General features: G+C 72.8%; 88 protein-coding genes and 1 pseudogene (1 of these 89 cut by a window edge). 37 read left to right on the top strand and 52 right to left on the bottom strand.

Features of this window, described 5'->3' with window-relative positions:
- Nucleotides 1–239: 239 nt before the first annotated feature.
- Nucleotides 240–1,700: a hypothetical protein gene (locus ACFYNX_RS10080; RefSeq protein ID WP_388659562.1), complete on the bottom strand. Its 1,461-nt coding sequence runs from the start codon at nt 1,698–1,700 to the stop codon at nt 240–242.
- Nucleotides 1,701–1,938: 238 nt separating this feature from the next.
- On the opposite strand from ACFYNX_RS10080, the gene ACFYNX_RS10075 reads away from it, so the two are divergent.
- Entirely contained in the window at nt 1,939–3,774 is a 1,836-nt protein-coding gene (locus tag ACFYNX_RS10075; protein ID WP_388659559.1) for an endonuclease/exonuclease/phosphatase family protein, read from the top strand.
- 12 nt (nt 3,775–3,786) lie between these two features.
- Here the strand turns inward: ACFYNX_RS10075 and ACFYNX_RS10070 are convergent, their stop codons facing one another.
- The gene (locus ACFYNX_RS10070) at nt 3,787–4,359 is read right to left on the bottom strand and encodes an antibiotic biosynthesis monooxygenase (RefSeq protein ID WP_388659556.1); all 573 of its coding nucleotides are present in this window, start codon (nt 4,357–4,359) and stop codon (nt 3,787–3,789) included.
- Nucleotides 4,360–4,536: 177 nt separating this feature from the next.
- Between ACFYNX_RS10070 and dapA the strand changes: the two genes are divergently transcribed.
- Complete coding sequence (gene dapA, locus ACFYNX_RS10065) at nt 4,537–5,430, top strand: 4-hydroxy-tetrahydrodipicolinate synthase (protein WP_388659553.1); 894 nt, start codon at nt 4,537–4,539, stop codon at nt 5,428–5,430.
- Nucleotides 5,431–5,539: 109 nt separating this feature from the next.
- Here dapA and dapD read toward each other — a convergent pair whose 3' ends face one another.
- From dapD to ACFYNX_RS10050, 3 genes are read right to left on the bottom strand one after another with little or no spacing between them, the layout of a single operon-like run.
- Nucleotides 5,540–6,523 carry a 2,3,4,5-tetrahydropyridine-2,6-dicarboxylate N-succinyltransferase gene (gene dapD / locus ACFYNX_RS10060; RefSeq protein WP_365540795.1) on the bottom strand — a complete coding sequence of 328 codons (984 nt, stop codon included), beginning with the start codon at nt 6,521–6,523 and terminating at the stop codon, nt 5,540–5,542.
- A gap of 44 nt (nt 6,524–6,567) precedes the next feature.
- Nucleotides 6,568–7,185 carry a TetR/AcrR family transcriptional regulator gene (locus ACFYNX_RS10055; RefSeq protein WP_388659549.1) on the bottom strand — a complete coding sequence of 206 codons (618 nt, stop codon included), beginning with the start codon at nt 7,183–7,185 and terminating at the stop codon, nt 6,568–6,570.
- Nucleotides 7,185–7,505 carry a multidrug efflux SMR transporter gene (locus ACFYNX_RS10050; RefSeq protein ID WP_125656272.1) on the bottom strand — a complete coding sequence of 107 codons (321 nt, stop codon included), beginning with the start codon at nt 7,503–7,505 and terminating at the stop codon, nt 7,185–7,187. The genes ACFYNX_RS10055 and ACFYNX_RS10050 overlap by 1 nt, the downstream gene beginning before the upstream one ends.
- Nucleotides 7,506–7,631: 126 nt before the next feature.
- Here ACFYNX_RS10050 and ACFYNX_RS10045 point away from each other — a divergent pair, with 126 nt between their 5' ends.
- Complete coding sequence (locus ACFYNX_RS10045; RefSeq protein WP_388659546.1) at nt 7,632–8,681, top strand: oxidoreductase; 1,050 nt, start codon at nt 7,632–7,634, stop codon at nt 8,679–8,681.
- Nucleotides 8,682–8,727: 46 nt separating this feature from the next.
- Here the strand turns inward: ACFYNX_RS10045 and ACFYNX_RS10040 are convergent, their stop codons facing one another.
- The 9 genes from ACFYNX_RS10040 to ACFYNX_RS10000 all read right to left on the bottom strand — a co-directional run bounded on the left by ACFYNX_RS10040 (nt 8,728) and on the right by ACFYNX_RS10000 (nt 15,697).
- Complete coding sequence (locus ACFYNX_RS10040) at nt 8,728–9,093, bottom strand: VOC family protein (RefSeq protein ID WP_125656278.1); 366 nt, start codon at nt 9,091–9,093, stop codon at nt 8,728–8,730.
- 50 nt (nt 9,094–9,143) lie between these two features.
- Nucleotides 9,144–9,482, bottom strand: coding sequence for a metal-sulfur cluster assembly factor (locus ACFYNX_RS10035; RefSeq protein ID WP_055644196.1), 339 nt, complete (start codon nt 9,480–9,482; stop codon nt 9,144–9,146).
- Nucleotides 9,479–9,952, bottom strand: coding sequence for a Fe-S cluster assembly sulfur transfer protein SufU (sufU, locus tag ACFYNX_RS10030; RefSeq protein ID WP_125656281.1), 474 nt, complete (start codon nt 9,950–9,952; stop codon nt 9,479–9,481). The genes ACFYNX_RS10035 and sufU overlap by 4 nt, the downstream gene beginning before the upstream one ends.
- A 9-nt stretch (nt 9,953–9,961) precedes the next feature.
- Nucleotides 9,962–11,230: a cysteine desulfurase gene (locus tag ACFYNX_RS10025; RefSeq protein WP_388659541.1), complete on the bottom strand. Its 1,269-nt coding sequence runs from the start codon at nt 11,228–11,230 to the stop codon at nt 9,962–9,964.
- Entirely contained in the window at nt 11,227–11,991 is a 765-nt protein-coding gene (gene sufC, locus ACFYNX_RS10020; RefSeq protein ID WP_017238623.1) for a Fe-S cluster assembly ATPase SufC, read from the bottom strand. The genes ACFYNX_RS10025 and sufC overlap by 4 nt, the downstream gene beginning before the upstream one ends.
- A gap of 7 nt (nt 11,992–11,998) precedes the next feature.
- Entirely contained in the window at nt 11,999–12,316 is a 318-nt protein-coding gene (locus ACFYNX_RS10015) for a bifunctional 3-phenylpropionate/cinnamic acid dioxygenase ferredoxin subunit (protein WP_365540804.1), read from the bottom strand.
- Nucleotides 12,316–13,497 (bottom strand): Fe-S cluster assembly protein SufD, encoded by a 1,182-nt coding sequence (gene sufD, locus ACFYNX_RS10010; RefSeq protein WP_388659537.1) that lies wholly within the window; start codon nt 13,495–13,497, stop codon nt 12,316–12,318. The genes ACFYNX_RS10015 and sufD overlap by 1 nt, the downstream gene beginning before the upstream one ends.
- Before the next feature lie 62 nt (nt 13,498–13,559).
- Nucleotides 13,560–14,975 (bottom strand): Fe-S cluster assembly protein SufB, encoded by a 1,416-nt coding sequence (sufB, locus tag ACFYNX_RS10005; RefSeq protein ID WP_125656288.1) that lies wholly within the window; start codon nt 14,973–14,975, stop codon nt 13,560–13,562.
- Nucleotides 14,972–15,697, bottom strand: a complete 726-nt coding sequence (locus ACFYNX_RS10000) for a metalloregulator ArsR/SmtB family transcription factor (RefSeq protein WP_125656291.1) — start codon at nt 15,695–15,697, stop codon at nt 14,972–14,974. The genes sufB and ACFYNX_RS10000 overlap by 4 nt, the downstream gene beginning before the upstream one ends.
- A 180-nt stretch (nt 15,698–15,877) precedes the next feature.
- On the opposite strand from ACFYNX_RS10000, the gene ACFYNX_RS09995 reads away from it, so the two are divergent.
- From ACFYNX_RS09995 to ACFYNX_RS09985, 3 genes are all read left to right on the top strand, one after another.
- Nucleotides 15,878–16,816, top strand: coding sequence for an ABC transporter ATP-binding protein (locus ACFYNX_RS09995; protein WP_388659533.1), 939 nt, complete (start codon nt 15,878–15,880; stop codon nt 16,814–16,816).
- The gene (locus ACFYNX_RS09990) at nt 16,813–17,601 is read left to right on the top strand and encodes an ABC transporter permease (RefSeq protein WP_365540809.1); all 789 of its coding nucleotides are present in this window, start codon (nt 16,813–16,815) and stop codon (nt 17,599–17,601) included. The genes ACFYNX_RS09995 and ACFYNX_RS09990 overlap by 4 nt, the downstream gene beginning before the upstream one ends.
- Nucleotides 17,602–17,682: 81 nt before the next feature.
- Nucleotides 17,683–18,651 carry a heme A synthase gene (locus ACFYNX_RS09985; RefSeq protein WP_388659799.1) on the top strand — a complete coding sequence of 323 codons (969 nt, stop codon included), beginning with the start codon at nt 17,683–17,685 and terminating at the stop codon, nt 18,649–18,651.
- Nucleotides 18,652–18,767: 116 nt separating this feature from the next.
- Here the strand turns inward: ACFYNX_RS09985 and ACFYNX_RS09980 are convergent, their stop codons facing one another.
- Together ACFYNX_RS09980 and ACFYNX_RS09975 are read right to left on the bottom strand one after the other, a co-directional pair.
- Nucleotides 18,768–19,112 (bottom strand): hypothetical protein, encoded by a 345-nt coding sequence (locus ACFYNX_RS09980; protein ID WP_388659530.1) that lies wholly within the window; start codon nt 19,110–19,112, stop codon nt 18,768–18,770.
- 98 nt (nt 19,113–19,210) lie between these two features.
- Nucleotides 19,211–20,158: a heme o synthase gene (locus ACFYNX_RS09975; protein ID WP_388659527.1), complete on the bottom strand. Its 948-nt coding sequence runs from the start codon at nt 20,156–20,158 to the stop codon at nt 19,211–19,213.
- A gap of 313 nt (nt 20,159–20,471) precedes the next feature.
- Between ACFYNX_RS09975 and tkt the strand changes: the two genes are divergently transcribed.
- The 5 genes from tkt to pgl are packed head-to-tail and all read left to right on the top strand — an operon-like array spanning nt 20,472 to nt 27,113.
- Entirely contained in the window at nt 20,472–22,574 is a 2,103-nt protein-coding gene (gene tkt, locus ACFYNX_RS09970) for a transketolase (protein WP_388659524.1), read from the top strand.
- 36 nt (nt 22,575–22,610) lie between these two features.
- Nucleotides 22,611–23,729, top strand: a complete 1,119-nt coding sequence (gene tal / locus ACFYNX_RS09965) for a transaldolase (RefSeq protein ID WP_388659521.1) — start codon at nt 22,611–22,613, stop codon at nt 23,727–23,729.
- Nucleotides 23,730–23,734: 5 nt separating this feature from the next.
- Nucleotides 23,735–25,267: a glucose-6-phosphate dehydrogenase gene (zwf, locus tag ACFYNX_RS09960; protein WP_365540816.1), complete on the top strand. Its 1,533-nt coding sequence runs from the start codon at nt 23,735–23,737 to the stop codon at nt 25,265–25,267.
- Nucleotides 25,264–26,334 carry a glucose-6-phosphate dehydrogenase assembly protein OpcA gene (gene opcA, locus ACFYNX_RS09955; protein ID WP_388659518.1) on the top strand — a complete coding sequence of 357 codons (1,071 nt, stop codon included), beginning with the start codon at nt 25,264–25,266 and terminating at the stop codon, nt 26,332–26,334. The genes zwf and opcA overlap by 4 nt, the downstream gene beginning before the upstream one ends.
- The gene (gene pgl / locus ACFYNX_RS09950; RefSeq protein ID WP_125656323.1) at nt 26,331–27,113 is read left to right on the top strand and encodes a 6-phosphogluconolactonase; all 783 of its coding nucleotides are present in this window, start codon (nt 26,331–26,333) and stop codon (nt 27,111–27,113) included. Before opcA ends, pgl begins: the two co-directional genes overlap by 4 nt.
- Nucleotides 27,114–27,147: 34 nt before the next feature.
- Here the strand turns inward: pgl and ACFYNX_RS09945 are convergent, their stop codons facing one another.
- The 15 genes from ACFYNX_RS09945 to ACFYNX_RS09875 form a co-directional block, all read right to left on the bottom strand.
- Nucleotides 27,148–28,821, bottom strand: coding sequence for a PH domain-containing protein (locus ACFYNX_RS09945; protein WP_388659515.1), 1,674 nt, complete (start codon nt 28,819–28,821; stop codon nt 27,148–27,150).
- Complete coding sequence (locus ACFYNX_RS09940; RefSeq protein ID WP_365540823.1) at nt 28,818–29,318, bottom strand: PH domain-containing protein; 501 nt, start codon at nt 29,316–29,318, stop codon at nt 28,818–28,820. Before ACFYNX_RS09940 ends, ACFYNX_RS09945 begins: the two co-directional genes overlap by 4 nt.
- 5 nt (nt 29,319–29,323) lie before the next feature.
- On the bottom strand, nt 29,324–30,985 hold the full coding sequence (gene pgi, locus ACFYNX_RS09935) for a glucose-6-phosphate isomerase (protein WP_388659510.1): 1,662 nt from the start codon (nt 30,983–30,985) through the stop codon (nt 29,324–29,326).
- A gap of 190 nt (nt 30,986–31,175) precedes the next feature.
- Nucleotides 31,176–31,511, bottom strand: a complete 336-nt coding sequence (locus tag ACFYNX_RS09930; protein ID WP_003957010.1) for an RNA polymerase-binding protein RbpA — start codon at nt 31,509–31,511, stop codon at nt 31,176–31,178.
- A 77-nt stretch (nt 31,512–31,588) separates the two neighbouring features.
- Complete coding sequence (secG, locus tag ACFYNX_RS09925; protein WP_030205174.1) at nt 31,589–31,819, bottom strand: preprotein translocase subunit SecG; 231 nt, start codon at nt 31,817–31,819, stop codon at nt 31,589–31,591.
- A 97-nt stretch (nt 31,820–31,916) separates the two neighbouring features.
- Nucleotides 31,917–32,693, bottom strand: a complete 777-nt coding sequence (tpiA, locus tag ACFYNX_RS09920) for a triose-phosphate isomerase (protein ID WP_388659507.1) — start codon at nt 32,691–32,693, stop codon at nt 31,917–31,919.
- Between the two features lie 7 nt (nt 32,694–32,700).
- Nucleotides 32,701–33,912 (bottom strand): phosphoglycerate kinase, encoded by a 1,212-nt coding sequence (locus ACFYNX_RS09915; protein WP_388659505.1) that lies wholly within the window; start codon nt 33,910–33,912, stop codon nt 32,701–32,703.
- 106 nt (nt 33,913–34,018) lie between these two features.
- Nucleotides 34,019–35,029, bottom strand: coding sequence for a type I glyceraldehyde-3-phosphate dehydrogenase (gene gap / locus ACFYNX_RS09910; protein ID WP_125656338.1), 1,011 nt, complete (start codon nt 35,027–35,029; stop codon nt 34,019–34,021).
- A 271-nt stretch (nt 35,030–35,300) separates the two neighbouring features.
- Nucleotides 35,301–38,249, bottom strand: coding sequence for a M14 family zinc carboxypeptidase (locus tag ACFYNX_RS09905; protein ID WP_388659502.1), 2,949 nt, complete (start codon nt 38,247–38,249; stop codon nt 35,301–35,303).
- Nucleotides 38,250–38,469: 220 nt separating this feature from the next.
- Nucleotides 38,470–39,459, bottom strand: a complete 990-nt coding sequence (gene whiA, locus ACFYNX_RS09900; protein ID WP_030205188.1) for a DNA-binding protein WhiA — start codon at nt 39,457–39,459, stop codon at nt 38,470–38,472.
- Complete coding sequence (yvcK, locus tag ACFYNX_RS09895) at nt 39,450–40,475, bottom strand: uridine diphosphate-N-acetylglucosamine-binding protein YvcK (protein WP_030205190.1); 1,026 nt, start codon at nt 40,473–40,475, stop codon at nt 39,450–39,452. The genes whiA and yvcK overlap by 10 nt, the downstream gene beginning before the upstream one ends.
- Nucleotides 40,472–41,380, bottom strand: coding sequence for an RNase adapter RapZ (rapZ, locus tag ACFYNX_RS09890; protein WP_125656345.1), 909 nt, complete (start codon nt 41,378–41,380; stop codon nt 40,472–40,474). The genes yvcK and rapZ overlap by 4 nt, the downstream gene beginning before the upstream one ends.
- Nucleotides 41,377–43,482, bottom strand: a complete 2,106-nt coding sequence (uvrC, locus tag ACFYNX_RS09885) for an excinuclease ABC subunit UvrC (RefSeq protein WP_388659498.1) — start codon at nt 43,480–43,482, stop codon at nt 41,377–41,379. The genes rapZ and uvrC overlap by 4 nt, the downstream gene beginning before the upstream one ends.
- A 110-nt stretch (nt 43,483–43,592) precedes the next feature.
- Nucleotides 43,593–44,492, bottom strand: coding sequence for a hypothetical protein (locus ACFYNX_RS09880; protein WP_388659495.1), 900 nt, complete (start codon nt 44,490–44,492; stop codon nt 43,593–43,595).
- Nucleotides 44,489–45,076 (bottom strand): papain-like cysteine protease family protein, encoded by a 588-nt coding sequence (locus tag ACFYNX_RS09875; RefSeq protein ID WP_388659493.1) that lies wholly within the window; start codon nt 45,074–45,076, stop codon nt 44,489–44,491. The genes ACFYNX_RS09880 and ACFYNX_RS09875 overlap by 4 nt, the downstream gene beginning before the upstream one ends.
- A gap of 226 nt (nt 45,077–45,302) precedes the next feature.
- On the opposite strand from ACFYNX_RS09875, the gene ACFYNX_RS09870 reads away from it, so the two are divergent.
- A complete protein-coding gene (locus tag ACFYNX_RS09870; RefSeq protein WP_388659490.1) occupies nt 45,303–46,232 on the top strand; it encodes a hypothetical protein in 930 nt (309 codons plus the stop codon).
- Between the two features lie 62 nt (nt 46,233–46,294).
- On the opposite strand, the gene ACFYNX_RS09865 is transcribed toward ACFYNX_RS09870, so the two are convergent.
- Together ACFYNX_RS09865 and uvrA are read right to left on the bottom strand one after the other, a co-directional pair.
- Entirely contained in the window at nt 46,295–46,738 is a 444-nt protein-coding gene (locus ACFYNX_RS09865; protein ID WP_365540838.1) for a Rieske (2Fe-2S) protein, read from the bottom strand.
- Between the two features lie 227 nt (nt 46,739–46,965).
- Nucleotides 46,966–50,013 carry an excinuclease ABC subunit UvrA gene (uvrA, locus tag ACFYNX_RS09860; RefSeq protein ID WP_388659486.1) on the bottom strand — a complete coding sequence of 1,016 codons (3,048 nt, stop codon included), beginning with the start codon at nt 50,011–50,013 and terminating at the stop codon, nt 46,966–46,968.
- Between the two features lie 165 nt (nt 50,014–50,178).
- On the opposite strand from uvrA, the gene ACFYNX_RS09855 reads away from it, so the two are divergent.
- From ACFYNX_RS09855 to ACFYNX_RS09845, 3 genes are all read left to right on the top strand, one after another.
- Complete coding sequence (locus tag ACFYNX_RS09855; RefSeq protein ID WP_365540842.1) at nt 50,179–50,877, top strand: maleylpyruvate isomerase family mycothiol-dependent enzyme; 699 nt, start codon at nt 50,179–50,181, stop codon at nt 50,875–50,877.
- A 9-nt stretch (nt 50,878–50,886) separates the two neighbouring features.
- Entirely contained in the window at nt 50,887–51,543 is a 657-nt protein-coding gene (locus ACFYNX_RS09850; RefSeq protein WP_365540844.1) for an MBL fold metallo-hydrolase, read from the top strand.
- A gap of 132 nt (nt 51,544–51,675) precedes the next feature.
- On the top strand, nt 51,676–52,959 hold the full coding sequence (locus ACFYNX_RS09845) for an MFS transporter (protein ID WP_388659796.1): 1,284 nt from the start codon (nt 51,676–51,678) through the stop codon (nt 52,957–52,959).
- Nucleotides 52,960–53,028: 69 nt separating this feature from the next.
- Here ACFYNX_RS09845 and ACFYNX_RS09840 read toward each other — a convergent pair whose 3' ends face one another.
- From ACFYNX_RS09840 to ACFYNX_RS09820, 5 genes are all read right to left on the bottom strand, one after another.
- Complete coding sequence (locus ACFYNX_RS09840; protein ID WP_365540846.1) at nt 53,029–54,036, bottom strand: TerC/Alx family metal homeostasis membrane protein; 1,008 nt, start codon at nt 54,034–54,036, stop codon at nt 53,029–53,031.
- Between the two features lie 232 nt (nt 54,037–54,268).
- A complete protein-coding gene (locus ACFYNX_RS09835) occupies nt 54,269–56,326 on the bottom strand; it encodes a TerD family protein (protein WP_388659482.1) in 2,058 nt (685 codons plus the stop codon).
- 164 nt (nt 56,327–56,490) lie between these two features.
- The gene (locus tag ACFYNX_RS09830; protein WP_030205232.1) at nt 56,491–57,069 is read right to left on the bottom strand and encodes a TerD family protein; all 579 of its coding nucleotides are present in this window, start codon (nt 57,067–57,069) and stop codon (nt 56,491–56,493) included.
- 140 nt (nt 57,070–57,209) lie between these two features.
- Nucleotides 57,210–59,348, bottom strand: a complete 2,139-nt coding sequence (uvrB, locus tag ACFYNX_RS09825) for an excinuclease ABC subunit UvrB (RefSeq protein WP_365540850.1) — start codon at nt 59,346–59,348, stop codon at nt 57,210–57,212.
- Nucleotides 59,349–59,419: 71 nt separating this feature from the next.
- Nucleotides 59,420–60,337: an MHYT domain-containing protein gene (locus tag ACFYNX_RS09820; RefSeq protein WP_388659479.1), complete on the bottom strand. Its 918-nt coding sequence runs from the start codon at nt 60,335–60,337 to the stop codon at nt 59,420–59,422.
- Nucleotides 60,338–60,577: 240 nt separating this feature from the next.
- Between ACFYNX_RS09820 and ACFYNX_RS09815 the strand changes: the two genes are divergently transcribed.
- Together ACFYNX_RS09815 and ACFYNX_RS09810 are read left to right on the top strand one after the other, a co-directional pair.
- A complete protein-coding gene (locus ACFYNX_RS09815; protein ID WP_388659476.1) occupies nt 60,578–61,168 on the top strand; it encodes a methylated-DNA--[protein]-cysteine S-methyltransferase in 591 nt (196 codons plus the stop codon).
- A 163-nt stretch (nt 61,169–61,331) separates the two neighbouring features.
- A complete protein-coding gene (locus ACFYNX_RS09810; RefSeq protein ID WP_388659473.1) occupies nt 61,332–62,642 on the top strand; it encodes an MFS transporter in 1,311 nt (436 codons plus the stop codon).
- Between the two features lie 79 nt (nt 62,643–62,721).
- On the opposite strand, the gene ACFYNX_RS09805 is transcribed toward ACFYNX_RS09810, so the two are convergent.
- Nucleotides 62,722–63,078, bottom strand: a complete 357-nt coding sequence (locus ACFYNX_RS09805) for a cupin domain-containing protein (RefSeq protein ID WP_388659471.1) — start codon at nt 63,076–63,078, stop codon at nt 62,722–62,724.
- A 344-nt stretch (nt 63,079–63,422) separates the two neighbouring features.
- Between ACFYNX_RS09805 and ACFYNX_RS09800 the strand changes: the two genes are divergently transcribed.
- Nucleotides 63,423–64,448 carry a pseudouridine-5'-phosphate glycosidase gene (locus ACFYNX_RS09800; protein ID WP_388659469.1) on the top strand — a complete coding sequence of 342 codons (1,026 nt, stop codon included), beginning with the start codon at nt 63,423–63,425 and terminating at the stop codon, nt 64,446–64,448.
- A complete protein-coding gene (locus ACFYNX_RS09795) occupies nt 64,445–65,356 on the top strand; it encodes a carbohydrate kinase family protein (RefSeq protein WP_388659466.1) in 912 nt (303 codons plus the stop codon). Before ACFYNX_RS09800 ends, ACFYNX_RS09795 begins: the two co-directional genes overlap by 4 nt.
- Nucleotides 65,357–65,512: 156 nt before the next feature.
- Here the strand turns inward: ACFYNX_RS09795 and ACFYNX_RS09790 are convergent, their stop codons facing one another.
- The gene (locus ACFYNX_RS09790; RefSeq protein WP_388659463.1) at nt 65,513–66,148 is read right to left on the bottom strand and encodes a uridine kinase; all 636 of its coding nucleotides are present in this window, start codon (nt 66,146–66,148) and stop codon (nt 65,513–65,515) included.
- 4 nt (nt 66,149–66,152) lie between these two features.
- Entirely contained in the window at nt 66,153–66,626 is a 474-nt protein-coding gene (locus ACFYNX_RS09785; protein ID WP_388659461.1) for a hypothetical protein, read from the bottom strand.
- Between the two features lie 43 nt (nt 66,627–66,669).
- On the opposite strand from ACFYNX_RS09785, the gene ACFYNX_RS09780 reads away from it, so the two are divergent.
- Together ACFYNX_RS09780 and ACFYNX_RS09775 are read left to right on the top strand one after the other, a co-directional pair.
- Complete coding sequence (locus ACFYNX_RS09780; RefSeq protein WP_388659459.1) at nt 66,670–67,422, top strand: SDR family NAD(P)-dependent oxidoreductase; 753 nt, start codon at nt 66,670–66,672, stop codon at nt 67,420–67,422.
- Nucleotides 67,423–67,470: 48 nt separating this feature from the next.
- Nucleotides 67,471–67,827 carry a MerR family transcriptional regulator gene (locus ACFYNX_RS09775; RefSeq protein WP_388659457.1) on the top strand — a complete coding sequence of 119 codons (357 nt, stop codon included), beginning with the start codon at nt 67,471–67,473 and terminating at the stop codon, nt 67,825–67,827.
- Here ACFYNX_RS09775 and ACFYNX_RS09770 read toward each other — a convergent pair.
- On the bottom strand, nt 67,817–68,458 hold the full coding sequence (locus ACFYNX_RS09770; protein ID WP_365540863.1) for a helix-turn-helix domain-containing protein: 642 nt from the start codon (nt 68,456–68,458) through the stop codon (nt 67,817–67,819). The two genes, ACFYNX_RS09775 and ACFYNX_RS09770, sit on opposite strands and share 11 nt — an antisense overlap.
- Before the next feature lie 100 nt (nt 68,459–68,558).
- Here ACFYNX_RS09770 and ACFYNX_RS09765 point away from each other — a divergent pair, with 100 nt between their 5' ends.
- From ACFYNX_RS09765 to ACFYNX_RS09755, 3 genes are all read left to right on the top strand, one after another.
- The gene (locus ACFYNX_RS09765) at nt 68,559–69,770 is read left to right on the top strand and encodes a pyridoxal phosphate-dependent aminotransferase (protein ID WP_356546322.1); all 1,212 of its coding nucleotides are present in this window, start codon (nt 68,559–68,561) and stop codon (nt 69,768–69,770) included.
- 84 nt (nt 69,771–69,854) lie between these two features.
- The gene (locus ACFYNX_RS09760) at nt 69,855–70,313 is read left to right on the top strand and encodes a hypothetical protein (RefSeq protein ID WP_388659453.1); all 459 of its coding nucleotides are present in this window, start codon (nt 69,855–69,857) and stop codon (nt 70,311–70,313) included.
- Nucleotides 70,314–70,324: 11 nt separating this feature from the next.
- Nucleotides 70,325–71,002, top strand: a complete 678-nt coding sequence (locus tag ACFYNX_RS09755; protein ID WP_388659450.1) for a DUF2293 domain-containing protein — start codon at nt 70,325–70,327, stop codon at nt 71,000–71,002.
- A 47-nt stretch (nt 71,003–71,049) separates the two neighbouring features.
- On the opposite strand, the gene ACFYNX_RS09750 is transcribed toward ACFYNX_RS09755, so the two are convergent.
- The 3 genes from ACFYNX_RS09750 to ACFYNX_RS09740 all read right to left on the bottom strand — a co-directional run bounded on the left by ACFYNX_RS09750 (nt 71,050) and on the right by ACFYNX_RS09740 (nt 76,125).
- Nucleotides 71,050–71,874, bottom strand: coding sequence for a chaplin (locus ACFYNX_RS09750; protein WP_388659447.1), 825 nt, complete (start codon nt 71,872–71,874; stop codon nt 71,050–71,052).
- 127 nt (nt 71,875–72,001) lie between these two features.
- A complete protein-coding gene (locus tag ACFYNX_RS09745) occupies nt 72,002–73,270 on the bottom strand; it encodes an SWIM zinc finger family protein (protein WP_388659444.1) in 1,269 nt (422 codons plus the stop codon).
- Nucleotides 73,267–76,125, bottom strand: a complete 2,859-nt coding sequence (locus ACFYNX_RS09740; RefSeq protein WP_388659441.1) for a DEAD/DEAH box helicase — start codon at nt 76,123–76,125, stop codon at nt 73,267–73,269. The genes ACFYNX_RS09745 and ACFYNX_RS09740 overlap by 4 nt, the downstream gene beginning before the upstream one ends.
- 400 nt (nt 76,126–76,525) lie before the next feature.
- Here ACFYNX_RS09740 and ACFYNX_RS09735 point away from each other — a divergent pair, with 400 nt between their 5' ends.
- Together ACFYNX_RS09735 and ACFYNX_RS09730 are read left to right on the top strand one after the other, a co-directional pair.
- Nucleotides 76,526–76,861 (top strand): hypothetical protein, encoded by a 336-nt coding sequence (locus ACFYNX_RS09735; RefSeq protein WP_365540874.1) that lies wholly within the window; start codon nt 76,526–76,528, stop codon nt 76,859–76,861.
- Between the two features lie 89 nt (nt 76,862–76,950).
- The gene (locus tag ACFYNX_RS09730) at nt 76,951–77,229 is read left to right on the top strand and encodes a DUF6343 family protein (RefSeq protein WP_388659438.1); all 279 of its coding nucleotides are present in this window, start codon (nt 76,951–76,953) and stop codon (nt 77,227–77,229) included.
- 27 nt (nt 77,230–77,256) lie between these two features.
- On the opposite strand, the gene ACFYNX_RS09725 is transcribed toward ACFYNX_RS09730, so the two are convergent.
- The 3 genes from ACFYNX_RS09725 to ACFYNX_RS09715 all read right to left on the bottom strand — a co-directional run bounded on the left by ACFYNX_RS09725 (nt 77,257) and on the right by ACFYNX_RS09715 (nt 79,343).
- Entirely contained in the window at nt 77,257–77,625 is a 369-nt protein-coding gene (locus ACFYNX_RS09725) for a tetratricopeptide repeat protein (RefSeq protein WP_125668397.1), read from the bottom strand.
- A 142-nt stretch (nt 77,626–77,767) separates the two neighbouring features.
- On the bottom strand, nt 77,768–78,373 hold the full coding sequence (gene coaE / locus ACFYNX_RS09720; RefSeq protein ID WP_365540875.1) for a dephospho-CoA kinase: 606 nt from the start codon (nt 78,371–78,373) through the stop codon (nt 77,768–77,770).
- Nucleotides 78,374–78,404: 31 nt separating this feature from the next.
- A complete protein-coding gene (locus ACFYNX_RS09715; protein ID WP_365540877.1) occupies nt 78,405–79,343 on the bottom strand; it encodes a PAC2 family protein in 939 nt (312 codons plus the stop codon).
- 222 nt (nt 79,344–79,565) lie between these two features.
- Here ACFYNX_RS09715 and ACFYNX_RS09710 point away from each other — a divergent pair, with 222 nt between their 5' ends.
- Nucleotides 79,566–80,513 carry a right-handed parallel beta-helix repeat-containing protein gene (locus ACFYNX_RS09710; RefSeq protein WP_388659433.1) on the top strand — a complete coding sequence of 316 codons (948 nt, stop codon included), beginning with the start codon at nt 79,566–79,568 and terminating at the stop codon, nt 80,511–80,513.
- A 192-nt stretch (nt 80,514–80,705) separates the two neighbouring features.
- On the opposite strand, the gene rpsA is transcribed toward ACFYNX_RS09710, so the two are convergent.
- Nucleotides 80,706–82,208: a 30S ribosomal protein S1 gene (gene rpsA, locus ACFYNX_RS09705; RefSeq protein ID WP_365540881.1), complete on the bottom strand. Its 1,503-nt coding sequence runs from the start codon at nt 82,206–82,208 to the stop codon at nt 80,706–80,708.
- Nucleotides 82,209–82,554: 346 nt separating this feature from the next.
- On the opposite strand from rpsA, the gene ACFYNX_RS09700 reads away from it, so the two are divergent.
- Together ACFYNX_RS09700 and hrpB are read left to right on the top strand one after the other, a co-directional pair.
- On the top strand, nt 82,555–83,394 hold the full coding sequence (locus tag ACFYNX_RS09700) for a class I SAM-dependent methyltransferase (protein ID WP_388659430.1): 840 nt from the start codon (nt 82,555–82,557) through the stop codon (nt 83,392–83,394).
- A gap of 180 nt (nt 83,395–83,574) precedes the next feature.
- Nucleotides 83,575–86,175, top strand: a complete 2,601-nt coding sequence (gene hrpB / locus ACFYNX_RS09695) for an ATP-dependent helicase HrpB (protein ID WP_388659428.1) — start codon at nt 83,575–83,577, stop codon at nt 86,173–86,175.
- A 208-nt stretch (nt 86,176–86,383) separates the two neighbouring features.
- On the opposite strand, the gene ACFYNX_RS09690 is transcribed toward hrpB, so the two are convergent.
- The gene (locus tag ACFYNX_RS09690; protein ID WP_388659425.1) at nt 86,384–88,240 is read right to left on the bottom strand and encodes a lytic transglycosylase domain-containing protein; all 1,857 of its coding nucleotides are present in this window, start codon (nt 88,238–88,240) and stop codon (nt 86,384–86,386) included.
- A gap of 254 nt (nt 88,241–88,494) precedes the next feature.
- Between ACFYNX_RS09690 and ACFYNX_RS09685 the strand changes: the two genes are divergently transcribed.
- Complete coding sequence (locus tag ACFYNX_RS09685; RefSeq protein WP_388659422.1) at nt 88,495–89,394, top strand: DUF4184 family protein; 900 nt, start codon at nt 88,495–88,497, stop codon at nt 89,392–89,394.
- Between the two features lie 280 nt (nt 89,395–89,674).
- On the opposite strand, the pseudogene ACFYNX_RS09680 reads toward ACFYNX_RS09685, so the two are convergent.
- Both ACFYNX_RS09680 and polA read right to left on the bottom strand, forming a co-directional pair.
- Nucleotides 89,675–90,013, bottom strand: a pseudogene (locus ACFYNX_RS09680) (serine hydrolase); the annotation flags it as partial.
- A 508-nt stretch (nt 90,014–90,521) separates the two neighbouring features.
- Nucleotides 90,522–93,233 (bottom strand): DNA polymerase I, encoded by a 2,712-nt coding sequence (polA, locus tag ACFYNX_RS09675; RefSeq protein WP_365540890.1) that lies wholly within the window; start codon nt 93,231–93,233, stop codon nt 90,522–90,524.
- Nucleotides 93,234–93,355: 122 nt separating this feature from the next.
- On the opposite strand from polA, the gene ACFYNX_RS09670 reads away from it, so the two are divergent.
- The 7 genes from ACFYNX_RS09670 to ACFYNX_RS09640 form a co-directional block, all read left to right on the top strand.
- Nucleotides 93,356–95,638, top strand: a complete 2,283-nt coding sequence (locus ACFYNX_RS09670) for an FdhF/YdeP family oxidoreductase (protein WP_365540891.1) — start codon at nt 93,356–93,358, stop codon at nt 95,636–95,638.
- Between the two features lie 114 nt (nt 95,639–95,752).
- The gene (locus ACFYNX_RS09665) at nt 95,753–96,256 is read left to right on the top strand and encodes a hotdog fold thioesterase (protein ID WP_388659418.1); all 504 of its coding nucleotides are present in this window, start codon (nt 95,753–95,755) and stop codon (nt 96,254–96,256) included.
- 523 nt (nt 96,257–96,779) lie between these two features.
- Nucleotides 96,780–98,018, top strand: coding sequence for a branched-chain amino acid ABC transporter substrate-binding protein (locus ACFYNX_RS09660; protein WP_125667027.1), 1,239 nt, complete (start codon nt 96,780–96,782; stop codon nt 98,016–98,018).
- Between the two features lie 97 nt (nt 98,019–98,115).
- Nucleotides 98,116–99,045, top strand: a complete 930-nt coding sequence (locus ACFYNX_RS09655) for a branched-chain amino acid ABC transporter permease (RefSeq protein ID WP_125667028.1) — start codon at nt 98,116–98,118, stop codon at nt 99,043–99,045.
- Nucleotides 99,046–99,050: 5 nt separating this feature from the next.
- Nucleotides 99,051–100,880 (top strand): branched-chain amino acid ABC transporter permease, encoded by a 1,830-nt coding sequence (locus ACFYNX_RS09650; RefSeq protein ID WP_365541114.1) that lies wholly within the window; start codon nt 99,051–99,053, stop codon nt 100,878–100,880.
- Between the two features lie 3 nt (nt 100,881–100,883).
- Complete coding sequence (locus tag ACFYNX_RS09645; protein ID WP_388659415.1) at nt 100,884–101,882, top strand: ABC transporter ATP-binding protein; 999 nt, start codon at nt 100,884–100,886, stop codon at nt 101,880–101,882.
- On the top strand, nt 101,879–102,252 hold the 5' portion of the coding sequence (locus ACFYNX_RS09640; protein ID WP_125668508.1) for an ABC transporter ATP-binding protein. The gene runs 343 nt beyond the window's last position; the window shows 374 of its 717 coding nt (coding positions 1–374); the start codon lies at nt 101,879–101,881; its stop codon lies beyond the right edge, outside the window. Before ACFYNX_RS09645 ends, ACFYNX_RS09640 begins: the two co-directional genes overlap by 4 nt.

Raw genomic sequence — 102,252 nt, 5'->3', positions numbered from 1 at the left:
TCGGTGGGTTTGCGCGGCTGGGGGGGGGGTTCCCCGGGGGGGGGCGGTTGGGCGGGGCCCCCCCCCCCGCCCCCCCGCCACCCCCGACTCACCCCCCGGGCAACCCCGCGGGGCGCCGGGGCCCCCGGGGCCCCCGACGGAAGGACGCGTACGACACGAAGAGGTGTACGACACGAAGAGACGTACGACAGGAAGAGACGTACGACAGGAAGAGACGTACGACAGGAAGAGACGTCCGGTCAGGAACCGGACCGCGACCGGGCCTTGAAGGCGGCCTTGCGGGCCTCCTTCGCCGCGCCCTTGTCCCGGTGCAGCCGGCCCATCGCCTCCAGGACCTCCGCCGTCGCCGGGTGCTCCACCCGCCAGGCAGCCTCGAAGAAGCCGCCGTGGCGCCCGGTGAGGCCCTCGATCAGCTCCTGGAGCTCCTCCAGGTCGCCCTCCGCGTCGAGCTGGGCCGCGATCGTGTCGATCGCCAGCCAGAAGATCATCGACTCCGGCGGAGCGGGCACGTCCGTCGCGCCCCGCTCCGCGAGCCAGACCCGCGCCAGACCGCCCAGCTCCGCGTCGTCCAGGACCTCCCGCACGGCGGGCTCCGCCTCGGGGCCCACCAGGGAGAGCGTCTGCTGGCAGTGGAGGCGGCGGAGCGGGGAGCCCGCGTCGGAGCCGCGGGCGGCGTGCAGCAGTTCGCGGGCCGCGCCGAGGGCGTCGCGGCCGGCCAGCCAGGCGGCGGTCTCCTCGCGGGCCGCGGTCTCCGGGTAGCCGGCGATGCCGTCGAGGAGGGCGTCGGCGCCCTTGCCGGCCAGGTCGCCGACGGCGGGCGCGTCGACGCCGGCCTCCAGCATCCGGGCCCGGACGCCGTAGAGGCCGAGCGGGGTGAGCCGGACCATGCCGTAGCGGGTGACGTCCTCGTCGTCGACGGAGACGGCGGGCTCCTCGCCCTCCTCGACCATCAGGGCCTCGTCGAGGGGCTGGTACTCGACGAGCCCGATCGGTTCGAGCAGCCGGAACTGCTCGTCGAGCCGCATCATCGCGTCGGAGACCTGCTCCAGGACGTCGTCGGTGGGCTCGCCCATGTCGTCGGGGACGACCATCGACGCGGCGAGCGCGGGCAGCGGCACCGGGCCCTCGCCGGCCCCGCCCTCGCTGACGGTCAGCAGGTAGAGGTTGCCGAGCACGCCCTCCAGGAACTCGGCCTCGGCCTCGGGGTCCCAGTCGAGGGCGTCGACGTCGATCTCGCCGTCCTCCCCGATGAGGTCGTCGAGGTCGTCGAGGACGGGCGCGACGGCGTCCGCGAAGACGGTGTCGAAGCCGTCCAGCCAGAGCGCGAGGACGTCCCGGGGCGCACCGCCGGTGAGGAGCGCCAGGTTCTCGCCGGGCCCGGCCCGTCCGGGGACGTCCTCCCTGTCCCCGTCGGCCGCCTCGCCGTCCTCGACCTCCACGAGGCCGGTGTCGACCGCGAGCCGCCAGGCGTCGCCCGCCCGGAACTCGCCCTCCTCGTCGGCGGAGAGGCCCAGGGCCTCGGCCGCCGCCGGGAGCTGCTCGTCGACGAGTTCGCCGCCCGCGTCCACCCGGGTGTCCGGCCCGGCCCAGCGGGCGAGCCGTGCCGCGTCGGCGAGGAGGGGGGCGGCCAGGGCGTCCCGCGCCAGCTCCGCGTCCGCACGCAGCCGAACGGGGGGAAGGGTGGGGTGGTCCGCTGACATCTGGTGGGGTCTCCTCGGCGCGTACGGGGGCGAGCGGGTGGAAGGGGCTCGGAGGGCGGTCGCGAGGAGCCGCCCCGGAGAGCCGTCCCAGCGTAGACGCATCCGGGGGGACGCCCGCCGGTTCACGATTCCGTCAGCCTTCGTACACCCGTCGACCCTTGACAAGTGGGGTCCCCTGCCAAGAGATTGACGCGCGTAGATCCATCTGCCGTTCCTCCAAGCACCCCCGGAGTCCCTGATGTCTTCCTCCATACCGAGAAGCGCGGCCGTCGCCGCCGTCGTGTCCGCCGCCCTGGCCGCCGGTCTGCTCGCCGGTTCGGCGAGCGCGTCCGCCGAGGACGGCGCCGGTGTCCGCGTCCACGACATCCAGGGCACGACCCGCGTCTCGCCCCTGGTCGGGCAGCAGGTCACCGGTGTCACGGGCATCGTGACCGGCGTCCGCACCTACGGCTCGCGCGGCTTCTGGATCCAGGACCCCACCCCGGACGCGAACCCGGCCACCAGCGAGGGCCTGTTCGTCTTCACCAGCTCCGTCCCGACCGTCGCGGTCGGCGACGCGGTGAGCGTGAACGGCACGGTCACCGAGTACGTCCCCGGCGGCCTCGCCTCCGGCAACCAGTCGCTGACGCAGCTCTCCAAGCCGGTCGTCACCGTCGTCTCGCAGGGCAACCCGGTGCCGGCCCCGGTGACGATCTCTTCCCGGTCCGTCCCCGGCGCGTACGCGCCGGAGGGCGACCCGGCCGCGGGCGGCTCGATCAACGGCCTGGCCCTGAAGCCCCGTACGTACGCCCTGGACTACTACGAGTCCCTGGAGGGCACCAACGTCCGGATCGGCTCCTCGCGCGTGGTCGGCGCCACCGACCCGTACTCCGAGCTGTGGGTCACGGTGAAGCCCCGGGAGAACGACAACCGGCGCGGCGGCACGGTCTACGGCTCGTACGAGGACCAGAACACCGGCCGCCTCCAGGTCCAGTCGCTGGTCCCGACCGCCCAGCAGCCGTTCCCGAAGGCGAACGTGGGCGACGTGCTCTCCGGCGTCACCGAGGGCCCGCTCGACTTCAACCAGTACGGCGGCTACACCCTGACGGCCCGCACCCTCGGCACGGTTGTGGACCGGGGCCTGGAGCGCGAGACCACGGACCGGCAGCGCCGGAACGAGCTGGCCGTGGCCACGTACAACGTCGAGAACCTCGACCCGAGCGACCCGCAGGAGAAGTTCGACGCGCTCGCGAAGGCGGTCGTGGAGAACCTCGCCTCGCCCGACATCGTCGCCCTGGAGGAGATCCAGGACGACAACGGCGCCAAGAACGACGGCACGGTGAGCGCCGGTCAGACGGTGAAGAAGTTCACCGACGCGATCGTGGCGGCCGGCGGTCCGGCGTACGAGTGGCGCTCGGTCGACCCGGAGAACAACAAGGACGGCGGCGAGCCCGGCGGCAACATCCGTCAGGTCTTCCTCTTCAACCCGGCCCGGGTCTCCTTCACGGACCGCCCGGGCGGCGACGCCACCACCGCGACCGGCGTCACCGGCCGCAAGGGCCACGCGGCGCTGACGGTCTCCCCCGGCCGGATCGACCCGGCGAACGCGGCCTGGGCGGACAGCCGCAAGCCGCTGGCGGGCGAGTTCGTCTTCCGGGGCCGCACGGTCTTCGTGATCGCGAACCACTTCGGTTCGAAGGGCGGGGACGAGTCGATCGTCTCCCACCACCAGCCGCCGAACCGTTCCTCCGAGGCGAAGCGCCTGCTCCAGGGCCAGGCCGTCAACGGCTTCGTGAAGCAGTTGCTCGCGGTCGAGAAGCAGGCCGACGTGCTGGTGGTCGGCGACATCAACGACTTCGAGTTCTCCGGGACCACGAAGGCGCTGACGGACGGCGGCGCGCTGTACCCGGCGGTGAAGTCGCTGCCGCGCAGCGAGCGCTACTCGTACGTGTACCAGGGCAACAGCCAGGTCCTCGACCAGATCCTGACCAGCCCGGGGGTCCGTCACTTCGCGTACGACAGCGTCCACATCAACGCGGAGTTCGCCGACCAGGACAGCGACCACGACCCGCAGGTCCTGCGCTTCCGCCCGTAAGCGCCCCGCGGGTCACCGCACGCCCGCGCCGAGGCTCAGCGCGGGCGTGTACCAGCGGGCGTCGGCGGGCCCGGCGGGCGGGACGGCCTCCCACTCGGTGAGGACGAGCACGCGGGTGCCGTCGGCGGACCGGTGGACGTGGGTCCCGATCCCGCCGGCGGCCACCGCGTCCCCGGACTCGACGACCGAGACGACCGAGACGGCCCCGGGCAGCGCGTCCGGGCCGGGCGCGCCCGCCGGGCGGGGCGGCGCGTAGCGGTGCAGGACGACCCGCTCGATACCGGGCACGGCGGCGTCGATCTCGGCGTTCCGGTCGTCGCGGTGGGTGCGGACGAAGTCCTCGTAGACCTCCTCCCCCGTCCACTGCGAGTAGTGCAGCAGCGCGTCCCCGTCCGTCCCGGCGTAGATGCTGTACGAGAGCAGTCCCGGGTCGGGCCACTCCCGGCCCTCCCAGGCCTTGCGGACGGCCTCGACGGCGGCCCGCTGCCGCTCGGGCGTGCCGACCCGCCAGGTGCTGACGAGGACGGCGCCGACTCCGGGGCGGTAGAGGTCGGGGCGGGCGTGGGGGTGCGCGACGGCGTGCATGGAAGGGCCTCCCGTTCGTGGAACTCCGTGTCGTGCGGACGACTCCACCGTCTTCCCTCAACCATGCTTGAGGTCAAGGGCGTCCGGGCACGAGGGCGCACCCTTCAACAACCCTTACCTTTCCGCCCAAGAAGATCTAAGTGGACCTTCACCGTCCGCCACGCCCAGACTTCCGGCATGACCACCGCACCTCCTTTCGGCCGCGCGCTCTGCGCGATGATCACCCCGTTCACCCCCGCCGGCGCGCTCGACCTCGACGCGGCGGGCGCCCTCGCCGTCCGGCTCGTGGCGGAGGGCTGCGACGGGCTCGTCCTCAACGGGACCACCGGCGAGTCCCCGACCACCACCGACGCCGAGAAGACCGCGCTCGTCCGCGCCGTCCGGGAGGCCGTCGGCCCCGGCCCCTCGGTCCTCGCGGGCGTCGGCAGCGCCGACACCGCGCACACCGCCGGGCTCGCCCGCGCGGCCGAGGAGGCGGGCGCGGACGGGCTGCTCGTCGTCACCCCGTACTACAGCCGCCCCCCGCAGGCGGCCGTGGAGGCGCACTTCCTGAAGGCGGCGGACGCGACCGGCCTGCCGGTGATGGTCTACGACATCCCCGGCCGCACCGGGACCCGCGTCGAGCCCGCGACGATGCGGCGGCTCGCCGCGCACCCGCGGATCGTCGCGGTGAAGGACTGCGCGTACGACCTGCTCTCGTCGGCCCGGCTGATCGCGGAGACCGGGCTCGCGTACTACTCGGGCTGCGAGGAGCTGAACCTGCCGCTGTACGCGGTGGGCGGCGCCGGATACGTCAGTACGGTGGCGAACGTGGCGCCCCGGCGACTGCGGGAGGTCCTCGACGCCTTCGACGCGGGCGACACCGCCGGGGCGGCCCGGCTCCACGCCCGGCTGCTGCCGCTCGCCGAGCGGATGATGGCCTCGGGCCTGCCGGGCACGGTGACCGTCAAGGCCCTCCTCGGCGGCCCCCTGCGGGAGCCGCTGCTGCCCGCCGACCGGGAGACGGCCGACGGGCTGCGCGCGCTCCACGAGGCGCTGCTGCGACCGGCTCGGGCGGAGTCGGCGCTGTAGAGGGGGTCTCCCGTCGATCACGCCGGGCACGCGGCCGTCCGCGGAAACGGCTGACCGCCCTGCCGGCCGTCCGGTGACGGGGCGAGGGCGGTCAGTGCCGCGCGGGGCCTCAGTTGTGGCTGTGCAGGATCTCGTTGAGGCCGCCCCAGACCGCGTTGTTCGGGCGGGCCTCGACGGCGCCGGTGACCGAGTTGCGGCGGAAGAGGATGTTCGAGGCGCCGGAGAGGTCGCGGGCCTTGACGATCTCGCCGTCGGGCATGGTGACCCGGGTGCCGGCCGTGACGTACAGGCCGGCCTCGACGACGCACTCGTCGCCGAGCGCGATGCCGACGCCCGCCTCGGCGCCGACCAGGCAGCGCTCGCCGATCGAGATGACGACGTTGCCGCCGCCGGAGAGGGTGCCCATGGTGGAGGCGCCGCCGCCGATGTCGGAGCCGTCGCCGACGACGACGCCGGCGGAGATGCGGCCCTCGACCATGGAGGTGCCGAGGGTGCCGGCGTTGAAGTTGACGAAGCCCTCGTGCATGACGGTGGTGCCGGCGGCGAGGTGGGCGCCGAGCCGGACGCGGTCGGCGTCGGCGATCCGGACCCCGGCGGGCGCGACGTAGTCGGTCATGCGGGGGAACTTGTCGATCGAGGTCACCTGGAGGTGCAGGCCCTCGGCGCGCGCGTTGAGACGGACCTTCTCGACGTCGTCGACGGCGACCGGGCCGAGCGAGGTCCAGGCGACGTTGGCGAGGAGGCCGAAGAGGCCGTCCAGGCTCTGGCCGTGCGGCTTGACGAGGCGGTGGCTGAGCAGGTGCAGGCGCAGGTACGCGTCGTGGGCGTCGAGCGGCTTCTCGTCGAGCGAGGCGATGACGGTGCGGACGGCGACCACCTCGACGCCCCGGCGGGCGTCCACGCCGAGGGCCTTGGCGGCGCCCTCGCCGAGGGCGTTGAGGGCCGCGTCGGGGGTGAGCCGCTCGGTGCCGGCGGGGCCGGGCTCGTCGGTCAGCTCGGGGGCGGGGAACCAGGTGTCGAGGACGGTGCCGTCGCCGGCGATGGTGGCGAGGCCGGCGGCGACGGCGCCGGTGGTGCGAGGAGCAGTGGTCATGACGGAGAACCTAACCGGCTGGCCCCCGCCCGGGCCAACCGGTCTCAGGTGTCGGTCGGGCGCGCCGTCGATTCGGACGAGCCCGGGACCGGGGGTTTCGGCGCTTCGTCCGGGGCCCCGGGGGCCAGGATCCGGCCCAGCATCACGCGCGCGTACTCCTCGTCGTACTCCCCGTCGGTGAGCAGGACCTGGAGGCAGACGCCGTCCATGAGGGCGACCAGGGCGCGGGCGGTGACGGGGTCGGTGCGGCGGGCCAGGGCGGCGGTGGCGGCCTCGGTCCACTCGGCGGCGACCGGGCGCAGGGCTGGGCGGCGCAGGGCGGCGAGGTAGAGCTCGTACTCCAGCTCCACGCCGGTGCGTTCGCCGCCCAGCCACTCCCCCAGGAAGCGGGCGAGCAGGGCGGCGAGGTCGGCGTCGGGACCCAGGAGGGCGGACCGCTCGCGGAGTTGGCGCCCGAAGTTCTCGTTGGCCTTGCGGAGCGCGGCGACGAGGAGTTCGTCGAGGGAGGCGAAGTGGTACGTGGTGGAACCCAGCGGCACGTCCGCCTCGGCAGCCACCGTGCGGTGGCTCAGCCCGGCGATGCCGGACCGTCCGGCGACCCGGAGGGCCGCGTCCACGATCCGCTCGCGGCGCCCGGGGTCGTGGCGGCGGGGGCGGGCCATCAGTGGGCGCCGCCGAGGTTGAGGACGGCGACCCCGGCGACGATGAGGAGGATCCCGGCGACCTTGGCGAGGCTCAGGGTCTCACCGAGGAAGAGGACGCCGATGGTGGCGACGGCGGCGGTGCCGACGCCGGACCAGATGGCGTACGCGGTGCCGACCTGGAGGGTCTTGAGCGCCTGCGCCAGGAGCGCGAAGGCGATCAGGTAGCCGGCTCCGGTGACGAGCGAGGGCCAGAGCTTGCTGAAGCCGTCGCTGTACTTCATCGAGGTGGTGGCGAGGATCTCCGCCGCTATGGCGCCCGCCAGCAGTCCGTAACCCATGCGTACGAGCGTACACACTCATGCGTACGGGCGTACACACCGATGCGTACGGGCGTACGCACCCCTTCGCGCATGCCCGCGCTTCTTCGTACGGGTGTGCGTGGCGCGACCGATACGGTGTCGCCCATGACCTATCCCACGGGGCCCCACGGCTACGGCCACTTCCCTCCGCCTCCGCCTCCGGCGCCGCAGCCCGGCGTGATACCCCTGCGGCCGCTCGGCTTCGGCGAGATACTGACGGCCGCGTTCGCCACCTTCGGACGCCACTGGAAGCAGCTCGTCGGCGTCGCGGCCGTCGCCTACGGGCTCGGACTCCTGCTGGTCGCCGCGGCGTCCGGCGTCGGCTACCTGGCCGTCGCGGACCACGTGCCCGGCGTGTTCGACCTGCCGGAGGACGTGGACCCGTCGTGGGACGACGGCCTTCCGCTGCTGATCGCGTTCGGCTGCGTCTGGCTGGTCGCGATGGTCGTCATGCTGGTCGCGACCGCCGTGGTCTCGGCGGCGGTGCCCGTGGTCCTCCAGGAGGCGGTCCTGGGCGGCCGCCTCGTCTTCGGGACCGTGTGGGGGCGCGCGTGGGCGCGGATGCCCGCGGTCCTCGGCACGGTCCTCCTGACCGCGCTGACCATGCTGGTGCCCGTCCTGCTCTTCCTCGGCCTGTCCCTCGGCCTGGTGGCCCTGATGGTCGCCCGGGACTCCGGCCCGGCCGCGACGCTGCTGCTCTTCCCCGTCCTCCTGCTGGTCGCCCCGCTCGGCCTCTGGCTCTGGGTGAAGTTCGCCTTCGCCCCGACGGTCGCGGTGATGGAGCGCCAGGGCGCCCTGGCGTCCCTGCGGCGGTCCTGGCACCTGGTGACCGGCGCGTGGTGGCGGACCTTCGGCGGCCTGCTGGTGGCCGCCGTGATCACGGGCTTCATCAGCGCGGCGTTCCAGCAGGTGCTCGGCACGGTGGCGAGCGTGCCCCTGGCCGGCGGCCCGTCGCCGGAGTCGACCGGGGAGCTCCTCGCCCTGGTCGTGCCGATCGTGCTCGTCGTGGTCGCCGGATCGCTGATCGCCCAGGTGTTCTCCGCGCTCTTCCCGCCGCTGGTGTCCGGGCTGCTCTACGTCGACCGGCGGATCCGCCGGGAGAACCTGGCGCCGGTGCTCGCCCGGGCCGCGGAGGCGCGGGCGTACGACTCCTGACGGGCCGGCAGGACGCGGGGCCGCCCTCAAGGACGCGGGCCGTCCCTCAGTCCGTGAGCGACCGCTTCGGCCGCAGCACGCAGAACTCGTTCCCCTCGGGATCCGCGAGGGTGACCCAGGTCGCGTCCTCGCCCTGACCGACGTCGATCCGGGTCGCCCCGAGGGCGAGGATCCGCTCCACCTCGGCGTCCCGGTCGTCGGGCGCCAGGTCGATGTGCAGCCGGTTCTTGACCGTCTTGGACTCGGGCACGGGCAGGAAGCACATCCCGGGCAGGGCGTGCTCGTCGGCCCCGATCACGACCTCGTGCTCGTCCTCGTAGAGGACCTTCCAGTCCAGGACCGCCGCCCAGAAGCGGGCCTGCGCGGGCAGGTCGTGGGCGTCGACGGCGAGGTGGTACATGCGAACGGCCATGCTCCCCAGTCTGTCAGGGGAGCACGGCCGTTCGTGCGAAGCGGGACCGCTCAGACGTTGAAGCCGAGCGCGCGGAGCTGCTCGCGCCCGTCGTCCGTGATCTTGTCCGGACCCCACGGCGGCATCCAGACCCAGTTGATCTTCAGTTCGCTGACGATGCCGTCCGTGGCGGACTTCGCCTGGTCCTCGATCACGTCGGTCAGCGGGCAGGCCGCCGACGTCAGGGTCATGTCCAGCGTCGCGACGTTGGAGTCGTCGATGTGGATGCCGTAGATCAGGCCCAGGTTGACGACGTCAATGCCCAGCTCGGGGTCGACGACGTCGTACAGCGCCTCGCGGACTTCTTCCTCGGAGGCCGGCTTCATGGTGGCCCCGGCGTTCTCGGTCATGCCGACTTCCTCTCGGACTTCTGGTCGTCGTCCCCCAGTGCCTGGGCGGTCGCGTCCTTCCACGCCATCCAGCTCAGCAGGGCGCACTTCACGCGGGCGGGGTACTTGGAGACCCCGGCGAACGCGACCGCGTCCTCCAGGACCTCCTCCATCGCCTCGTCCGGCTCGATCCGGCCCTTGGACTGCATCAGCTCCAGGAACGTGCCCTGGATCCGCTGCGCCTCGGCCAGCTCCTTGCCGACGAGCAGCTCGTTGAGGACGGAGGCCGAGGCCTGGCTGATGGAACAGCCCTGTCCCTCGTACGACACGTCCGCGATGCGCGAGCCGTCGTACTTCACGCGGAGCGTGATCTCGTCGCCGCACGTCGGGTTGACGTGGTGCACCTCGGCGTCGCCGTCCCGCAGACCGCGCCCGTGCGGGTGCTTGTAGTGGTCCAGGATGACGTCCTGGTACATCGAATCCAGCTTCACGAGCGTCCCCTAGCCGAAGAAGTTCCGTACGTGCTCCAGTCCCTCGACCAGGGCGTCGACCTCGGCCGGAGTGGAGTACAGATAGAACGACGCCCGCGTGGTCGCGGGAATTCCGTAGCGGAGGCAGACCGGCCGCGCGCAGTGGTGGCCGACCCGGACCGCGATGCCCTGCTCGTCGAGGACCTGGCCCACGTCGTGCGGGTGGATGTCGCCGAGCGTGAAGGAGATCGCCGCGCCGCGGTCCTCGGCCGTGGTGGGGCCGATGATCCGCAGGTCCGGGACCTCCTGGAGGCGCCGGACGGCGTACTCGGTGATCGCGTGCTCGTGGCGCTGGATGTTCTCCATGCCGATCGCCGAGAGGTAGTCCACGGCCGCGCCGAGGCCGACGGCCTGCGCGATCGGGGGCGTGCCCGCCTCGAACTTGTGCGGGGCCGGCGCGTAGGTCGAGGAGTGCATCGAGACGGTCTCGATCATCTCGCCGCCGCCGAGGAAGGGCGGCAGGTCCTCCAGGAGCTCCTGCCGTCCCCACAGCACGCCGATGCCGGTCGGGCCGCACATCTTGTGGCCGGTGAAGGCCACGAAGTCGGCCTGGAGCGCCTGCACGTCCAGGACCATGTGCGGGGCCGCCTGGGAGGCGTCGATGCAGACGAGCGCACCGACCTCCTGGGCGCGGCGGATGATCGTCTCGACCGGGTTGAACGTGCCGAGCAGGTTCGAGACCAGGGTGAAGGAGACGATCTTGGTCTTCTCGGTGATGACCTCTTCGATGTTCGAGAGGTCGAGACGGCCGTCGTCGGTGAGGCCGAACCACTTCAGCTTCGCGCCCGTGCGCTGCGAGAGGAGCTGCCACGGCACGATGTTGGAGTGGTGCTCCATCTCCGTGATGGCGATCTCGGTCTCGTGGTCCACGCGGTAGGGCTCGTCGGCCCAGCCCAGCATGTTGGCCACGAGGTTGAGCGACTCCGAGGCGTTCTTGGTGAAGATCACCTCGTCGCGGCTCGGTGCGTTGATGAACGCCGCGACCTTGTCGCGGGCGCCCTCGTACAGCGCCGTCGCCTCCTCGGCGACCGTGTAGACGCCGCGGTGGACGTTGGCGTTGTGGCGCTCGTAGTACGTGTTGAGCGCGTCGAGCACCTGCCGCGGCTTCTGCGAGGTCGCCGCGGAGTCCAGGTACACGATCTTCTTGCCGTCGTGGACCGTGCGATCCAGGAGGGGGAAGTCCTTGCGGATCGCCTCGGTGTCGAGGAGGCCGGAGAGCCCCTGATGGGCAGAAGTCACGCGGACGCGCCACCCTTCACGTACTTGTCGTAGCCCTCGTTCTCGAGCTGGTCGGCGAGCTCGGCGCCGCCGGACTCGGCGATGCGGCCGTTCGCGAACACGTGCACGAAGTCGGGCTTGATGTAGCGCAGGATGCGCGTGTAGTGGGTGATCAGCAGGGTGCCGACCTCACCGGTCTCGCGGACGCGGTTGACGCCCTCGGAGACGATCCGCAGGGCGTCGACGTCGAGGCCGGAGTCGGTCTCGTCGAGGATCGCGATCTTCGGCTTGAGCAGTTCGAGCTGAAGGATCTCGTGGCGCTTCTTCTCGCCGCCGGAGAAGCCCTCGTTGACGTTGCGCTCGGCGAAGGCCGGGTCCATCTGGAGCTGCTCCATCGCGGACTTGACCTCCTTCACCCAGGTGCGCAGCTTGGGCGCCTCGCCGCGGACGGCGGTGGCGGAGGTGCGCAGGAAGTTGGAGACCGAGACGCCGGGGACCTCGACCGGGTACTGCATGGCCAGGAAGACGCCGGCGCGGGCGCGCTCGTCGACCGACATCTCCAGGACGTCCTCGCCGTCGAGGGTGACGGTGCCGCCGGTGACCGTGTACTTCGGGTGGCCGGCCAGCGAGTAGGCCAGGGTCGACTTGCCGGAGCCGTTGGGGCCCATGACGGCGTGGGTCTCGCCCTGCTTGATGGTCAGGTCGACGCCCTTGAGGATCTCGCGGGGGCCGTTCTCCGCCTCGACGGAGACGTGCAGGTCGTGGATTTCAAGCGTAGCCATGGGTGACTCAGGACTCCTGGGTGACGGAGACGAGCACATCGTCCCCTTCGATCTTTACGGGGTATACGGGGACGGGGCGCGTCGCGGGAAGACCGGAGGGCTTGCCGGTGCGCAGGTCGAAGCTGGAGCCGTGCAGCCAGCACTCGATGGCGCAGTCCTCGACCTCGCCCTCCGAGAGGGAGACGTTCGCGTGCGAGCAGACGTCGTTGATCGCGAACACCTCGCCCTCGGTGTGCACGACCGACACTGGCGTGCCGTCGACCTCGACCCGCCTGGGGGTGTCGGCCTCGAGCTCGCTCAGCGCGCAGACTCGGACGAAGGCCATCAGACGGAGGCCTCCAGCTCGGCCTCGATCTTGGCGATCAGGCGCTCCTGGACGTCGGGCAGGCCGATCTGCTGGACCAGCTCGGCGAAGAAGCCGCGGACGACGAGGCGACGGGCCTCGGTCTCCGGGATGCCGCGGGCCATCAGGTAGAAGAGCTGCTCGTCGTCGAAGCGGCCGGTGGCCGAGGCGTGACCGGCGCCGGCGATCTCGCCGGTCTCGATCTCCAGGTTCGGCACGGAGTCGACCCGGGCGCCGTCCGTGAGGACCAGGTTCCGGTTCAGCTCGTACGTGTCGGTGCCCTCGGCGGCGGCCTGGATGAGCACGTCGCCGATCCAGACGGCGTGCGCGTCCTGGCCCTGCAGCGCGCCCTTGTAGGCCACGTTGGACTTGCAGTGCGGGGTGTTGTGGTCGACCAAGAGGCGGTGCTCCTGGTGCTGGCCCGCGTCGGTGAAGTACAGGCCGAAGAGCTCGGCCTCGCCGCCGGGGGCGGCGTACGCCACGCGCGGGTGGATGCGGACGACGTCGCCGCCGAAGGTGACGACGACCGACTTGAAGGAGGCGTCGCGGCCGACCAGCGCGTTGTGCTGGGCGACGTGGACGGCCTTCTCGTCCCAGTCCTGGACGGAGACGACGGTGAGCTTCGCGCCGTCGCCGAGGACGTAGTCCACGTTGGCGGCGAGGACGGCGTCACCGGTGTGGTCGATGACCACGACGGCCTCGGCGAAGGCGCCGAGCTCGATCACCAGGTTGCCGAAGGCGACCCCGCCCCGGCCGTGCACGGCGATGCGGACCGGCTCGGCGAGGACGGCGTCCTTGGCGATGGTGACGACCGAGGCCTTCTCGAACGAGGAGTACGCCTGGGCGGCGACCCGGTCGACGGGCTTGCCCGCCTTGCCGAGGCGCTCGTCGTCGCGGCCGACGGTCTCGACGGTGACGCCCTCGGGGGCCTCGATGTCGACCTCGACGCCCTCGCCGGAGGCGACGGCGGTGCCGTCGTGCAGGCCGCGCAGGCGCTCCAGCGGGGTGAACCGCCACTCCTCCTCGCGGCCGTGCGGGACGGGGAAGTCCGCGACGTCGAAGGACGGGGGCGCGCTCATGCGCGTGGCGACGGTGGACTCGGCGGCCACCGCGATCGAGCCGGCAGTGGTCGAACCTGCCGGGATGTTCTGGGCCTCAGCCATGGCTGTCGTGTTGCTCTCTTCCTGCGTACGGGGGAACGGTCGCTGCGGGTGGGCGGAGGGCCTTAGCCGACCGAGCCCTCCATCTGCAGCTCGATCAGCCGGTTGAGCTCCAGCGCGTACTCCATCGGGAGCTCCTTGGCGATGGGCTCGACGAAGCCGCGGACGATCATCGCCATGGCCTCGAACTCGGTGAGGCCGCGGCTCATCAGGTAGAAGAGCTGGTCCTCGGAGACCTTGGAGACGGTGGCCTCGTGGCCCATGGAGACGTCGTCCTCGCGCACGTCCACGTAGGGGTACGTGTCGGAGCGGGAGATGGTGTCGACGAGCAGCGCGTCGCAGAGCACGTTGGACTTGGCGCCCGGGGCACCCTCGCCGATCTCGATGAGACCGCGGTAGGAGGTGCGGCCGCCGCCTCGCGCCACCGACTTGGAGACGATGTTGGAGGAGGTGTTCGGGGCCATGTGGACCATCTTGGCGCCGGCGTCCTGGTGCTGGCCCTCGCCCGCGAAGGCGATGGACAGGGTCTCGCCCTTGGCGTGCTCGCCCATGAGGTAGACGGCCGGGTACTTCATGGTGACCTTGGAGCCGATGTTGCCGTCGACCCACTCCATGGTGGCGCCCTCGTAGGCGACGGCGCGCTTGGTCACCAGGTTGTAGACGTTGTTCGACCAGTTCTGGATGGTCGTGTAGCGGCAGCGGCCGCCCTTCTTGACGACGATCTCGACCACGGCGCTGTGCAGCGAGTCCGAGGAGTAGATCGGGGCGGTGCAGCCCTCGACGTAGTGGACGTAGGCGTCCTCGTCGACGATGATCAGCGTCCGCTCGAACTGGCCCATGTTCTCCGTGTTGATGCGGAAGTAGGCCTGGAGCGGGATCTCGACGTGCACGCCCTTCGGCACGTAGATGAAGGAGCCGCCGGACCACACGGCCGTGTTCAGGGAGGCGAACTTGTTGTCGCCGACCGGGATGACGGTGCCGAAGTACTCCTTGAAGAGCTCCTCGTGCTCCTTCAGGGCGGTGTCGGTGTCGACGAAGACGACGCCCTGCTCCTCCAGGTCCTCGCGGATCTGGTGGTAGACGACCTCGGACTCGTACTGGGCGGCGACGCCGGCGACGAGGCGCTGCTTCTCCGCCTCGGGGATGCCGAGCTTGTCGTACGTGTTCTTGATGTCCTCGGGCAGTTCCTCCCAGGAAGCGGCCTGCTTCTCGGTGGAGCGCACGAAGTACTTGATGTTGTCGAAGTCGATGCCGGAGAGGTCGGAGCCCCAGGTCGGCATGGGCTTCTTGCCGAAGAGCCGCAGACCCTTGAGACGCAGCTTCAGCATCCACTCGGGCTCGTTCTTCTTCGCGGAGATGTCGCGGACGACGTCTTCGTTCAGACCGCGCTTGGCGGTGGCGCCGGCCGCGTCCGAGTCGGCCCAGCCGTACTCGTACCGACCCAGGCCCTCAAGCTCGGGGTGGCTGATCTCGGTGGTCATGCGGGGTTCCTCCCGGCCGTACGTGCGGATGCTGATTCGGTGGTCTGTGGGGCGCCGTGCGGGATGAACGTGGTGCAGACGCCGTCACCATGCGCGATGGTGGCCAGACGCTGGACGTGCGTTCCCAGGAGGCGGGAGAAGAACTCCGTCTCCGCCTCGCACAGCTGGGGGTACTGCTCGGCGACGTGGGCTACCGGGCAGTGGTGCTGGCAGAGCTGCTGGCCGACCGGCGCGTTCCGCGCAGTGGCAGCGTACCCGTCCGCCGTGAGGGCCCTGGCGAGCGCCTCGGTCCGCCGCGCGGGCTCGGCCGCCTCGACGGCCTCGCGGTACGCGCTTCCCTGGCTCTCGATCCGGTCCCGGGCGAAGGCGGCGACGGCCTCCTCGCCCCCGGCGTTGCGCTCGATCCAGCGGAGCGCCTCGACGGCGAGCGAGTCGTACGACTGGTCGAAGGCGTCCCGGCCGCAGTCGGTCAGCGCGAAGACCTTGGCGGGGCGGCCGCGGCCGCGGTTGCCGTAGACGCGCTTCTCGCGGGCCTCGACGACGTTCTCCGCCACCAGCGAGTCGAGGTGGCGGCGGACGGCGGCCTGGGTGAGGCCGAGCCGTTCGGCCAGATCGGCGACGGTCGACGGCCCGTGGTCGAGGATCGACCGCGCGACCCGGTTGCGCGTGGAGCGCTCCCGGGTAGCGAGTTCCTCCACCGGAGCCGCTCCCACGTTTTTCACAACACCATTGTTGCGTAATTAATCGGGGAGTGACAAGCGGCACCCGCCGCGCGGACGGTGCCGTGCGTCACTCAGGTAAGCCTTACCTGACCTGCGGAAACGATCATTCGTGGGATGAATTCGACCACTCTTCGGGCCCCGCGCCCGGGGGACCCGGGGGCGCTCTCTAGACTTCCCGGCATGCACGGGAAGCCCACGGCCGAGTCGGTCGTCCAGGTCCGCGGCCTGGTCAAGCGGTACGGAGACAAGACCGCCGTCGACGGCCTCGACCTCGACGTACGGTCCGGCACCGTCACCGCCGTCCTCGGTCCCAACGGGGCCGGCAAGACCACCACGATCGAGACCTGCGAGGGCTACCGCAGGCCCGACGGCGGCACCGTCCGGGTCCTCGGCCTGGACCCGGTCGCCGACGCGGCCGCCCTGCGCCCCCGGATCGGCGTCATGCTCCAGTCCGGCGGCGTCTACTCCGGCGCCCGCGCCGACGAGATGCTCCGCCACATGGCGAAGCTGCACGCCCACCCGCTGGACGTGGACGCCCTGATCGAGCGGCTCGGCCTCGGCTCCTGCGGCCGTACGAGCTACCGGCGCCTCTCCGGCGGCCAGCAGCAGCGCCTCGCGCTCGCCATGGCCGTCGTCGGGCGCCCCGAGCTGGTCTTCCTCGACGAGCCCACCGCCGGCCTCGACCCGCAGGCACGGCGCGCCACCTGGGACCTGGTCCGCGAGCTGCGCGCCGACGGGGTGACCACCGTCCTCACCACGCACTTCATGCAGGAGGCCGAGGAGCTGGCCGACGACGTCGCCATCGTCGACGCCGGCCGGATCGCCGCCCAGGGCAGCCCCGAGGAGCTGTGCCGCGGCGGCGCCGAGAACACCCTGCGCTTCACCGGCCGCCCCGGGCTCGACCTGGGCTCCCTGCTCAAGGCGCTCCCGGACGGCACGGCCGCGGCGGAGACGCTCCCCGGCACGTACCGGATCACCGGCGGCGTCGACCCGCAGCTCCTCGCGACGGTCACCAGTTGGTGCGCCCAGCACGGCGTCATGCCGGACGGCATCGCGGTCGAGCGCCACACCCTCGAAGACGTATTCCTGGAGCTCACGGGCAAGGAGCTGAGGTCATGAGCACGGAAGCCCCTCTCCCGAAGTCCACCGGGACCTACTCCCCCCGGCCCGGCGCCGCCCCCGTCGGGCGGATGATCGCCGCGCAGACCGCCCTGGAGACCAGGATGCTGCTGCGCAACGGCGAGCAGTTGCTCCTGACGGTGATCATCCCCTCGCTGCTCCTGGTGCTGTTCTCCACCGTCGACGTCGTCGACACCGGGGCCGGGAAGCCCGTCGACTTCCTCGCCCCCGGCGTCCTCGCGCTCGCCGTGATGTCCACCGCCTTCACCGGCCAGGCCATCGCGACCGGCTTCGAACGCCGGTACGGGGTGCTCAAGCGCCTGGGGGCCTCGCCGCTCCCCCGCCGCGCCCTGATGACCGCCAAGACGCTCGCCGTCCTGGTCACCGAGGTCCTCCAGGTCGCGCTCCTGACCGCGATCGCGCTCGCGCTCGGCTGGTCCCCGCACGGGAACCCGCTCCCGGTGCTGCTGCTCCTGGTCCTCGGCACGGCCGCCTTCTCCGGCCTCGGCCTGCTGATGGCCGGGACGCTGCGGGCCGAGGCCACCCTGGCCGCCGCCAACCTGGTCTTCCTGCTGCTCCTGGTGGGCGGCGGGGTGATCGTGCCCCTGGAGAAGTTCGGCGCGGCGGGCGACGTGCTCGCCCTGCTGCCGATCGCGGCCCTCTCGGACGGCCTGCGGGACGTCCTCCAGGGCGGGGCGGCGATGCCGTGGGGCGACGCGCTGGTCCTCGCGGTGTGGGCGGTCCTGGGCCTCGGGGCGGCGGCGAGGTTCTTCCGCTGGGAGTGACCCTCCCCGGGGAGTAACCGTAAGGTTCCGTTCGGCCACATACGCCCCCCTCGTGAAAGCGCGCACAAGCGCCGTCCTACGATAGGGCCCGTGCTGACCCCCCTCGCCCTCATCGCCCGGCGCTGGACCCCGTCCCCCGGGACGCTCCGGCGCGCCGCGCTCTCCGCCGTCGTGATGAGCGTGCTCATCATCGTCACGGGCGGCGCGGTCCGGCTGACCGGCTCCGGTCTCGGCTGCGACACCTGGCCCAAGTGCACGGACGACAGCCTCTTCGCCACGCCCGAGCAGGGCCTCCACGGCGCCATCGAGTTCGGCAACCGGATGCTGACGTACGTCCTGTCGGCGGCCGTCGGCTGGGCCATCATCGCCGTGCGCTCGGTCAAGCCGCGCCGGCGCGGCCTCACCCGGCTCGCCTGGGTCCAGTTCTGGATCGTGATGAGCAACGCCGTCCTCGGCGGCATCACGGTGTGGATGGGCCTCAACCCGTGGACGGTCGCCGGCCACTTCCTCGCCGCGAACGCGCTGCTCACGGTCGCCGTCGTCACCTGGCACCGGACCGGCGAGGGCGACACCGCCCCCCGCCCGCGCGTGCCGCGCCCGGTCCGCCGGCTGTCCTGGGCGATCACGGTCGCCTCGGGCCTGCTGATCGCGCTCGGCACCACCGTGACCGGCTCCGGCAAGCACGCCGGCGACAGCAGCGACGTCCCGCGCATGCCCTGGGACTGGACGAACGCCGCGCACGCGCACGCGATCGCCGCCTGGATCGTCTGCGCCCTCGCGGTCGCGATGTGGCTGGTCCTGCGCGCGGTGGACGCCCCGGACGACACCCGGGCCCGCGCCCGCGACCTGCTGATCGTGCTGCTCGCGCAGGGCGGGATCGGCTACGTCCAGTACTTCACCGGGGTCCCCGAGCTCCTGGTCGCCGCCCACATGCTCGGCTCCTCGCTGATGTGGATCGCGGTCCTGCGGCTCGCCCTGAGCATGCGCGAGCGCCCGCTGAGCACGCCGGCGATCCCGGCCCAGGCCGATCCGGAGCTCGCGACGGCCTGACGGCCCCGCCCGCCCTCGTACGTCCCCGTACGCCTTCCGCGCACACAGAAGGGCCCACCGGTTCCCGCGAGCCGGTGGGCCCTTTTGTACGGGCGCGTACGGGCGCGTCCGCCGCCTCAGCGGTCGGAGGGGCCGCCGATCTGGATGCCCGCCATCCGGCTCCACTCGTACGGACCGGTGACGACCTTCGCGGCGAACTCGCCGTCGAACTCCTCGTGGAGCGTCAGGCCGGCCTTCTCGGCCGCCTGCTCGGCGACCGCGTACGTCGGGGCGACGAGGTCGCCCCAGAGGCCGTCCGCGCCGACGAGGACGATCCGGGTGCCCGCCTGGCCGATGTGCTCCAGGTGGCCCTCGGAGCCGCCGTGCTCCTTGGAGAAGGCCTGGATCTGCTTGGTGAGCCGGGCGACCCTGCGCTCGTCCTTCTTCGTGCCTGCCGTCGTGTCTGCCGTCGTGTCTGCCATGGCAAGGATGCTACCGACGGGTAGATCGAACGGCGACGGCCGGGCCGCGTGGCGTTTCCCACGCGGCCCGGCCGTCGGCCGAGCGGTTCTGACGGGGGTCAGCGGAGGAAGGGGTCCACCGCGACCGCCACGAAGAGCAGCGAGACGTAGGTGATGGACCAGTGGAAGAGGCGCATCTCCTTGAGCTTGGCGCCCGTCGCGCCGTCCTTGGCCCGGTTGAGCAGCCCGTGCGCCTCCCAGAGCCACCAGCCGCCGGTGAGCAGCGCCACGGCGGTGTAGAACCAGCCCGTGTAGCCCAGCGGGGTGAGCAGCAGCGAGACGGCGACCATGACCCAGCTATAGGCCACGATCTGCTTGGCGACGACCTTGTTGGAGGCGATCACCGGGAGCATGGGGACGCCCACGCGCGCGTAGTCCTCCTTGACCTTCATCGACAGCGGCCAGTAGTGCGGCGGCGTCCAGAAGAAGATGACCATGAAGAGGACGACCGCGGCCCAGGACATCGAGTTCGTGACCGAGGACCAGCCGATGAGCACGGGCATGCAGCCGGCGATGCCGCCCCAGACGATGTTCTGCGCGGTCCGCCGCTTGAGGATCATCGTGTAGACGACCACGTAGAAGAGGAGCGCGCCGAGCGAGAGCCAGGCGGAGAGCCAGTTGACGAGCAGGCCGAACCAGAGCGTGGAGACCACCGCGAGGGTGAGGCCGAAGACCAGGCCCTCGCGCGGCGAGACCATGCCGGTGACCAGCGGACGCTGGGACGTGCGGTCCATCAGGGCGTCGATGTCGCGGTCGATGTACATGTTGAGCGCGTTCGCGCCGCCCGCCGACAGGTAGCCGCCGAAGCAGGTGGCGAGCACCAGCCAGAGGTTCGGCACGCCCTGCTCGGCGAGGAACATCACCGGGACGGTCGTGATGAGCAGCAGCTCGATGATCCGCGGCTTGGTCAGCGCCACGAATGCCTTGACGCGGGCCCCGAACGGCCGATGGCCCCCCGGGCTGGGAGTCAAGACGACCCCTGCGGGTCGGGACTCGACGGCCGTCACGCACACCCCTGACAGAGAAATCCCAGCAAGCTCCCCGGATGAGAACGGGGTGGAGCTTGCGCGTACCACGCCACTCTAGACGTTGCCCAGACGCCGATCTTCGCGGGGGTGGGGTCGTGTTGAAGGGGTACGCCCCCAGGGGTGGACCGCGCTCGGGAGGCGAAGTCGCACGGCCACCGGCAGTCTTGCCATGTGCGCTCATTTGAGGGGCATGAGCACGAAAAGAGGGCCGTCCGGCGGGGGTAGGCTCGACACCGCCGGTACACCCTCAGTCACCGGCTTCAGAACATGTGGAGAGGAGCCCTGACCCAGGGTGAGCACTAAGCCGACCACCACAGACCTCGAGTGGACCGAATTGGACCAGCGGGCCGTAGACACCGCCCGCGTCCTGGCCGCGGACGCCGTACAGAAGGTCGGCAACGGCCATCCCGGTACGGCGATGAGCCTGGCGCCCGTCGCGTACACCCTCTTCCAGAAGGTGATGCGCCACGACCCGGCCGACCCCCAGTGGGTCGGGCGCGACCGGTTCGTGCTCTCCGCCGGCCACTCGTCCCTGACCCTCTACACCCAGCTCTACCTGGGTGGCTTCGGTCTCGAACTGGACGACCTGAAGGCCTTCCGCACCTGGGGTTCGAGGACCCCCGGCCACCCGGAGTACGGCCACACCGCCGCCGTCGAGACGACCACGGGCCCGCTGGGCCAGGGCGTCGCCAACGCCGTGGGCATGGCGATGGCCGCCCGCTTCGAGCGCGGCCTGTTCGACCCGGAGGCGCCGGCCGGCACCTCGCCGTTCGACCACCACATCTACGCGATCGCCGGTGACGGCTGCCTCCAGGAGGGCATCTCCGCCGAGGCGTCCTCGATGGCCGGCCACCAGAAGCTCGGCAACCTGACCCTGCTGTGGGACGACAACCACATCTCGATCGAGGGCGACACCGAGACGGCCGTGTCCGAGGACACGATCAAGCGGTACGAGGCGTACGGCTGGCACGTGCAGCGCGTCGAGCCGCAGGAGAACGGCGACCTGGACCCGGCCGGGCTCTACGCGGCGATCCGCGCGGCCGAGGCCGAGACCGAGCGCCCGTCGTTCATCGCGATGCGCTCGATCATCGCCTGGCCCGCCCCGAACGCGCAGAACACCGAGGCCGCCCACGGCTCGGCGCTGGGCGACGAGGAGGTCGCGGCCACCAAGCGCGTCCTGGGCTTCGACCCGGAGAAGACCTTCGAGGTCTCCGACGAGGTCATCGCGCACACCCGCGCGCTCGGCGAGCGGGGCCGCGAGGCGCGCGTGGAGTGGGAGAAGCAGCTCGCGGAGTGGCGTACGGCCAACCCGGAGCGCGCGGCCGAGTTCGACCGCGTCCAGGCCAACGAGCTGCCCGCGGGCTGGGCCGAGAAGCTTCCGGTCTTCGAGCCGGGCAAGGGCGTGGCCACCCGTGCCGCCTCGGGCCAGGTCCTCAAGGCGCTCGGTTCGGTCATCCCCGAGCTGTGGGGCGGCTCGGCCGACCTCGCCGGCTCGAACAACACGACGATCGACAAGGACTCGTCGTTCCTGCCCGAGGGCAACCCGCTGCCGGAGGCCGACAAGTACGGCCGCACGATCCACTTCGGCATCCGCGAGCACTCGATGGCCGCCGAGATGAACGGCATCGCGCTGCACGGCAACACGCGGATCTACGGCGGCACCTTCCTGGTGTTCTCCGACTACATGCGCAACGCGGTGCGCCTGTCGGCCCTGATGCACCTGCCGGTGACCTACGTCTGGACCCACGACTCGATCGGTCTGGGCGAGGACGGCCCCACCCACCAGCCGGTGGAGCACCTGGCCTCGCTGCGCGCGATCCCGGGTCTGAACCTGGTCCGCCCGGCCGACGCCAACGAGACGGCCCTGGCCTGGCGCGAGATCATGGAGCGCCACACCAAGGTCTTCGGCAAGGGCGCCCCGCACGGTCTGGCGCTCACCCGCCAGGGCGTGCCGACGTACGCGCCGAACGAGGACACGGTCAAGGGCGGCTACGTGCTGTTCGACGCCGAAGGGCCCTCCGGGCAGGGCACGGAGCCCGAGGTCGTGCTGATCGCGACCGGCTCCGAGGTGCACCTGGCCGTCGAGGCCCGCGAGCAGCTCCAGGCCGCCGGCACCCCCACCCGCGTGGTGTCGATGCCGTCGGTGGAGTGGTTCGAGGAGCAGGACCGGGCGTACAAGGAGTCCGTCCTGCCGCCGTCGGTCCGCGCCCGGGTCGCGGTCGAGGCCGGCATCGGCCTGACCTGGCACAAGTACGTCGGCGACGCCGGCCGGATCGTCTCCCTGGAGCACTTCGGCGCCTCGGCGGACGCGAAGGTCCTCTTCCGCGAGTTCGGCTTCACGCCCGAGGCGATCGTCGCCGCCGCGCGGGAATCGATCGACGCCGCCGCGCGCTGACGCCCATACGTACGACTTATTGGAGATGCAACTCTCATGACAGACGCACTCAAGCGCCTCTCCGACGAAGGCGTCGCGATCTGGCTGGACGACCTCTCGCGCCAGCGGATCACCTCCGGCAACCTGGCGGAGCTCATCGACCAGAGCCACGTGGTCGGTGTCACCACCAACCCGTCGATCTTCCAGAAGGCGATCTCCGAGGGCCACGGCTACGACCAGCAGGTCTCCGACCTCGCGGCCCGCCGGGTGACCGTCGAAGAGGCGATCCGGATGATCACGACGGCGGACGTCCGCGACGCCGCCGACATCCTGCGCCCGGTCTTCGACGCGACCGACGGCCAGGACGGCCGGGTCTCCATCGAGGTCGACCCCCGCCTCGCGCACGACACCAAGGCCACGGTCGCCGAGGCCAAGCAGCTCGCGTGGCTGGTGGACCGGCCCAACGCACTGATCAAGATCCCGGCCACCGAGGCGGGTCTGCCGGCGATCACCGAGGTCATCGGCCTCGGCATCAGCGTCAACGTGACACTGATCTTCTCGCTGGAGCGCTACCGCCTGGTCATGGACGCCTACCTGGCGGGCCTGGAGAAGGCCCGCGAGCGCGGCCTGGACCTCGCGAAGATCCACTCGGTGGCCTCCTTCTTCGTCTCCCGCGTGGACACGGAGATCGACAAGCGCCTGGACGGCATCGGCACCGACGAGGCCGAGGCGCTCAAGGGCAAGGCCGCCCTGGCCAACGCCCGTCTGGCCTACGAGGCGTACGAGGAGGTCTTCTCCGGCGAGCGCTGGGAGGCCCTCGACAAGGCGCACGCCAACAAGCAGCGCCCCCTGTGGGCCTCGACCGGCGTCAAGGACCCGGCGTACAAGGACACCCTGTACGTCGTGGACCTGGTCGCCCCCGGCACGGTCAACACCATGCCCGAGGCCACCCTGGAGGCCACCGCCGACCACGGCGAGGTCACCGGCGACACCATCCGGGGCACGTACGACGACTCCCGCGCGGTCCTGGAGGCCGTCGCGAAGCTGGGCATCGGCTACGACGAGGTCGTCCAGCTCCTGGAGGACGAGGGCGTCCAGAAGTTCGAGGCGTCCTGGAACGACCTGCTCAAGTCCACCGAGGCGGAGCTGAAGCGCCTCGCACCTTCGGAGGCGTAATCACCTTGAGCGCAGTCCACGGAGGCAATCCGCTCCGTGACGCCGCAGACCGACGGCTCCCGCGCATCGCGGGGCCGTCGGGTCTGGTGATCTTCGGCGTTACGGGCGATTTGTCCCGAAAGAAGCTGATGCCCGCCGTCTACGACCTGGCCAACCGCGGCCTGCTGCCGCCGGGCTTCTCGCTCGTCGGCTTCGCCCGGCGCGAATGGCAGGACGAGGACTTCGCGCAGGAGGTCTACGAGGCCGTCAAGCAGCACTCGCGCACCCCCTTCCGCGAGGAGGTCTGGCAGCAGCTCATCCAGGGCATGCGGTTCGTCCAGGGCGACTTCGACGACGACGAGGCCTTCGAGCAGCTCAAGACCACCGTCGAGGAGCTGGACAAGGCCCAGGGCACCGGCGGCAACTTCGCCTTCTACCTGTCGGTCCCGCCCAAGTTCTTCCCCAAGGTCGTCCAGCAGCTCAAGAAGCACGGGCTCGCCGACCAGAAGGACGGCTCCTGGCGCCGCGCGGTCATCGAGAAGCCCTTCGGGCACGACCTGGCCTCCGCCAAGGAGCTCAACGAGGTCGTCCACGAGGTCTTCCCGCCGCACGAGGTCTTCCGGATCGACCACTACCTCGGCAAGGAGACCGTCCAGAACATCCTGGCGCTCCGCTTCGCCAACACCCTCTTCGAGCCGATCTGGAACCGGTCGTACGTCGACCACGTGCAGATCACCATGGCCGAGGACATCGGCATCGGCGGCCGCGCCGGCTACTACGACGGCATCGGCGCCGCCCGAGACGTCATCCAGAACCACCTGCTCCAACTGCTCGCGCTGACCGCGATGGAGGAGCCCGCCTCCTTCGACGCCGACGCGCTGGCCGCCGAGAAGACCAAGGTCCTCGGCGCGGTGAAGCTGCCCAGGGACCTGGGCGCGTCCACGGTCCGCGGCCAGTACGCGGCCGGGTGGCAGGGCGGCGAGAAGGCCGTCGGCTACCTCCAGGAAGACGGCATCGACCCGCAGTCGAAGACCGACACCTACGCGGCCGTGAAGCTGGAGATCGACAACCGCCGCTGGGCGGGCGTCCCCTTCTACCTGCGCACCGGCAAGCGCCTGGGCCGCCGCGTCACCGAGATCGCGGTCGTCTTCCAGCGCGCCCCGCACTCCCCCTTCGACCACACCGCGACCGAGGAGCTCGGCCGCAACGCCATCGTCATCCGGGTCCAGCCGGACGAGGGCGTGACGGTGCGGTTCGGCTCCAAGGTGCCCGGCACCCAGATGGAGATCCGGGACGTGTCGATGGACTTCGCGTACGGCGAGTCCTTCACGGAGTCCAGCCCGGAGGCGTACGAGCGGCTCATCCTCGACGTCCTGCTCGGCGACTCGAACCTCTTCCCGCGCGTGGAGGAGGTCGAGCTGTCCTGGAAGATCCTCGACCCGATCGAGAGGTTCTGGGACGAGCACGGCAAGCCCGCGCAGTACCAGTCCGGGACCTGGGGTCCGGTCGAGGCGGACGAGATGCTCGCACGAGACGGCAGGAGCTGGCGCCGGCCATGAAGACCGACCTGACGGACACCACGTCCTCCAAGATCAACAAGGCGCTGGTGCTCGGGCGGCGGGCGATCGGCGCACCGGCCGTCGGCATGGTGCTCACCCTCGTCATCGTCACCGACGAGGAGAACGCCTACGACGCGCTGAAGGCGGCCAACGAGGCGTCCCGCGAGCACCCCTCGCGGACCCTCGTCGTCATCAAGAGGGTCTCGCGCTCGCCGCGGGACCGTGCCAAGGCACGGCTCGACGCCGAGGTCCGCCTCGGCGCCGACGCCAGCGCCGGCGAAACGGTGGTGCTCCGGCTGTACGGCGAGGTCGTCGACCACGCCCAGTCGGTGGTGCTGCCGCTGCTGCTCCCCGACGCCCCGGTCGTCGTCTGGTGGCCGGTGGACGCCCCGACCGACCCGGCGAAGGACCCGCTGGGCGCGCTCGCCCAGCGCCGGGTGACCGACACGTACGCCGCCGAGCAGCCCATCGAGGAGCTGACGGCGCGGGCGGAGACGTACACCCCGGGCGACACGGACCTCTCGTGGACCCGGATCACCCCGTGGCGTTCGATGCTGGCCGCCGCGCTCGACCAGGTCGTCTGCGAGGTCTCCGCCGCCGAGGTGGAGGGCGAGGAGTTCAACCCGAGCGTGGAACTGCTCGCGATGTGGGTGGCGGACCGGCTGAAGGTGCCGGTGCGGCGCTCGAAGTCGGCGGGGCCCGGCCTCACCTCCGTACGCCTGGAGACCGACTGCGGGCCGATCGTGCTCGACCGGCCGGACGGGTCGCTCGCCACGCTCTCCATCGAGGGCCAGCCGGACCGGGGGGTGGCGCTCAAGCGCCGCGACACGGCCGAGCTGATCGCGGAGGAGCTGCGCCGGCTCGACCCGGACGACACCTACGCGGCGGCGCTGAAGTTCGGCGTCGGGCGGCTCGACGAGCGGGCGGCGGTCACGGCGCCCGAGCCGGAGGAGGAGGTCGGGGTCGCCGTGGCGGAGACCGCGCCGGAGACCGCCCCCTCCGAGGAGAAGCCCGCCGCCAAGTCCGCGGCGAAGAAGGCCCCGGCCAGGAAGGCGGCGGCCAAGTGAGCGCCCCCCAGTTGGTCGTCCACCGTGACAAGGAGCTGATGGCGCAGGCCGCCGCGGCCCGGCTGATCACCCGGATCGTGGACGCCCAGGCCTCCCGGGGCTCCGCCTCGGTGGTGCTGACCGGCGGGCGCAACGGCAACGGGCTGCTCGCGGCCCTCGGTGCGGCGCCCGCGCGGGACGCGGTCGACTGGTCGCGGCTCGACCTGTGGTGGGGCGACGAGCGGTACCTGCCCGACGGGGACCCCGAGCGGAACGTCACCCAGGCCCGCGAGGCGCTGCTCGACCGGGTGCCGCTGGACCCCGCGCGGGTGCACGCCATGCCGGCCTCCGACGGGCCGTACGGCGACGACGTCGAGGCCGCCGCCGCTGCCTACGCGGAGGAGCTGGCCGCCGCGGCCGGCCCCGGCGACCACGGTGGCGTACCGGCGTTCGACGTGCTGATGCTGGGCGTCGGCCCGGACACGCACGTGGCCTCGCTCTTCCCCGAGCTGCCCGCCGTGCGCGAGAGCGAGCGGACGGTGGTCGGGGTGCGCGGCGCGCCGAAGCCTCCGCCGGTCCGGATCTCGCTGACGCTCCCGGCGATCCGGGCGGCGCGGGAGGTCTGGCTGCTCGCGGCCGGTGAGGACAAGGCGAAGGCGGCGGCGATCGCGCTGTCGGGCGCGGGCGAGGTGCAGGCCCCGGCGGCCGGTGCCCGCGGGCGCTCGCGCACGCTGTGGCTGCTCGACGCGGCGGCGGCCTCGGAGCTGCCGCGGAGCCTGTACCCGCCGGCCACGGCCTGATCCCCGCCGGTCGGTACGGCTCCGGAGGCCCGGTTCACCCCTCGGTGGACCGGGCCTCCGGCGTTTCCGTCTCCTTCGCGGGCTCCAGGAAGGGCGTGAGGAGCCCCGGTACGGCCTCGGCGGCGAAGGCCAGGCCCTGGCTCCGGCCCGCGTCGAGGATCTCGTACGCGCCCGATCCGGCCGCCGTCGTGGCGGTCAGGGTGACGAGGCCGGCGCGGCGCTGGACGTACGACTGCTTGACGGTCCAGCCGATGACGCCGGAGCGCTGGAGGGCGACCGTGGTCCGCCGGACCGTACCCGAACGGGTGACCAGGTACGCCCCGCTGACGCCGTGCCCGAGGTTCCGGTGGGCGTCGCGGGCGAGGAGCAGGGCGAGCGGAGTGAGGACGGCGGTCCAGCCGGCCGCTCCGTACAGCAGGGCCGGGGTGAGCAGGAGGCCGAGCAGGGCGAGGAGCGCGGCGGGCGTCAGGACGCTCCACAGGGCCCAGCGGATCCGCCGGTTCCGGGCGGCCCGGGGGTGGGCGGCGAGCGGCGCCCCGGTGGGCGGTCCGGGCTCGCGCAGGACCCGGGCGGCGACCCGGTCGGCCAGCGGGCGGGGGACGGCCGGTGTCAGGTTCTTGAGGTCGCCGTGCTTGTCCTCGTCCTTCTCGGCGAGGCCGGTGGCGACGGCGTCGACGCGGGCCGCCCCGAAGAGGCGCACGCCGAGCGGTTCGACGAGCTCGATCCCGCGCAGCCGCCGCTCCTCGATGGAGACCGAGCGGGCGGTGAGCAGGCCCCGGGTGACGCGCAGGGTGCCGCCGGGCTCGCGCTCCAGGCGGTAGTTCCACCACATCTCGACCCACAGGCCGAGGGCGCCGACGGCCCCGACGGCGAGGGCGACGAGGAGCAGCCAGAGGATCGTCCAGGGGATCGCGACGGAGCTGAAGCGCTCCCCTATCCAGTCGATGACCTCGCCCTGGGCGCCGAACCACTCGCTGACCTGCATGACCGCTCCGGCGGCGGCGCCGCCGAGGGCGGGGGCGACGAAGGAGACGGGGGCGTAGCGGATCCAGCGGAGGTCGAGGGTGGCGAGGGCGCCGTCGTGGCGGGGGTCCTCGGGCGCGGCGGCGCGGGTGAGGAGCTCGCGGCGGAGCCGTTCGCCCTCGGCGCGGGCGACCAGTTCGAGTGCGAGGGCCGCGTCGCCGCCGCTGTGCTCGCCGGTTCCGATGCGGACCTCGACCAGGCCGAGGACGCGCTGGAGGGGGTTGGCGGTGAGGTCCACGCTGCGGATGCGCTCGCGGGCCAGGGAGCGGCGCTTGAGGTGGAGCAGGCCGGTGTGGAGGTCGACGCGCTCGGGGCCGACGCGGTAGCGGGTGCGGAGCAGGCGCACCCGGTCGGCGCCGGTGCCGCCGAGGACCAGGAGGAGGGCTCCGGCGAGGACCCAGGCGACGGCCTGCCAGAGCGGCCGGGAGCCGGCGAGGCCGAGGGCGACGGGGAGCCCGGCGCCGCCGGCCACTCCGCACAGGAGGGCGGCGGTGGCGAGGAGGGTACGCGGGTCGAGCCGCCGCCACTCTGCCTCGGGCGCGTCGGGATGCCGTTCCCCCTCGGGCGCGTCGGCCTCCGGCCCGTCGAGGTGCCGCTCCCCCTCCGGTGCGTCGAGCCGCCGCTCCCCCTCCGCCTCCGGCCCGTCGAGCTGCCGCCGCTCCTCCCCGGGCGTCGGCTCGTTCACGTCGCGTCCCCCGGCGTGGCCTGGGTGACGGCGGTCAGCCGTTCCGCGAGGCCGGCGGCCAGTTCGTGGTCGAGGCCCTCGATCCGGACCGCGCCCTCGGAGGAGGCCGTGGTCACGGTGACGGTGGCGAGCCGGAAGTACTGCTCCAGAGGGCCGCGCGAGGTGTCGACGGTCTGGATCCGGGACATCGGGGCGATCCGCCACTCCTGCCAGAGCGCCCCGGTGCGCACGTAGACGGCCTCGTCGGTGGCTTCCCAGCGGTGCACCCGGAACCACCAGGCGGGGAGGAGCGCGGTGCAGGCCAGGCCCGTGGCCGCCACGGCCCCGGCCGCGACCAGCAGCCAGGTCCTGGCGGGCCCGATGAGCGCGCCGAGGACGGCCAGGACGGCCACCGGTACGGCGGTGGCCACCAGGAGCTGCGTCCGCCACCAGGTGACGGCCCGCCCGTCCACGGCGTTCCTCGGCGGCCTCAGCCGCACCGCGTCCTCCCCCCTCATGGCCGCTACCGGCCGCGCAGCGAGCGGTAGGCGGCGACGAGCCCCGCGGTCGAGCTGTCGAGCTCCTCCGCGCCCTCCCCGGTCGTCAGGACCGGCTCGATCCGCTTGGCGAGGACCTTGCCGAGCTCGACGCCCCACTGGTCGAAGGAGTCGATGTTCCAGATCGCGCCCTGGACGAAGACCTTGTGCTCGTAGAGCGCGATCAACTGGCCGAGGACGGACGGGGTGAGCGCGTCGGCGAGGATCGTGGTGGTGGGGTGGTCGCCCCGGAAGGTCTTGTGCGGGACGAGCTCCTCGGGGACGCCCTCGGCCCGTACCTCCTCGGGCGTCTTGCCGAAGGCGAGCGCCTGCGTCTGGGCGAAGAAGTTGGCCATGAGCAGGTCGTGCTGGGCGACGAGGCCGGGCTCCAGGTCGTCGACGGGCCGGGCGAAGCCGATGAAGTCGGCCGGGATCAGCTTGGTGCCCTGGTGGATCAACTGGTAGTACGCGTGCTGGCCGTTGGTGCCGGGGGTGCCCCAGACCACGGGCCCGGTCTGCCAGTCGACCCGCTCGCCCCCGCGGTCCACCGACTTGCCGTTGGACTCCATGTCGAGCTGCTGGAGGTAGGCGGTGAACTTGGACAGGTAGTGGGAGTACGGCAGGACGGCGTGCGACTGGGCGTCGAAGAAGTTGCCGTACCAGACGCCGAGGAGGCCGAGGAGCAGCGGCGCGTTCTCCTCGGGCGGGGCGGTGCGGAAGTGCTCGTCGACGAGGTGGAAGCCGTCGAGCATCTCGCGGAAGCGCTCCGGGCCGATGGCGATCATCAGGGAGAGGCCGATGGCGGAGTCGTAGGAGTAGCGGCCGCCGACCCAGTCCCAGAACTCGAACATGTTCGCGGTGTCGATGCCGAACTCCTCGACCTTCTCGGCGTTGGTCGAGAGGGCGACGAAGTGCTTGGCCACGGCCTCCTGGCCGGCGTCGAGACCGGCGAGGAGCCAGTCGCGGGCGGAGGTGGCGTTGGTGATGGTCTCGATGGTGGTGAAGGTCTTCGAGGCCACGATGAACAGCGTCTCGGCCGGGTCGAGGTCGTGGACGGCCTCGTGGAGGTCGGCGCCGTCGACGTTGGAGACGAAACGGAGCGTCAGGTCCCGCCGGGTGTAGGAGCGCAGGGCCTCGTAGGCCATGGCGGGGCCGAGGTCGGAGCCGCCGATGCCGATGTTGACGACGTTCTTGATCGGCCTGCCGGTGTGGCCGGTCCACTCGCCCGCGCGGACCTTCTCGGCGAAGTCGCCCATCCGGTCGAGGACGGCGTGGACGCCGGGGACGACGTTCTCCCCGTCGACCTCGACCACGGCGTCGCGGGGGGCGCGCAGCGCGGTGTGCAGGACCGCCCGGTCCTCGGTGGTGTTGATCTTCTCGCCGCGGAACATGGCGTCGCGCAGCTCGGCCACGCCGGTGGCGGCGGCCAGCTCCCGCAGCAGGGTCAGCGTCTCGTCGGTGACGAGGTGCTTGGAGTAGTCCAGGTAGAGGTCGCCGACCCTCAGGGTGAGGTCGGTGCCGCGCGTCGGGTCGGCGGCGAACAGCTCGCGCAGTCGGGGCGTGCCCAACTGTTCGCGGTGCTTGCCGAGGGCCGCCCACTCGGGCAGCCGGTTGAGCCTCGTGCGGCCTTCGTTCTTCATCTCGGACATCGCCCACTTCTCTCGTACGTGTCTGCCCCGCTGCCCCTCCAACCTAATTGATCAGAGGGGCCGGCGAGGCGACGGCGAGCGGGGCGCCCCGGCGCGGTCCCGGTGGACACGGGTCCCGGGAACGGCGGACGGGCCCCGCCCGCGAATCGAGTTCGCGGACGGGGCCCGTCCGTCACACCGTCACACCTGCTCAGATCTCGCCGCGCAGCTTGGCGAGGGCTTCGGCGAGGATCGCCTCGCCGTCCGCGTCGCTGCGCCGCTCGCGCACGTAGGCGAGGTGGGTCTTGTACGGCTCCGTGCGGGGCGGGTCCGGCGGGTTGTCGCGGTCCTGGCCGGCCGGGAAGCCGCAGCGCGGGCAGTCCCAGGTGTCGGGGACCTGCGCGTCGCTGGCGAAGCTCGGCTGTGTCTCGTGCCCGTTCGAGCACCAGAAGGAGATGCGGAGGCGCGGCGCCGACTCGCCCCGCTCGGCCTCGCCCATCGGCCCCGCTCCGACCCGGCTTCCCCGGATCGCGTTGCCACTTGCCACGGTCGTAACTCCCTGCGTGATGGTGCTCGAAGATGCCCCAGTCTACGTAAGGCCCAACGCGCGTCCAGTGATTGGAGTTACCCGTCCAACTTCATCAGCAGACCGAGGACCACAATGCAGGCGAACCAGAGCAGACCGACCACGACGGTGATGCGGTCCAGGTTGCGCTCGGCGACCGAGGAGCCGCCGACGGAGGACTGCATGCCGCCACCGAACATGTCGGAGAGGCCGCCACCCTTCCCCTTGTGCATCAGCACGAGCAGCATCAGCAGCGCGCTGAAGACGATCAGGGCGATCGAGAACCCCATAACCACGGCTGGACCAACTTCCTCGGACTTATACGGACGGGGGCCGGGCGCCTGCCCGACCCCCGCAAGGGTACGACGTAACTCCGCTACCGCATACTCACTGGTCGCGGAAGCGGACGATCTTGACGAACTCGTCGGCGTCCAGCGCGGCGCCGCCCACCAGGGCTCCGTCGACGTCCGGCTGGGCCATGATCGCGGCGACGTTCCCGGACTTGACCGAGCCGCCGTACTGGATGCGGACCTTGTCGGCCAGCTCCTGGGAGTACAGCTCGGCGAGGCGGCCGCGGATCGCCCCGCAGACCTCCTGGGCGTCCTCGGGGGTGGCGACCTCGCCGGTGCCGATGGCCCACACCGGCTCGTACGCGACCACGACCGTCTCGGCCTGCTCGGCCGGGACGTCCTTGAGGCCGCCGTCGAGCTGGGCGAGGGTGTGCTCGACCTGCTGTCCGGCCTTGCGGACGTCGAGGCCCTCGCCGACGCAGAGGATCGGGGTGATGCCGTGCTTGAAGGCGGCCTTCACCTTGGCGTTGCAGACCTCGTCGTCCTCGGCGTGGTACTGGCGGCGCTCGGAGTGGCCGACGGCCACGAAGGCGGTCTTCAGCTTGGAGAGCATCAGGCCGGAGATCTCGCCGGTGTAGGCGCCGGAGTCGTGCGCCGAGATGTCCTGGGCGCCGTACTTGATCTTCAGCTTGTCGCCGTCGACCAGGGTCTGGACGGACCGCAGGTCGGTGAAGGGGACCAGGACGGCGACCTCGACCGCGTCGTAGTCCTTGTCGGTCAGGGCGAAGGCGAGCTTCTGGACGTGGGCGATGGCCTCGAGGTGGTTGAGGTTCATCTTCCAGTTGCCCGCCATCAGCGGGGTGCGGGTGCTCATGGGTGGGTCAGTCCTCCAGTGCGGCGAGGCCGGGAAGCGTCTTGCCCTCGAGGTATTCGAGGGAGGCGCCGCCGCCGGTCGAGATGTGTCCGAACGCGTTCTCGTCGAAGCCCAGGATGCGGACCGCGGCGGCGGAGTCGCCGCCGCCGACCACGGTGAAGGCCGGGGAGTCGACGAGTGCCTGGGCGACGGCCTTGGTGCCCTCGGCGTAGTCGGGGTGCTCGAAGACGCCCATCGGGCCGTTCCAGAAGACGGTGGCCGCGTCGGCGAGCTTCGAGGCGTAGAGCTTGCGGGTCTCGGGGCCGATGTCGAGCCCCTCCTCGTCCGCGGGGATGGCGTCCGCGGCGACCGTGGTGGGATGCGCCGGGGCCTTGGTCTTCAGGTCCGGGAACTCGGGCGAGACCAGGACGTCGACGGGGAGCACGAACTCCACGCCGCGCTCCTTCGCGCGCGCCAGGTACTCCTGGACGGCCGGGATCTGGTCCTCCTGGAGGAGGGAGATGCCGACCTCGTGGCCCTGGGCCTTGAGGAAGGTGTACGCCATGCCGCCGCCGATGAGGATGCGGTCGGCCTTCTCCAGGAGGTGGTCGATCACGCCGAGCTTGTCGGAGACCTTGGCGCCGCCGAGGGCGACCACGTACGGCCGCCGCACGTCGTCCGTCAGCTTCTTCAGGACGCCGACCTCGGTGGCGATGAGGTGGCCGGCGGCGTGCGGGAGGCGCGCCGGGAGGTCGTAGACCGAGGCGTGCTTGCGGTGCACGGCGCCGAAGCCGTCGCCGACGTAGAGGTCGGCGAGGGCGGCGAGGCGGTCGGCGAAGGCGCCGCGCTCGGCGTCGTCCTTGGAGGTCTCGCCCGCGTTGAAGCGGAGGTTCTCCAGGACGGCGACCTGCCCGTTCCCGAGGCCCGCGACGGTCTCCGTGGCGGAGTCGCCGACCGTGTCGGTCGCGAACGCCACGTCGGCGCCGAGCAGTTCACCGAGGCGCGCGGCGGCCGGGGCGAGCGAGAACGCCGGGTCCGGGGCGCCCTTGGGGCGGCCCAGGTGCGAGGCGACCACGACGCGGGCGCCCGCGTCGGCGAGCGCCTCGACCGTGGGGACGACGGCGCGGATGCGTCCGTCGTCGGTGATGGTGGTGCCGTCGAGCGGCACGTTGAGGTCGGCGCGGACGAACACGCGCTTGCCTTCGACGCCCTCGTGGAGAAGCTCGTCGATCGTCTTCATCTGTTAACTGACTCCTTGGTACGCGGTGGAGCACACGAACAGGGCTCGCGCAGCGCGGCGTTGCGCTGCCCGAGCCCTGCTCACCATCGAAAACCCGCTCCGAAGCTTAGAGCTGGCCGCCGACGAAGACGGTGAGGTCGACGAGACGGTTGGAGTAGCCCCACTCGTTGTCGTACCAGCCGAGGATCTTGACCGACGTGCCGTCCTGGACCATCGTCAGGGAGGCGTCGAAGGTGCAGGACGCCGGGTCGCCCACGATGTCCGAGGAGACGATCGGGTCCTCGGTGTAGAACAGGAAGCCCTTGAGGGCGCCGTCGTCGGCGGCCTTCTTGAACGCGGCGTTGACCTCGTCCTTGGTGACCTCGCGGTCCAGGGTGACGACCAGGTCCGTGGCGGAGCCGGTCGGGACCGGGACGCGCATGGCGATGCCGTCGAGCTTGCCCTTGAGCTGCGGGAGGACCAGGGCGGTGGCCTTGGCGGCACCGGTCGTGGTCGGGATGATGTTCTCCGCGGCGGCGCGGGCGCGGCGCAGGTCCTTGTGCGGGAAGTCCAGGATGCGCTGGTCGTTGGTGTACGCGTGGACCGTGGTCATCAGGCCCTTGACGATGCCGAAGTTCTCGTCGAGGACCTTGGCCATCGGCGCCACACAGTTGGTGGTGCAGGACGCGTTCGAGATGACGTGGTGGTTCGCCGGGTCGTACTTGTCCTGGTTGACGCCCATCACGATGGTGATGTCCTCGTCCTTGGCCGGAGCCGAGATGAGGACCTTCTTGGCGCCGCCGGCGATGTGCTTCTCGGCGTCGGCCTTCTTGGTGAAGATGCCCGTCGACTCGATGACGATGTCGACGCCCAGCTCGCCCCAGGGGAGGTCGGCCGGGTCGCGCTCGGACAGCACCTTGATGGTGTGGCCGTCGACGGTGATGGTGTCCTCGGTGTGGGTCACCTCGGCCTTGAGGCGGCCCAGGATGGTGTCGTACTTCAGCAGGTGGGCCGTGGTCGCGGTGTCACCCAGGTCGTTGACAGCCACGATCTCGATGTCGGCACCCTGCTCAAGGAGCGCGCGGAAGTAGTTCCGGCCGATGCGGCCAAAGCCGTTGATGCCTACGCGGATCGTCACGAACCGATCTCCTCGTTAGGTACGCCGGTGTGTTCGACGCCGGCGAGATTTTTGTTTTTGGGATGTCCCCGACCACTTACGACCCTACCTCTCCGGAACCGCCGGAGTGACATCGAGCGCATCCGCGCGAGCCCGGAAAGTGAGGAAGAGCGGTCGGCGGCCCGTACCTACCAGCAGGTAAGGGCCGCCTTGGGACTTTTGTCCCGACTACTCTCCGTCAAACGGTCGGGGCGCCGCCCTCAGTGGCGGAGGGCCCCGGCGGTGGAGGACCTCAGCGGTGGAGGGCCTTGAGGGCGCGGCCGAGAAGCCGGGCCCGTTCCGCCGTGCCGGGCACGTGCTCCAGGCCGAAGCCGAGGAGGACGGTGTCCCGGGTGGTGACCGCCGCCCGCGAGTGGAAGAGGGCGGCGGAGCGCGTCCAGTCGGAGCCGTTGCCGGGGCTGCCGGCCGGGGCGCCGGGCGTGGACCAGGCGCCGAAGGAGGTCTCGAAGCCCTCGGCCTCGGTGGTGGTCCCGGTGACGAGCCGGACGTCGTCGACGAAGGCGCCCGTCCCGCCGGTGCCGGGGTCGGAGACGTACGAGAGGGAGAGCTCGACCTTCCCGCCCGCCCAGGCGCTCAGGTCGACGGAGGCCTGCCGCCAGCCGTTGGACGGGCCGGTGAAGGCGTTCCAGGAGCCGGTGGTGCCGGTGGTCGCGCAGTCGTCCTCGCCGACGGTGAGGTAGTGGGCGAGGAAGGGGTGGGCGCGGACGTAGTAGCCCTCGCCGCAGTCGGCCGGGGGCTCGGCGGAGGTGCCGCCGTGGGTGTCGGGCAGGGTGGTCCAGTCGTCCTGGCCGACGGTGTGGGCCTCGACGACGAGGTTGTCGTAGCCGGGCTCGGTGTCGTGGCTGACCTGGAAGTCCAGGCGGGGCTTCGCGGACGCCGGGACGCCGGTGAGGTCGACGGTCCTGGTGAGCCGGGCCCAGGTGTCGTCGGCGTGCTTCACGGCCGCGAAGGTGGCGCCCTCGGCGGGCTCGAAGGGGGTGCGGACGCCCGGGTAGTCGCCGGCGGAGGCGCTGCTCGCGAACTGCGGGAAGTCCTTCGGCTTCAGGGTGTCGGAGGTGACGGTGTACGCGCCGGCGTCGTCCAGCGGGTTGCCGGGGGCCGCGCCGAGACCGGCCCGTACGCCTCCGAAGGCGCCCGCGCCGGCGAAGGCGGACGGGTTCTTCAGCCCGGCGCGGTGGTAGGCGCCGAGGTAGTACTGGGCGAAGTCGTCGGTCTCGGCGAGGCCGACCCGGGTGGACCCGCCGGCCTTCTCCCCCGCGTTGATCAGCTTGCCGCCCTCGTTGAGGTAGGAGCGGACGGCCGGCTCGGCGGCCCCGGAGGGGCGCTCGGCGCCGGTGTACCAGACGACGGCGTCGAAGTGGGAGAGGACGCCGAGGGCGTCGGGGGCGCCCTGGACGGCGACGTCCCAGACGGCGGCCTTCCGGCCGTTGGCGGCGAGCGCCTTCACGTAGGCGGCGGTGTGGCGCCCGGCGGTGGTGCCGCCCTCGTCGGCGAGGACGAGGACGTCGCCGCGGGCCCGTTCGGCCACCTCGTAGGTGAAGGGGGCGGAGGCGGTGGCGCGGCCCTCGCGGGTGCGGGCGGTGAAGCGGACCTCGACGGAGTCGCCGGGCCGGGCGCCCGCGACCTCGGCGCGGTACTCGTCGAAGTAGAGGTTGTCCTCGCCGCCGTAGGTCTCGCCGCCCTTCCAGGCGCGGAGCTCCTCGCGGTGGACCCGGCCGCCGTTGACGCGGTATTCGAGCGTCTTGCCCCGCAGCGACTTACGGGCGGTGACGGCGACCTCCTGCTCCCCGCCCCGGGCGTAGGAGGTGGCGAAGGCCTTCGGGGTGAAGTCGGGGGCGTCGGCGCCGACCGGGGAGACGGGCCGGTCCGGGTGGGCGGAGGACTCCGCGACGGCGAGCGCGAAGGGCACGTTCTTGGCGAACTCGGCCTGAATCAGCTTCTCGTCGTCCGGGAAGGTGAAGACGGAGGCGCAGTCGGCCGGGTTCCAGGCGTCGTTCGGGTCGACCCGGGAGGCGGTGGCGCAGGTGGACATCTCCGGGGTGAACATCTGCATGCCGTTGACGTTGGCGGCGTGTCCGTCGGCCTCGCCGTTGGTGGTGTACAGCTCGGAGGAGACCTGCGGCCGGTAGCCGGGCACGGCGGAGTTCTCCGGGGTGCCGGCGAGCGCCTTGAGGGCCACGTCGTCGGGGGTGTCGGTGGCGACCTGCCAGCCGACGCCGTACAGCAGGAGCTGGGCGGCGGAGTGGTAGTTGACGCCGTACGCGAAGCCGATGCGCTTCTGGAAGGCGTCGATGGCCCTGGTCTCGGGCTCCGACATGGGGCCCTTGCCGCGGAAGGTCTCGTCGGCCGGGTCGGGGGACGAGCCCTCGTTGTCGTAGCCCCACTTGTAGGCGAAGTTCCGGTTGAGGTCGACGCCGTCGCCGGGGCCGATCCGCCCGTCGCCGTCGTTGTCGCGGAGGTTCTTGCGCCACTGGCGGTCGGCGGGGGCGGCGTGGGTGTGGTCGTAGCCGTCCGGGTTGGCGGAGAGCACGAACCACAGCTCGGTGGTGTCGACGATCCGGGTGATCCGCCCGTCCTTGCCGTAGCCGTCGAGGTAGTGGTGCATCAGCCGCCGGGTCATCTCGGGGGTGATCCACTCGCGCGCGTGCTGGTTGGACATGTAGAGCGTGGCGGGCTTCGACCCGTCCTTGCTCCGCCCGGCGCCCTTGCTGATCTTGAGGGCGAGGATGTCCTGGCCCTTGAGGGTCTTGCCGATCGGGACGACCTTGGTGAGGCCGGGGTGGGTGCGGGCGGTGTCCAGGATCTCCTGCTTGAGGCCGCCGGGACCTCCGTACGGGCGGAAGACGCCGTCGCCCGCGGCGGCGACCCGCTTCTCGGCCCGGTCGGACAGGGCGTGCTCGGCGAGGTCGACGCCCTCGCCGCGCAACCGTCCGGCCTGGGCTCCGGTGAGGAAGAGCTCGACCGTGGCGGTGCCCTTCGCGGGCACCCGCTCGGTCAGTTCGTGGGCGTCGGCGCCGGCTTCGAGGAGGAGCGGAACCTGCTCCCGGGTGACCTCGGCGTGCCATACGGAGAGGGCGTCGGCGTCGCGGTCGTCCGGCCGCGCTCCGGCGCCGGGCGCCGCCGCCACTCCGGCGATCAGCAGTGAAGCCGCGGCGAGGATCGATCTCGCTCTGCGTCCCATGAGCTCCCCTTGGTGTCGTCCGTCTCGAAGGTGAACAGATCTCTCGGGTGGAACGGGTCTCGCGGATGGAACGGGTCTCGCGGATGGACAGACGACAGACTCATGGGCGCCCCGGGGGGCGTCAAGGGTGCCTCCCGGCGCGTCGCGCCTGCCGGAAAAAGAACTGCCGGTGCGTCAGAAACGCACCGGCAGGGAAGAGTTGACCGAAAAGCCATCGGCCTCAGCCGACCAGGCTGTCGTCCAGCTCCTCGGTGAGGTTGGACTCGGTCCCGGGGATGCCCAGGTCCTGCGCCCGCTTGTCGGCCATGGCGAGCAGCCGGCGGATCCGCCCGGCCACCGCGTCCTTGGTCAGCGGCGGGTCGGCGAGCGCGCCCAGCTCCTCCAGGGAGGCCTGCTTGTGCTCCATGCGGAGCCGGCCGGCGGCGGCGAGGTGCTCGGGCACCTCCTCGCCGAGGATCTCCAGGGCGCGCTGCACCCGGGCCCCGGCGGCGACCGCGGCGCGGGCCGAGCGGCGCAGGTTGGCGTCGTCGAAGTTGGCCAGGCGGTTGGCGGTGGCGCGGACCTCGCGCCGCATCCGCCGCTCCTCCCAGGCGAGCACCGACTCGTGGGCGCCGAGCCGGGTGAGCAGGGCGCCGATCGCGTCGCCGTCGCGGACGACGACCCGGTCCACGCCCCGCACCTCGCGGGCCTTCGCCGCGATGGAGAGCCGGCGGGCCGCGCCGACCAGGGCGAGGGCGGCCTCCGGCCCCGGGCAGGTGACCTCCAGGGAGGAGGACCGGCCCGGCTCGGTCAGCGAGCCGTGCGCGAGGAAGGCCCCGCGCCAGGCGGCCTCCGCGTCACAGGTGGCCCCGGAGACCACCTGCGGGGGGAGGCCCCGGATGGGGCGGCCCCGGCCGTCGACCAGACCCGTCTGGCGGGCGAGCTGGTCGCCCCCCGCCACCACCCGCACCACGAAGCGCGAGCCGCGCCGCAGACCGCCGGGGGCCATCACGATCAGCTCCGAGCTGTGCCCGAAGATCTCCAGGATGTCCCGCTTGAGGCGGCGGGCCGCCATCGCGGTGTCGAGCTCCGCCTCGATCACGATGCGGCCGCTCACCAGGTGCAGCCCGCCCGCGAACCGCAGGATCGACGAGACCTCTGCCTTCCTGCAGCAGGTCCGGGTGACGGGAAGCCGGGAGATCTCGTCCTTCACCGCTGCCGTCATCGCCATGGGCCGATCCTTCCATGCATCCGAAAAATACGGTCGTACGCGGCGGCCAGCAGCTCCGGGTCGTGCTTCGCGGAGCCGTCGGGCCGGGCGACCGGCGCCAGCTCGACCGCGGCGCCGAACCGCTTGGCGGCGTCGGCGAGGGAGTCGCGGTCGGGCACGGCGGCCTCGTCGGCCAGCACCACGTCCAGGGCGAGTTTAGGGGCGTGTCGCCCCAAAACCTCCAAATGACGCTGCGGGGAGAAGCCGTCGGTTTCTCCGGGCTGCGGCGCGAGGTTCAGGGAGAGCACCTTCCGGGCCTTGGTCTCGGCCAGCGCGTCGAGGAGCTCGGGGACCAGGAGGTGCGGGATCACCGAGGAGAACCAGGAGCCGGGGCCCAGGACGACCCAGTCGGCGTCCAGGACGGCGGCGACCGCCTCGGGGACGGCCGGCGGGTCGTTCGGCACGAGGTGCACGGACTGCACCTCGCCGGGGGTGAGCGCCACGGTGGCCTGGCCGGCCACGGTGTCCACGTCGTCCGGGCGCTCCGGGTCGTGGCCCTTGACCAGGGCCTGGAGCTCCAGGGGCACGGCGGACATGGGCAGCACCCGGCCCTGGGCGCCGAGCAGCAGGCCGACCAGGTCCAGGGCCTGCACGGGGTCGCCGAGCTGCTCCCAGAGGGCGACGATCAGCAGGTTGCCGACGGCGTGTCCGTTGATCTCGCCCTTGGACTGGAAGCGGTGCTGGATGACCCGGGCCCAGGTCTGGCCCCAGTCGTCGTCGCCGCAGAGCGCCGCGAGCGCCTTGCGCAGGTCGCCGGGGGGCAGCACGCCGAGCTCCTCGCGGAGCCGGCCGCTGGAGCCGCCGTCGTCGGCGACGGTGACGACGGCGGTGAGGTCGCCGGTGATCCGGCGGAGCGCGGCGAGGGAGGCCGAGAGGCCCATGCCCCCGCCGAGCGCGACGACCTTGGGCTGGGCGCCGCGTCTGCGGAGCGTGCGCCGCACCGTGAGGGTGGAGGCACGCCGGCGGTACGGCTTCACTCGCGCCCCATGTCCCGGTGCACGACGACGGTCTCGACCCCTTCGGAGGCGAGGCGGGCGGCGAGGCGCTCGGCGGTGGCCACCGAGCGGTGCTTGCCGCCCGTGCAGCCGACGGCGATCGTCACGTACCGCTTGCCCTCGCGGCGGTAGCCCGCGGCGATCAACTGGAGGAGCTCGGTGTAGCGGTCCAGGAACTCCTTGGCGCCGGGCTGGTTGTAGACGTAGTTCGACACCTCCTCGTTGAGGCCGGTGAAGGGGCGCAGCTCGGGGACCCAGTGCGGGTTCGGCAGGAAGCGCATGTCCACGACCAGGTCGGCGTCGACGGGCAGGCCGTACTTGAAGCCGAAGGACATCACGGTGGCCCGCAGCTCGGGCTCCTCGTCGCCGGCGAACTGGGCGTCCATCTTGGCGCGCAGCTCGTGGACGTTCAGGCTGGAGGTGTCGATCACGAGGTCGGCGTCGCCGCGCAGCTCGCGCAGCAGGTCGCGCTCGGCGGCGATGCCGTCGGTGATGCGGCCGTCGCCCTGGAGCGGGTGGGGCCTGCGGACCGACTCGAAGCGCCGGACGAGGGCCTCGTCGGAGGACTCCAGGAAGACGATCCGGCGGGTGACCTGCTTGGCGTCGAGGTCGGCGAGGGACTCCCGCAGGTTGTCGAAGAACTGCCGGCCGCGGACGTCCACGACGACGGCGATCCGGGCGACGTTGCCCTGGGAGCGGGCGCCGAGCTCCACCATGGTGGGGATCAGCGCGGGCGGCAGGTTGTCCACGACGAACCAGCCGAGGTCCTCCAGACACTTCGCCGCGGTGGACCGGCCGGCCCCGGACATGCCGGAGATGATCACCAGCTCGGGAATGGCCGCCTCGGCGCCGTTGTCGCCGGGGATCTCCTTGGTGCCCGTACTCACGTGTCCTGCTCCGTCTTCTCGGTGGTGCTCGTCGTGCCGTGCGCGCGCGGCCGTGCCGTGCCGTCCGCGTCGTCCTCCATGATCTCGCCCGTCGCCGTGTCCACGGCGGGGGCGACCGGGGCCGCCGGGGCGGGAGCCACGTCGTCCTCCATGATCTCCCCCGTCGCCGTGTTGACGGCGGGGGCGGCGGGAGTCGCCCGGGCCAGGGCCACGGCGACCGCCTCCGCGGTCTTCCGGCCCATGCCGGGGACCTCGCAGATCTGCTCGATTGTCGCCTGCCGGAGCCGTTTCACCGAGCCGAAATGCTTGATCAGGGCCTGCTTCCGGGTCTCCCCGAGGCCGGGGACGGCGTCGAGGGGCCCGGTCCTGAGGCGTTTCGTCCGCTTGGACCGCTGGTAGCGGATGGCGAAGTCGTGAGCCGTGTCACGCACCCGCTGGAGAAGGTACAGGCCCTCGCTGGAGCGGGGCAGCACCACCGGGTCGTCGTCGCCGGGCAGCCAGACCTCCTCCAGGCGCTTGGCGAGGCCGCAGACCGCGACGTCGTCGATGCCGAGCTCGTCGAGGGCGCGCTGCGCGGCGGCGACCTGGGGCTGTCCGCCGTCGACCACGACGAGCTGCGGCGGGTACGCGAACCGCTTGGGCCGCCCGTCGTCCTCGGGGTCCTCGGCCGGGACCTCGCCGTCCCCCCACTCCCCCGTCCGCTCCTTCTCGGCGAGGTAGCGCTTGAAGCGGCGGCCGATCACCTCGTGCATGGAGCGGACGTCGTCCTGGCCCTCGAAGCCCTTGATCTGGAAGCGGCGGTACTCGCTCTTGCGGGGCAGTCCGTCCTCGAAGACGACCATGGAGGCCACGACGTCCTCGCCCTGGAGGTGCGAGATGTCGAAGCACTCGATCCGCAGCGGCGCCGAGTCCAGGTCCAGGGCCTCGGCGATCTCCTCCAGGGCCCGGGAGCGGGTGGTGAGGTCGCTGGCCCGCTTGGTCTTGTGGAGCACGAGGGCCTGCTGGGCGTTGCGCGCGACGGTCTCCATCAGGGCCTTCTTGTCGCCGCGCTGGGGCACGCGCAGCGAGACGAGGGAGCCGCGGCGGCCGGAGAGCCAGGCGGAGACGGCCTCGGCGTCCTCGGGGAGCGCCGGGACCAGGACCTCCTTGGGGACCGTCTCGCCGCTCTCCTCGCCGTACAACTGCTGGAGGGCGTGCTCGACGAGCCCGGCGGTGTCGACGGCCTCGACCTTGTCGGTGACCCAGCCGCGCTGGCCGCGGACGCGTCCGCCGCGCACGTGGAAGATCTGGACGGCGGCCTCCAGCTCGTCCTCGGCGAGGGCGACGAGGTCGGCGTCGGTGGCGTCGGCGAGGACGACCGCGCTCTTCTCCATGGCCCGGCGCAGGGCGGCGACGTCGTCGCGGAGCCGGGCGGCCTTCTCGTACTCCATGTCCTCGGCCGCGATCGTCATCTGCTTCTCCAGACGACGGATGTACGTGCCGGTGCGGCCGGCCATGAAGTCGCTGAACTCCTCGGCCAGTTCGCGGTGCTCCTCGGGGCTGACCCGGCCGACGCAGGGCGCCGAGCACTTGCCGATGTAGCCGAGGAGGCAGGGCCGGCCGGCCGAGGCGGCGTTCCGGAAGACCCCGGCCGAGCAGGTGCGGACGGGGAAGACCCGCAGCATGAGGTCGACGGTCTCGCGGATCGCCCACGCGTGCGCGTACGGCCCGAAGTAGCGCACGCCCTTCTTCTTCTGGCCGCGCATGACCTGGACGCGGGGGAACTCCTCGTTCATGGTCACCGCGAGGTACGGGTAGCTCTTGTCGTCCCGGTACTTGACGTTGAACCGGGGGTCGAACTCCTTGATCCAGGAGTACTCCAACTGGAGCGCCTCGACCTCGGTGGACACGACGGTCCACTCCACGGAGGCGGCCGTGGTCACCATGGTGGCCGTGCGCGGGTGCAGGCTCGTGAGCGGCTGGAAGTAGTTGGCGAGGCGCTGGCGCAGGGACTTCGCCTTGCCCACGTAGATCACCCGGCGGTGCTCGTCGCGGAACTTGTAGACCCCCGGGGAGTCGGGGATCTGACCCGGCTTGGGGCGGTAGCTGGAGGGGTCTGCCATGGTCCCCACCCTACTGGCGGGGACCGACACTCCGACCGGACGCACGGGTGCGCCCGGTCCCCGTGCGGACGGGGTGGGGACCCGTCCGCACGGGGCCGGCCGGGGCCGGGTCAGGCCGTCGGGACGTTCCCGGCCGCCCGGCGGCGGCGTATCGCGGTCGCGGCCGTCAGGGCGAGGGCCAAGGAGGCGCCGACGCCGGCCGCGGTGGCGGCGGAGGCCCCGGAGGCGTCCGTGCGGGGCGCCGGGGCGGCCTGCGGCGCGGGAGCCGCTTGTGCCGCCACGGCTTCCCGCGCCGGGGCCGCCTGGGGCCCGTACCCGCCCGCCGCGCCCTTCTTCGCGTAGGCGGAGCCGGGGAGCTTGTCGCCGTACGCCCGGGCGACCCGCTCCCGGTAGGCGGCAAGGCTCGTCCCGTTCTTCCCGACGGCCCGCACCGCGTCCTCGTCCAGCGGGAGCACCTTCGCGCCCTTCTGGACGTACCAGGCGTCGATCTGCGGCTCGCGGAAGACGAGCCCGCCGGGCAGCAGGCGCCCGCCCTGCTCCGCGTACCGGATCTCGTCGTCGCCGGTGGCGATGTTCACCACCTGCCAGCCGTCCGCGCCCTCGACCGTCCACAGGGAGGCCTTCCGCCCGTCCGGGGCGACGGCCCGGCTGGCGCGGAACTCGACGCGGGCGACCGGGGCCCCGGCCTTCCCGGCGACGAAGTCCGGGGAGAGGATCCGGACCGGGACGGAGGAGCCCTCGACGCGCGGGGCGCCCCCGGCGTCCGGGGCGCCCGCCGTACGAGCGGCCCCGGCGTCGTGAGCGGCTCCGGCCCCGTCGCTGGCGAAGAACCGGGACAGGGTGTCCAGGGTCCCCTGCGCGGAGGCGGCCCGCTCGGGGGTGGCGGCGGACGGCAGGCTCTCGGCGGCGGCCGCCGGGAGGGTGCCGAGGGCGGTGAGGGCCGCGGCGGTCAGGAGCCCGGCGGCGGTGGCACGCGCGCGTGCCGTGGTCGCGGTGATCACGGTGGTCACGCCCCGATCCGGTAGAGCGAGTGGGTCCAGGAGAAGGAGCTGTTGTCGACGTACCAGGAGTGCGAGGCCCAGTTGTAGCGGTCGCTGGAGGGCCAGGGGTCGCCCCAGTAGACCCAACTGCTCGCGTCGTCGTAGCCGTAGAGCACGTGCATGTGCCCGCCGCCGCTGGACCACTGGATGCGGGTCTCGATCGGCCGGTCGGCGTTGATCTCGGTCTGCACGGTGGGGTAGCGCAGCCAGCCGGTCACGTACGAGCCGGTGCTGATGCCCGCCCAGCCCAGTCCGGTCTGGACGTTGCCGAGGGTGGCCTGGTTGTTGGGGCAGTCGTAGCCCTGCTGCCGGTTGAAGGCGGCGTTGCAGAACTGGTTCTGGCTGTAGGAGCGGCCGAACCAGGTGGCGATGGTGTTGCCGGCCGCCGCCCAGCACCAGTTGGTCTTCTGCTGGGCCTGCATCGTGATGTTCAGCCGCTTGGCGGCGAGGGCGGAGGCGTCCTCACCGGCCGGCGCGGCGGACGCCGAGGTGGTGGGGACGAGGAAGAGGGCGGCCGCGGCGAGCGCCGCGAGGTTCAGCTTTCTTCTGCGCATCGCGTTCCTCCCGGGTGGGGGTGGGGGTGTGGAGGAGCGCGTCCGGACGCTGGTCAGGAGCATCTGCCGTTGTCCGGTCCGGGTCAACACGCTTCAATGCGGGATGACATCGGACTGTGAACGGTGTGGCCCGGGTGTGAACGGACGCCCTCGGCCCACCTGCCCGCCCGTCCCCGGCGGTGCGACGGTCCGCTCCCCCACCGTGAACGTTCACCGAGGAGTCCTCGTGAGCCACACCGAGGCCGATCTTGCGCAGTTGCTGCACACCGGTCCCTTCCACCTGGCGCTGCGCACCGCGCTCGCCGTGCGCGGGCTGCCGCTCCAGCGGGTCCAGCACCATCTGGCGCACCGGGGCGTCAGGGTCGGGGTGACGAGCCTGAGCTACTGGCAGCAGGGGGCCCGCCGCCCGCAGCGGCCGGAGTCCCTGAAAGCCGTCCGGGCCCTGGAGGAGGTCCTCCAGCTCCCGGGGAACTCACTGCTGCGGCTGCTCTCGGAGGACACGGCCGCCCGGTCCGAGGCGGAGCGCCCGGCGGGCCGCCCGTACCGCTCGCTGGTGGAGGCGTCCGGCTCGGTCGAGGGGCTGCTCGCGGAGATGGAGTGCCCGACGGACGGAGGGCTGCACACGGTGGGGCACCACGAGCGGGTGCGGATCGGGGCGGGGCGGGAGCTGGTGGGGCGCGAGTCCCAGCACGTGGTGCGGGCGCACCGGGACGGGGTGGACCGCTATCTGGCCATCCACCACGGGGATCCGGGCTGCGACCCGTCGCGGGTGGCGGTGCGGGCGGTGGAGAACTGCCGGACCGGGCGGGTGCGGTGGCACGCCGGGACGGGGGTGCTGGTCGCGGAGCTGCTCTTCGACGCGCGGCTGCGGGCCGGGGACACGTACCTCTTCTCGTACGGCTTCGAGGACGGTACGGCGGGGGCGAGCGGGGAGTACGTGCGCGGGTTCAGCTTCGCGGGCGGGCAGTACGTGCTCCAGGTGCGCTTCGACGAGGCGGCGCTTCCGGTGCGGTGCCGGAGGTTCGCGCAGGTCTCGGCGGGGGCGCCGCGCGGCGGCCGCGCGGAGCTGACCCTGACCGGCCGGCACCGCACGGTGCACCTGCTGGAGCAGGGGGTGCGCCCGGGGATCCTGGGGATCGACTGGGACTGGTCCTGAGGGCCCGAGGTCTTCTGGGAGCCGGGGCCCCCAGGCCTTGGGGCCCTCGGACCTTGAAGGCCTCAGACCTTGGGGGCCTCGGCGGTCTCGGGCCCGGCGACGAGCCGGCCGGCCTCGACGCGGATCGGGACCTCGGGCAGCGGGACGGTGGCCGGGCCACGGACCGCCTTGCCGGTCGTCACGTCGAAGCGGCTGCCGTGGCAGGGGCAGTTGCCCTCGTTCTCCTCGACCTTGTCGAGGACGCAGCCGGCGTGGGTGCACTGGGCGCTGAAGGCCTTGTACTGACCCTTGGCGGGGCAGCTCACGACGAGGCGCTGCTCGCGGTAGAGCTTGGAGCCGCCGACGGGGACCTCGTCCGGGGCGCCGAGGGGGACCGGGGCGGTCGGGGTCGGGACCTCGGCGTGGCCGAGCTTGGACTCGGTGGAGCAGGCGGCGACCCCCAGCCCGGCGGCACCGGCGAGGGCGGCGCCTTTCAGTACGGTGCGACGGCTGGACTGGCCGGACATGAGCGCTCCACGGTGAGATCGGGGACGAGACACCCCAGCGGTGACCGAACCGACGATACCGGCGGGCCCCGCTCCGGCGTCGCGGGGGCCGGGGGCCACGCGCACGAGGACGTGCGGATACGGCGACGCCCCCGGCGCGGACCCGCGCCGGGGCGGCGGGGGTCCGTGCGCGGGGGCGCGGCGGTCCGGCAGGGTCCCGGGCGGGGCCCTGCCGGGTGACGGGTCGGTCAGGCCTTGCGGGCCCGCGTGGCCGTCTTCTTGGCGGCGGCCTTGGTCGCGGTCGCCTTGGTCGCGGCCGTCTTCGCGGTGGCCGTCTTCTTCGCCGGGGCGGCCTTCGTGGCGGCGGCCTTCTTCGCGGCCGTGGCCGTCTTCTTGGCCGGTGCCGTCTTCTTCGTGCCGCGCGCCGTCGGGATCGCCGCGTCGCTGATCCGGTCGGCGCCGAGGATCTCGCGGAGGAACTTGCCGGTGTGGCTCGCCGGGACCGAGGCGACCTCCTCCGGCGTGCCCTCGGCGACCACCACGCCACCGCCGCTGCCGCCCTCCGGGCCCATGTCGATGACCCAGTCCGCGGTCTTGATGACGTCGAGGTTGTGCTCGATGACGATCACCGAGTTCCCCTTGTCGACCAGACCGGAGAGGACCTTGATCAGCTTCGAGATGTCCTCGAAGTGCAGACCGGTGGTCGGCTCGTCCAGGACGTAGACCGTGCGGCCCGTCGAGCGCTTCTGCAGCTCGGAGGCGAGCTTCACGCGCTGCGCCTCGCCGCCGGAGAGCGTCGGCGCCGGCTGACCGAGGCGGACGTAGCCGAGGCCGACCTCGGTCAGGGTGCGCAGGTGGCGGGCGATGGTCGGGACGGCCTCGAAGAAGTCGAGGGCCTCCTCGATCGGCATGTTCAGGACTTCGGCGATGGACTTGCCCTTGTAGTGGACCTCCAGGGTCTCCCGGTTGTACCGGTCGCCGTGGCAGACCTCGCACGGGACGTAGACGTCCGGGAGGAAGTTCATCTCGATCTTGATCGTGCCGTCGCCGGAGCAGTTCTCGCAGCGGCCGCCCTTGACGTTGAAGGAGAAGCGGCCGGGCAGGTAGCCCCGGACCTTGGCCTCCATCGTCTCGGCGAAGAGCTTGCGGACATGGTCGAAGACGCCGGTGTAGGTCGCCGGGTTCGACCGCGGGGTGCGGCCGATCGGGGACTGGTCGACGTGCACGACCTTGTCGACGAGGTCGTCGCCCTCCACGCGCGTGTGCCGTCCGGGCACCGACTTGGCGCCGTTCAGCTCGCGCGCCAGGTGGGTGTAGAGGATGTCGTTGACCAGGGTCGACTTGCCGGACCCGGAGACGCCGGTGACGGCGGTGAGGACGCCGAGCGGGAAGGAGACGTCGATGTCCCGCAGGTTGTTCTCGCGGGCCCCGTGCACGGTGAGCCGGCGCCCGGGGTCCACCGGCCGGCGGACGTCCGGGGTGGTGATCGCCCGGCGGCCGGACAGGTACTGCCCGGTCATCGACTCCTCGTTGGCGAGGAGCTCCTTCAGGGAGCCGGAGTGGACGACCTTGCCGCCGTGCTCGCCGGCGCCGGGGCCGATGTCCACGACCCAGTCGGCCACCTTGATGGTGTCCTCGTCGTGCTCGACCACGATGAGCGTGTTGCCCATGTCCCGGAGCCGCACCAGGGTCTCGATCAGCCGGTGGTTGTCGCGCTGGTGGAGGCCGATGGAGGGCTCGTCGAGCACGTAGAGCACGCCGACCAGGCCGGAGCCGATCTGGGTGGCGAGCCGGATGCGCTGGGCCTCGCCGCCGGAGAGCGTCCCGGCGGCCCGGTTGAGCGAGAGGTAGTCGAGGCCGACGTCGACCAGGAAGCGCAGCCGCTCGTTGACCTCCTTGAGGACCCGCTCGGCAATCTTCTTGTCGCGGGCGCTCAGGGTGAGCCGGGAGAGGAACTCGGCGCAGTCGCTGATGGACATCGCGGAGACCTCGGCGATGGACTTGTCCATGACCGTGACCGCGAGCACGATCGGCTTGAGCCGGGTGCCCTCGCAGGTGGGGCAGGGCACCTCGCGCATGTAGCCCTCGAAGCGCTCGCGGCTGGAGTCGCTCTCGGCCTCGGTGTGGCGCCGCTTGACGAAGGGCACGGCACCCTCGAAGGCCGGGGTGGTGTACGCCCGCTCCCGCCCGTACCGGTTGCGGTAGCGGACCTCGACCTGGGTCTTGTGGCCGTGCATCAGCGCCTTCTTGGCGCGCTGCGGCAGCCCCGCGTACGGGATGTCCGTGCGGAAGCCGAGGGCCTGGGAGAGGCCACCGACGAGCCGGCCGAAGTACTCCTTGGTGTGGCCGTGCGACCAGGGGTGGATGGCGCCCTCGTCGAGGGACTTGTCCTCGTCGGGGACGATCAGCTCCGGGTCGACCTCCATGCGGGTGCCGATGCCGGTGCAGTCCGGGCAGGCGCCGAAGGGCGAGTTGAAGGAGAAGGAGCGCGGCTCCAGCTCCTCGAAGGAGAGGTCGTCGTACGGGCAGTAGAGGTGCTCCGAGTACATCTTCTCGCGCTCGGGGTCGTCCTCGGGGAGGTCGACGAAGTCGAGCACGACCATGCCGCCGGACAGTCCGAGCGCGGTCTCGACGGAGTCGGTGAGCCGGCGCTTGGCGCTGTCCTTGACCGTGAGGCGGTCGATGACCACCTCGATGGTGTGCTTCTCCTGCTTCTTCAGCGTCGGCGGCTCGCTGAGCTGGATGGTCGCGCCGTCGACCCGGGCGCGGCTGTAGCCCTTGGTCTGGAGGTCGGCGAAGAGGTCGACGAACTCGCCCTTGCGCTCGCGCACGAGCGGGGAGAGCACCTGGAAGCGGCTGCCCTCGGGCAGCTCCAGGACCCTGTCGACGATGGCCTGCGGCGACTGGCGCGAGATGGGGCGGTGGCACTCGGGACAGTGCGGCTTGCCGATGCGCGCGAAGAGCAGGCGGAGGTAGTCGTAGACCTCGGTGATGGTGCCGACCGTCGAGCGCGGGTTGCGCGAGGTCGACTTCTGGTCGATGGAGACGGCGGGCGACAGACCTTCGATGAAGTCGACGTCCGGCTTGTCCATCTGGCCGAGGAACTGCCGGGCGTACGAGGAGAGCGACTCGACGTACCGGCGCTGCCCCTCGGCGAAGATCGTGTCGAACGCGAGGGAGGACTTGCCCGACCCCGAGAGCCCGGTGAAGACGATGAGGGAGTCACGCGGGAGATCGAGGGAGACGTTCTTGAGGTTGTGCTCGCGAGCGCCACGGACGATGAGACGGTCGGCCACGCCGGTCCGCACCTTTCTTGAGAGAGCGGATGTGCCTACACACCAACAACCGGGGACGCCGGATGCTTCCATCGAGCGTATAGCACGTACATTCGATTCCCGGTCTTCCGGAGACCGCTTCACCCGAACGAGTGGTCCGGCCCGGTCGGCGCTAAGGTCGGCGCCATGATCGACCACGAGCGTGACCTTGTTTCCGTGCGGGAGGCGACCGATCGGCTCCTGGACGCCGCCGCCTCCTGGGACAACGCCGCGACGGCCGAGCCGTCACGGCTTCCGGGCTGGACCCGCGGCCATGTCCTCGCCCATCTCGCCCGCAACGCCGACGCCCTGGTGAACGTCCTCGAAGGACGCCCCATGTACGCGGACGCCGCGACCCGCGAGGCCGACATCGAGCGCGACGCCCACCGCCCGCTCGACGTACAGCTCGCCGACGTGCGCGAGAGCGCCGACCGGCTGCGGGCCGTGGGCGAGAGGCCCGCCGACTGGAGCCGGACGGTCGAGCTGCGCAACGGCGTCACCGACAGCGCGGCCCGGGTCCCCTTCCGCCGCTGGGTGGAGGTGGCCCTGCACCACGTCGACCTGGGCGCCGGCTACGAGCTCGAGGACCTGCCGGAGGAGTTCGTGCTGCGGGAGATCGAGTTCCTCGCCGACCGCTGGTCGGGACGCCCGGAGGTCCCCCCGGTGACCCTCCGGCTCGATCCCGAGGAGGGCCCGGACTGGCGCACCGGCGGCGACGGCGGGACCCCCGTCGTCCTCGCCGGCACCGGCCCCGAACTGCTCGGCTGGCTGTCCGGCCGCGGCGACAAGGGCGCCCGTCTCGTCGTCCTCTCCGGCGACGGCCTCCCGGAACTGCCCCCGCTATAGGCTGAGCGCATGACGTACAGCGGAGTGGTGAGGGTCGGCGGCCCTGCGGACGTGCACGAGCTGGCGGACCTGATGATCTCGAAGGTCGCGGTCGGTCCGATGGACAACAACGCGTACCTGCTGCGCTGCCGGGCGACCGGCGAGCAGGTGCTGGTCGACGCGGCGAACGAGGCCGGGACCCTGCTCACGCTGATCGGTGACGACGGCATCGCCGCCGTCGTCACCACCCACCGGCACGGCGACCACTGGCAGGCCCTGGCCGAGGTGGTCGCCGCGACCGGCGCACGCACCTACGCGGGCGCGTACGACGCGGAGGGCATCCCGGTCGCGACCGACGTGCCCGTCCAGGACGGCGACACGATCCGGGTGGGCCGGGTCGAGCTGACCGCGCGCCGGCTCGTCGGCCACACCCCGGGCTCGATCGCCCTCGTCTACGACGACCCGCACGGCCACCCGCACGTCTTCACCGGCGACTGCCTCTTCCCCGGCGGCGTGGGCAACACCCACAAGGACCCGGAGGCCTTCGCGAGCCTGCTCCACGACGTGGAGACCAAGCTCTTCGAGGCCCTCCCGGACGAGTCCTGGGTCTACCCGGGCCACGGCAGGGACACCACGCTCGGTGACGAGCGCCCCCACCTCGCGGAGTGGCGCGAGCGCGGCTGGTGATCCGACGGCGGACGGAGGGCGCGCGCTCCACCAGCGGCGCGCTTCCGCACGCCCCCGTGGACGGGGTGGCCCGCGGGTAGATCGCGGGACATGCACCGCCGTCACTCTCCGTCGCCCTCCCCCGGCCCCTCGATGGGCCGGATCGCCGCCGCCTCGCTCATCGGCACCGCCGTCGAGTTCTTCGACTTCTACGTCTACGGGACCGCCGCCGCCCTCGTCCTGGGGCCGCTCTTCTTCCCGTCCTTCTCCCCGCTCGCCGGGACCCTGGCCGCGTTCGGCACCTTCGCCGCCGGGTTCGTGGCCCGGCCGCTCGGCTCGGTCCTCTTCGGCCACGTCGGCGACCGGTACGGCCGGCGCCCCGTCCTCTTCGCCTCGCTGCTCCTGACCGGCTGCGCCACGGTCGCGGTCGGCTGCGTCCCCACGTACGCGACGCTCGGCGTCACCGCCCCCGCGCTGCTGCTCCTGCTGCGCTTCCTCCAGGGGCTCGGCCTGGGCGGCGAGTGGGGCGGGGCGGTGCTGCTCACCGCCGAGCACGCCCCGGAGCACCGGCGTGCGCTGTGGGCGAGCTTCCCGCAGATCGGCCCGGCGGTCGGCTTCCTCCTGGCGAACGGGACGATGCTGGGGCTCACGGCCGGGCTGAGCGACGCGGAGTTCCGGTCCTGGGGCTGGCGCGTGCCGTTCTGGGCGGCGGGGCTGCTCGCGGCGGGCGGGCTGCTGCTGCGTTCCTCGCTCGCGGAGACTCCGCAGTTCGAGGAGCTGTCCGCGGCCGGGCGGCGGGCGGGCGCGCCGCTGGCCGAGGTCGTCCGGGACCACTGGCGGCTCGTGCTGCTGACGGCGGGGGCCCTCGCGGTCGGGTACGCCGTCTTCTACGCGGTCTCCACCTGGGCCCTGGCCTACGGCACCGGGCGGCTCGGCCTGAGCGGCCCGGTGATGCTGGGCTGCGTCATGGCGGCGGTGGCGGTGATGGGCGCGGCCACCCCGTTCGCTGCGCTCCTCGCCGACCGCTGGGGCCGCCGGACGCTCTGCCTGGCCGGGTGCGCGGGCTGCGCGCTCTGGATGTTCCCGATGGTGGCGCTGCTGCACACGGCGCGGCCGGCGCTGATGTTCCTCGGCTTCCTGGGCGCGCTGCTGGCCTTCATCACGATGTTCGCGGTGGTCTCCGCGTACCTGCCGGAGCTGTACGAGCCCCGGGTCCGCTGTACGGGCGCGGCCGTCGGCTACAACCTCGCGGGCGTCCTCGGCGGCGCCCTGACCCCTCTCGCGGCCACCGCGCTCTCCGAGGGCGGTTCCGGCCCGCCGTGGGGCGTGGCGGCCTATCTGACCCTGGTGGCCCTGGTCAGCCTGGGCTGCTTCGCGCTGCTCCCGGAGACCCTGCCGGCACGCGCCGCCGTGGAGGAGCCCGTACCGGCCCGGTGAGGCGTGGAAGAGCGGCGACGGCCGGCCGGGGAGGGGGATCCCGGGCCGGCCGTCGCCGTGTGTGCCGCGTCAGGCGCCGATGCTGTCCTTCTCGGTGCCTTCGGCGTCGGCCACGCTCTGGGCGGCCTCCCGCTCGGCCTGCCGCTTGGAGGCGATCAGGCTGGTGATCGTGGTGATGATCAGAACACCGCAGATGACCGCGAGGGAGACCGGGATGGAGATCTCCGGGACGTGCACCCCGGACTCGTGCAGGGCGTGCAGCACCAGCTTGACGCCGATGAAGCCGAGGATCACCGACAGGCCGTAGCTGAGGTGGACCAGCTTCTTGAGCAGGCCGCCGATCAGGAAGTAGAGCTGCCGCAGACCCATGAGGGCGAAGGCGTTGGCGGTGAAGACGATGTACGGGTCCTGGGTGAGGCCGAAGATCGCCGGGATGGAGTCGAGGGCGAAGAGGATGTCGGTGGTGCCGATGGCGAGCATGACCACCATCAGCGGGGTCATCACCCGCTTGCCGTTGGCCCGGATGAAGAGCTTGGTGCCGTGGTAGCGGTCGGCGACGCCGAACTTCTTCTCGACGCTCTTGAGGAGGCGGTTCTCCTCGAACTCGTCCTCCTCCTCGTCGGAGCGCGCCTCCTGGATGAGCTTCCAGGCGGTGTAGATCAGGAACGCGCCGAAGATGTAGAAGACCCAGGAGAAGCTCGCGATGATCGCGGCGCCTGCGGCGATGAAGATCGCGCGGAGCACCAGGGCGATCAGCACGCCCACGAGCAGCACGCGCTGCTGGAGGTGCGAGGGGACCGAGAACTTCGCCATGATCAGGACGAAGACGAAGAGGTTGTCGACGCTGAGCGACTTCTCGGTGATGTATCCGGCGAAGAACTCGCCGGAGGCCTGGGCGTTGCCGAAGAACAGCAGGCCGAGCCCGAAGAGCGCGGCGAGCACGATCCAGACGATCGTCCAGATTCCGGCTTCCTTGACCGACACGTCATGGGGCTTGCGCCCGATGAAGAAGTCGGCACCGATCAGGGCACCCAGACCGAGAATGGTCAGGACCCACATGGTCGTTGAAACGTCCATTGCGCCTCCGGCGTCGTACGGCTACTGATCAGCGTCGTCGCTGCCGGAGGTCTCTTCCACCCGGGCGGCGGGCTGACCTCCGCCGGGCCGACGCCCCGGGATCGGATCACTGGGATCCCTCCGTACTGACGGGCACGCCGCGCTTGGGGAGTACTCCCCTCCGCGTGAAGAACACTACCCGAAACACCAAGAGAAGGTAAAGGGCAGGGTAAAGGATCATCAAGACGCCAGCTCAGAACCGCCCTTCCTGGCGACCTGCCGCCACTTGGGCGAGGACCTGCCGCAGGACCCCGCTGCCCGGCGGAAGCAGCGGCGGCTCGTACGACCAGGCGTGTCCCACCCACGGGTCGGCGAGGTGGTCGTCGGGGACGGGGGTGAGCCGCAGCAGCGAGCGCCACAGGGGGTCGAGCAGCGGCCCGTACGCGGCCGCGTCCGCCCGGTCCGCCACCACCAGCAGGTGGACGCCGACCGAGGGCCCCTCGTCGGCGAGGTACCGGAGCCGGGTGACCGCCCGGTCGTCGAAGCCGTGCGGGAAGTCGTGCACGATCAGCAGTTGGCGGGCCGTGTCCAGACCGGGCGGCAGCGCGTCGGCCGCGCCGCCCCGCAGCGCCATCTGGAGCAGGTCGACCCGCTCGGTGAGCTGCTCCAGGACCGCCGAGACGCCGGCCGCGCCCCGGGCCGGCGGGGCCGCGAGGACTCCCGACTCCACGAGCGGGGCGAGGGACGCGGCACCCGCCCCGGCCGCGTCGAGGACGTGGACGGCGAAGCCGCCCGCCGGGTGCGCCGCGAGCAGCCGGGCGGCGTGCGCGACCGCGCTGTCCAGGGCGAGCCGCCGCAGCTCGGCCTCGTCGAGGAGACCGGCCGCCTCCGAGTGCCCGCGCCCGCTGTCCACCCACAGCCCCCGCTCCAGCGGCAGCCGGACGAGCATGGGGATCCGCAGGTCGGTCCGCTCGGGCAGGTGGAGGTCGCCGAGCCGGACGGCCAGTGGCTCCTCGGCCGGGACCCGGTAGGCGTGCCAGACGGGGTTGTCCCAGCGGGCGTAGGCGGGCGGCAGGGCCGGTTCGACGACCTCGGACTCGGCCGCGAGCTGGGCGAGGTCCCGGTCCAGGACCGTCCGGGCCCGCTCCACCAGCTCGTCGTGCCGGGCCCGGGCCGCCGCCCGGGCGGCGTCGTTCGCGCCCCCGTTCCGGGCGCGGTAGTCGGAGAGGGTCTGGTCGAGCTCCCGGTCGAGCCGGGACTCGGCGAAGTCGCAGGCGCTGCGGTAGGCGGCGGCGGTGCGGGCCAGGTCCTCGAACATCCCCCACACCTGGTTGTACAGGCGCTCGTCCATGGACCAGCCGGAGGCGTCCCCGGCGACCGGCACGGGCGGCGCCTGGGGCGGGGCCTGCGGCGGCTCCGGCGCGGCCGGTCCGCGGCGGGGGTGGGAGTAGTCGACGGGGCCGCCCGGGGTCCGCGTGTCCGTGCCCCGCGGCGGGGTCACCGGCACGGTCGGCGTCGGGTCGGAGACGACCGGCGGGAGGGGCGGGGGCGGGGGCGTGGGGTCCGACGCGGTCGGTGCGGCGGGGGCCGGGACGACCGGGGTGGCCAGGGGCGTGGGGTGGTCCGATCCGGCAGGAAACACCGGGGCCGGGAGTCCGGATTCAGGGGCCGCCGGGAGCCCGGATTCCGGAGCCGGGGACGTCGACCGCGGCACCCGCTCCGGCTCGGGGACGCGCGACTGCGGGGCGGCCGCCGCGGGGGCGGGCTCCGGGGCGGCGGCCGCCAGGATCGCCGCGGCCGCGTCGGCGGGCCGCTCCAGGCCCTGGTCGCCGAGGAGGGCGGCGAGCCCGCCCTCGTACCCCTGGCCCATGGCGCGGACCTTCCATGCGCCCTGGCGGCGGTACAGCTCCAGGGCGACGACGGCGGTCTCGCTGTCGAGCCCGGTGAGGGTGTAGCTGGCGATCTCGGTGCCGTCGGGACCCGCGACGGCGACGAAGGGGGCGGCGACGGCCCCGAAGCGGGTGGCGCCGCCGTGTCCGGGCAGGGCCAGGAGGACCGAGATCCGGTGGACGGTCCCGGGCATCGCCCCCAGGTCGACGGAGAGCCGGTGGTCGGCGGCCGCCGCCGCGGGGACGTCGACGCCGGGGAGCGAGGGCGCGCCGGGGTGGGCGACCCACTCCGCGCCGGGGATCCTGCCCGCCTCGTCGGCGAGGGTGGCTCCGGCGAGGACCGGATGACCGGCCGACACCCGGATCTCAAGGCGGGTGTCGGGCAGGGGGTGGTTCTGCCCCCGGACCAGCTCGGCCGTCATCGGCTCTGTCCCCTCGGTTCTTCCCGTCGTGGTGCCGACGGATCGGTCGCGGATCGAACGGATCGTGCGCACCCGGGCCGTGCGGCCGGTCCGGGCGGATCATGCGGGACAGCTCCCGGCGGCTGCTGCCTCCGGGAGCTGTGGGTGCGTGGTGCGCGGGCCGCCTACAGGTGCGGCAGGATCGCCGGCATCAGGTCCTGGAAGGTGCGGCCGTTGGCCGGGTTGCCCAGGGCGGTCATCTGCCAGCCGGAGCCGGCCCGGTGCACCTTCGCCATGATCTGCGCGGTGTAGCGGCCGCCGCCGTCGAGGGTGTAGCGCGCCAGCTCCTGCCCGTTCGTCTCGTCGACGAGCCGGCAGAAGGCGTTCTGCACCTCCTGGAACGTCTGGCCGGTGAAGGAGTTCACCGTGAAGACGATCTGGTCGATGTGGACCGGGATCCGCTCCAGGTCGACGAGGATCGCCTCGTCGTCGCCGCCCTGTCCCGCGCCGCCCACCAGGTTGTCGCCGGTGTGCTTGACCGAGCCGTCGTCGCTCACCAGGTGCCGGAAGAAGACCACGTCGACCGGCTGCTTGTCGGCGAAGAGGACGGCCGAGGCGTCCAGGTCGATCTCGCGGGTGCGCGAGCCGAAGAGACCGCGGCGCGGCGCCGCCTGCCAGCCGAGCCCCATCCGCACCTGGGTGAGGCTGCCCCCGCCCTTCTTCTCCAGGCTGATGGCCTGACCCTTGGTCATGTTCACGGTCACGCGCGTGCCCCTCTCGTTGCGTTCCCCCGCGCCCGCTGTCCGGTGCGTGCGGTTGGTCAGCACCCTACGCAGGGTCACTGACGGCGCGGAGGGGCGGTCCGGTTTTGTGTCGGTCTTGCAACACACCGGACCGCCTCCGGTCAGGCGAGGCCCGCCTCCTTCATCTGACGCAGCTCCTTCTTCAGCTCTCCCACCTCGTCGCGGAGCCGGGCCGCCACCTCGAACTGGAGCTCGGCGGCGGCGGCGCGCATCCGGTCCGTCATCTCCTCGATGATCGCGGCCAGTTCGGTGGCGGGCCGGTCGCCGAGCTCGACCGTGGAGCCCGCCCTGCCGCCCTTGCCCCGGCCCTTGGGGGCGTGCGCGGCGAGCGCGGGGACGGGGGCCTTGGCGCCCTTGCCCTCCTTGGCCTGCCGGTAGCCGGTGCCGAGCAGTTCCTCGGTGTCGATCTCCTCGCGCGCGATGGTCGCCACGATGTCGTTGATCTTCTTGCGGAGCGGCTGCGGGTCGATGCCGTGCTCCGTGTTGTACGCGATCTGCTTCTCGCGGCGCCGGTTGGTCTCGTCGATGGCCTGCTCCATGGCCGGGGTGATCCGGTCCGCGTACATGTGGACCTGGCCCGAGACGTTCCGCGCGGCACGGCCGATGGTCTGGATCAGGGAGGTGCCGGAGCGCAGGAAGCCCTGCTTGTCGGCGTCGAGGATGGCGACCAGGGACACCTCGGGGAGGTCGAGGCCCTCCCGGAGGAGGTTGATGCCGACGAGGACGTCGTACTCGCCGGCGCGCAGCTCGCGCAGCAGCTCGATGCGGCGCAGGGTGTCGACGTCGCTGTGCAGGTAGCGCACCTGGATGCCGAGCTCCAGGAAGTAGTCGGTGAGGTCCTCGGCCATCTTCTTGGTGAGGGTGGTGACGAGGACCCGTTCGTCCCGCTCGGTGCGCAGCCGGATCTCGTGGACCAGGTCGTCGATCTGGCCCTCGGTGGGCTTGACGACGACCTCGGGGTCGACGAGGCCGGTAGGGCGGATGATCTGCTCGACGAAGCCGTCGCCGCGCGAGAGCTCGTACGTCCCGGGGGTCGCGGAGAGGTAGACGGTCTGGCCGATCCGCTCCTGGAACTCCTCCCACTTCAGCGGGCGGTTGTCGAGGGCCGAGGGCAGCCGGAAGCCGTGGTCGACCAGGGTCCGCTTGCGGGAGGCGTCGCCCTCGTACATGGCGCCGATCTGCGGCACGGTGACGTGGGACTCGTCGATGACGAGCAGGAAGTCCTCGGGGAAGTAGTCGAGGAGGGTGTTGGGCGCGGAGCCGGGCTCGCGTCCGTCGAAGTGCATCGAGTAGTTCTCGATGCCGGAGCAGGAGCCGATCTGGCGCATCATCTCGATGTCGTACGTGGTCCGCATGCGCAGCCGCTGGGACTCCAGGTGCTTGCCCTGCTTGTCCAGCTCGGCGAGGCGGCCCTCCAGCTCGCGCTCGATGTCGTTGACGGCCCGCTCCATGCGCTCGGGTCCCGCCACGTAGTGGCTGGCCGGGAACACGTACAGGTGCTCGTCCTCGCTGATGACCTCGCCGGTGAGCGGGTGGAGAGTGGAGAGGGCCTCGATCTCGTCGCCGAACATCTCGATGCGGACGGCGAGCTCCTCGTACACCGGGAAGATCTCGATGGTGTCGCCTCGGACGCGGAAGGTGCCGCGGGTGAACGCCAGGTCGTTCCGGGTGTACTGGATGTCGACGAAGCGGCGGAGGAGCTGGTCGCGGTCGATCTCCTCGCCGACCTTGAGCGGGACCATCCGGTCCACGTACTCCTGGGGCGTGCCGAGGCCGTAGATGCAGGAGACGGAGGCGACGACGATCACGTCCCGGCGGGTGAGCAGGGAGTTCGTCGCGGAGTGGCGGAGCCGCTCCACCTCCTCGTTGATCGAGGAGTCCTTCTCGATGTAGGTGTCCGACTGCGGGACGTACGCCTCGGGCTGGTAGTAGTCGTAGTACGAGACGAAGTACTCGACGGCGTTGTGGGGCAGGAGCTCGCGGAACTCGTTCGCGAGCTGCGCGGCCAGCGTCTTGTTCGGCGCCATCACCAGGGTGGGGCGCTGGAGCTTCTCGATCATCCACGCGGTGGTCGCCGACTTGCCGGTGCCGGTGGCACCGAGGAGCACGACGTCCTTCTCGCCCGCGCGGATCCGGCGCTCTAGGTCGGCGATGGCCGTCGGCTGGTCGCCGCTGGGCTGGTAGGAGCTGACGACCTCGAAGGGCGCCACCGTACGTTCGATCTTGGAAACGGGCCGCATGCAACCACCGTACGACCCGGCACTGACACTCGGGTGGCGATCGGCTCACCGCAGGGCCTCCGGGCGGCCCCTCACCAGTCCTGGGAGCGGTGCACTCCGTGGACCGCGGCGGCCCTGCGGGTGGCGCGGCCGGGCATGCGGCGGGCGGGGCGGGCGGACCGGCCGGCGGGCTCGCCGTAGTGGGTCGGCACGTGGCGCGGGGCGGGCACGCCCGGACGGTGCACGGCCCGGGCCGGGGCCCGCCGCCACTCGGGGTCCCCCATCACGAGCAGCGGGTCGAACATGACGACGACGGCGGCCAGGATGAGGAAGACCGCCGGGCCGATCAGCATCGGCAGGAGGAGCGAGGTGGCGGGAGCGGTGGCGGCCGCGGGGGTTCCGGCGCCGTTCAGGTGGACGCTGACGGCCGCCATGGCGGTGTAGTGCATACCACTGACGGCGACGCCCATCACCAGGCTCGCACCGAGACTGGCCAGAAATCCATGCACGGAGACGGCCGCCCAGAGGGCCGTGGTGGCGGCCACGACGGCGATGACCACGGAGAGGGCGACGGTCGCGGTGTCGTACTCGACGCGCCCGTGGAGGCGCATGCCGGCCATGCCGAGGTAGTGCATGGTGGCGATGCCGAGACCGGTGATGGTGCCGCCGGTGACCAGGGTCAGGGCGGTCGCCCCGCGGTATCCGACGATGAGGATGCCGATGCCGACCATGAGGATGGCGACGCCCAGGCTGGCGAAGGTGATGGGCCGGTCGTAGTCGACCGGGGCCTGCTGGACCGAGAAGCCCATCATGGCGATGAAGTGCATGGTCCAGATGCCGGTGCCGATCGAGGTGGCGCCGAGGACGAGCCAGCCCGCCTTGAAGGTGTCGCGGTGGCGCAGGGATCTGGTGGTGCACCTCAGGCCGAGGGCGCCGCCGAGGCAGGCCATGAGAAAGGAGGCCACCGGCGTGACGAGGCCGTAGCTGAATCCGTCGACCGTGCCCTGCATGAGCTGTGTCCTCCACCCCTGGTGCGACGTCGGCCGAAAACAGTCGGTTCCGCCGGCTCCTACTCCCCCGGGGCGAGATTATGGCGCGCGGAAGTCGCGGCGACCATGTGACCGGGGATTTTTCCTGCGCGAGGCCGGAGCGAGACCGGGTCGTGATCTTGGGGCCGGCCCCGGAGGTTTTCCACAGCCGCTCCCGCGCTCGGGTCCGGGTTGTCGGTGGGGGGTCGTAGCGTGGTCGGCATGGACATCGAAGCGGTGCCGGAGAGGGGCCCGGCGACGGGGGCCGCGGCCGGGGAGCGGGCCGTCCCGGTGGAGTGGGCGGTCGTGGAGAGCGACGTCGGGCCGCTCTTCCTCGCCGCGACCGGACGGGGGCTCGTGCGGGTCGGGTTCCACGCGGACGCGGCGCGCCGGGAGCGGATGCCCGACCGGCTGGCGGCCCGGCTCGGCGCGGAGCCGGTGGAGCGCGCCTCGGGGCTGCTCGCGGAGCCGATACGCCGGCTCGGCCGGTACTTCGCGGGCGACCCGGACGAGCTCGACCTGCCCCTGGACTGGAGCCTGACGAGCGGGTTCAACCGGCAGGTGCTGCGCGAGCTGGCGACCGGCGTCCCGTACGGGACGGTCGTCGGGTACGGGGAGCTGGCGCGGCGCGTGGGGCAGCCGGGTGCCGCGCAGGCGGTGGGGGCGGCGATGGGCTCCAATCCGCTGCCGGTGGTGGTGCCGTGCCACCGCGTGGTGGAGAGCGACGGCGGGCTCGGCGGCTTCGGGGGCGGCCTGGAGACGAAGCGGCGGCTGCTGGCCCTGGAGGGGGTGCTGCCGGCACCGCTGTTCTGAGGGGCGTTGCTCTGACGGCGTTGCTCTGAGGGGCGTCATTCTCAGGGTCGCCGTTCGAAGGGGCGTCGTTCGAAGGGGCGCCGTTCAGAGGGGCGCCGTTCGGAAGGTCGCCGCCGGCGGAGAGGCGTTCCCATCAGGTGGGACGGCTGGCACACTCTCGTCGGTGACCCAGACCCCCGGTGCCCCCGACCCCACCCTGCCCGGCCGCATATCCGCCTCCGCCCACACTCCCGTCACCGCCGCCGGGCTGCTGGCACTGCGCCGGCGCGTCCGGGCCGTGCTGATCGCCACCCAGATCCTCGGCGGCCTCGGCATCGCCATCGGGGTCGCGCTCGCCGCCGTCCTGGCCACGGAGATCGGCGGCACCGAGGCGCTGGCCGGTCTGGCGTCGACGGCGACGGTGGCCGGTCCCGCGCTGCTCGCCATGCCGCTGGCCGCCCTGATGGCCTCGCGGGGGCGCCGGGCGGGGCTCGTCCTCGCGTACCTGCTGGGGGCGGTGGGCGCCTGCGTGGTGGTGCTCGGGGCGGTCGTCGGGAGCTTCCCCCTGCTGCTCGTCGGGCTCGTCGGCTTCGGCGCCGGTTCCTCGGCGAACCTGGCGGCCCGCTTCGCCGCCGCCGACCTGGCCGAGCCGGACCACCGGGCCCGGGCCATCTCCACGGTGGTGTGGGCGACCACGATCGGGGCGGTGCTCGGGCCGAACGTCGCGGCGCCCGCCGGGAAGAGCGTCGCGGGCCTGGGCGTACCGGCCGCGGCGGGTCCCTTCGTCTGGGCCGCCGGCGTCTTCGTGCTCGCCGCGGCCGTGGTGGCCCTGCTGCTGCGCCCGGACCCGCTCCTCACCGCCCGCGCGCTGGCCGACGGGGACCCGGGCGGGGAGGCGACGGTCGAGGGCCGTTCCCTGCGGGCCGGGATGCGGGCGGTGCGGGAGTCCCCGAAGGCCCGTCTCGCCCTGGTCACCGTCGCAGGCTCGCACACCGCCATGGTGTCGATCATGTCGATGACCCCGGTGGCACTCACCCACCACGGCGCGGACATCCGGCTGATCGGCCTCGTCATCAGCGGGCACATCGCGGGCATGTACGCCTTCTCCCCCGTGATGGGCCGGCTGTCCGACCGACTGGGACGGCTCTCGGTGATCGGGCTCGCGGTCGGGCTCATCGGCACGGCGGCGCTCGTCGCGGGCACGGCGGGGGCGAGCCACGGCCGGGTCGCCCTGGGCCTCTTCGTCCTCGGCCTGGGCTGGTCGGCGGGGCTCGTGTCCGGTTCGGCACTGCTCACGGACTCGGTGCCGCAGGCCGCCCGGCCCGCCGTCCAGGGGTTCTCCGACTTCATCATGAACACGGCCGCCGGGGTCGGCGGCCTCGCGGCGGGCCTGATCGTCTCGCAGGTGGGCTACGGACCGCTGAACGCGATCGCCGCCTGTCTGCTCCTTCCGATGGCGGCGCTCGCCCTGCGGGGCGTCCTCCGGAAGGCCTGAGCGGGCCCGCGGAAGGCGTCTCCGTCAGCGCGGCGCCGCCGGGGAGGAGGCTCCGGAGGTTCGGGAGGCCTCAGATACCTCAGAGGCTGATGTGGTACGCCTTGCGCAGGGTCTCGTGGACGGTCCAGGTGGTCCGGTCGCCCTCGCGCAGCACGCAGGCGTCGCCGGGGCCGATCTCCAGGGTGTCGCCACCCTCGACGGCGACGGTCGCCCGGCCGGAGACCACCACGAACAGCTCGTTGGCCTCGGTGTCGGTGACGACGCCGGGCGTGATCTGCCAGATGCCGCGCACCTGCTTGCCGTCGGCGGACTCCCACAGCACCTTGCCCGTCACCTCGGGCGCGCCGGAGACGATCTGGGCGGGGTCGAGCGGCTCCGCTTCGAGCTCCGCGTCGGGGATGTGGACGGCGAAGGAGGGCTGGTCGTGTGTCGTCATGGGCGGTGACTGTAGCGGGGATCCGGAGGCCTTCCGAGGGCGGGACCACCTGGAGGACACGGCTCCCACCAGGGACGATGCCCGGGGCCGACGGTGTCGACGGAATCCGTACCGCCGCTCCGGGTCGGTGCCGCAAGGGCGTCGCGGCGATCGGGGGCGGTCGCCGGGGGCGGTCCGTGACGGATTCCGCAGGGGGATCCGCAGGGAGATCGGGAGAGGATCCGCAGGGAGATCGGGAGAGGATCCGCAGGGAGATCGGGAGAGGATCCGGAGGGGAGCCGGAGGAGTTGGCGGGAGGTCGCCACCGAGGTTTGCGGGGTTCCCGGGTGCGCCAGGAATGGGGCATGTCCACACACGTGTCCGAAGAGGTACGGGAGGCGCTCCACGAAGGCCGTCCCGTCGTCGCGCTGGAATCGACGCTCATCGCCCACGGCCTGCCGCGTCCGCGCAACCTCGCGGTGGCCCGTGAGCTGGAGGAGCTGGTACGGGCCGGGGGCGCCGTCCCCGCCACGATCGCCGTGGTCGACGGCACGGCCAGGGTGGGCCTGGACGAGGCGGCGCTGATACGGATCGCCGAGGACCCGACGGTGCGGAAGCTGGGCCACCGCGACCTGGCCCCCGCCCTGGCGACGGGCGCGACCGGTGCGACGACGGTCTCGGCGACGGCCTGGCTCGCGGACGCGGCGGGCGTCCGGGTGTTCGCGACGGGCGGCCTCGGCGGGGTGCACCGCGGATGGAGCGAGACGCAGGACGAGTCCGCCGACCTGCGGCTGCTCGCCCGGGTCGGGACCACCGTCGTCTGCGCCGGGGTCAAGTCGATCCTCGATGTGCCCGCGACGCTCCAGCGCCTGGAGACCCTGGGGGTGACGGTCGTCGGGTACGGCACGGAGCACTTCCCCGGCTTCTACCTCTCCTCCTCGGGCGAGCCCGTCGACTGGACCCTGCGGACGCCGGAGGAGGTGGCGGCGGTGTTGCGCGCGCAGGACCGGCTCGAAGGCCCCCGGGCGGCGCTCGTCGTGGCCAATCCGGTGCCGGAGGCGGAGCAGTTGGATCCCGGGCTGCACGACCGGGTGCTCGCGGACGGCCTGGCGGCGGCGAAGGAGAAGGGGATCACGGGCCAGGCGGTGACGCCGTTCCTGCTCGAATACCTGACGGTGCACACGGAGGGGGCGTCCCTGGAGGCCAACCTGGCGGCGATACGGGGGAACGTGCGGCTGGCGGCGAGGATCGCGGGGGCGTACGGGGTGGACATACCCGGTGCGGACACAGGCGGTGCGGACATACGCGGTGCGGGAGGGGCGGTCGGCGGCACGGGGATACGCGGGGGACCGCACGACGGCACGGAAGCGCGCGGCACGGGCAGCCGGTGAGCCGCGCCCGGCGCGCACTGCTCGTCGTCGGGGACGTGGTCACGGACGTCGTCGCCCGGCACCGGACCCCGCTCGCACCGGCCACGGACACGGCGGCGGAGATCCGGACCCTGCCGGGCGGCGCGGGGGCCAACGCGGCCTGCTGGGCGGCACGTTCCGGCGGGGAGGTGCGGCTGCTCGGCCGGGTGGGGGCGGACGCGGCCGACTGGCACGAGCGGGCGCTGCGGGCGGCGGGCGTGCGCCCCCTGTTCGTCCGGGACGCGGAGGCGGCGACGGCCACCGTCATCGCGCTCGTGGACGCCTCTGCGGAGCGCACCTTCCTGACCGACAGCGGTGCCGCGCTGCGCCTCTCCCCCGCCGACTGGTCCCCGGGACTGCTCGACGGAGTGGCCCGGCTGCACCTCTCGGGGTACCTGTTCTTCGCCGGTCCGAGCCGCGAAACGGCCCTGCGGGCGCTGCGGGACGCCACGGAGGCGGGGGTTCCGGTGAGCGTGGACCCGGCCTCGGCGGGGTTCCTGGTGGCGCTCGGCGCGGACCGGTTCCTGGTGGCCGTGGAAGGTGCCGAGGTGCTGCTGCCCAACGCCGACGAGGCCCGGGCGCTCACCGGCCGCGCCGAACCGGAGCGGGCGGCGGCCGAGTTGAGCCGGCGCTTCCCGCTGGTCGTGGTGACCCTCGGGGCGGCGGGCGCGCTGGTCGCCGAGGACGGCGCGGTCACCGCGCGGGTGGCGGCGCCTCCGGCGCGGCCGGTGGACTCGACGGGCGCGGGCGACGCGTTCACCGGGGCGTTCCTGGCGGCCAGGCTCGCGGGCGCGGACCCGGTGAGGGCGGCGGAGGCGGGGTGCCGGGCGGGCGCGGAGGCGGTCACCGTGGTGGGCGGCAGGCCGCCGGCGGCACCGACGGACGGCTGAGGCGCGCTCCCGGAGGGCCGGGGTTCGGGGCTCGGGGCCGGGGGTTCGAGGCCGGGGGCCGGAAGCCGGGGTGCGGGTCCGGAGGGCCGGGGCTCGGAATTCGGGTCCGGAAGGCCGGGGGTCGGAAGCCGGCGCGGTGTCCCCCACCGCCGGGCCCTACCGCCCGAGTCCCGTCCAGGCCGGGTGGCGCGGGTCGTCGGCGCGTACGACGACGTCCGCCGTTCCGGCCGGGTCGACCTCCGTCTCGTACCGGGCGAAGGCCGGGAGGGTCCAGGGTTCCTCCGTGTGCCGGGCGAGGGCGGCGGGCGAGAGCCGCAGGTGCACGGTGAGGTCGAAGGGGAACCAGTGGCCGAGCAGGAAGGGCCCGTGCAGGAGGAGGACCCCGCCGGGCGGCAGCGTGACGTACGGGCTGCGGGTCGCGCGGTCCGTGGCCGGGTCCCACAGGTCGGGCAGCACGCGCCCGGTGCCGCCGGGCTCCAGCGGGCCGAAGACCTCCCGCCACAGGGCCCCGGTGTCGGTCCACCCGCCGTAGTACGCGTCGGGGTCCTGCTTGCCGTACTCGTACCGGAGGGAGGCGGGCCGCAGGAACCCGTCCGTGCCCGCCAGGTGGACGGGACGCCCGCGCGTCCGCAGGGCCCCGGCCAGCGCGGCGGCGAGTTCGGCGCCGGGCGCGGCGGGCGGCCCGTCGATGCCGACCTTGAGCCACGCGCCGCCGTCGCCGGGGGCGGACGCGTCGACGCGTCCGGCGAGCGCCTCCGCCAGCTTGTCCCAGGTGATCGCCTCGTACCGCATGCCCTCACTCTGCCCGTACGCGCGGCGGACCGTCGTCACCGGGGCCGCGCAGCGGCACGCCGAGCCGGTCCGCGAGGGCCCGCGCGGTGGCGAGGGGCTCCGTCCAGACGGTCTCCTGCCATTGCGCCAGTGCGTGCGGCCGCCCGGACGAGCCGGGCAGGACGGCGCCGAGCACCAGGATCCAGCCCTGCGTGTCGCCGTCCCACCCCAGTTCCAGGGCGACGGGCGGTCCGGGCAGCGCGGCGGCCTGTCCGGCGAGGGCGTCCACGTCCTGGGACGGCAGCGGTACGAGCCGGTCGGCGAGGATCTCCATGCGTGCGGCGACGAGGTCGACGCAGTCGCGCAGGCCGGGGCGGGGCGCCACCCCGGACTCCCGCATCTCCTTGACGGCCATGATCTGTCTGCGCCGGACGACGAGCGCGTCCACGCGCTCGCGTACGTCCTGCGGCAGGGCCGTCCACAGTTCGTGCGGTGTCATGGCTTGACCTTGTCACTGGCGTCAGCGTTCGACCATCGGATTCATGGACACCACCACACCCACCAGGGTCGTCGTCGTCACGGGCGCGGGCACCGGCATCGGCCGGGCCACCGCGCGGGCCTTCGCGGAGCGGGGGGCGACCGTCGTCGCCGTCGGCCGCGGGGAGGAGCCGTTGCGGGAGACCGCCGAGGGGCACTCCGGAATCCATCCGTTCGCCGCCGACGTCACGGCGGAGGGCGCCGCCGAGGAGATCGTCCGGGCCGCCCTGGGTGCCCACGGCCGCCTCGATGTCCTCGTCAACAACGCCGGGATCGCCACGGGCGGCCCGCTCGGCACCCTGGACCGCTCCGTGATCACCCCGCTCCTGGAGACGAACCTCGTCGCCCCGCTCCTGCTCACCCGGGCCGCCGTCCCCGCGCTCCGGGAGTCCCGGGGCGTGGTGGTGAACGTGTCGACGACCGTCGGGCAGCGCGGCTGGCCCGCCAACTCCCTCTACCCGGCGACCAAGAGCGCCCTGGAGACCCTGACCCGCTGCTGGGCCGTGGAGCTCGCACCGGCCGGAGTCCGGGTGGTGGCGGTCGCCCCCGGGCCGGTCGAGACCCCGATCGGCCGGCACGCGGGCCTGTCCCCGGAGCGGCGGGAGGAAGTGCGCGCCCGGCAGCTCGCGCACGTTCCGCTGGGGCGGCTCGGCAGGCCCGAGGAGGTCGCGTGGGCGATCACCGCCCTCGCCGCGCCCGAGGCCTCCTTCACGACCGGCGCGGTCCTGCCCGTCGACGGGGGCGCGCTGGTCCTCTGAGGGGCGGCCCGCCGGGCCGTGGTACGACTGTGCGGGGAGGTGGCGTCCTTGCGCATCGGCGAACTGGCCCGGCGGACCGGGGTGTCGGCCCGGGCCCTGCGGCACTACGAGAAGGCGGGTCTGGTCACGTCGTCCCGGGCGGCCAACGGCTACCGGGTGTACGAGGAGGGCGCCGTCACGCGGGTCGCGAACATCCGGTACCTGCTGGACGCCGGGCTCACCCTGGACGACGTGTCCGCCTTCCGCTCCTGCCTGGACGGGGACGTGCCCTCCGCCCCGCCGTCCGCCCGCGGCCTGGAGATCGCCCGCGAGCGGCTGGCCGTGCTCGACGCGCGGATCGCGGCGCAGACCGCGGCCCGCGACCGCCTGGCGAAGACCCTGGAGGCGGAGTCCGTCAGGACGTGAGGCCAGGGGCCCCGACCAGGACCGGCCCCGTCCCCTCCAGCTCCGCGCGCCCCGACGCGACCGCCTCCGCGAGCGTCAGTTCCCCGTCCGCGAGCGCGCGGCACGTCGCCGCGTCGGTCCGCAGCCGGGCGTCGGGGGCCTCCGCCGGGCCGTCCCCGTACGCGACGCCGCCGTCGGCCCCGATCCGTACGTGGAACTCCCCCTCGTCCAGGGTGACCTGGACGGTCCCGGGGCCCAGCTCCGCGAGCGGGCCGAGGAGCGGGATCGCGTACCAGTGCGCGCGCACGGCGTCGGTCGGCCGCGGCTCCCCCAGGTCGGGCGCCCCCCACGCGGCGAGGGCGCGCAGGACGGGCAGCAGGTCCCGGCCGCGCGGGGTGAGCTCGTACACGGACGCCGAGGCGGGCGGGGGCAGTCGGCGGCGGGTGACGAGCTCGGCGCCCTCCATGTCCTTGAGGCGGCCGGCCAGCATGTCCGTGCTGACGCCGGGCAGGTCGGCGTGGAGGTCGGTGTAGCGGCGCGGCCCGGCGAGGAGTTCGCGGACGACGAGCAGGGTCCAGCGGTCGCCGACGAGGTCGAGGGCGCGCGCGGCGGCGCAGTGCTGGTCGTAACTGCGGCGTGACTGACGTGGCATGCGACGCAGTCTAGACATGTCGTTGGACTTTCCAAGCTCGAACTTGGTAAAACCAAGCATCGCCGAGTGGCGCTGATTCCTGGAACTGGGGAGGTCGGACATGGAGTTCCGGCAGTCGAGCAAGCTGAACGAGGTCTGCTACGAGATCCGCGGCCCGGTGATCGAGCACGCCAACGCCCTGGAGGAGGCGGGCCACAGCGTCCTGCGCCTCAACACGGGCAATCCGGCCCTCTTCGGCTTCGAGGCGCCCGAGGAGATCGTCCAGGACATGATCCGGATGCTCCCTAAGGCCCACGGCTACACCGACTCGCGCGGCATCCTCTCCGCCCGCCGCGCGGTGGCCCAGCGCTACCAGGCCATGGGCCTCCCGGAGGTCGACGTCGACGACGTCTTCCTCGGCAACGGCGTGTCGGAGCTGGTCTCCATGGCCGTGCAGGCCCTCCTGGAGGACGGCGACGAGGTCCTGATCCCCGCCCCCGACTTCCCGCTCTGGACCGCCGCCACCACCCTGGCGGGCGGCAAGGCCGTGCACTACCTGTGCGACGAGTCGGCCGACTGGTACCCGGACCTCGACGACATGGCGTCGAAGATCACCGACCGGACCCGGGCCGTCGTGATCATCAACCCCAACAACCCCACCGGCGCGGTCTATCCGAAGGAGATCGTCGAGGGGATCCTCGACCTCGCCCGCCGCCACGGCCTGATGGTCCTCGCCGACGAGATCTACGACCGGATCGTCTACGACGACGCCGTCCACCACCCGGCCGCCTCCCTCGCCGACGACCTGGTGATCCTCACCTTCGGCGGCCTCTCCAAGACCTACCGGGTGGCCGGCTTCCGCTCCGGCTGGCTGGTCGTCACCGGTCCGAAGCGGCACGCCGCGAACTACCTGGAGGGCCTGACCATGCTGGCCTCCATGCGCCTGTGCCCCAACGCCCCCGCCCAGTACGCCATCCAGGCCGCGCTCGGCGGCCGCCAGTCGATCCACGAGCTGACCGCCCCGGGCGGCAGGCTGCGCGAACAGCGCGACCGCGCCTGGGAGAAGCTCAACGAGATCCCCGGCGTCTCCTGCGTGAAGCCGAAGGGCGCCCTCTACGCCTTCCCGCGCCTCGACCCGGCCGTGCACCGGATCCACGACGACGAGAAGTTCGTCCTCGACCTGCTGCTCCGGGAGAAGATCCAGGTCGTCCAGGGCACCGGCTTCAACTGGCCGCGCCCGGACCACTTCCGCATCCTCACCCTGCCGTACGCCGACGACCTCGACGCCGCGATCAGCCGCATCGGCCGCTTCCTGAGCGGATACCGGCAGTAGCGGACACGGGCGGTGACGCGGGCCCTCCCGGCTGTCATGATCAAGGGGTCCGAGAGGCCGAGGGAAACGGGAGGGCGGCCGGTCATGGACGCCGCACTGATAGCCGTGGCGGGCACCCTGCTGGGTGTCGTCTTCACGCACTGGTTCCAGGGGCGGGCCGCCGAGCGCACGGCCGCGCTCGCCCGGTCCGAGCAGCTCCGGCAGGAGCGGATCGCGACCTACAGCGCCTTCGCCGGCGCGGTCGTCGACTACCGGCACAGCCAGAACGACCGCTGGTTCCGGACGGTCGAGGAGCCCGGTTCGGAGGAGGCCGAGGAGTCCCGCTACGCCTCCTACCGGCAGCGCACCACCGCCCGGCAGGCCCTCTTCCGCGTCCAGTTGGTGTGCGACGACCCCGAGACCCGGCGCCTGGCGGAGAGGGCCTTCGAGGAGACCCACTGCATGCACGAGGCGGTGGGGACCGCGGACCGCGCCCGCCGCTCCGAGCGGGCGAAGGAGGCCCTCGCCCTGTTCGTCGCCGCCGCCGCGCCCGGCGTCCGCTGACGGGGGCGGGCATGGACCTCGTCGCGCCGGTCGTCGTCGAACCGCTCAAGCGCCGCCGCTGCTCGGAGTGCCACCGGGGGCCGCTGGAGCGGATGGTCCTGGAGTTCAACGCGCCGGTCTGCCTGGACTGCGCCGACCTCGGGCACCTGGTCTTCCTGCCCCGGGGCGACACCGCCCTCACCCGGCGGGCCCGCGAGGCCAGCACCCTCTGGGCGGTGGTGGTACGGCACAACCGGCGCCGCACGCGGTACGAGCGCCAGGGCCTCCTCGTCGAGGAGGCGGCGCTGGCCGGGGCGGAGCGGACCTGCCTGGCGGACGCGGAGGCGCGGGCCAGGCGGCGGGCCCGGGACGCGGAGCGGCGGGCGGTCCTCGACGCCGGGATCACCGCGGCGCTCCGGGCGGAGATCCTGCGGCTCTTCCCGGCCTGTCCGGCGGACCGGGCCGACGAGATCGCCGCCCACGCCTCGGCGAAGGGCAGCGGGCGGGTGGGGCGCACGGCCGCGGGCCGCTCGCTCGACCGTGGTGCGGTGACCGCCGCGGTACGGGCCGGCGTACGGCACGTCGACACCCCGTACGACACCCTGCTGATGCAGGGGGTGCCGCGTCACCAGGCCCGGACGAGGGTCGCGCCCGCCATCGAGGCGGTGCTCCGGGCCTGGCGCGGCGGCGACGGGGAAGCGCGCGGCTGACGGCTCGGGCGTCAGTGCGCGCCGGTCCCGCCGCGCGGAGCGTCCCCTCAGGCCCGGTCTCCGGCGCGGCGCGCGCGGCGGTACAGCAGGGCGCCGCCGAGGAGCAGCGCGGCACTGCCCGAGGCGGCGTAGCCGATGACGTCCGACGAACCGGTGTGGGCCAGCGCGGCCTCGCTCTTCTCGCCCTGCGGCGCGGGGGCCGGGACGGGGGCGGGGACGGGGGCGGGCGCGGGCGACTCGGTCTGCGCCTGCGGGACCGGGATGTTCCGCACGGGGGTCTGCGGGCGCGGCGTCGGCGTCTCGATCGGCTGGGCCGGCTTCGCGGGGCCGTTGACCGCGGTGTTGCCGAAGGACGGGTTGCCGATGCCGACCACGTTGACCGAGTTCCCGCTGACGTTCACGGGGAGGTCGACGGGGAGCTGGAGGCCGTTCCCGGAGAGGACGCCGGGCGAGCCCTGGGTCTGGCCCTCGGCGGTGGAGCCGCCGCCGTTGGAGGAGCCGCCGCTCTGGGCGCCGCCTCCGTGGGAGCCGCCGGCCTGCTCCCCGCCGCGCGGGGTGCCGGGCTCGTCCTTGTGGGAGTGGGAGCGGCCGCCGCCGTCCTCGTCCGACCCGTAACCCGCGGGCTCGTCGGAGACGTTGGCGCAGTTGTTGCCGAAGGCCGGGTTGAGCAGCCCGACGACGTTGACCGTGTTGCCGCAGACGTTGACCGGGACGTGCACCGGCAGTTGAACCGTGTTGCCGGAACCGACTCCCGGCGAACCGACCGCGGCGCCCTGGGCGCCGGCGTCGGCGTGCGCGGCGCCCACCGAGAGGGCGAGCGCCCCGCCCGTGACCAACAGTGTGGCCAGACCACTTCGGCGAATCTGCCTCATGGCTTCCTGCCTTCCGGAGGTGTGCACGGGCAGTCGCCCGTACCCGAATCAACGCGGCGGACGTGTGCGCCGGATCCGGCCACCGGAGGGTTTCACCCCAACGAGTGGGGCCTGTTCGAGTGTGGACTCACCGTCCCAGGAGACCGTCGAGGGTGTCGACCGGGTCGGAACCGGGGTCGCCGCGCGGCCACCAGTCCTCGCGGTCGGCGTCCGACTCGTAGCCGTACCAGAGGCCGTCCCGGCCGAGGCGGAGCTGGAGGGACCGGCCCGAGAGGCGGTTGCGCCAGGGGCGGGCGGGGAGGCCGGCGGCGAGCAGCGCGGGTCTGGCCCGGTCGAACGGGCCGGCCGGCGGGTCCCAGGCCTCTTCCAGGACGGCGAGGCCCTCGGCGCCGCCCTGCCGCCAGGCGGCGACGGCACGGGCCAGGTCGGTGGGGGTGCGGTCGAGGGCGTGGGCCAGGTCGCGGTAGAGGGCGCGGGTGGAGGCGGTGAGCCCGGAGCCGGGGTGCGCGGCGGCGAGCCGGACCGCGTCCTGCCAGGGGGTGAGGGCGGCGACCGGGTCGAGGCCGGTGGCGAGGAGGGCGTGGGCGCGGGCGGCGGCCTCGGTGGCGAGGAGGTCGAGCGCGAGCGGGTCGGGGGCGGCGGGGTCGGGCGGGAAGACGGCCGGGCGTCCGGGCCGGTCGGGGAGCGGCAGCGGGGCGGGCAGCGGCGGGAGTCCGGTGCCGGTGGCGGCGTCGAGGGCGGTGCGGGCCGGGACGGTGGACATCGGGGGCGGGGCGGCGGCGGTCTCGGCGGCGGACCGGGCCGCGTTGCGCCGGGTCAGCTCGGCGAGGAGCTCCTGCTCACCGCGGCCGCGCATCAGGAAGAGGACGAACGGGTCCTGGTCGAGGAGCCGTGCGGCCTGGTAGCAGAGGGCGGCGGCGTGCTTGCAGGGGTAGCCGTCGTCCGGGCAGGAGCAGTCGGGGACGAGGTCGCCCGGCGCGGGCAGCAGCCCGGCGACCGCCTCAAGGGCGTGCGGCACGTCCTTGTCGAGGAGGGCGGCGATGTGGTCGGGGCGCGCGGTGGCCCCGTCGAGGAACTCCTCCCAGCCGTCGTCGCCGAGGATCCGCATCCTGATCTCGGTGCGGTACGGGCGGGGCCGGCTGCCGTGGACGTAGGCGACGACCCGGCCGGGGGTGACCGTGATCGCGTCGACGTGGCCGCGTCCCGCGTAGGCCTTGCCGCGGGCGAGGCGGGCCGGGTCGAGGGCGGCGTCCTCCAGGGCCTCGACCCAGGCGTTTCCCCACCAGGTGGCGGCGAACCGCCCGTCGGGGGCCTCGCGGGGCGCGACCTGCGGGAAGGAGCGGCGGCGGTCGTCGTGGCGGGGGGCGGTCCCGCGCGCGGCCCGGGCGCGGTTCACGAGGGCCTCCTCAGGGACACCAGGTCGGCGAGCTCCCGGTCGGTGAGTTCGGTGAGGGCGGCCTCGCCGGAGCCGAGGACGGCGTCGGCCAGGGCCCGCTTGGCGCGGAGCATCTCGGCGATCCGGTCCTCGACCGTGCCCTCGGCGATCAGCCGGTGGACCTGCACCGGCTGGGTCTGTCCGATGCGGTAGGCGCGGTCGGTGGCCTGCTCCTCGACGGCCGGGTTCCACCAGCGGTCGTAGTGGATCACGTGGCCGGCCCGGGTGAGGTTGAGGCCGGTGCCCGCGGCCTTCAGGGAGAGCAGGAAGACGGGGACCTCGCCGTCCTGGAAGCGGTCGACCATCCGCTCCCGCTCGGCCACCGGGGTGCCGCCGTGCAGGAGTTGGGCGGGGACGCCGCGCGTGGCCAGGTGGTCGGCGAGGAGCCGGGCCATCGCCACGTACTGGGTGAAGACGAGCACGGACCCGTCCTCGGCGAGGATCGTGTCGAGCAGCTCGTCGAGGAGGGCGAGCTTCCCCGAGCGGCCGGCGAGACGGGCGGTGCCGGGGCCGCGCGGAGCCTCCTCCCTGAGGAACTGGGCGGGGTGGTTGCAGATCTGCTTGAGGGAGGTCAGCAGCTTCATGACCAGGCCGCGGCGTGTCATGCCCTCGGACTCCTCGATCCGCGCCATGGTCTCGCGGACGGTCGCCTCGTAGAGGGAGGCCTGCTCCCGGGTGAGGGGGACGGGGTGGTCGGACTCCGTCTTGGGCGGCAGCTCGGGGACGATGCCGGGGTCGGACTTGCGGCGGCGCAGCAGGAAGGGGCGCACGAGCCGGGCGAGCCGCTCGACGGCCTCGTCGTGCTCGATCTCCTCGTGGTTCTCCACGGCCCTGGCGTGCCGGGAGCGGAAGGCCTTGAGCGGTCCGAGGAGGCCGGGGGTGGTCCAGTCGAGGAGGGCCCACAGCTCGGAGAGGTTGTTCTCCACGGGTGTGCCGGTCAGGGCGACCCTGGCGGGCGCGGGGATCTCGCGCAGCGCCCTGGCGGTCGCGGAGAACGGGTTCTTGACGTGCTGCGCCTCGTCGGCGACGACCATCCCCCACTCGTGCGCGGCCAGTCGGGCGGCGCTGGTGCGCAGGGTCCCGTAGGTGGTGAGGACGAAGCCGCCCCCGGTGCCGTCCAGGTCCCGGTCGGCGCCGTGGAAGCGCCGCACGGGCACGTCGGGGGCGAACTTCCGCACCTCCCGCTGCCAGTTGCCGAGCAGGGACGCCGGGCAGACGACGAGGGTGGGGGCGCGGCGGGCGCGGCGCAGGTGGAGGGCGATGAGGGTGACGGTCTTGCCGAGGCCCATGTCGTCGGCGAGGCAGCCGCCGAGGCCGAGCGAGGTCATCAGGTCGAGCCAGGCGAGGCCCCGGAGCTGGTAGTCGCGCAGGGTGGCGGTGAGGCCGGGCGGGGCCTGCACGTCCTCGGGTCCGGCCAGGAGCCGGTCGCGGAGGGCGGCGAGCGCTCCGACGGGGACGGCGGGGACGGTCTCGCCGTCCACCTCCGCGGTGCCGGTGAGGGCGACGCCGAGTGCGTCGACCGGTTCGAGCAGGCCGAGTTCCCGCTTGCGGGCCTTGCGGACCAGGTCGGGGTCGACGACGACCCACTGGTCGCGGAGGCGCACGACGGGCCGGTGGGCCTCGGCCAGGAGGTCCATCTCGCGCTCGGTGAGCGGATCTCCGTCGAGGGCCACCTGCCAGTCGAAGCGCAGCAGCTCCTCGCTGTCGAAGAAGGAGGTGCCGTCGGTCGCGGAGCCGGGGGCGGCGAGCGCCGGGCGGACGACGGCGGAGGCGCTGAGCGAACGGGCCAGCTCGCGCGGCCAGTGGACGGCGACCCCGGCGTCGGCGAGCCGGGCGGCGGCGGGGCCGAGCAGCTCGTACAGCTCGTCCTCGGTGACGGCGAGGACGTCGGGCACGTCCCGCTCCAGGAGCCGGGCCAGTGGGGCCCAGACCCGGGCGGCGCGGCGCAGGGCCAGGACGGCGTCGATCCGCGCGCGGGGGCCGAAGTGCTCGCCCTCCCCCGCCCACAGGTCCGTGGCGTCGATGACGAGGGTGGGGTCGGCGAGACTGTGGACCTGGAGGAGCGCGGCGGCCGCGTGCCGCTCGCCGCCGCTCTTCTCCGCGCTCCCTTCGCCGGGGGCGCCGATGTCGAAGAGTTCGTACGGCGACAGGTCGAGGCGGAGCGAGACGCGGACCCCGGCGTCCATTCCGGCCGCCGCCTCGGCGGCCCAGGCACGCGCGCGGGGCAGGTGCTGCGGGGCGCGGGCCGCGAACGGCGCCCCGACCGCGTGGGCGGCGGCCGGGGTGCGGGGCAGGGCGTCGGCGACGGCGTCGAGGAAGGCGCGGACGAGGGCCTCGGGGTCGGGCAGCCGCAACGGTCCGCGGCCGGGGACGGGCACGGCGTACGCCTCGGCCGGCAGGGCGGCGGCGACGGCCCGCAGATGGGCGATGTCGTCCGCGTGCAGGGGCCCGGCCCGCCAGGCGTCGAGGTCGTCGGCGGTGAGTCCCGGCAGGAGCCGTCCCCGGGCGGTCAGGTGCAGGGCGTGCAGGGCGGCGGCGCCCCAGCCGGCGGTGGCGGGGTGGGCGACCGGGTGGTGGCGGGCCGCGACGAGGTGGGGCAGGGCGGCCTCGACGGGGAGGGTGACGGCGGGGACCTCGCGGCTCCGGGCGCCGTTGCCGTGCCGCCGGGCCACGGTCAGCGCGACGCGCTCCGCGCCGGCCACCGTCCCGGGGTCCGGCAGCGCGCCGCCGTCGGGGGCCCAGAAGGCGATCCGGCCCTCGCGGGGAAGGGCGGCGGGCAGGAAGACGGCGGCGCCGGTGCTCCAGGTGTGTGTCACGGCTCCGCTCCCCTCCCCCGGCCCTCCGCCGCGTGCCGGAACTCCGACGAGCTCCGACGTGGACCTCCGACCTTACGGGTGGGGACTGACAACGGGCCCGGCCACCGGTCCGACCACCGGTCCGGGCGCCGATCCGACCACCGGTCCGGGCGCGAGTCCGACCGCCGGTCCGTGTGCGGTCGCCGGGCGGTTCCCCCGGGCGGCCCAGCAGCGGATGACACGGGGCCCGCCCGGCGGGAGGGTGGGCCTGGACCGGGGACGGGCCCGAGGGGCACCGTCCGCCGCCGCTCGCCGCCGTCCGTCACCATCCGTCGCCGTCCGTCGCCGTCGCCTCGGCCCGGCGGTCGCCCGACATCCGCCCGCATCCGTCCGACACCCACTCGACAGAAGAGGAACCGCCATGTCCGTTCGCCGGCGTCTCACGACCGCCACCGGGGCCGTGCTGCTCACCCTCGCCGTCGCCGGCTGCTCGGGCCTCGGCCGCACCGCCGTGGGCACGATCTCGTACGAGACGGAGCGCGAGGTGGGCGTGACGGTGACGAGCCCCTCGGTGAAGGGCTGCCACCGCCTGGCGCCGTCCGGCGCGACCAGGGTCGAGAACAACACCCTGGTGGACATCGTGCTGTACCCGACCCTCGACTGCCGGGGCAAGGATTCCACCTACCTGCCGTCCGACACCACGGACGAGATCGTCCCGGAAACCCTCCCCTGGCGCAGCTACAGCGTCATCCACTAGGTCCCGTCCGGCTCTCCTTCGCTTTCCGTCCGGGGCGGGTCCATGCTGGAGGTGTCCGGAGAACCCCGCGGGAGACGTGGACGGGAGGCATGAGCGCCATGCGGACCGGGAGCGAGCCGGTGACCGCGCGCAGCCCCTTGCGGATGCGGTTCTGGCTGAGCGTGTGGGGACTGCTGTGGGCGGCCTTCGGCACGGTCGCGTTCGCCCTGGTGGGCCGGCCCGGCTGGGCCGCGGCCTGCGGGGTGCTGTTCCTGGTGGTCCTGGTCGACCTGGCCCTCGTGGTGCGCCGCATGCGGCAGGGACCGCACTGGCAGCCGGGCCGGGACGTCCCTCCGTACGACCCCGGCCGCGGCGGCGGGAAGCGCTGAGCACCCTTCCGGATCTCCGGTACGTCCTCAGTTCCGCGAGTCGAAGCCCGCCGCCTGCAGGTACTCCGGCTTGGGGTCGAGCGCGGCGGCCAGGCGGAAGTGCCGGGTGGCCCGGTCGGTCTGTCCGGAGCGCTCGAAGGTGCGGGCCAGGGCGAAGTGGGCGAAGGCGTTGTCCGGCTCGCGCTCCAGGACCAGCTCGAACTCGAGCTGCGCGGGGCGCAACTGGGCGGCGGCGAAGAAGGCCCGCGCGCGCAGCAGGCGCGCGGCCGTGTTCTCGGGGTGGGCGGCGATCACCGAGTCCAGCAGCTTCACGGCGCCCCGGGGGTCCCGCGCGGCCAGCAGTTGCTCCGCGGCGCGGAAGTCGATGACGTGCGTTTCCGGGTTGCTGTCGGCCACGATGGCATCCTTCCCCTCGTTCGGTGGTTGAACACCGGACCCGGCGGCCGCATTCCGTCCGGACCCGCCGGACGGGCCCCACGCGGAGGACGCGGCCCGCCGGACAGGCCCCGAACGGAAGACGCGGCCCGCCGGACGGATCCTAAACGGAGGACGCGGCCCGCCGGGCCAGCTCGTCCCAGACCTTCCGCACCTGCGGTTCGAGGGCGTCGAGCGGTCCGTCGTTGTCGATCACGAGGTCCGCGACGGCCAGCCGCTGCGCGCGCGTGGCCTGGGCCGCCATCCGGGCCCGGGCCTCGGACTCGTCCATGCCCCGCAGCCGTACGAGCCGGTCGAGCTGGGTCTCCGGGGACGCGTCCACGACCACGACCAGGTCGTAGAGCGGCGCGAGCCCGTTCTCGGTGAGCAGGGGGACGTCGTGGACGACGACGTCCCCGGCCTCCGCCCGGCTCTCCAGCTCCGCCGACCGGGCTCCGACCAAGGGGTGGACGATGGCGTTGAGGGTGGCCAGGCGGTCGGCGTCGGCGAACACGATGGAGCCGAGCTTCGGCCGGTCGAGCGTTCCCTCCGCGGTGAGGACGCCGTCGCCGAAGGCCTCCACGACGGCCGCGAGCCCCGGGGTGCCGGGCTCCACGACCTCGCGGGCGATCCGGTCCGCGTCGACGAGGACGGCCCCGTACGAGACGAGCAGTCGTGACACTTCGCTCTTGCCGGCGCCGATCCCGCCGGTCAGGCCCACCTTCAGCATGAGCGGCAGCTTAGGGCCTGCCCCGGCGGGGCTACGCGTCGCCCTCCCGCTCCGCGAGGAAGCGCTCGAACTCGCGGCCCAGCTCGTCCGCCGACGGCAGGTCGGCGGGCTCGGCGACGAGGTTGCCGCGGGTCTCGGCCCCGGCCACCGCGTCGTACTGGTGCTCGAGACCCTGCACGAGCGCCACCAGCTCCTCGTCGCCCTCGCCGATCTGGCGGTCGATCTCGGTCTGGGTGCGGCGGGCCTCCGTCCGCAGGGAGTGGGCGACACCGGGGAGGACGAGCCCCGTGGCGGCCGTGACGGCCTCCAGGGCGGTCAGGGCCGCGTCCGGGTAGGCCGAGCGGGCCACGTAGTGCGGGACGTGGGCGGCGACGCCGAGGGTGTCGTGGCCGGCCTCGGTGAGCCGGTACTCGACGAGGGACTCGGCGCTGCCGGGGACCTGGGCCTCGTCGAAGGGGCTGCGGTGGCCGGGCATGAGGTCGGTGCGGCTGCCGTGCGGGGTGAGCCCGACCGGGCGGGTGTGCGGCACGCCCATGGGGATGCCGTGGAAGTTGACGGAGAGGCGCACGCCGAGGCGCTCGACGATCTGCCGGACGGCGGCGGCGAACCGCTCCCACTCCACGTCCGGCTCCGGACCGGAGAGGACGAGGAAGGGGGCGCCGGTGGCGTCCTGCACGAGGCGCACCTCGATGGACGGCGTCTCGTACGCGGTCCAGCGGTCGCGCCGGAAGGTCAGGAGCGGGCGGCGGGCGCGGTAGTCCACGAGCCGGTCGTGGTCGAAGCGGGCCACCAACTGGTGCGGAAGGGTGTCGAGCAGGCCTTCGACGATCTGCTCACCGGTCTCACCCGCGTCGATGTAGCCGTCGAAGTGGTACAGCATGACCAGGCCGGCCGACTCCTGCGCCAGAGCCATGTCGACGACGGCCACGCCCTTCGGGTCCCATTCGTACAAATCCTGCGGATCAAGCACGATTACCGCTCCTCCTCGTGTTCCCTCTGGGAACGCGCCGGGCCGCGCCGCCATTCCCGGAGCCCGTGATCTTTCGACGGAACGGCCCGAACTCGGGCCACTAGTCCAGACCTTGACACGGTCGGGGCTGCTCCCTACCGTCTCCCGACAGCGTCGCGTTCAGCCTCTCGATCCCCGTGCACATACAGGAACACCCCCATTCCTGCCCCGGAAGGCACCCCCATGCGCCCTCGAACGCTGCTCCTCCCCCTCCTCCCGGCGCTCCTCGCCGTCCCCCTCGTGACCTCCCCGGCCGCCGCGGCAACCATCGAGGTCACGACCGCGGCCCAGCTCAAGTCGGCGCTCACCGCCGCGCGCCCCGGCGACACGATCCACCTCGCGGACGGCACGTACACCGGGAACTTCAAGGCCACCACGCCGGGCACCTCGTCCGCCCGGATCACCCTGACCGGCTCCTCGCGCGCGGTGCTGACCGCCGGCGGAGGCTACGGGCTGCACCTCAACGGCGCTTCGTACTGGACGGTGAAGGGGGTGACGGTGACCGGCGGCCAGAAGGGGATCATGGCCGACTCCGCGAACGGCGTGGTGATCGACGGGGTGACCGTGCACGACCTGGACATGGAGGGCGTGCACTTCCGCAACTCCAGCAAGAACGGGGTCCTCAAGAACTCCCGGATCTACGACACCGGGAACGACGGCCGGGGCATGGGCGAGGGGGTGTACGTCGGCACCGCCAACAGCCTGAGCGACAAGAGCGACGGCGCGCAGATCCTGGACAACGTGATCGGGCCGGACGTCGGCGGCGAGAGCGTCGACGTCAAGGAGGGCACGACCGGGGCGAGGATCGTCGGCAACACCTTCGACGGGCGCGGGCTGACCGGCGCCAACTACGACGACTCCTGGGTCGACGTGAAGGGCAACGACGTCCTCGTGGAGGACAACACCGGGGTGAACACGACGAACAACGGCTTCGAGACCCACAGCCAGCAGGCCGGCTGGGGCTGCGGGACGGTCTTCCGCGGCAACCGCGCGAACCTGACGGGCGCGGCCGGGCCGCAGCGGCTCGCGATCCACGTCACCAACCAGAGCGCCTCGTGCCGGACCACGGTGTACGCCTCGAACACGGTGACCGGCGGGAACGGCCTGACGAACATCGCCGTCACGCCCTGAGCGGTGTGCGGGCCGCGCATGAGCCCCGTACGCGACACGGAGCCGTGTGCGGGGCCATACGCGACGGGGCCCTACACAGGGGGCCGTGCAGGAGGGCCGTACGCGGGGGCCGGGAAAACGTCCGAGGCCCGCTCCCCCGGAGGGGAACGGGCCTCGGTCTCGCTAGCGGCTAGCGCTCAGCGGAGAGCCTGTTCAGCTCTGGCCGCCGGCCAGCTTCTCGCGCAGGGCGGCAAGCGCCTCGTCCGACGCCAGGGCGCCGGAGTTGTCGTCCGACTCCGAGGAGTAGGAGCCACCCGACACGCCCGCCGGGGCACCGGCCGGAGCGGCGGTGCCACCCTCGGCAGCGGCGGCCTCGTCGGCCTCGCGGGACTTGATGACCTGGGCCTGGTGCTGCTCGAAGCGGGACTGCGCCTCGGCGTACTGGGTCTCCCAGGCCTCGCGCTGGGTCTCGAAGCCCTCGAGCCAGTCGTTGGTCTCGGGGTCGAAGCCCTCGGGGTAAATGTAGTTGCCCTGGTCGTCGTAGGACGCGGCCATGCCGTACAGGGTCGGGTCGAACTCGACCGAGGCCGGGTCGGCACCGAAGGACTCGTTGGCCTGCTTCAGCGAGAGGCTGATGCGGCGGCGCTCGAGGTCGATGTCGATGACCTTGACGAAGATCTCGTCGTTGACCTGGACGACCTGCTCCGGGATCTCCACGTGACGCTCGGCCAGCTCGGAGATGTGGACCAGACCCTCGATGCCCTCGTCCACGCGGACGAACGCACCGAACGGAACCAGCTTGGTGACCTTACCCGGGACGACCTGACCGATCTGGTGGGTCCGGGCGAACTGCTGCCACGGGTCCTCCTGGGTCGCCTTCAGCGACAGGGAGACGCGCTCGCGGTCCATGTCCACGTCGAGAACCTCGACGGTGACCTCCTGGCCGACCTCGACGACCTCGGACGGGTGGTCGATGTGCTTCCAGGACAGCTCGGAGACGTGCACGAGACCGTCGACGCCACCCAGGTCCACGAAGGCACCGAAGTTGACGATCGAGGACACGACGCCGGAGCGGACCTGACCCTTCTGGAGGGTCGTGAGGAAGGTCTGGCGGACCTCGGACTGGGTCTGCTCCAGCCAGGCACGGCGGGACAGGACCACGTTGTTGCGGTTCTTGTCCAGCTCGATGATCTTCGCCTCGAGCTCCTTGCCCACGTAGGGCTGGAGGTCGCGGACGCGACGCATCTCGACCAGGGAGGCCGGGAGGAAGCCGCGGAGGCCGATGTCGAGGATGAGACCACCCTTGACGACCTCGATGACGGTACCGGTGACGATGCCGTCCTCTTCCTTGATCTTCTCGATGGTGCCCCAGGCGCGCTCGTACTGGGCGCGCTTCTTCGAGAGGATCAGGCGGCCTTCCTTGTCCTCCTTCTGGAGGACCAGGGCCTCGATCTCGTCGCCGACCTTGACGACCTCGTTCGGGTCGACGTCGTGCTTGATCGAGAGCTCGCGGCTCGGGATGACACCTTCGGTCTTGTAACCGATGTCGAGCAGGACCTCGTCCCGGTCGACCTTCACGATGACGCCGTCGACGATGTCGCCGTCGTTGAAGTACTTGATCGTCTCGTCGATCGCGGCGAGGAAGGCTTCCTCGTTACCGATGTCGTTGACCGCAACCTGCGGGGTGGTGGCGGTGGTCTCGGTGCTGCTCGTCATGTGGGAAAGGGCTCCGGTTACGGACAGAAAGTCGTAGGTACTGCTACGCCGAGAGCCCGTATCGCACCAAGAAGCCGGACAGCCAATGAAACTCCCTGCCCGCGAACGGGAGGAGCCTCGAAAACCGAGGGGACATATACCAGGTACGAGCGCGGCCTGCTCCGTCTGAGGCACGCAGACCCGCAGCGCAACCTTTAGCATACGGAAGCGGCCGGACAGGGTCAATGCGCGAAGCGCGCACCCGGGGCAGATCGGCTCAACTCCGGCGCCACTCATGTCCATCCACGCCGTTTCGGCGTGGTCCGCCGCACGGCGGTACTGAGCGCAAACTACATCGGCGGGCGAGATGAACCAAGAGTACGGACGCGAAGACGCGGTCCAGGGCGAGGCCGACGGGGCGGAGGCGACCCGGCGTGACGCGGGGGACGCGGAGAGCAGCCGGGCGAGCCGCGGATGGTGGGACCGGAACGCCGACGAGTACCAGAGCGAGCACGGCTCCTTCCTGGGCGACGACCGGTTCGTGTGGGGGCCCGAGGGGCTCGACGAGGCCGAGGCGGGGCTCCTCAGTCCGGCCGCCTCGCTGAAGGGCCTCGACGTGCTGGAGATCGGCGCGGGCGCGGCGCAGTGCTCGCGGTGGCTGGCGGCGCAGGGCGCGCGGCCGGTGGCGCTCGACCTCTCGCACCGGCAGCTCCAGCACGCGCTGCGGATCGGTGACGGGGTGCCGCTGGTGGAGGCCGACGCCGGGGCGCTGCCGTTCCGGGACAGCTCCTTCGACCTGGCCTGCTCGGCGTACGGGGCGGTGCCGTTCGTCGCCGATCCGGTCCGGGTCTTCCGGGAGGTGCGCCGGGTGCTGCGGCCGGGCGGGCGCTGGGTGTTCTCGGTGACGCACCCGATCCGCTGGGCCTTCCCCGACGAGCCGGGGCCCGAGGGGCTCTCGGTCGCGGCCTCCTACTTCGACCGCACGCCGTACGTCGAGCAGGACGAGGAGGGGCGGGCGGTGTACGTGGAGCACCACCGGACGCTCGGGGACCGGGTGCGGGACGTGGTGGCCGGCGGGTTCCGCCTGGTGGACCTGGTCGAGCCGGAGTGGCCGGCCTGGAACGGCCAGGAGTGGGGCGGCTGGTCGCCGCTGCGGGGGAACCTGATCCCGGGGACGGCGATCTTCGTGTGCGAGCGGGCGGAGTAGAGGGGGGAGGGGCGGCGCCGGTCTTGTCAGCTCTGCCGGTCCTGCCGCCCCTGCCGGCCCTGCCGGCCCTGCCGGCTCCGCCAGCCTTACCCAGGCTCCACCAGTCTTACTTACGTACTTACAGGTGGGCCCTGTGGACAACGGGGCTCGCCTTTTTCTCGCGCGTACGAGACTGAGTGCGTGATCCGAAACGAAGCGCTCGACCGTCTCCCCGTCCGCCATGCCGTCCCCGAGCTGCTCTCCGCGCTCGCGGAGCGCGGCGCGGCGGTGCTGTCCGCTCCTCCCGGCACCGGCAAGACGACGCTGGTGCCACTGGCCCTCGCGGGTCTCATGGGGGACGGGCCGGCGCGCCGGGTGCTGGTGGCCGAGCCGCGCCGGATGGCGGTGCGGGCGGCGGCCCGGCGGATGGCGTGGCTGCTCGGCGAGGAGGTCGGCGGTGCGGTCGGCTTCTCCGTGCGCGGCGAGCGGCGGACCGGTCCCGCGACCCGGGTCGAAGTGGTGACCACGGGCATCCTGCTGCAACGGCTCCAGCGGGATCCGGAGCTGGCGGGCGTCGACGTGGTGCTGCTCGACGAGTGCCACGAGCGGCACCTGGACGCCGACACGGCCATGGCCTTCCTGGTGGACGTACGGGCGACCCTGCGGCCGGACCTGAAGCTGATCGCGGCCTCGGCGACGAGCGACGCCGAGGCGTGGTCCCGGTTGCTCACGGTGCTCGACGGCAGCGGACCCGCGCCGGTCGTGCGGAGCGTGGGCGGGGGGCACGGTTACGCGGTCCGGTTCGCCCCGCCGCCCGCCGGGATCAGGCCCGCGCACGGCACCTGGGTGGATCCGGCGCTGCTGCGCCACGTGGCGGCGACGGTCCGGCTCGCCCTGGAGCGGCACGGGGGCGACGTCCTCTGCTTCCTGCCGGGCACGGGAGAGATCGCGCGGACGGCGGGACTGCTGTCCGACCTGGACGCCGAGGTGCTCCAGTTGCACGGGCGGGCTCCGGCGGCGGTGCAGGACGCGGTGCTGCGGGGCACCGAGCCGGGCGGACGGCGCCGGGTGGTGCTCGCGACGGCGGTGGCGGAGTCGAGCCTGACGGTTCCGGGTGTGCGGATCGTGGTCGACTCGGGGCTCGCGCGGGAGCCGCGGACGGACCACGCCCGGGGGCTCGGGTCGCTGGCGACGGTTCCGGTGTCGGCGGCCGCGGCGACCCAGCGGGCCGGGCGCTCGGGACGCGAGGCGCCCGGTGTGGTCTACCGCTGCTGGGCGGAGGCGGAGGACGGCGGCCGGGCGCGGTTCCCGTCGCCCGAGATCAGGATCGCGGACCTGGCGGACTTCGCCCTGCGGGCCGCCTGTTGGGGCGACCCGACGGCCGGGGGCCTCGCGCTGCTCGACGCGCCGCCGGCCGGGGCGATGGAGGCGGCCCGTTCGGTCCTCGGGTCGATCGGGGCCGTGGACGCGGCGGGCCGGGCCACGGAGCGCGGGGTACGGATGTCCCGGCTCGGGCTCCATCCCCGGTTGGGCCGTGCCCTGCTGGACGGGGCGCCGGAGGTCGGGGTCCGGCGGGCGGCCGAAGTGGTCGCGCTGCTCAGCGAGGAGCCGCCGCGCGACTACGGGGACGACCTGGTGGCGGCCTGGCGGGCGGCCCGCCGGGGCTCGGACGGGTACGGCGCGCGGTGGAGGGCGGAGGCGCGCCGTCTGGAGCGGGCGGCCGGCGAGGTGGTGACCGGGGGCGGGGGCGCCGGAGGTACCGGGGGCGGGGGCGCCGGAGGCAAGGGCGGAGGCGGGGGTGCCTCGGCGGTCGGGGAGGGTGAGGACGCCGTGGCCGGTCTGGTGACGGCGCTCGCCTTCCCGGAGCGGGTGGCCAGGGCCCGGGAGCAGGGCGGCTTCCTGATGGTGTCGGGGAGCGGGGCGCGGCTCGCCGAGGGATCCGGGTTGCGGTCCGCGCCGTGGCTGGCCGTGGCGGTGGCGGACCGCACGGCGCGGGACGCCACGGCCCGGGTGCGGCTCGCGGCGGTGGTGGACGAGGCCGTGGCGCGGCGGGCGGCCGGGCACCTGCGGTCCACCGGCGAGGAGGTCCGCTGGGAGGACGGGGACGTGGTCGCGCGCTCGGTGGACCGGCTGGGCGCGGTCGAGCTGACGGTCCGGCCGCTGGGCACCGGGGCGGATCGCACCCTGGTGCGGGAGGCGCTGCTCGACGGTCTGCGGCGCGAGGGGCCGGGACTGCTGCGGTGGAGCCGGGAGGCCGGGGAGCTGCGCGAGCGGCTGGCGTTCCTCCACCGGGAGGTGGGCGGGCCGTGGCCGGACGTGTCGGAGGAGGCGCTGGTCGACCGGGCCGGGGAGTGGCTGGAGCCGGAGTTGTCCCGGGCCGGGCGCCGCGCCGACCTGGGGCGGATCGACGCCGGCGAGGCCCTGCGGCGGCTGCTGCCGTGGGCGTCGGGCGAGGCGGGTCGGCTGGACGAGCTGGCGCCGGAGCGGATCGAGGTGCCGAGCGGTTCGCGGATACGGGTGGAGTACGGGGGCGACCGGCCGGTGCTCGCGGTGAAGCTCCAGGAGATGTTCGGTCTGGCCGAGACGCCCCGGGTGGCGGGGGTCCCGGTGCTCGTCCACCTCCTCTCCCCCGCCGGGCGGCCGGCGGCGGTGACCGCCGACCTGGCGTCGTTCTGGCGGGACGGCTACCGCGCGGTGCGGGCGGAGCTGCGGGGACGGTACCCGAAGCACCCGTGGCCGGAGGACCCGTCCGCGGCGGTGGCGACCCGGCACACGAGCGCGCGGCTCGGAAGGGAGCGGTGACCCCGTGGTGGCGGCGGGGCGGGACGTGGCCGGGGAACGCGAAGCGCCGCCCCTCGCCCGGTGCGGACGGAAGGGGCGGCGCGGTGCGGCCGGGCCGGTGCCTCGGGCGAGGCGGCCGGGCCCCGGAGCCCTGATCGGCCTGCGGATGCGGTGATCAGGCCTCGGGAGCGATCGGTCCTCGGGCAGTGGTCGGGCCTCGGGGCGGTGATCAGCCCTTGGGCGTGCCGGTGGAGGTGGAGGAGTCCGTCGGCGTGGAGGACGACGAGGAGGGAGAGGTGGACGGCGAGGGGGAGGCCTCGGGCGTACCGCTCTCGGAGGGCTTCGGCTCCGGAGTGGAGGTGGGGGGCGTGGGAGTGGGCTCGGTGACCTTGAGCTCGACGAAGAGGGCGCCGCCGCCGGGCGTGGTCAGCTCGAGGAAGTACGTGCCCGCCTTGTCGCCCGCGAGGAGGTCGCCCGCCGCGAGGGTGAGGGTGCCGTCCGTGGCGGTCCGGAAGGTGGCGGTGCGGGAGGACGTGCTCTTGAAGGTCGGGCCCTCGGCGCTCGCCTCCTCGTCCGTCTGCGCGGTGACGATCCGCGCGGTGACGGGCACGCCGGGGGCGAGGGCCTCCTTGAGGGTGGCCTTTACCTGGACCTGCTGGTCGAAGGCGGTGCCGGTGGCGGCCGACAGGGCGGCGTCGCCGACGCGGACGAGGGTGTCCGCCCGGCGCTCCGTGACGGAGACGGCGAATTCGGCCGCGCCCAGGGTCCGGCCCACGACGGTGGCCCGGATCTTGAACGATCCCGTCTCCTCGCCGGCCCGCAGCGCCGGGGAGGAGGCGACGCCGGACGCGGTGGTGGTGGCGGTGACGACGGTCTTGCCCCCGGCGAAGCGGGTGTCGGTGCTCCCGACGATCTCGAAGCGGACGCTCACCTTGGCGACCGGCTTGCCCGAGGCGTCGAGCGCCGCGACCCGGGGGGTCTTCGCGAAGTCGCTGTCGGTGGTCGCGGTGAGTTGGCCGTTGGCCGCGACCGTGAGCTCCGCCACCCTCCCGGCCGGCGAAGGGGCGGGCGGCGTCGGGTCGGTGGTGGGGGGCTTGGTCGGGACGGTCGGCGGCTTGGTCGCCCCGGGCGTGGACGGCTTCGGGTTCGGGGCGCTCGGCTCCGGCGCGGGGAGCGTCGGGGAGGGGGACGTCGGCGCGGTCGGGAACGGCCTGGTGGGGTTCGGGAAGATGCCCGGGCGGCGGACGTCGCTGCGGTCGACCGGCAGCACGCCCGTGCCGTCCGGGACCTGGTGGGTGCCGCGCTTGTAGTACTCGAACCAGGACAGGACCGTGTTCAGGTACTCGGTCGAGCGGTTGTAGCTGAGGATCGCGCGGTCGAGGTCGGCCCTGAGCGCGAGGTTGCGGTCATTGGCGCAGAGGTAGAGACCGGCGGCCTGTGCCGCGTCGTAGATGTTGTTCGGGTCCTTCTTCCCGTCGCCGTTGGCGTCCTGGCCCCACGTGGCCCAGGTGGACGGGATGAACTGCATCGGGCCGACGGCGCGGTCGTGGACCTTGTCGCCGTCGTAGGCGCCGCCGTCGGTGTCGGAGATGTTGGCGAAGCCGACGCCGTTGAGGGCGGGGCCGAGGATCGGCGAGGTGGTCGTGCCGTTGCCGTCGACCCGGCCGCCGCGCGCCTGCCCGGACTCGACCTTGCCGATGCCGGCGAGCAGTTGCCACGGCAGGTTGCAGTGGGGGTCGGTCGAGCGGATCGACTGCTCGGCCCGCTTGTAGGCGGAGAGGACGGACGCGGGTATGCCGGCCTCGGCGGGGCCGGTGACCACCGGCAGGGCGATGCTCACCGTGGGCTTGCCCGGCTTGTTCAGCGGTGGCAGCTCCGTGTAGTACGGCGAGTCACCGGTCGCGGAGCCCTCGCCGGACGGCGGGGCGGTCTCCCCCGCGCCGACGGCGCGGTCGCCGCCGGCGTTGTCCGTGGTCGGCTGGATCGCCTCCGGTGCCTGCGATGCGGCGAGCGCGGCGACCGCCGCGGCCACGACCGCCCCACTGGTGGCCCCCCTGCGCAGCCGGCGTCCCATGTCCGGTGCCATATGCGTCGTTTCCTCCCCGATCGACTGCGGCCCCGCGCTCCCCGCGCGCGGCCTCCGGCGACCCTATGCCAACTCCGTACCGCCGAGTACCGGCCGGTGACCGTGTTTCACGCTTTCGTCACCTCTCGGCCGCCTGCCGACCCAACGGGGGCGGGAACCGATCGGGGTGCCCGTCGCCTCTTGCACTGCGACCGATCATGGACCGTCGGCCGTCCCCCTACGGGCCGTCGCCGTCCGAACCCCGGGAGTCCCCCTTGCCGTTCACGCTGAGCCATGCCGCCGCCGTGCTGCCCGGGCTGCGCCGGAACGGGACCGCGCGCGGGCCGCTGGTCGCGTCCGCCCTCGTCGCGGGTTCCTTCGCACCCGACATGACCTACTTCGCCGCCACGGCGTTCCCCGCCGCGATGGCCTTCGGAGACGTCACGCACTCCCCCGCCGGGATCGTCACGGCCGACGTGCTGATCACGGCCGTGCTCGTCGGCCTGTGGCTGACCGTGCGCGAACCGCTCGTGGCGCTGCTGCCCGCCCGGTGGCGGGGCAGGGTGTACGGGCTCGTCGTGGGCCGCCGTTGGCGGGAGCGGCGGCCGGCCGCGCTCGCGGCGTGGTTCTTCCTCTCGGCGGTGCTCGGCGCCACGACCCACGTGGTGTGGGACTCCTTCACCCACCTCGACCGCTGGGGCACCCGCGCGATCCCCTTCCTCGGCGAGATCGTGGCCGGCTTCCCGGTCTACCTCTACGCGCAGTACGGGGGTTCGGCGCTGGCCCTGCTGCTCCTCGGACGGTTCGCCGCCCGGGCGCTGCGCGCCACCGCGCCCGGGGCGGGGCTCCCCGCCGGCGTGCCGGTCCCGGACCGGCGCGGGCGGCTCGTCGCGGCCGGGCTCGTCGGCGGCTGCGTCCTCGCCGGGATCGCCCACCGGGTGCTGCGCTGGGCCGCGTACTGGGGCTGGGACCGGATCGAGACGCCCCTGGACGTCATCCCGACGGCGTGCTTCGGGGCCGGCGCCGGACTCGCCGTCGGGCTCGTGCTGTACGGGGCGGGGGCGCGGCTCCTTGGAGCGCCGCCCGCTCCCGGGGCGGGGGCCCCGGCTCTCCCGGACGCGGAGGCGGAGGCCCCGGCGTCCCGGCCGGAGCGCTCCCGTCCGGGACCTCGCTGACCTCCTCCGGGGGCGTGAAGTCGCGGGCCGCCGCGCTCCCGGAGAGTCTGCGGTGCACGGCCAGGGCGACCCCCTCCAGGGTCCGGATGCCGTACCGCATGGTGGGGTTGCCGTGGCTCAGGAGGGCCAGCCGGTAGTCGGTCGCGGAGGCACCGCCCACCCGGGCACCCGCACCCGCTCCCGTACCCGCGCCCGTACCGATCCCTGCACCCGTGCCTGCGACCGTACTCGCCCCAGTGCCCCCGTCCCCTCCCCCGCCCTTCCCCTTGCCCGCGGCCGCGCGCACCACGCCGACGCTGTGGACGCGCCAGGCGTGGGTGGCGCGGGGCAGCCAGCCGTTCTTGAGGTGGACCTTGACCGTGCGGGGCGCGCCCGAGGTGACGCCCCAGGCCTGGTCGCGGACGACCTGGCCCATCAGGGACAGCGCCTCGGCGCGGCGGGACACCGCGGCGAGGAGGGCGAGTTGGTCGCGGGCGGTGGTGCGGGTCAGTCCCCAGTAGCCGCCGTGCCCCGGGACGGTGTCCCTGGCCCCGACGTCGCGCAGGACCCTGGTGAGGCGGGCGCGGGAGAGCCCCTGCCACAGTTCGCCGGCCGCCTTGTTGTCGGAGCGGGTGATCATCGCCCTCATCCGCTGGGACTCCAGGCGGGTGGGCGCGCGGCCGAGCTCCGCCGCCCGTCCGAGGACGGCCTCCAGGACGAGGACCTTGGCGATGCTGGCGGAGTCGTACACCAGGGTGTCGTCGAGCCGGCAGCGCAGCCCCCGCGCGGGGTCGTGCAGGGCGACGGAGACCGTGCCGTCGCGGCCCTTGAGGGCCTTGGCGATGTCCTGGGACAAGCGGGAGGCGAGGGTCGGTTCGCGGGACGAGGTGCAGAGTGCGGGCGCCCGGTGCGCCTCGGCGGGCCAGACGGCGCCCGATGCCCCGAGTACGGCTCCGAGCAGGGCCCAGGCGCGAAGGCGGGCGCGGCAGCTCGTGATCATGCTGCTCAGTTTCGTGAGCCCGGGCGCCGGAACGCCCTCCGGAGTGGTCCATCCGGCGCACACCGCCCCACCCCCGGGGCCCGCACGGCGGCCGCCCGCCCGCCCCCGGTCCCGTACGGGAGCCGTACGGGACCGGGGGCGGTGCGCGTCAGTGCGCGGCGGAGTCCCAGTCCCGGCCGACGCCGACGGAGACGTCGAGCGGGGCGCGCAGGTGGGCCGCGCCGGACATCTGCTCGCGGACCAGGGCCTCGACCTGCTCGCGCTCGCCGGGGGCGAGTTCGAGCACGATTTCGTCGTGGACCTGGAGGAGCATCCGGGAGGTGAGGCCCGCTTCCGTGAGCGCCCGGTCGACGTTCAGCATGGCGACCTTCACGATGTCGGCGGCCGTGCCCTGGATGGGGGCGTTGAGCGCCATCCGCTCGGCGGCCTCGCGGCGCTGGCGGTTGTCGCTGTTGAGGTCGGGCAGGTAGCGGCGGCGGCCCAGCATCGTCTCGGTGTAGCCGGTGGCGCGGGCCTCGTCGACGACCCGGCGCAGGTAGTCCCGCACCCCGCCGAAGCGCTCGAAGTAGGTCTCCATCAGGATCCGGGCCTCGGCCGGGTCGATGGTGAGCTGCTGGGCGAGGCCGAAGGCGGAGAGGCCGTAGGCCAGGCCGTACGACATGGCCTTGATCTTGCGGCGCATCTCGGCGTCGACGGCGGACCGCTCGACGGCGAAGACCTGGGAGGCGACGGTGGTGTGCAGGTCCTCGCCGGAGGTGAAGGCCTCCAGGAGGCCCTCGTCCTCGGAGAGGTGGGCCATGACCCGCAGCTCGATCTGGCTGTAGTCGGCGGTCATCAGGGCCTCGAAGCCCTCGCCGACGACGAAGCCGTGCCGGATGGCCCGGCCCTCGTCGGTGCGCACCGGCACGTTCTGCAGGTTGGGGTCGGTGGAGGACAGGCGGCCGGTGGCGGCGACGGTCTGGCTGAAGGTGGTGTGGATCCGGCCGTCGGCGGCGATCGTCTTGATCAGGCCCTCGACGGTGGAGCGGAGCCGGGCCTGCTCGCGGTGACGGAGCATGATCACGGGCAGTTCGTGCTCGGTCTGGCCGGCCAGCCAGGCGAGCGCGTCGGCGTCGGTCGTGTAGCCGGTCTTGGTCTTCTTGGTCTTCGGGAGGTTCAGCTCGCCGAAGAAGACCTCCTGGAGCTGCTTGGGCGAGCCGAGGTTGAACTCGTGGCCGACGGAGGCGTGCGCCTCCTTCACGGCCTGCTGGACGGCGCCGGCGAACTGCTGCTCCATGGCCTCCAGGTGCTCGCGGTCGGCGGCGATGCCGTGCCGCTCCAGGCGGGCGAGGAGGACGGAGGTGGGCAGCTCGACCTCGTGGAGGAGCTCGCGGGCCCCGACCTCGCCGAGCCGCTCGTCGAAGGCCCCGCCGAGGTCCAGGACGGCGCGGGCCTGGGCCATGAGGGCCTCGGCCTCGGCGGTGTCGTCGGCGCCGAAGGCGAGCTGCCCGTCGGAGGCGGCCGCGGGGGCCAGCTCGCGCCCGAGGTACTCGATCGAGAGCGCGTCCAGGGCGAAGGAGCGGCGGCCGGGCTTGACGAGGTAGGCGGCGAGGGCGGTGTCCATGGTGACGCCCGCGACGCTCCAGCCGTGCTCGGGGAAGACCCGCAGGGCGCCCTTGGCGTTGTGCATGACCTTGGGGCGGTCGGGGTCGGAGATCCACGCGGCCCAGGCCCGCTCGTCGGTCTCGTCGAGCTCGCTGGGGTCGAACCAGGCGGCGGCCCCCCCGGCGGCGGCGAGGGCGACCTCGGAGACGTTTCCGGTGCCGAGCGCCCAACTGTCGACGGTGGCGACGCCGAGGGGCCCGGTGCCGTGCTCGGCGAGCCAGGGGGCGAGCTCGCCGGCGGCCAGGACGGAGGCGTCGAGCTCGACGCCCGCGGCGGGCGCCGGGGCGTCCTCCTCGGCGGAGCCCGGGTCGACGGCGAGGAGCCGCTCGCGCAGCGAGGGGTTGCGGATCTCCAGGGTGTCGAGGACGAGGGCGACGGCCGTCCGGTCGTAGGGCTCGCGGGCGAGGTCGGCCACCGTCTTCGACAGCTCGACGTCCCGGACCATCTCGGTCAGGCGCCGGTTGAGCCGCACCGACTCCAGGTGGTCGCGGAAGTTCTGCCCGGCCTTGCCCTTGACCTCGTCGGCGCGCTCGACGAGCTGGTCGAAGGAGCCGAACTGGTTGATCCACTTGGCGGCGGTCTTCTCGCCGACGCCGGGGATGCCGGGCAGGTTGTCCGACGGGTCGCCGCGCAGGGCCGCGAAGTCGGGGTACTGCGAGGGGCTCAGGCCGTACTTCTCCTGGATCTTCTCCGGGGTGAAGCGGGTCAGCTCGGAGACGCCCTTGGTGGGGTAGAGCACGGTGACGTGGTCGGTGACGAGCTGGAAGGAGTCCCGGTCGCCGGTGACGATCAGCACGTCGAAGCCCTCGGCCTCGGCCTGCGTGGCGAGGGTGGCGATGACGTCGTCCGCCTCGAAGCCGTCGACGGCGAAGCGCTGCGCGCGCATCGCGTCGAGCAGCTCGCCGATCAGCTCGACCTGCCCCTTGAACTCGTCGGGGGTCTTCGAGCGGTTCGCCTTGTACTCGGGGAACTCCTCGGACCGCCAGGTCTTGCGGGACACGTCGAACGCGACCGCGAAGTGCGTGGGGGCCTCGTCGCGCAGCGTGTTCGCCAGCATCGAGGCGAACCCGTAGATCGCGTTCGTCGGCTGCCCGGTCGCGGTGGTGAAGTTCTCCGCGGGCAGCGCGAAGAACGCCCGGTACGCGAGCGAGTGCCCGTCCATCAGGAGCAGGCGGGGGCGGGTGTCTGCGGTGTTCTTCGATGCTGTCTGGGCCACGGGACGATCCTGCCACGGCCCACCGACAATCCCCTCCTCACCGGCCGGGGTGCCGGGCTGTCGGTGGCGCGTGACAGGATCGGAGACGTACGCCGCAGGACGACCGCTCAAGGGAGAGCGCGATGGTCAGCAAGCCGCCGGCCGGTGACCCGGTCCAGGACGCACCGCAGGTCACGCCGCCGCAGCACGCCGCCGCCGGGCTGCCCGCCGTCGGGCACACCCTGCGGATCGCCCGGGAGCAGATGGGGTCCCTGCGCACCGCGCGGACCCTCCTCAGGGTCAACCAGAAGGACGGCTTCGACTGTCCCGGCTGCGCCTGGCCCGAGGAGGACAGGCGGCACGTCGCGGAGTTCTGCGAGAACGGCGCGAAGGCCGTCGCCGAGGAGGCGACCCTGCGCCGGGTCACCCCGGAGTTCTTCGCCGCGCACCCGGTCGCGGACCTGGCGGAGCGCAGCGGGTACTGGCTGGGCCAGCAGGGCCGCATCACGCAGCCGATGCTCCTTCCCGAGGGCGGCGACCGGTACGAGCCGGTGACCTGGGAGCGGGCCTTCGGGATCCTCGCCGAGGAGCTGCGGGCCCTGGACTCCCCCGACGAGGCGCTCTTCTACACCTCGGGCCGCACCAGCAACGAGGCGGCGTTCCTGCTCCAGCTCTTCGCCCGCGAGTTCGGCACGAACAACCTGCCGGACTGCTCCAACATGTGCCACGAGTCGTCGGGTTCGGCCCTGACGGAGACCATCGGCGTCGGCAAGGGCAGCGTCTCCCTGGAGGACCTGCACCGGGCGGACCTGATCGTCGTGGCCGGGCAGAACCCGGGCACGAACCACCCACGGATGCTGTCCGCCCTGGAGAAGGCGAAGGCCGCGGGCGCCCGGATCATCTCGGTCAACCCGCTGCCGGAGGCCGGCCTGGAGCGGTTCAAGAACCCGCAGACCCCCCGCGGCATGCTCAAGGGCGCCGCGCTCACCGACCTCTTCCTCCAGATCCGGATCGGCGGCGACCAGGCCCTCTTCCGCCTCCTCAACAAGCTGGTCCTGGCGACCCCGGGAGCGGTCGACGAGGAGTTCGTGCGCGAACACACCCACGGGTACGAGGAGTTCGCGGCGGCCGCGGAGGAGGCCGACTGGGACGAGACCCTGGCGGCGACCGGTCTGGAGCGCTCCGAGATCGAGCGGGCCCTGGAGATGGTCCTCGCCTCGGAGCGGACGATCGTCTGCTGGGCGATGGGCCTCACCCAGCACAAGCACTCCGTGCCCACCATCCGCGAAGTGGTCAACCTGCTGCTCCTGCGCGGCAACATCGGGCGGCCGGGCGCGGGCGTCTGCCCGGTCCGCGGCCATTCGAACGTGCAGGGCGACCGGACGATGGGCATCTTCGAGCGCCCCGCGCCCGCGTTCCTCGACGCCCTGGACAAGGAGTTCGGGATCGTCTCGCCGCGCCACCACGGCTTCGACGTGGTCCGCTCGATCCAGGCGCTGCGCGACGGCGAGGCGAAGGTGTTCTTCGCGATGGGCGGCAACTTCGTGGGGGCGACGCCCGACACGGAGGTGACGGAGGCGGCGATGCGCCGGGCCCGGCTCACCGTCCACGTGTCGACGAAGCTGAACCGCTCGCACGCGGTGACGGGCACGCGCGCGCTGATCCTGCCCACCCTCGGCCGCACCGACAAGGACGTCCAGAAGGCCGGACGGCAGTTCGTGACGGTCGAGGACTCGATGGGCCTGGTGCACTCCTCCCGGGGCAACCTGCCCCCGGCGAGCCCGCACCTGCTGTCCGAGCCGGCGATCGTGGCCCGGACGGCCCGCGCGGTCCTCGGCGACGGATCGGCCACGCCCTGGGAGGAGTTCGAGGCCGACTACGCCCGGATCAGGGACCGCATCGCGCGCGTGGTGCCCGGCTTCCAGGACTTCAACGCGCGGCTCGCGGCGGACCCGGGCGGCTTCGCGCTGCCGCACGCCCCGCGCGACGAGCGCCGCTTCCCCACGAAGACCGGCAAGGCCAACTTCACGGCCGCGCCCGTCGAGTACCCGAGGGTGCCGGAGGGCCGGCTGCTCCTCCAGACGCTGCGCTCGCACGACCAGTACAACACCACGATCTACGGCCTGGACGACCGCTACCGGGGCATCAAGGGGGGCCGCCGGGTCGTCCTGGTGCACCCGGAGGACGCGGCGGCCCTCGGCCTGGCCGACGGGGCGTACGCGGACCTGGTGAGCGAGTGGAGGGACGGCGTCGAGCGGCGGGCGCCCGGCTTCCGGGTGGTGCACTACCCGACGGCCCGGGGGTGCGCGGCGGCCTACTACCCGGAGACGAACGTCCTGGTGCCGCTGGAGTCGACGGCGGACGTCAGCAACACCCCCGCGAGCAAGTCCGTGATCGTCCGTCTGGAACAATCCCCTTCCACCTGAGCGAACGCTTAGTACGCTCAGGTGGAAGCGACGCGACCAGCGCGATCGGCGCGACCAGCGCGATCGGCCGGATCGCGCCGGTCAGAGCCGCACGAAGACGAACGGAGCCGGGCCATGGGTGAGCAGCAGCACGTGAAGTTCCCGCAGGAGGTCATCGACGAGTACGCGGCGCTCGGCGTCGACCTCCCGGCCCTCTTCTCCGCGGGGCACCTCGGCAACCGGATGGGCGTGCAGATCCTGGAGGCCTCGGCCGAGCGGGTCGTGGGCACCATGCCGGTGGAGGGCAACACGCAGCCGTACGGGCTGCTGCACGGCGGGGCGTCGGCGGTGCTCGCCGAGACGCTGGGCTCCGTCGGGTCGATGCTGCACGGCGGGGTCTCCCGGATCGCGGTCGGCGTCGACCTGAACTGCACCCACCACCGCGGGGTCCGCAGCGGCCTGGTGACCGGCGTGGCGATCCCGGTGCACCGCGGGCGGTCCACCGCCACGTACGAGATCGTGATCTCCGACGAGCAGGACCGGCGGGTCTGCTCGGCGCGCCTGACCTGCATGCTGCGCGAGGTCACCGCCAAGGACGCGGAGAACGTCCCGGACGCGGGGGCGGGCGCGGACGCCTGAGACCCGCGCGGGCGGGAACGGCGGAGGGGACGACAACCATCGGGTGTCGTCCCCTCCGCCGTTCCCGCCTCGCCGCCGATCACTCTCCGTGATCTTCGCGCGAGGGGGAACCTCCCGAACCGGAGGCGCCGGTTCGTCCGCTGAGGTTTCTGCCACTGTCCGATATCCGGAGAGTCGCGCGAGGCGCCGGTCAGGACCAAGAATCACTCAAGCCCCTTAGCGGAACTGCGCGTTCTCACTATGTGAACACCGCGTAAAGAACACCTTTGCCCCGATTTGCCCACCCGTCGCGCACACTCTTTCCCCGTCGGCATAACAAGACAGTCACATCCTGACCTCGCCGCTCCCCGACCCTCCCCACCTGCGCTTAGAGTCACCGCCAGTCACCGCGCCGCCGGGCGCGTCCTACTGCACGGCCCTGTACCAACCCAGTACGGCCCGGCGTTCCAAAACGGCACCCCTCGCTCCGCAGCTTCACGGCACCACCTCGTCCGAGGGGGCCGCGCCAGGGAAAGGACCCTTCGTGCGAAACCGTTCGTTGCTCATACTCACCACCGCGGTCACCGCGGGAGCGCTCACCCTCACTGCCTGTGGTTCGCGCGACGACAAGGGCGGCGCCGGCAACGGCGACAGCGGCAACGTCACCGTCACCATCGGCCTCGACGCGCCGATCACCGGTGAACTCTCCGCCCTCGGCCTCGGCATCAAGAACTCCGCCGACCTCGCGGTCAAGACGGCCAACAAGAAGGAGTACGTCAAGGGCGTCACCTTCAAGCTGGAGTCCCTCGACGACCAGGCCCAGCCCTCCGCCGGCCAGCAGAACGCCACCAAGTTCGTCGCCGACAAGACCGTCCTCGGCGTCGTCGGCCCCCTGAACTCCTCCGTCGCCGAATCCATGCAGAAGGTCTTCGACGACGCCAAGCTGGCCCAGGTCTCCCCGGCCAACACCAACCCCGCCCTGAGCCAGGGCGTCAACTGGAGCACCGGCGACAAGAAGCGCGGCTACAAGTCGTACTTCCGCACCGCCACCACCGACGCCATCCAGGGCCCCTTCGCCGCCCAGTACGTCGTCAAGGAGGCCAAGAAGACCAAGGCCTTCATCATCGACGACAAGAAGACCTACGGCGCCGGCCTCGCGGGCACCTTCAAGACCGAGTTCGAGAAGCTCGGCGGCAAGGTCCTCGGCACCGAGCACATCAACCCCGACACCAAGGACTTCTCCGCCGTCGCCACCAAGGTCAAGAGCTCCGGCGCCGACGTCGTCTACTACGGCGGCGAGTACCCCGCGGCCGGCCCCCTGGCCAAGCAGATCAAGGAAGCCGGCGCCAAGGTCACCGTCGTCGGCGGCGACGCCCTCTACAGCCCCGAGTACGTGAAGCTCGCCGGCGCCACCGCCGCCGAGGGCGACTTCGCCACCTCCGTCGGCGCCCCGATCGAGACCCTCGCCTCCGCCAAGGAGTTCCTGGCCAACTACAAGGCCGAGAACTACAAGGAGGCCTACGAGGCCTACGGCGGCTACTCCTACGACTCCACCTGGGCCATCATCGAGGCCGTCAAGAAGGTCGTCGACGGCAACGGCGGCAAGCTCCCCGACGGCGCCCGCGCCAAGGTCGTCGAGGCCCTCCAGGGCGTCTCCTTCGAGGGCGTGACCGGCAAGGTCTCCTTCGACGAGTTCGGCGACACCACCAACAAGCAGCTCACCGTCTACAAGGTCCAGGGCGGCGCGTTCAAGCCCGTCAAGTCCGGCACCTTCGGTAGCTGACCCCACCCCACACCCAGCACCACCCTCACCGCGCGGGGCGCCGCACCAGGCTCCCCGCGCGGTGTCACATCCGTCGAAAGTCTCGGAGGACAATGCGGTGAACGAACTGCCGCAGCAGCTGGTCAACGGCCTGCTACTGGGATCCATGTACGGGCTGGTCGCCGTCGGCTACACGATGGTCTACGGCATCGTCCAGCTCATCAACTTCGCCCACGGCGAGATCTTCATGACCGGCGGCTTCGGGGCCCTCACGGTCTGGCTCATCCTTCCCGGCGGCACCAGCATGTGGGTGGCACTCCCCCTCATGATCATCGGCGCCGTACTCGTCGCGACGACCATAGCCGTCGGCGCCGAACGACTCGCCTACCGCCCGCTCCGCGGCGGCCCCCGCCTCGCCCCCCTCATCACGGCCATCGGCCTCTCCCTCGCCCTCCAGCAGCTCGTCTGGTCGCTGTACCCGGAGGCCAAGTCCGCCCGCACCTTCCCGCAGATCCCCGGCGGCGCCATCGAACTCGGCCCGATCACCATCCAGACCGGCGACGTCTTCCTCCTCGTCGCCGCCCCCATCTGCATGGCCTTCCTCGCCTTCTTCGTCATGCGCACCCGCACCGGCCGCGGCATGCAGGCCACCGCCCAGGACCCCGACACCGCCAAGCTCATGGGCGTCAACACCGACCGCATCATCGTCATCGCCTTCGCCCTCGGCGCCGCGATGGCCGCCGTCGGCGCCGTCGCCTACGGCCTCAAGTACGGCGTCGTCGACTACAAGATGGGCTTCCTCCTCGGACTCAAGGCCTTCACCGCCGCCGTCCTCGGCGGCATCGGCAACATCTACGGCGCCATGATCGGCGGAGTCGTCCTCGGCATCGCCGAGACCATGGCGACGGCCTACATCAGCCACATCCCCGGTATGGAGCAGCTCGGCGGCCAGTCCTGGGCCGACGTCTGGGCCTTCGTACTCCTCATCGTCGTACTCCTCGCCCGGCCCCAAGGCCTCCTCGGCGAGCGCGTCGCGGACAGGGCGTGAGCACCATGACCACCATCTCCGAGAACCCCCAGGCAGCAGCGGCCCCCGAGCCCGCCGAAGCCACCGGCCTCATCGGCCTCATCCCCGCCAAGACCGCCCGCCTCCTCACCGCGGGCGGCGGCGCCCTCACCGTCGCGAGCTGCTTCCTCGCCTGGACCTGGACCCCCAGCTTCCCCGGCGACCTCACCTTCTACGGCTCCCCCGGCGGCCTCCAGCTCCAAGTCCTCGTCACCGGCCTGCTCACCACCCTCTTCGCCCTCTCCACCTACGGCGTCAAGGGCACCCGCTGGCTCACCCCCGCCGGCGGCGACGCCGCCCTCCGGCTCGCCGCCATCGCCAACTTCGCCATCGCCTGGTTCACCGTCGGCGCCATCAGCATCACCCTCGGCGGCCCGATCAACCTGGAGCCCGGCGGCGCCGTCGTCGCCCTCGCCTCCCTGATCGCCCTCCTCGGCGCCCTCGCCCTCCCCTTCGAGCGGCCCAAGCTCCTCCCCAAGGACCCCGAGGACACCGGCTGGGACCAGTTCAAGCACCAGGCCGGCAACGGCTGGACCACCTTCAAGGCCGCCTTCGCCACCGGCCCCGTGCGACGGCTCCCCCCGCTGCACTCCTCCGTCGAGATCCTCATCATCACCGGCGTCCTCGCCGTCGCCCTCGGCATCTTCACCTACGGCGTCGGCACCGAGTACGACGAGCTGTTCCTCGGCTTCCTGATCACCACCGGCATCGGCTTCGCCGCCGTCAACAAGTCCGGACTCGTCCAGCAGGCCACCCAGCTCACCGGCAAGCACCAGAACCTCACCATCGCCGGCGCCTTCACCGCCGCCGCCCTCTTCCCCTTCACCCAGACCGACGACCAGTACGCGACCCTCGGCGTCTACATCCTGATCTTCGCCACCGTCGCCCTGGGCCTCAACATCGTCGTCGGCCTCGCCGGCCTCCTCGACCTCGGCTACGTCGCCTTCCTCGGCGTCGGCGCCTACGCGGCCGCCCTCGTCTCCGGCGCCCCGACCTCCCCCTTCGGCGTCCACTTCCCCTTCTGGGCCGCCGTCCTGGTCGGCGCAGCGGCCTCCCTGGTCTTCGGCGTCCTCATCGGCGCCCCCACCCTCCGCCTGCGCGGCGACTACCTCGCCATCGTCACCCTCGGCTTCGGCGAGATCTTCCGCATCGCCGTCAACAACACCGACGGCACCTCCGGCCCCGACATCACCAACGGCTCCAACGGCATCGCGTCCATCCCGAACCTCAACATCTTCGGATTCGACTTCGGCGCCGAACACGTCATCGCCGGCTTCACCATCGGACGCTTCGCCAACTACTTCTTCCTCATGCTGCTGATCATGGTGGTCGTCGTGCTGGTCTTCCGGCGCAGCGGCGACTCCCGCATCGGCCGCGCCTGGGTCGCCATCCGCGAGGACGAGACCGCCGCCCTCGCCATGGGCATCAACGGCTTCCGCGTCAAGCTCATCGCCTTCGCCCTCGGCGCCGCGCTCGCCGGCCTCGCCGGCACCGTCCAGGCCCACGTCACCTACACCGTGACCCCCGAGCAGTACCTCTTCGCCGGCCCCATCCCGCCCAACTCCGCCTTCCTGCTCGCAGCCGTCGTCCTCGGCGGCATGGGCACGATGAGCGGCCCCCTGGTCGGCGCCTCGCTGCTCTTCCTCATCCCGAACAAGCTCCAGTTCATGGGCGAGTTCCAGCTCCTCGCCTTCGGCGTCGCGCTGATCCTCCTCATGCGCTTCCGCCCCGAAGGCATGATCGCCAACCGGCGCAACCAACTGGAGTTCCACGAGAAGGACGAGACGCCCGCCACGCTCGCCAAGGCAGGTGCCTGAACCATGACCACCACCACCAAGACCGCCGACACCACCCCCGCCCCCACCACGGGCGAGACCGTCCTCGACGCACGCGGCGTCACCATGCGCTTCGGCGGCCTCACCGCCGTCCGCGACGTCAACCTCACCGTCAACAGCGGCGAGATCGTCGGACTCATCGGCCCCAACGGCGCCGGCAAGACCACCTTCTTCAATTGCCTCACCGGCCTCTACGTCCCCACCGAGGGCGAAGTCCGCTACAAGGGCAAGGTCCTGCCGCCCACCTCCTACAAGGTCACCGCCGCCGGCATCGCGCGCACCTTCCAGAACATCCGCCTCTTCCACAACATGACCGTCCTGGAGAACGTCCTCGTCGGACGCCACACCCGGATGAAGCAGGGCCTCTGGTCCGCCCTCCTCCGCCTCCCCGGCTTCCGGAAGGCCGAGGCCGAGGCGTCCCAGCGCGCCATGGAACTCCTGGAGTTCATCGGCCTCCAGGACAAGGCCCAGCACCTCGCCAAGAACCTCCCCTACGGCGAGCAGCGCAAGCTGGAGATCGCCCGCGCCCTCGCCAGCGACCCCGGCCTCATCCTCCTCGACGAGCCCACCGCCGGCATGAACCCGCAGGAGACCCGGGCCGCCGAAGAACTCATCTTCGCCATCCGGGACATGGGCGTCGCCGTCCTCGTCATCGAGCACGACATGCGCTTCATCTTCAACCTCTGCGACCGGGTCGCCGTACTCGTCCAGGGCCAGAAGCTGATCGAGGGCGACAGCCAGACCGTCCAGAGCGACGAGCGGGTCATCGCCGCGTACCTGGGCGAGCCCGTCGAGTCGGACCCGGCCCCGGCCCCCGCCCCCGCGGCGGAGACCACCCCGGAGACCACCGAGGCCGACACGGCCGACGAGACCCCCGAGGCCTCCGCCGACGAGACCCCCGAGCCCCCCGAGGCACCGGCTTCCGACCCCGCCTCGGAGGACACCCCGCACGACCCTGCTTCGGGCAAGGAGAACGACGCATGACCGCACTGCTCGAAGTCGAGGACCTGCGCGTCGCCTACGGAAAGATCGAGGCCGTCAAGGGCATCTCCTTCTCCGTCGACGCCGGTGAGGTCGTCACCCTCATCGGCACCAACGGCGCCGGGAAGACCACCACCCTGAGGACCCTCTCCGGCCTCCTCAAGCCGATCGGCGGCCAGATCAAGTTCGAGGGCAAGTCCCTCCGCAAGATCCCCGCCCACAAGATCGTCTCCCTCGGACTCGCCCACTCCCCCGAGGGACGGCACATCTTCCCCCGCATGTCGATCGAGGAGAACCTCCTCCTCGGCGCCTTCCTCCGCAAGGACGGCCCCGGCATCGCCAAGGACGTCCAGCGCGCCTACGACCTCTTCCC

Source organism: Streptomyces sp. NPDC007872, from assembly GCF_042868165.1.
GTDB lineage: Bacteria > Actinomycetota > Actinomycetes > Streptomycetales > Streptomycetaceae > Streptomyces.
This window is presented reverse-complemented; position numbering and strand designations above follow the sequence as displayed.

Bases quoted from the DNA above. Each gene is read 5' to 3' on its own strand.
- tpiA (WP_388659507.1), bottom strand. From the start codon at position 32,693: ATGAGCACCCGCACCCCGCTGATGGCGGGCAACTGGAAGATGAACCTC.
- ACFYNX_RS09765 (WP_356546322.1), top strand. From the start codon at position 68,559: ATGGAGTTCCGGCAGTCGAGCAAGCTGAACGAGGTCTGCTACGAGATC.
- ACFYNX_RS09650 (WP_365541114.1), top strand. From the start codon at position 99,051: ATGACCACCATCTCCGAGAACCCCCAGGCAGCAGCGGCCCCCGAGCCC.
- ACFYNX_RS09915 (WP_388659505.1), bottom strand. From the start codon at position 33,912: ATGAAGACGATCGACGAGCTTCTCCACGAGGGCGTCGAAGGCAAGCGC.
- ACFYNX_RS09790 (WP_388659463.1), bottom strand. From the start codon at position 66,148: ATGCGGTACGAGGCGATCACCTGGGACAAGCTGGCGGAGGCGCTCGCC.
- ACFYNX_RS09730 (WP_388659438.1), top strand. From the start codon at position 76,951: ATGAGCGCCATGCGGACCGGGAGCGAGCCGGTGACCGCGCGCAGCCCC.
- ACFYNX_RS10075 (WP_388659559.1), top strand. From the start codon at position 1,939: ATGTCTTCCTCCATACCGAGAAGCGCGGCCGTCGCCGCCGTCGTGTCC.
- ACFYNX_RS09760 (WP_388659453.1), top strand. From the start codon at position 69,855: ATGGACGCCGCACTGATAGCCGTGGCGGGCACCCTGCTGGGTGTCGTC.
- ACFYNX_RS10050 (WP_125656272.1), bottom strand. From the start codon at position 7,505: ATGGGTTACGGACTGCTGGCGGGCGCCATAGCGGCGGAGATCCTCGCC.
- sufB (WP_125656288.1), bottom strand. From the start codon at position 14,975: ATGACCACCGAGATCAGCCACCCCGAGCTTGAGGGCCTGGGTCGGTAC.
- ACFYNX_RS09645 (WP_388659415.1), top strand. From the start codon at position 100,884: ATGACCACCACCACCAAGACCGCCGACACCACCCCCGCCCCCACCACG.
- uvrC (WP_388659498.1), bottom strand. From the start codon at position 43,482: ATGGCAGACCCCTCCAGCTACCGCCCCAAGCCGGGTCAGATCCCCGAC.
- pgi (WP_388659510.1), bottom strand. From the start codon at position 30,985: ATGTCCGAGATGAAGAACGAAGGCCGCACGAGGCTCAACCGGCTGCCC.
- ACFYNX_RS09700 (WP_388659430.1), top strand. From the start codon at position 82,555: ATGAACCAAGAGTACGGACGCGAAGACGCGGTCCAGGGCGAGGCCGAC.
- ACFYNX_RS09710 (WP_388659433.1), top strand. From the start codon at position 79,566: ATGCGCCCTCGAACGCTGCTCCTCCCCCTCCTCCCGGCGCTCCTCGCC.
- ACFYNX_RS09805 (WP_388659471.1), bottom strand. From the start codon at position 63,078: ATGACGACACACGACCAGCCCTCCTTCGCCGTCCACATCCCCGACGCG.
- ACFYNX_RS09905 (WP_388659502.1), bottom strand. From the start codon at position 38,249: ATGGGACGCAGAGCGAGATCGATCCTCGCCGCGGCTTCACTGCTGATC.
- ACFYNX_RS09990 (WP_365540809.1), top strand. From the start codon at position 16,813: ATGAGCACGGAAGCCCCTCTCCCGAAGTCCACCGGGACCTACTCCCCC.
- ACFYNX_RS09690 (WP_388659425.1), bottom strand. From the start codon at position 88,240: ATGGCACCGGACATGGGACGCCGGCTGCGCAGGGGGGCCACCAGTGGG.
- ACFYNX_RS10070 (WP_388659556.1), bottom strand. From the start codon at position 4,359: ATGCACGCCGTCGCGCACCCCCACGCCCGCCCCGACCTCTACCGCCCC.
- dapD (WP_365540795.1), bottom strand. From the start codon at position 6,523: ATGACCACTGCTCCTCGCACCACCGGCGCCGTCGCCGCCGGCCTCGCC.
- ACFYNX_RS09750 (WP_388659447.1), bottom strand. From the start codon at position 71,874: ATGAGGCAGATTCGCCGAAGTGGTCTGGCCACACTGTTGGTCACGGGC.
- ACFYNX_RS10015 (WP_365540804.1), bottom strand. From the start codon at position 12,316: ATGGCCTTCGTCCGAGTCTGCGCGCTGAGCGAGCTCGAGGCCGACACC.
- ACFYNX_RS09845 (WP_388659796.1), top strand. From the start codon at position 51,676: ATGGGCCGGATCGCCGCCGCCTCGCTCATCGGCACCGCCGTCGAGTTC.
- sufD (WP_388659537.1), bottom strand. From the start codon at position 13,497: ATGGCTGAGGCCCAGAACATCCCGGCAGGTTCGACCACTGCCGGCTCG.
- ACFYNX_RS09820 (WP_388659479.1), bottom strand. From the start codon at position 60,337: ATGCAGGGCACGGTCGACGGATTCAGCTACGGCCTCGTCACGCCGGTG.
- ACFYNX_RS10080 (WP_388659562.1), bottom strand. From the start codon at position 1,700: ATGTCAGCGGACCACCCCACCCTTCCCCCCGTTCGGCTGCGTGCGGAC.
- ACFYNX_RS09875 (WP_388659493.1), bottom strand. From the start codon at position 45,076: ATGCGCAGAAGAAAGCTGAACCTCGCGGCGCTCGCCGCGGCCGCCCTC.
- ACFYNX_RS09800 (WP_388659469.1), top strand. From the start codon at position 63,423: ATGTCCACACACGTGTCCGAAGAGGTACGGGAGGCGCTCCACGAAGGC.
- ACFYNX_RS09865 (WP_365540838.1), bottom strand. From the start codon at position 46,738: ATGTCCGGCCAGTCCAGCCGTCGCACCGTACTGAAAGGCGCCGCCCTC.
- ACFYNX_RS09815 (WP_388659476.1), top strand. From the start codon at position 60,578: ATGGACATCGAAGCGGTGCCGGAGAGGGGCCCGGCGACGGGGGCCGCG.
- ACFYNX_RS09780 (WP_388659459.1), top strand. From the start codon at position 66,670: ATGGACACCACCACACCCACCAGGGTCGTCGTCGTCACGGGCGCGGGC.
- coaE (WP_365540875.1), bottom strand. From the start codon at position 78,373: ATGCTGAAGGTGGGCCTGACCGGCGGGATCGGCGCCGGCAAGAGCGAA.
- ACFYNX_RS09855 (WP_365540842.1), top strand. From the start codon at position 50,179: ATGATCGACCACGAGCGTGACCTTGTTTCCGTGCGGGAGGCGACCGAT.
- ACFYNX_RS09770 (WP_365540863.1), bottom strand. From the start codon at position 68,458: ATGCCACGTCAGTCACGCCGCAGTTACGACCAGCACTGCGCCGCCGCG.
- ACFYNX_RS09835 (WP_388659482.1), bottom strand. From the start codon at position 56,326: ATGACGGCCGAGCTGGTCCGGGGGCAGAACCACCCCCTGCCCGACACC.
- dapA (WP_388659553.1), top strand. From the start codon at position 4,537: ATGACCACCGCACCTCCTTTCGGCCGCGCGCTCTGCGCGATGATCACC.
- ACFYNX_RS10035 (WP_055644196.1), bottom strand. From the start codon at position 9,482: ATGACCGAGAACGCCGGGGCCACCATGAAGCCGGCCTCCGAGGAAGAA.
- tal (WP_388659521.1), top strand. From the start codon at position 22,611: ATGACAGACGCACTCAAGCGCCTCTCCGACGAAGGCGTCGCGATCTGG.
- ACFYNX_RS09670 (WP_365540891.1), top strand. From the start codon at position 93,356: ATGGTCAGCAAGCCGCCGGCCGGTGACCCGGTCCAGGACGCACCGCAG.
- rpsA (WP_365540881.1), bottom strand. From the start codon at position 82,208: ATGACGAGCAGCACCGAGACCACCGCCACCACCCCGCAGGTTGCGGTC.
- ACFYNX_RS09755 (WP_388659450.1), top strand. From the start codon at position 70,325: ATGGACCTCGTCGCGCCGGTCGTCGTCGAACCGCTCAAGCGCCGCCGC.
- whiA (WP_030205188.1), bottom strand. From the start codon at position 39,459: ATGGCGATGACGGCAGCGGTGAAGGACGAGATCTCCCGGCTTCCCGTC.
- ACFYNX_RS09785 (WP_388659461.1), bottom strand. From the start codon at position 66,626: ATGACACCGCACGAACTGTGGACGGCCCTGCCGCAGGACGTACGCGAG.
- ACFYNX_RS09665 (WP_388659418.1), top strand. From the start codon at position 95,753: ATGGGTGAGCAGCAGCACGTGAAGTTCCCGCAGGAGGTCATCGACGAG.
- ACFYNX_RS09940 (WP_365540823.1), bottom strand. From the start codon at position 29,318: ATGAGGGGGGAGGACGCGGTGCGGCTGAGGCCGCCGAGGAACGCCGTG.
- ACFYNX_RS09850 (WP_365540844.1), top strand. From the start codon at position 50,887: ATGACGTACAGCGGAGTGGTGAGGGTCGGCGGCCCTGCGGACGTGCAC.
- sufC (WP_017238623.1), bottom strand. From the start codon at position 11,991: ATGGCTACGCTTGAAATCCACGACCTGCACGTCTCCGTCGAGGCGGAG.
- uvrB (WP_365540850.1), bottom strand. From the start codon at position 59,348: ATGCGGCCCGTTTCCAAGATCGAACGTACGGTGGCGCCCTTCGAGGTC.
- ACFYNX_RS10040 (WP_125656278.1), bottom strand. From the start codon at position 9,093: ATGGCCGTTCGCATGTACCACCTCGCCGTCGACGCCCACGACCTGCCC.
- ACFYNX_RS09995 (WP_388659533.1), top strand. From the start codon at position 15,878: ATGCACGGGAAGCCCACGGCCGAGTCGGTCGTCCAGGTCCGCGGCCTG.
- ACFYNX_RS09840 (WP_365540846.1), bottom strand. From the start codon at position 54,036: ATGGACGTTTCAACGACCATGTGGGTCCTGACCATTCTCGGTCTGGGT.
- ACFYNX_RS10055 (WP_388659549.1), bottom strand. From the start codon at position 7,185: ATGGCCCGCCCCCGCCGCCACGACCCCGGGCGCCGCGAGCGGATCGTG.
- ACFYNX_RS10045 (WP_388659546.1), top strand. From the start codon at position 7,632: ATGACCTATCCCACGGGGCCCCACGGCTACGGCCACTTCCCTCCGCCT.
- ACFYNX_RS09980 (WP_388659530.1), bottom strand. From the start codon at position 19,112: ATGGCAGACACGACGGCAGACACGACGGCAGGCACGAAGAAGGACGAG.
- secG (WP_030205174.1), bottom strand. From the start codon at position 31,819: ATGGGGTTCTCGATCGCCCTGATCGTCTTCAGCGCGCTGCTGATGCTG.
- ACFYNX_RS09735 (WP_365540874.1), top strand. From the start codon at position 76,526: ATGTCCGTTCGCCGGCGTCTCACGACCGCCACCGGGGCCGTGCTGCTC.
- opcA (WP_388659518.1), top strand. From the start codon at position 25,264: ATGAAGACCGACCTGACGGACACCACGTCCTCCAAGATCAACAAGGCG.